We start from the raw sequence: 110,354 nt of genomic DNA on the forward strand, positions 1-110,354 counted from the left end.
TGGAGGCCGTCGCCGCCGTGGCGGTGGCGAAGCAGGCTTAAACGAAGCCGCGGAGCCGGGCGAAGGGATCGTTGCGACGATCGCCGACGACCTCGATACGCCGGTGGAATCCGAGTCGACCGAGGCGGTGGCTGATCTGTCCGCGCCTGCGGAGCCCGTTCACATGGACGCGCCTGCTCCGGCTCCTCGGGAAACAGAGCCGGTTGCGCAGAACACAGCAAGCCCCGACGACACGGAAGGCGCGCCCCGCAAGCGTTCGACCGTGCGCGAAAAGGTCAGCTTCTTCTTTGGAGAGGCACCCAAGCCAGAGCCCGCTGCGGCGCCAGTCGAAACGCCGGTCGCGTCGAACGAGCCCGCGCCCTCCGAACAGCCCAGCGAACCGGCCGCGCCGCGCCGTGCGGGCTGGTGGTCGCGCCGAGGCGAGTAGTTTTGCGAACCGACATTTGAAACAAAACGCCCGCTTCACAGCGGGCGTTTTCGTATGGCGAATGCGTGTTGAAATCAGCCTTTGGCGAGCCAGCGGGTAATCCGCGCCACCGCTTCGGTGATATCCTGCGTCGAGCGCGAATACGAGAACCGCACGAATGATTTTCCGTGAAACGGATCGAAGTCCACGCCCGGCGTCGCGGCGACATGCGCCTGCTGCAACATCGTCTTGGCGAATTCAAAACTGTCGGAATTGAACTTCGAGACATCCGCGTAAAGATAGAACGCGCCGTCCACAGGCAGGAATTCCGTCAGCCCGCCCTTCGGAAGGCCTTCGATCAGGATCCGCCGGTTCTCCACATAGCCGTGCTTGATCACGTCCATCTCGGCGCAGCCGTCGAACGCGGCCTCCGCCGCGATCTGCGACAGCGTCGGCACCGAGATCGACAGGTTCTGCTGCAGCGTCTCGACGGACCGCACCAGTTGCTCCGGCACGACAATCCAGCCGACGCGCCAGCCGGTCATGCAGAAGTACTTTGAAAACGAATTGATGATGATCGCTTCAGACGAAAGCTGCGCCGCCGTCACCGCGGGGAACGCGTAGTCGAGACCGTGATAAATCTCGTCCGAAATAAAGCGGATGCCTGCGCTGTCGGCTGCAGCCATCAGATCGGCCATCGCCTCGCGCGTCATCATCGTGCCGGTGGGGTTGGCGGGGCTCGCCACCAGAACACCCTTCAGCGGCGTCTTGCGGTGAGCCTCGAGCAGCATCTCGCCGGTCAGCGCATGACGTGTCGCACTGGTGGTTTCGATCAGGACCGGCTCGCAGCCGAGCGCGCGCAGGATGTGACGATATGGCGGATAACCCGGTGAGGTGATCGCCACCCTGTCGCCCGGCTCGAAGGCCGAAAGAAATGCAAGCACGAACGCCCCGGACGATCCGGTGGTGATCACGATGCGGGACGGATCGACCTCCTGTCCGTAGGTTTCAAGGTAGTGGCGCGAAATCCGCTTGCGCAACGACGGAATACCGATCGCGGCGGTATAGTCGATCTTGCCGATATCGAGCGCCCGCCGGGCGGCGGCAATGGCGGTCTGCGGCGCCGGTGCGGCAGGCTGTCCCACCTCCATGTGGATCACATGACCGCCCTCCGCTTCGATTCTGGCGGCGGCAGCCATCACGTCCATCACCATGAAGGGCGGAACATTGCCCCGGCTGGAGGGCGTCAAGAGGCTCTTTGCCTTATCTCTCACATCAAGCATGAAATCTGCTATTCCCGGGAACAGGGGCATGCGAAGAACACGCCGCCCCGTGCCGTTCTACTGCCGCATTCGGCGTCTTGTTAGATCGTGGTTTTAGCACTCTACAGGCCGCTGCTCCATCGCCAAGCTCGCTGACCAAGCCATGACCGAAGCCCTCTTGACCATGCCAGATCAAAGCCCGGCGATCCGGACTCGCGGACAGCATCGCGGCCTGTCGCTTGCACGGCGCGCAACGGCCGTTGTGACCGCAGCAGCGCTGCTTGCCGGCTCGTGGCCGGTCCATGCCCAACAGGGCGGTCCTCCCCTGTTGCGCGATGCCGAAACAGAACAACTGCTGCGCGATTACACCCGGCCGATCCTGCGCGCCGCCGGTCTCGAGAAGCAGAACATCCAGGTCGTCATCATCAACGATCCGACCTTCAACGCTTTCGTCGCCGACGGCCGCCGGATTTTCGTGAACTACGGCGCGCTGCGCGAGTCAGAAACACCAAACCAGATCATCGGCGTGCTTGCCCACGAAACCGGGCATCTGGCCGGCGGCCATCTCTCGAAACTGCGCGAACAGGTCTCCCGCGCCCAAACCCAGTTGATCATCGCGATGCTGCTCGGGCTCGGTGCGGCGGTTGCCGGCGCGCGCGCAGGCGCCGGAAGCGCCGGAGCGGCAGCGGTGGCCGCGCCGCAGGCCGCGATCATGCGCACCATGCTGTCCTATCAGCGTCAGCAGGAAGAAAACGCCGACAAGGCTGCCGTGAAGTTTCTCAATGCCACCGGCCAGTCGGCGCGCGGCATGTACGAAACCTTCAAGCGCTTCTCCGAGCAGAGCCTCTATGCCGCAGCCGGCGCCGATCCGTACAACATGTCCCATCCGATGCCGGCCGAGCGTGTCCGCGCTCTGGAAGAGCTGGCCAAATCGAGCCCCTACTGGAACAAGAAGGATGATCCGGCGCTGCAGCTTCGTCACGACATGATGCGCGCGAAGGTTTCGGGCTTCATGGAGCGCGCGGACACCGTGCTCCGCCGCTATCCACCCTCGAACACCAGCCTGCCCGCGCGCTATGCCCGCGCCATCGCCGCCTATCGTCACGGCGATCTGCGCAACGCTATGGCCCAGATTGATGCGCTGATCGCCGTGCAGCCTAACAATCCCTATTTCCAGGAATTGAAGGGACAGGCCTATCTCGAAGGAGGCAAGCCCAATGAGGCCATCGCGCCGCTGCGCAAGGCGGTGCAACTGTCGCAGAACGCGCCGCTCATCGAGATGTTACTTGGCCAGGCTTACGTGGCATCCGAAAATAAGGCCTATGCCGAAGAAGCCATCAAGATTCTCCGTGCGGCCCTGAGCCGCGAACCGGAAGCCGCGCTTGGATACACCCAGCTCGCGATGGCCTATGGCCGCAAGGGCGACTATGCGGAGGCCGATCTGGCATCGGCCCAGGCGGCGTTCCTGCGCGGCGACCAGAAAACAGCGCGCGATCTCGCCTCGCGCGCGAAGACGAGATTTGCCATCGGCACCCCCGGCTGGGTCAAGGCCGACGACATTGTTAATACGAAACCGATAAAGAATTGAAACCCGGCACAGCCCCGGCCAGCAGCTCCGAAGGAACATCCATGATTTCGCTCCGCACTTTTGCTCCCCTCGCCTTCGCGCTGGTGCTGGGCATGCCTGCCGTTTCGCATGCGCAGTCGTTCAACGATGCGCAGAAGAGCGAGCTTCAGAAGATCATCAAGGATTACCTCGTCGCCAATCCTGAATTGCTCGAGGAAATGTCAGCGGAACTGCAGAAGCGGCAGGCTGCTGCGGAAGCGGAGAAACATCGCGCCGCAGTCCAGAAGAACGCGGAGGTCATTTTCAACTCGCCACGCGGTGTCGTGATCGGCAACCGCGATGGCGATGTGAACTTCGTCGAGTTCTTCGATTACAACTGCGGCTACTGCAAGCACGCGATGGCCGATATGCTGTCGCTGATGAAATCGGACTCCAAGCTGCGTGTCGTGCTGAAGGAATTCCCGGTGCTCGGCCCGAGTTCGGTTGAGGCCGCGCAGGTCGCGGTCGCGGTCCGCATGCAGGATCCGAGCGGCAAGAAGTATCTCGACTTCCATCAGAAGCTGCTGAGTGGCCGCGGACAGGCCGACAAGGCACGCGCGATGGCCGCCGCCAAGGAGGCTGGTCTGGACATGGCCCGGCTCGAAAAGGACATGGCGAGCCCCGAGGTCAACGCCACCCTCAACGAGAACTTCAAGCTCGCCGAAGAAATGGGCCTCAACGGCACCCCGAGCTATGTGATCGGCAAGGACGTCGTGGTCGGCGCGGTCGGCGCGGCGGGTCTCGCCAAGAAGATTTCCGAGGCTCGTTGCGGAAAGGCGACCTGTTAGTCCGCCTGACGGCCCGGGACAACTCCGGAGCGGGTCCGCTATCGGGCTTAGTTATTGATTTCAATTGCCTTTATCAGGTTTTTGATCTGATTTCAGAGGCATTTGGCGGGGGACGGAGAAGCCGATCAGGCTTCCCTCCCGGCCTCAGGTTGCCTATAAACCGCCCGAAGCCGCGCGCCCACACATCGCTGATACTCGCCAGCGGACCACGACAATCAGGTTAGTTTTCGGATGGCAAACACGATCTACGTGCTCAACGGGCCGAACCTCAATCTGCTCGGCACCCGCGAGCCGCAGACTTATGGCCATCACACGCTCGCCGATGTTGAGAAGCTCTGCCATGACACTGCGGCTCACTACGGCCTGAAGGCCGATTGCCGCCAGTCCAACCGCGAGGGCGAACTGATCGACTTCGTGCACGAGGCAGGGGCCAAGAAAGCCGCCGGCATCATCATCAACGCGGGCGGCTACTCGCACACCTCGATTGCGCTCCACGACGCGGTGATCGCGGTCAAACTTCCGACGATCGAGGTTCACGTCTCGAACATTTTCGCCCGTGAGCCGTTTCGTCATCACTCCTTTGTCGCATCCGCTGCCGTGGCAACGCTGTGCGGCTTCGGTATCGACGGCTATCGCCTTGCCATTAGCGGCCTCGCCGCGAAGATCGGCGCGACGGCAAAAGCCTGAGCGCCTCTCTTATCAGTCAAGAAAGACCCGGATTTCACATGGCCTCCTCGCCGAAAGAACCATCTGCTCCGAAAGACAAGCCAGCCGACGAGCGCGAGCTCATTCGCGATCTGGCGATGCTGCTGGATGAAACCAACCTGACCGAAATCGAGATCGAGCGCGCGGGATTGCGCCTGCGGGTCGCGCGCAACATCAGCGTCACCGCCGCTGCGCCGGTGGCCTATCAGCCCGCGCCGGCGATGGCTGCACCGGCTGCAGCGCCCGTGGCCACCGCCACAGCAGCAACCGATGCCTCCAAGCATCCCGGCATGGTGCCTTCGCCGATGGTGGGCACCGCCTATCTCGCCTCCGAACCCGGCGCCAAACCGTTCATCGACGTCGGCAGCAAGGTCAAGGTCGGTGACACGCTGATCATCATCGAAGCGATGAAGACGATGAACCAGATTCCCTCGACACGCGCGGGCACGGTCACGCAAATCCTTGTCGAAGACGGCCAGCCGGTCGAGTTCGGCGAACCGCTCGTTATCATTGAATAATCGTTCCTAACGTCAGGCGCTGCGATGTTCGACAAGATCCTGATTGCCAATCGCGGCGAGATTGCCTTGCGCGTGCTGCGCGCCTGCAAGGAGCTCGGCATTGCGACCGTCGCGGTGCATTCCACCGCCGACGCCAATGCCATGCATGTCCGTCTCGCTGACGAGAGCGTCTGCATCGGGCCGCCGCCCGCGAAGGACAGTTATCTAAACGTGCCCGCGCTGCTGGCTGCGTGCGAAATCACCGGCGCGGATGCGGTGCATCCGGGCTACGGCTTCCTGTCGGAAAACGCCCGCTTCGCTGAAATCCTCGCCGACCACAACCTGCATTTCATCGGCCCGAAGGCCGAGCACATCCGCCTGATGGGCGACAAGATCGAAGCCAAGAAGACCGCCAAGCGCCTCGGCATTCCGGTGGTCCCTGGTTCGGACGGTGGCATCGGTCCCGGCGACGACGCCATGGCGATCGCCAAAAAGATCGGCTTTCCGGTTCTGGTGAAGGCAGCCGCCGGTGGCGGCGGACGCGGCATGAAGGTCGCGCAGACCGAAGCCGATCTTCAGCTTGCGCTCTCGACTGCGAGCAACGAGGCCAAGGCCGCATTCGGCGACGGCTCGGTCTATCTTGAAAAGTATCTGACCAAGCCGCGCCACATCGAGATCCAGATTCTCGGCGACGGACGCGGTGGCGCCATCCATCTCGGCGAACGCGATTGTTCGCTGCAGCGCCGGCACCAGAAGGTGTGGGAAGAAGGCCCCTCCCCAATCCTGAACGCCGCCGCGCGTGCCAAGATCGGCGAGACCTGCGCCAAGGCGATGCGCGAGATGCAGTATCTCGGCGTCGGCACCATCGAATTCCTCTACGAGGACGGCGAGTTCTATTTCATCGAAATGAACACCCGCATCCAGGTCGAGCATCCGGTGACCGAGATGATCACCGGCATCGACCTCGTCATCGAGCAGATCCGCGTCGCGGCCGGTGGCGACCTGCCCTGCGCGCAGGAAGATATCGTTATCAACGGCCATGCCATCGAGTGCCGTGTGAACGCCGAGAACCCGGTGTCCTTCCGTCCATCGCCGGGCAAGATCCTGCAATACCATCCGCCCGGCGGCCTTGGTGTGCGGATAGATTCTGCCGTGTATCAGGGCTACGTCATTCCGCCCTATTACGACTCGCTGGTGGGCAAGCTCATCGTCCACGGCAAGACCCGCGGCGAGTGCCTGATGCGGCTGCGCCGTGCGCTGGACGAAATGGTGGTGGACGGTGTCGAGACGACCCTGCCGCTGTTCCGCGGGCTGGTCCGCGAGCCCAGCATCATCGACGGCGACTATCACATCCACTGGCTGGAGCATTATCTCGCGGCCGGGGACGCCAAGACGTCTTCCTAACCATAACTGTCTGAAATATATGGGTTCCTTTTGTGGAACCCATTATGCCATTTGCGCGTTACCCCGAACCTGAGCTAGGTATCGGTTTCAGGGGTACGAATTTGATTTTCAAGCACTTTTGGACACACCAACCGTTCACAGGGCGAACGTGACCCGGGAAGCAGCCCGCAAACGCACGCTCTGGCAAATCGCCCTGCTGTCAGCAGGGTTTTTTGTGCTGGTCGCCATCAGCGTCATTTCCATCGCGCTGGTCAACAAGGCCCGCGACGACAACCGCTGGGTGGTTCACACCATCGAGGTCGAAAACCAGATCTCAACGGTGCTGCTCGACATCCGCCGGGCCGAAAGCGCTGTGCGCGGTTATCTGCTCACCACGCAGGACAAATTCCTGACCGAGCACGAAGAGGCGATCCGCCGCATTCCGTCCGGCATCGACAAGCTCGCCGCACTGACGATGGACAGTCCGGTCCAGGTGGAAAACAGCAAGCAGTTGCGCGAAGCCATCAATGTGCGCCTCGAAGAATTCGAGAAGGCTGTTGAGTTCGTCAAGCGCAGGGATCTTGAGGGTGGCGTCGATATGTTGCGCAATGGCAGCGGCGCGGCAGTCCAGCAGATCGGACAAATCGGCACCGCAATGCGCATGGAGGAAGAGCGACTCTTCCGGATGCGTTCGCTGGCAGCGGATCAAAGTCAGACCCTTGCAGCGGTCGTGACCGCAGCGGGTTCGGGACTCGTACTATTGCTCGCAGGCGCATCGCTGTTTCTGCTGCGCAGGTCGACGCGCGCGCGCGACGAAGCCGAACAAAAGCTACGCGATTCCAATCTCAATCTCGAGGCCACGGTCGAAACGCGAACCGCGGATCTGCGCGAGGCCAACGAGGAAATCCAGCGCTTCGCCTACATTGTCAGCCACGACCTGCGCTCGCCGCTGGTCAACATCATGGGCTTCACCAGCGAACTGGAGGAGTTGCGCACCGATATCTTCACGCGCATCGCCAGGTACAGCAAAGCTGCCGCAGCAATGCCCGCAGTCCCCGATCCGATCGGCGATGCAGATCCGGCCGAGGCGCCGGAGCTTCAGGCCGAAGACAAGCAGCTCTCGCAGGATTTTTCCGAAGCGCTGGGCTTCATCAAATCGTCGATCGGCAAGATGGACCGGCTGATCTCCGCCATTCTCAACCTGACCCGCGAAGGACGTCGCGACTTCAATCCCGTCCACATCAACACGCGAGAACTGCTCGAGAACATCATCTCGTCGATGGCCCATCAAGCCTCTGAAGCCAATGCGGAAATCCGTCTTGAGCACCTTCCGGATATCCAGAGCGACCGCCTCGCGCTGGAACAAATCTTCTCCAATCTCGTTGATAATGCCCTCAAGTATCTCAAGCCCGGCGTGCCGGGAGAGATCGTCGTCCGCGGCAGAAGCAAGCTGGGCTTCCTGGTCTTCGATTTCGCCGACAACGGCCGCGGCATTGATCCGAAAGATCATTCCCGGATCTTTGATCTGTTTCGCCGTGCCGGCCTGCAGGATCGTCAGGGCCAAGGCATCGGGCTTGCCCATGTGCGAACATTGGTCCGGCGCATGGGCGGCACGATCAGCGTCTCCTCAGAACTGAACAAGGGCAGTACCTTTACAGTCACCCTGCCCGCACGATGGAATTACGGAATTCAAGGAAAGCAAATATGAGCCTGCCGGTTAAAATCGTTATGATCGAGGATGACGAAGGTCATGCCCGATTGATCGAGCGCAACATCCGCCGCTCGGGCGTCAACAACGAGATCGTGCCGTTCACCAACGGGACGGACGCGATCAAGTATCTGTTCGGATCGGACGGATCGGGCGCCGATCACAAGGATCAGGCGCTGCTCATCCTGCTCGACCTCAATCTCCCCGATATGACCGGCATCGATATTTTGAAACGGATCAAGGAGAACAGTCATATCAAGGCGACGCCCGTCGTCGTGCTCACGACCACCGATGACGAACAGGAAATAAAGCGCTGCTACGAGCTTGGCTGCAACGTCTACATCACCAAGCCGGTCAACTACGAGAATTTCGCCAACGCCATCAGGCAGCTCGGTCTGTTCTTTTCGGTCATCAAGGTCCCCCCGATCAAGCCATGAAACCCGCAACGCCCCTTCTTCTGTACATTGACGACGATGCCGATCTTGCGCGGCTGGTCGAGCGCGGATTGAAGCGGCAGGGATTCGCCGTGGAACATGCGCCCGACGGGGCGAGTGGTCTGGCGCGTATCAAGCAGGGTGGCGTCGATGTCGTGGCGCTCGACCAGCATATGCCCGGTCTCGATGGATTGGAAACGCTCGCCGAGATCCAGAAAATTCCGGATGCGCCGCCGGTGATTTTCGTCACCGCCTCGCAGGATAGCAAGATTGCCGTCACCGCACTGAAGGCGGGCTCCGCGGATTATCTGGTCAAGGATACGCAGGGTGAATTTCTGGCCCTGCTCGACGTCGCCGCCAAGGGCGCGATCGAGCAGGCGCTGGTGCGCAAGGCCCGCGACGACGCCGAGGCGGAAGTCCACGCATCCCGCGACCGCTACGCCGCGCTGGCTGCGGAACGCGAGGTCCTGCTGCGCGAGGTCAATCACCGCGTCGGCAACAGCTTGCAGATCATCGCATCGCTGCTGCATCTGCAGGCGAGTTCGAGCACGGACGAAGATGTGAAAGCAGCGCTCACCAACGCCATGGGCCGGGTCGCGGCTGTCGCGCAGGTGCATCGCCGGCTCTATACATCGCAGGACCTCAAGACGGTCATGCTCAATCAGTATCTCGAAGCGCTGCTGGAAGATCTGCGCCGCTCCGCGGAAGGCAACCGGATGTCGCGCCTGACGCTGACCGCGGAACCCGTTGAAATTGATCCGGATCGCGCGGTCGCGATCGGCATCATCGTCAACGAGCTGGTGATGAATGCCGTCAAGTACGCCTATCCGGATGGCGCCGGCCCGATTCATGTCGATCTGCGGTCATGCGCAGACGGTCTTGAACTGTCGATTTCCGACGACGGCGTCGGCTTGCAGGTCAAGCAAAACCCGCAATCCACCGGCATGGGCCAGCGCATCGTGAGCGCGATGGCGACCAAGCTGGAAACCAAAGCCGAGCGCGATCCATCGCATAGCGGCACGCGCGTTGTCCTGCGGCTGAAACAGGCGATCGGAACTTCGGCAAGGCAACCCGCCGGAGCCGCTTGACGGTCGCGGAAGCCATCGCGGTTTGCTATGATTGCGCATGAGTTCGCGCGACGCCGCATCGTCCGAGATCACCCCCAGTGTCCTGCTGCGTGCCTATGCCTGCGGCATTTTTCCGATGTCGGAGAGCGCGGACGATCCGACCATCTTCTGGGTCGAGCCTGAGCAGCGCGGCATCATTCCTCTGGACGGGTTTCGCGTCTCATCGCGCCTTGCACGAACTGTCCGCGCCGACAGTTTCCGGGTGACCGTCAATTCGGCCTTCAAGCAAACTCTTGCCGGCTGTGCCGCGCCACAGCCCGGCCGCGACGAAACATGGATCAACGGCCGTATCCGCGACCTCTACACGGCCCTGCACCAGATCGGTCATTGCCACAGCGTCGAGGCGTGGCACGGCGATCAACTCGTCGGTGGGCTCTATGGCGTAAGTCTTGGCCGCGCCTTTTTCGGCGAGAGCATGTTTCACACCGAGCGCGACGCCTCGAAAGTCGCCCTCGTTCATCTCGTGGCGCGCCTGATCGCGGGCCGCTTTGTGCTGCTGGATACGCAGTTTGTGACCGACCATCTGCGCACCTTCGGCGCGGTTGAGGTCTCGCGGCGGCGTTATCGGACCATGCTGGATGAGGCGGTGACCGGAGACGGCGACTTCTTCGCCCTCCCGGCGGAAAGGCCGGTATCCGGCGCGGAGGCACTGGCCTGCCTGAAGCAGGCCTAGCTATCAGGTCAGCTAGCGCTGGAAAGGCGGAAACGGATTCGGCGGCGGCAAGGGCCGCTGTGCCGGCGGCCGCGCCGGACGCTTTGGCTGTTGTGGCGGCGGAGGCGGAGGCGGCGCTGCTTTCGGCTTTTCCTGTTGTGCAACGGTCGAAGACGGTCCCTTGCAGTCGGTCAGCCAGATGTCATAGATCGGATGCTCGACGCCGTGCAGGCCGGGGCTGGCTGCGAACATCCAGCCGGAGAAAATCCGTTTCACTTCACCCTGCAAGGTGATCTCGTCGACCTCGACGAACGCATCGGTGTTGGCAGCTTCAGTCGTCGGCCGGGTGTAACATGCCTGCGGCTTGATCCGCAGCGCGCCGAACTGAACGGTCTCACCCATTTCGGCATCGAACTTGATGATACGTCCGGTGATCTTGTCGAGACCTGCGAAAACCGCCTGCTTGTTGACGATCTTCTGTGACGGCGGCTCGGTCACCACCTCGTCGCCGGGCTGCAGGGTCGCCGGCGACGGAGGCGCCCCGCGCGGCTGCTTCTGACCGGGCGGCAAGCCGGGAAGCGGATTTGCGGTGGCGGCATTCGGCGCAGGCTGCGCCGATCCAGGCGGAGGCGGCAGCGGCTGGCTCTGGACATTGCCGGGCGGCGGCGCTCCCTGCCCCGGCGGCAACTGGCGGTTTGGCGTCGGAAGGATACGACCCTGCGGCGGCAGGTCCGGCACTTCTTCTTCCTCCGGCTCCTGCATCGGCTCGCCGCGCTGGATATTCGCAGGCGGACGCGGCCGGTCGGAGAAGATGTTGCCGATCTGCGCATTCACCGGAGTCGCAAGCGCGATCAGCGATGTCGCGATCAGGGCTGCACAAAAACTGGCGGCGGCGATCCGGAGCATCGGTTGCGGCGTCACGGGAGCACGATGCGATGACGTGCGAAGCAGCTTCCGGACACCCTCGTGCTCCACACCTGTCGGAACGATCACGTTCATGATCTCAAAATGATCCGGCCTTACCTGCGATTCAACCGAATCGGCTGCGCGTTATTTTACAGACAATGAGCGTCGCGCATCTGTGGGTTAACACGCCGAATACGGCGGGGAAAGGGCGCGCCCTTGCCGTCGCCGTGGCGCGATTACTGTCCGGGAGTCCAGGCCTGATAGTCGCCGGTCGCCTTGGGACGCCGACCGCTGGCAAGCGTCGAGCCTGACGGGCGATAGGCTGCGGGCGTGCCGGTCATGTTCGGACGGTGCGGCTTTTCCCACTCGCGCGGCTTGTAGTCGATCTCGGTCGGCGGCGTATCGACCGTGTGATGCAGCCAGCCGTGCCAGGCGGGCGGCACCCGCGTCGCTTCCGCATAACCGTTGTAGACAACCCAGCGGCGCTCGAAACCCAGCGTCGGGTCGATCTTGCCGCCGCGTGTCCGGTAGTAGGTGTTTCCGCTCTCGTCCTGCCCGACCACTTCGCCAAACCGGCGGGTCCAAAGCTGCGTGCCGAACGTCGTTCCGTTCCACCACGTAAAAAAGCGCAGGAAAAACAGCTTCATGGGCGCGAATCCGAACTTGGGCAAAGGGGCCGCAGGAGGGCTTTTTGATGCCACTGTGCGGCCCGATTGTCCAGCGCCAACAGCAACTTGGTGCGATGCATGAACCTCCATGGTGCCTGTGCGTTGATCCCGTCCGCGCACAGTTCCACCGGATTTTCCGCGATGCTTGAGACCGTCAAATACAGCTATGCAGACATTCTGCATACAATCCTGCGTTTGCCCGGCTGGCTGGCGACATTGGCGCTCGTCGCCGGTGGCATTGTTGTCGCGCTGATCGCCAATGCGCTGATCGTGCATACGATGCGCAGCACGCTCGGTGTTCGCCATCCCAAGACCCGCTCGCTGCTGACTCGCAGCAAGGGTCCGCTCCGGCTGGCCCTGATCGTGCTGATGCTTAAATTCGTCATCGGCGTCGCGCCGATTGACGAAGCGGCCGCAGCCGTATTCGACAACATCCTCAACGTGGCGTTCATTGCGTTGCTCGGCTGGACCGCGCTCATCGCCGTTCAGATCGGATCGCAGATCTATCTGCGGCGCTTCAGTCTCGACGCCGAGGACAACCTGCTGGCGCGCAAGCATGTGACCCAGGTGGGTATTCTCAAGCGCGCGGCCGATACGCTGATCGTGATCATGACGGTCGCCACCGCGCTGATGAGCTTCGAGCAGGTCCGGCAATATGGCGTCAGCCTGTTCGCGTCGGCCGGCGTCGCCGGTCTGGCTATCGGTCTGGCCGCGCGCCCCCTGCTTTCAAATCTGATCGCCGGCGTGCAGATCGCCGTCGCGCAGCCGATCCGGCTCGATGATGTGGTTTTTCTGGAAGGTGAGTACGGCACCATCGAGGAAATCACGACCACCTATGTCGTCATCAAGTTGTGGGACTGGCGGCGCATGGTGGTTCCTCTGAGTTACTTCATCGAGAAGCCATTCCAAAACTGGACGCGGGAAACATCAGCGCTGATCGGCTCGGTGTTTCTCTATGTCGATTACACCGTGCCGGTGGAAAAGCTGCGCGAGAAGCTGATGGAGATCGCGCGTGCCTCGCCGCTCTGGGACGGCCGCGTGGTTGTGCTTCAGGTCAGCGATGCCAAGGACCGCACCGTTGAACTGCGCGCGCTCCTCAGCGCACGAAGCGCTCCGGCCGCCTGGGATCTGCGCTGCGAGGTGCGCGAGAAGCTGATCGCGCATCTGCAGGAGGAATATCCGGATGCGCTGCCGCGTACCCGGCAGGAAGTCGTCGCATTCGGACAGCATCGTCACGGCGACACGCCATCCATGGTCCCCGATCACCATTCCGTGTCGCGATGACACTGTTTGGACGCAATCCATTCATGCTGCATTGGGTTAGCTTGTGCGAGCCTCCAATGTGAAACTTTGGAAAGCACGGAACATCCCGTTTTTTCTTCCGTTGTTTGATGAAGTCCATCCGGAGTTCAGACACATGATCAATCTCAAGGTTCTTGGCGCGGCTGCCCTTCTCGCAGTTGTTCCTGCGCTCGCTTCATCGGTCGCAGATGCCCGTCCCGGCGGGGGCTTCTCGCGCGGCGGCGGTGGCGGAGGTGCAGCTTTCCGCGGTGGCGGTGGCGGAGGATTCCGTGGCGGAGGCTTTGCTGCACGCCCGAGCTTTGGCGGCGGCCATCGCATGGGCGGTTTTGCCGGACGCGCGGCTATTGGCGGCGCTGCAGCGGGTGCCCTTGCGTCACGCCCCGCTTTCGCCGGGCGTCCTGTCGCGCAACTCGGTGGGGGCCGTCCGGTCGCCCAGCTCAATCGCGGGTGGAATGGCCACCGGCATTGGCGTGGCCGCCACTGGCGCGGGCCCGGCTATGGTTTCGGAGCGGGCCTTGCGCTCGGCGCGCTCGGTTCGTCCTACTACTATAGCGATCCGTACTACTACGACACCTATGCCTACTCGCCTGACGCCTATGTTTACGGGGATGACTATGCTGCCGCTCCTGTTTCCGACAGCGACGTGGCCTATTGCTCTCAGCGCTACAAGTCTTACGACCCCGCGTCAGGCACCTATCTGGGTTATGACGGCCAGCGCCATCCCTGCCCGTGATCCGCTGCGGGCAATCTGACACCTTCCGGGGCGTGTTCCGGGTGTGGAACCGCCCCGGAAACGCCTGAATCCACACGAACATTATCGTTCTCTGGACGGCCATCGCGCATTCCGCGCGGCGGCTGATGCAGAAGTATTGATGCGGGCTTCAATGAGGAAATCATGATCACCTTGAAGAATGGATTTGCGGCCGCGGCAATTGCACTGGCGCTTCCGATGGCGATGGTCTCGTCAAGTCAAGCCGCTCCGCTGGCGAGCCAGGCTGTCGTTGCGGCTCACGCCAGCACGAACAATTCGCTCGTGACCGAGGTGCAATGGCGGCGGCGCGGATACTATCGTGGCGGTGGCGCTGCGGGTCTCGGCATCGGCCTCGCCGCCGGTGCGCTGATCGGCGGCGCAATCGCTGCGGGCTCGAGCCCCTACTACTACGGCCCGGGTTACTACGCTCCTCCACCTCCAGTTTATTATGCCAGACCGGCTCCGGTTTACGGCGGTGACGCCGTTGCGTACTGCATGCAGCGGTACCGGTCCTATGATCCGGCGTCGGGCACCTATCTGAATTACGACGGCAACCGCTATCCCTGCCCATAAAGCCGGAGAGGTTCAATTTTCGAGACGGCGGTGCATGCGGATGCGCCGCCGTTTTTCTTTGGAGCTTCAGAACGCGACTTTTACGCCACCTCGGCCTGTGATGGTCTGGCTCTGGTCCGACATCGCGGTGAACTCGGTCGCGCCAAAAACGGAGACGCCGGAAGCGTTGCGCCAGTCGAAGCCTGCACCAGCATAGAACCCGACGATACTTCCGCGGCCAGGCGTCGCGAAGGCAAGGCTTTGTCCGAGCAGAACGGTGTTGACGTTGCTGTCGCTGGCGCGCTGCAAAGCCACCAGGCCGACAGTGCCGCTCACCTGAAGTTGCTCCGAGGGCGTCGCCTGTGTTGTGTGGGTCAGCTTGAGCTCACCGCGCTCCTCGAAGTTGTGCGAGACGCGCGAGGCGACCGTGAGGTTCGCCGACGAGCCGCTCTCCTGATATCCGCCGAAACCAGCCGCGAGATAACGCACGCGCGCCGATGGCGTCAGGGTCAGGTTATAACCGAGCGCCCGTTGAAAGCCGTAGGCAACTTCGGGACTGACGAACCAGCCATCGTATTTGCCGCTGGCGTATTCATAGCCGCCTGGAGCGAGGTTGTTGGTGAGCGTCCGCTTCACATCGTTGCTGCTGTATCCGCCGAGCAGGGAGAAATCCAAGAACGCACGGCCCATGGCGTAGCGGCCGTAGACACCGCCGAATCCGATGTCGCTCGATGTGCTGCCTGAGTTCAGATCGATGGACGACTTGATCGCACCGCCACCGATGAACCCGCCGAGACGCAGGCCCGGCTGCACGGTCTTGTCGATACCAAGCACGCCGCCGTAGAAATTATTGACCGAGCGAAGCGTCGGCGCACTCGCTTGCTGAATGCGTTGGCCGCCAAAACCCTGCGCCCAGATGCTGGTGCCATCGGCTGCGGTGAAACTCGGATTGCTCAACAGCACGCGGTCGTTACTAGCATAAGCCAGCGCCGGAATGCCCGAGAAGACATCATTGGCCATATCGCGTGCGACATTGCCGGACGGTGCGAAGCCCATCACCGCCGATCCGTTGCCATTGATCGGCGCCGGATTGGTCAGACGGCTCGTCACCAACGATGTGATCGTGCGCGTAACATCGACAACATTGCGCTCTGCATTGGCGAATGATGTCGGATCGAGGAGCGCGACAGTATCCCCCTTGATAACGTAAGGCGCGCCACCGGTGACATTGACGACGGAACCGGTATCCAGAAGACCGCCGCCGCAAACGCAGCCTCCCCCGAATGTCAGAACCGACGAGATGTCATGACCGCCGAGGATGTTGATTTGCGTGCCGGTACCGGCAAAAAACGACGACCCGTTGAGATCGATCATTCCCAAGATTCGTGAGCCCGGCAGAATGTTGAGCGTGGTCGGCGTGGCGATACTGAATTGGGAAAGAGAGATCGCAATGCCGCCAGACGCATTTCGCCCATCAACCAACCCTGCGTTGGTGACGGTCGCACTGCCAAAACCGTAAGCTTGCGCGGTCACGCCGCCAATGGAACTGCCGGCGTTGTAGACACTCGCGTTGCCGTCGCCTGCTGCGATGGCCGCGATGCCCGTTGTAACTGTGCCGTAGTTGACAATCGAAGCGTCGCCAGATCCGCCGTTGTAGCCGCTGATCGTATAGATGCCGCCGGTCGTGCCGTAGTTGGTCGTGCTGGCGTTGCCGGTATCCGAGATGGTCAGGATGCTCGGATTGTTGGCGTTGTCAGCGATGGTGCCGCGGTTGATCGCTATGGCATCACCCGTTGTGCCTATCGCAAAAGTCAACATCGCAGATTCATATCCCGGACCCAAAAACGATGGATAGGGATTTCCTGTTGGGTTGATGAGCGTACCGGTATTGATGCTAACGGCGTTGCCGCCAACAACAGTGTACGTCTGGAGAAAATCGGCGGTCCCCGCGTTGATGGTCGTCGCGTTTCCGATACCGAAGCTAACAAAGCCGGTCGCCGTTGTTATTCCGCCCGTAATGTTTCCCGTGCTGGTATTGACGCTGAGTGCATCGCCACCGAGCGCATCGGTGTATGTTTGAATGCCTCCGGCAACGGCGCCCGAATTTATAGTGGATGCGTTTCCGCCAAGGTTAGTGCTCGTGACGATGCCGGCGGTTGGGCCAAACAAATTCTGAATATTGCCGGAGTTGATCGTCGTCGCATCGCCGCCCAAAGAACTCGTTGAAATATTGTTCAGTATCTGACCCGAGTTCTGCGTGAGCGCCTTGCCATTCTGGGCATTGTTTGTGATGGCAAAAATCAGAGCACTGTTCGCGATCGTCGAATTGCCATTGCTTGCGGTGGAATCAAGAGCGAATGCAGATCCGGAGTTGTTGAGGACAGCGTTGCCGTTGCCGCTAACGAACAGGCTGATGCCGCTGTTGCCGGTGCCCGAGTTATTGACAAGGTTATTGCCATCAACCGTTGTCGCGGTGATACCGTTGCTGACGCCGGAACTATTGATCGTGAGGTTGAACACGCCCGTTTGATTCAGCATGTACGGCACTGCCGTTTCAGTACCTGTATTGGTGCAGGTGACGTCGCTTGCCCCGATTGCCCCCACACACCCAAACTGCGCGCGTGCGTTAGTTATCGCAGCGAAACTGACGAAGGAGAAGATAGCCAGCGCGAACAGGAATCGCGGCGCGCGCGCTTTCCGCACGCAAAAAAACGCCACTTGTGTCCACAACGACGCCACGCCCCGCCCCCGTCAACCGCAGACGTTGGCTGTCTGTCGGAAACCAGACGGAACCTATCAGGCGGCAGGTTCCACTGCTGTGACATCTGAGATACATCGGCGCGGAATGGGCCTTTGAAAGGCCCATTCTGCGCGGATTGAGAACTCAATTCAGGAGCGCGATGCCAGCATAACGCCGACAATCGTGAATGCCAGAGCAGCGATCTTTGCGGCTCCCAGCGGCTCGCCTAGCGCTACGGCGGACGCCAGCACGCCGATCACCGGCACGAGCAACGTGCCGATCGCCGCGACCGAAGCCGGGAGCCGCTGAAGCGCTGCGAACCAGCACGCATAGGCGACACAGAACTGGATCACGATGGAATAGGCGAACAACGTCCAGCCGAGCGATGACAACGCTTCAAAGTGCGGCTGTTCGATCAAAAGCCCCAAGGCTGCCACCGGCAAACAGCCGATCAGGATCTGCCAGACCGCCGAGGTCAGCGGCGGCAGCGTCAGCGGCCACCGCTTTCCGAACACCGTACCGACTGCAAAGAGAAACGCTCCGGCCAGCGCGAGCAGAATGCCCGGCAGCTTGGCGTAGCTGGCGGCAATGCCTCCCCCGCCCATCAGTGCGACAAGACCGGCAATCGCCATCGCCATCGCAACCACGCGCAATGCCGAAATGCGTTCGCCGAGAAACGGCCAGGCCAGCACCGATGCCCAGACCGGCATCGAATACGCCATCACCGCCGCTTCGCTGGCCGGAAGATAGACCAGCGCAAGACCCATCAGCGCCATCCACGCCGTGACGTTGAGACCCGACAGCAGCACAAGCCGTGGCCATTGCGCACGCGGCACCTTCAGCGACTGGCGGAATACGAGCGCCAGCAACGCAAGCAATGCCGCGCCGACAATGCCCGAGATTCCACGGACCGACAGCGGCGGCAATTCGGTCAGCAGATGCTTGGTGACCGGCCAGTTCAGTCCCCAGCCGACGGAGGTCGCGGTCAGCAACAGATAGCCAATGGTGCGGGTGCGGCGCTGCGCAGCGGCACTGTCACCGGACGGCAGATCCTTCAGGGCATCTTGAGGTGTACGGCTATCCACAGGTTCGATTTCCAACTCGTATGTCCACACCGTGTGGATGACGGGGAGAAAGACCACGCGCGCGTCACGCAATCCACCCGAAAACCGCAGAATGAGCGCATAGCAAAGGCGCGATTTTGGAGGCCCGCGACAAGCTCTGGAGGAACTCACAAGGCGGTGAGATTTCGGCTTCCGAATCCGCAAGGACTCACCGATACTTCCCGCATTGCGAGGCAAACCAGCGTTGAGCTATTCCGCTGGAAATCCGCATTTTCCACCATATTTAGTGTTTGATTCAGATTTCGACACTAATCCTTGACGTGCTGGATGGAGTCGGCCTAGCTTTGGGATTGTTCGGCGCGCAGGTTTTCAGTCTTGCCGGGCACCTCCCGAAAAGGGTCGAGAAGACAGCTCCGTCAGGCCGGTCGAGGTCACGGGCCGGGGATTTGTCTGCTCTTTTCCCGGAGCTGGACGGGCGGGTGGATGACCACTTGCACGGCCTGCGGGGTCGCCGCCGGAGGCGGCAAGACGAAATGGCGAAACCGCGGCAAACCGCGGCTTAAAAGGCGAGTTTGGGGCGTTCGGGCAAGGCCGGTTTGGGGACCGGTTGACGCCCGCCAGAGTTAACAGGCCGAAGCCCTCGGCCCGGAAAAGTCTTGGGACCGGAAAAGTCTTGGGACCCGAACCGGGACGACGTGAACGGCAAGCACAAGCGAACGAACCGGTTCGCAAATTGAAATCTCCGGCTTACCGTCAAGGGACGGGAGCGCCGGCAAAGGACGGGGCACTACCATGCGCATCGAACGCCGCTACACCAAAGCCGATCAGTCACCCTACGCCGCGATTGATTTCAGGCTGACGACAAGTGAGATCCGCAATCCTGATGGCTCGGTGGTGTTCCGCCTTGAGAACGTGGAGGTGCCGGAGTTCTGGTCGCAGGTCGCCTCCGACGTTCTGGCGCAGAAGTATTTCCGCAAGGCCGGTGTCGCCGCGCGCCTGAAGAAGGTCGAGGAAGAAACCGTCCCCTCATGGCTGTGGCGCTCGGTGCCGGACACCGAGGCTCTCGCTTCTCTCCCCGAGTCCGAGCGCTTCACGGGCGAACATTCCTCCAAGCAGGTGTTCGACCGTCTCGCCGGCTGCTGGACCTACTGGGGCTGGAAGGGCGGCTACTTCTCCTCGGAAGAAGACGCCCGCGCCTTCCACGACGAACTGCGCTTCATGCTGGCCCGGCAGATGGTCGCGCCGAACTCGCCGCAGTGGTTCAACACCGGACTGCACTGGGCTTACGGCGTCGACGGTCCCGGCCAGGGCCACTACTATGTCGATCCGTTCACCGGCAAGCTGGTGAAATCCAAATCGTCTTACGAGCATCCGCAGCCGCATGCCTGCTTCATTCAGGGCGTCAATGACGACCTCGTCAACGAGGGCGGCATCATGGACCTGTGGGTGCGTGAAGCGCGCCTGTTCAAATACGGCTCGGGCACCGGCTCCAACTTCTCGCGCCTGCGCGGCGAAGGCGAAAAGCTCTCCGGCGGCGGCCGCTCATCCGGCCTGATGTCCTTCCTCAAGATCGGCGACCGCGCGGCGGGCGCGATCAAAAGCGGCGGCACCACACGCCGCGCGGCCAAGATGGTTGTCGTCGACGCCGACCATCCGGATATCGAGACCTATATCGACTGGAAGGTGAAGGAAGAGCAGAAGGTTGCCGCCCTCGTCACCGGCTCCAAGATCAACCAGAAGCATCTCAAGGCCGTGATGAAGGCCTGCGTGAACTGCGAGGGTTCGGGCGATGACTGCTTCGATCCCGAGAAGAACCCGGCGCTGCGCCGTGAGATCAAGTTCGCGCGCCGCGCAATGGTGCAGGACAATCTCATCAAGCGCGTCATCCAGTTCGCCAAGCAGGGCTACACCGACATCTCGTTCGACACCTACGACACCGACTGGGATTCGGAAGCGTATCTCACCGTCGCAGGCCAGAACTCGAACAACTCGGTCTCGCTCAAGGACGACTTCCTGCGCGCGGTGGAAACCGACGGCGACTGGAATCTGATCGGCCGCACCAACAAGAAGGTGACCAAGACGCTCAAGGCCCGCGACCTGTGGGAGAAGATCGGTTACGCCGCATGGGCGAGCGCCGATCCCGGCCTGCACTTCAACACCACCATGAACGACTGGCACACCTGCAAGGCCAGCGGCGACATCCGCGCGTCCAACCCGTGCTCGGAATACATGTTCCTGGACGACACGGCGTGCAACCTCGCCTCCGCGAACCTGCTGACCTTCTACGACACGCAGACCCGCCGCTTCGACGTTGAGGCCTATGAGCACCTCTGCCGTCTCTGGACCGTCGTGCTCGAAATCTCGGTGATGATGGCGCAGTTCCCGTCCAGGGCGATTGCCGAACTCTCCTATGAGTTCCGCACCCTCGGCCTCGGCTATGCCAACATCGGCGGCCTCCTGATGACCATGGGCCTGTCCTACGACTCCAAGGAAGGCCGCGCGCTCTGCGGCGCCCTCACCGCGGTGATGACCGGCACCAGCTACGCGACCTCCGCCGAAATGGCGAGGGAGCTTGGCCCCTTCCCCGGCTACAAGAAGAACGCCGCGCACATGCTGCGCGTGATCCGCAACCACCGCCGCGCCGCGCATGGCGAGGCCACCGGCTATGAAGCGCTCGCCGTCAATCCGGTGCCGCTCGATCACGCAAGCTGCCCGCAGGGCGACATCGTGACCCGCGCCAGGTTCGTCTGGGATCAGGCGCTCGAGCTTGGCCAGCAGCATGGCTACCGCAACGCGCAGACCACGGTCGTCGCGCCGACCGGCACCATCGGCCTTGTGATGGACTGCGACACCACCGGCATCGAGCCGGACTTCGCGCTGGTGAAGTTCAAGAAGCTCGCCGGCGGCGGCTACTGGAAGATCATCAACCGCGCAGTTCCCGAGGCGCTCCGCGCGCTGGGCTATCCCGAAAGCGAGATTGCCGAGATCGAAGCTTACGCCGTCGGCCACGGCTCGCTCGGCCAGGCGCCTGGCATCAACCGCTCGACGCTGAAGGCCAAGGGCTTCACCGATGAAGCCCTCGACAAGATCGAAAAGCAGTTGCCGACCGCCTTCGACATCAAGTTCGCCTTCAACAAGTGGACGCTGGGCGAGGACTTCCTGCGCGACACGCTCAAGATCGACCCGGAAGTGAGCAACGCGCCGGGCTTCGACCTGCTCGCAGCCCTCGGCTTCACCAAGCGCGAGATCGAAGCCGCCAACGTGCACATCTGCGGCGCGATGACCGTGGAAGGCGCGCCGCACCTGAAGGCCGAGCACTACAGCGTGTTCGACTGCGCCAATCCCTGCGGCAAGATCGGCAAGCGTTACCTGTCGGTGGAAAGCCACATCCGCATGATGGCGGCCTCGCAGCCCTTCATCTCGGGTGCGATCTCCAAGACCATCAACATGCCGAACGACGCCACGGTGGAGGACTGCAAGTCCGCCTACCTGCTGTCCTGGAAGCTCGCGCTGAAGGCCAACGCGCTCTATCGCGACGGCTCCAAGCTGTCGCAGCCGCTGAACTCGCAGCTCATCAGCGACGATGATGACGAGGACGACGCAATCGAGGCGTTCCACGACAAGCCGATGGCGGCGCGCACCGCGCAGGTCTCGGAGAAGATCGTCGAGAAGCTGGTCGAGCGCATCGTCGTCATGCGCGAGCGCGAGAAGATGCCGGATCGCCGCAAGGGCTACACGCAAAAAGCAGTCGTCGGCGGACACAAGGTCTATCTGCGCACCGGCGAATACGATGACGGCCGCATCGGTGAAATCTTCATCGACATGCACAAGGAGGGCGCGGCGCTGCGCTCCTTCGTCAACAACTTCGCCATCTCCGTCTCGCTCGGCCTCCAGTACGGCGTGCCGCTGGAAGAATATGTCGACGCCTTCACCTTCACCCGCTTCGAGCCTGCTGGCCCGGTGCAGGGCAACGACTCGATCAAGTTCGCGACCTCGATCCTCGACTATGTGTTCCGCGAACTCGCGGTGAGCTACATGGGCCGGTTCGATCTCGGCCATGTCGATCCAAGCGACATGGGCTTCGATGCGCTCGGCAAGGGCGTCGAGGAAGGCAAGGCGCCGGAAGCGCATGGCGCGACCAAGTATCTGTCGAAGGGCCTCACCCGCTCGCGCACGGACAACCTGGTTGTGATGCGCGGCGGGGCTGCGGCGATCTCCGCCAACGACGACAGCGCCCCCGCGGGCGGATCGAAGGTGACGGCGCTCGCAGGCACCCATGTGGGCGACAGCGTCGAGGGCGCCGTCGCGCTCAAGGTAGCGGAGCCGGAGCGCGATCTCTCGCCGACGGAAAAGCTGGAAGCGCAACAGTGGAGCAAGGCAGGCTCTGCGGCTCAGGCTGCGCCAAGCAAGGCCGAGCGCCGTGCGGAAGCGAAAGCCCGCGGCTATGAAGGCGACATGTGTACGGAGTGCAGCAACTTCACGCTGGTGCGGAACGGCACGTGCATGAAGTGCGACACGTGCGGCAGCACGACGGGATGTTCGTGAACGTTATGCTAATGAGGGGCGACCGTTTCGGTCGCCCCTTTTTCTTGGGACCCTTAAATGATAAGGTACGTTGAGAAGGACGCATACCTATTTCGATTTCTAGATCATCGCACACAATATTTTTGGACAACGATTGGCGACCTTCTAAGCAATCAGGAAATTTTTTTAAACTCGAGACGCAACTTCAACGACCCATTTGACAGTCAGCCAGTGGTCGTGTCCGATCTGAAGGCGTCGGCGATACGAAAATACTTTGCTCACATACTTCAAAATCCTTTTAGCGGGGCCCGAAGCGCCAAAAGCATCGAAAAATTATTGCGCCTACAGGAACAGGGCCGAACTAGACTGACGAAAAAAAATATTGAAAGCCTAAAATCGAAATCAAAACAAAATGCTTTTGATTATTTAGATCGATGCGGCCTGTCATCTTTTTCACGAACCGTAGATAATCCCCTGCTTTGGGGGCATTACGCTGCGTCGTTTTCTGGCATATGTGCTGTATTCAAGAATAGCGGATCTCGGACCAGCGCCTTCTCAATATGCGCTGATGTACTATATGTTGACCAACGCCCAGAGCTTCCACTCAGCCTAATCTTTGATCTTGGCACCAGTGCGATGACTGGAAGATCAGAATCTGATATTAATGATTTTGCAGATAGAGCGTTCTTTCTTTCGTTTTTACACAAGGATGCGCGCTGGGCATACGAACGCGAGGCTCGAATATTTTTTCCATTTCGTGCCCAGCAGAAAGTGAAATTTGAGAGCGATGAATTGGTAGGAATTATCTTGGGCCCCAACTCCACGGCAGAGCTAAAGAGTGAACTACTGCATGAATTGAAACTCCGGAGGTCTTCTGTGCCTCTCTTTCAAGCCACTCTTTCAGAAACTGAATTTAGAATTGAGATACCCACCTCAATTTCTCGGTGGCTCCGTTAGCCTAACGCTTGACTATTCCGCGTTTACCCATCGATGCCTCCCGAACTGGTTGGAGCGCAGCGAAATCGCGCCATCAGCGAACACCCTTCCCGCATTGCGCTTCGCTTCATGCGGGCTACCAACCCAACAAATTCCCGACACGCGCGACCGTCATCACCGGTCTTGTCCCAGTGATCCACGTCTTCCTTTTCGGATACATCCAAACTCGTGGATGGCCGGGTCATCCCCGATCAGGTCGGGGACCGGCGCCTGGCCATGACAAGGCGAGCTAACACCGCCCCTCATTTTGTAGTGGCGGCGTCATGCCGCACGGGTACAGTCCTCCCATTGCGCCAAAAACAATTCGTGTCCGGGAGACCATTGTGATCAAAATCATGTCCGCAACCGCCCTCGCCTTTGCACTTGCCCTGACGCTGGTCGCGCCTGCCGATGCTGCGACCTGCAGCGGCTCGTTCAACACCTGTGTGTCGCGCTGCAAGACCAAATATGCCGCCGACAAGAACTGCGTCTCCGATCATTGCTCGCCGAAGCTGGCGACCTGCAAGACCACGGGCTGCTGGCAGCAGGGCGGCGATTTCGGCAATGTGCTGACCTGCAATCTCGACAAGCGTTGAGCTTGCGCTTCTAGCGATCCGTAATTTGATCCTGATCAACCAACCTCCCGTTGCGCCTGCGTAGCCTTCGATTCTGCGGTTTTCGCAGTGATCCGGAGGATGCCATGTCTGTCGCCCTTCAAGCTGCCCTGTCGAGCGGCGCGATTTTTGTTCTCGCCTTTGTCGCGATCTGGGCGTTCTGGTTCGTTGAACGGTTGCGGGGCAACTCCGCGCCGAAAGCCCGTGATCTCACCGGCGATATCGTCGGGCGCAGATCCCGCGCCTGAGACGGATGAAGCGAAGCGGAATCCGGGGTCGCGCTTTTCCCCCCACGCAGTCCGTATTGTGCTTCGCTTCATGCCGCCAATGCATCGTGCGGCCGTGCAGCAATTCCCCGCACCGCACATAACCTTCCGCGATAGGTCAGCCCTGCTGCTGGAACGCTTCCGCGCGCGGCGTATTGTTATTCCCGGAGGCGAGCGGAGTGACGCGCATGCGGCTTCATCTCGACAGCGAGAAACATGAAACGCAGATGTGTCTGGCGCTGGTGATCGCGATCATGATCCTCACGGGGTCCGCGATCCTGTACATGGGTACACACTATCAAGTGGCAGCGCAGACCGTGAAGCGAACCCCGCTCGCCTCGCCGCTCTGACAGGATGACGCGCCGTCCGGCTGCGCCGCGGGCGTATTGTGTGCTCAAATCCTTCTAAGTGCGCAAGTCTTCTTATGTGAGCAAGTCCTGAGGCGTCATCGCGTATTTCAGCCGGAACAGCCCCGGCAAGGCGCCGGGCGCGGCGCCTTCCGCTTCCAGTTCCTTCGGCGCCAGCAGGCCATGCGCGATCTCCTGCAGCGCGTCGCTGCTGGAGCCCGACACCAGCACGATCCAGTCCGCCGCCGCATCGCCGCCGCGGATGCGCTGCTCCTCGGTCTGGCCCGCCTGCGGCGTGTCGGTGTGAAGCAGATGCGCGCCGGTGAAGCTCCCCTTTTCCGGCAGCCTTGCCACCACGTCGCGCAGATGCGCGGACAGCGCCGAGGCCTGTGCCGGCTGCGGCGACAGGCGCAGCGTCAGCATCGCGCCGCCGATCCCGCCGCCGTGGCTGGCGATCACCCGGCACTGGCTGCGCACCATGTTGCGGTGATGCGGCATCATCTTTTTCGACCAGGGCGTGGGATCGTTCAGCCGCGCCAGATAGTCCGGTGAGGTCAGCGTCTCCCAGGCGTCGAGTTCATAGAAGACAAAAAAGCCCACGCCGCCGTCGGCCGCCGCCCAGCGCGAGCCGCGCAGGAACCCGGGAAGGTGCAGGCGCTCCGGGAAATGCTCGTGGGAATGCCAGTCCTCGAACTCGGCCCGCTGCTCGCGCGCCATGTCCCACCACATCGCTACCGCCGCTTTGCCGAGCAAGGCCATCCGCAATCCCCTTCGCGGGGACTATACACCATCGCTTACACTATGCCTTGGCCTTGCGATCTCGCCGCGCGTGGTGGCGAGGCCCATCTCGAAGCTGTCGGCGATCCGCCGGGCGCGGACAATCAACGCCTCGGCCACGTCGCTCTGGAAAATCTCCCGCGCGGTGGTCTCGAACAGGGCCAGCCAGCGGTCGAAATGTTCGCCTTTCAGCGGCAGCATCAGGTGCGGACGCATCGGGCGGCCGTTGTAGCGGCCGGTTTTGAGCATCATCGACGACCAGAAATCGCTGATCTGCGCGATGTGATGGTCCCAGTCCTTCACCTGCGCATTGAAAATCGGCCCGATCAGGCTGTCCTCGCGGGCGCGGCCATAGAAGGTCGCCACAAGACGGGCGATCTTTTCCTCGGTGAGGTCGGAATGAAAGGTGTGCAGGGCGGAACTGGCCGGTTCGGTCATGGCCCTGATGTAGGCCGCCCGCCCCGCGCGGGCAACCCGCGCAGCGCATGGCCGCGCTGCCATCATGTCTTGATTCAGGTCGTTGCTATTTGCAGGTCTTGTCGCGGCGCTTGTCCGCCAGCCGGCGTTCGCAATAGGTGATGCAGTACTTCCCGCCAGCCTTGGCGCAAGCGGCGGTGCATTTGTCGTAGCTGCAACCCCATGAGTCGGCGCGGGCGGTGTCCGGCACGGACGCGAACGCCATCACCACCGCAACTGCAATCAATCCCTTGATAAGCATGCCGGCCTCCCGCGCGGAATTGCGAACGGGACCGAGCTTACATCAGGCGGAGGCGTTGCAAACTACCCAAACAGACAGCGCCTCCGCTGACCGCACTTTCCGTTTGACCGGCAAGCGTTCGCGGCCGAAGCTGATCCTTGATCTTTGCCGTGCAGACCCGCCCACGTGAGGATATGCATGCCCGCGTCCATGGATCACCCGCCGGCACCGGGACGAAGGCCAGCCGCGCTTGCAGCGATGGCCGCCGCCATAACCCTGATGCTGTTCGCTGCACCTGCCGCCGCGCGCGGAAAGTCCAACCAGATTCAATACGAATATGTGCCGCCGAAGGACCCGGCGCATCAGGCCATTTACGAGCAGATGAAACAAGGCCGCGCGCTTGAGCACCTGCAGGAATTGCTCAGTCCGCTCCGCCTGCCCTATCCGCTGAAGCTGACGGTCGCGGGCTGCGACGGCGTCCCGAACGCCTGGTACAGCAACGAGGTGGTCAAGGTCTGTTACGAATTGCTGGCGGAGTTTCTGAAGCACGCATCGAAGCAGGAACTTCCCATGGGGATTACCCGCGCCGATACCATTCTCGGCCCGGTTCTCGATGTCTTCCTGCATGAGACCGGCCATGCCGTGTATGACATGCTGCAGATCCCCATCCTCGGCCGTCAGGAAGACGCCGCCGACCAGTTCGCCGCCTATGTGATGCTTCGGCTGCCGAAGCAGGAGGCCCGCAAGCTGATCCTCGGCGCGGCCTACGGGTACAATATCCAGATGCCGCAAGGCGAGCGGGTCACCATGGAGGTGGATGCATTCTCAAACGAGCACTCGCTGCCCGCACAGCGCGCCTACAACGTCCTGTGCATTGCCTATGGCGCGGACAGCAAGCTGTTTGCCGATGTGGTCGAACTGGAATTCCTGCCGAAGAAACGCGCGGAGATCTGCCCTTACGAATACGAAGACCTGACCTTCGCGATGGACAAGCTGATCCGCCCGCATATCGACATGAAGCGCGCCGCGAAGTTTCATGAGGTCTGGGCGCGAACGGTCACCGCGCGGCGCGAGCGTCTGGCGCGACCCTGAGCCGATCGCCGTCTCCTGCGCGGCGCTGTATCACGCTGTCTTGTCGGTGATCTGGCCGGGGTCCTTGCTGCCGCCGGCCTTGGCCTGCTGCTCGATCAGCTTCTGGATCTTCTCCATCACCGCGCGCTGCGCGTCCGGGTCCATCGCCGCGAACTGTTCCGGAGTGATACCGAGCTGGCCGAGCATCGCGTCGAACATCTTTTCGGCGGGTGTCTTCTTTGCGTATTCGAGGAATTTCTCCTCAACGCTCTGTGCGCCGAGCGGCTTGTCCAGCTTGCCCGACGTCATGTTGGCGACGAGCGGTGTTGTTGTGATCGAAATCGACATGCCTAGCCCCGTTTGAACCCGCCATGGTTCAGCAAGCCGCATGCCAGACAGCGACAGTCAGAAAGCCGCTATTTTACTGATGAATCCGCACATCCGCGGTGCGCAAAAAATTCCGCGTGCCGCGCGAGAGAAAAATTTGCCGGGCGGAATTTTCCGCCCGCTGTTTGAAACAGCATGGCGCAGTTTCGGCGTTTGATCCGGATCAAGGGGCGCGTATGGTCTGGCGTGCACAAGACAGGATCACATCAGGAGACCCCAAGATGTCCGCATCCGACATCGCCAACCGTCATTTCGCGGCGGCCATCGCCGAAGCCACGGCGTCCGGACAGGACGGCGACGGCGTCTGCCGCGCCCTGCTCGGCCTTGTGGTGAACAAGTATCTGGAGACGCGCGGCGTGGCCGATGTCCAGTCCGAGTTGCGCTTTCTGGCTGACAACTGCGATCCGGACACCGACTTCGCGTTTATGAGGCCTTAAGCCTTCGCGTAGTTATAGAAGCCTTGTCCGGTCTTGCGGCCGAGATGACCTGCGTCGACCATTTCCTTGAGCAGCGGCGCGGGGCGATACTTCGGATCGTTGAAGCCGGTGTAGAACACCTCCATCACCGACAGCATGGTGTCGAGGCCGATCATGTCGGCCAGCGCCAGCGGGCCGATCGGGTGGTTGCAGCCGAGCTTCATGCCGGCGTCGATCTCCTCCGCCGAGGCGATGCCTTCCGAGAGCGCGAAGATCGCCTCGTTGATCATCGGGCACAGGATGCGGTTGACCGCGAAGCCCGGACTGTTCTTGGCGGTGACCGCGACCTTGCCGACGCGCTGGGCGAAGGCGAGCGCCTTGGCATGCGTATCGTCGGAGGTCTGCAGACCGCGGATCAGTTCGAGAAGCTGCATCACCGGCACCGGATTGAAGAAGTGCATGCCGATGAAACGGTCCGGACGGTCGGTCGCCGCCGCAAGGCGCGTCACCGAGATCGACGAGGTGTTGGTGGCGACCAGCGCGCGCGGCTGAAGGTTGGCGCAGAGGTCCTTCAGGATCTTGATCTTGAGGTCTTCGTTCTCGGTGGCGGCCTCGATCACGAGATCGCAGGAGGACAGCTTGGATTTGTCGGTGGTGCCGTTGATGCGCTTCAGCGCAGCGTCTCGGTCGCCCGCGCTCATCTTCTCCTTCTTGACAAGACGGTCGAGGCTGCCGCCGATGGTCGCAACACCGCGCGAAACGGCGGCGTCGGAAATGTCCACCATCACGACCTGGAGGCCCGCCGCAGCGCAAATCTGCGCAATGCCGTTGCCCATGGTGCCGGCGCCGATAATGCCAACCGTTTCAATCATGTCCCGCGTCCTTTCAATGCTTCAATTCAGGGGCGAATGGCCCTCATGGGCCTGCCCGCGTCTTCCATGGACCGGGTATCTACTCCGCCCCGACCGGCGGCGCTACAGCTAACAGGCCTCCGAAGGGTCCCCGTCCCGGCGTCGAACCGGCCCGCCCGTCGTGCCCACCAACCGGTATGATGATTATCCCACCCGATCCATTGCCCCTGACACCAACGACCGCGCGGCTGATCGCCGAGGCCGCCACGCTGCCGCTGCGGGATGCGGCGTTTGCGCTGTGGTGGCAGCGATCGACGTTCATCCGCGAGGGAGAAGCAGCGAGCCCGCAAGACCTCAGTAACCGGGCGGACGCCATCGTCTACGGACAGATGCTTGCGGACGCTCTGGCACAGGATCGCATCGCGGCACCGGGCAGCGGCGCTATCCTGCGCCTGCGGCGCGCGCATCCGCTCGCGAATGATGCAGAACTGCGCGATGTCATCCTGGCCGTCGTCAAGTTCGACGACGACTGCAACAGGTTCTTCGCCAACGACAGCACCGACTACTGGCAACAGGTGGAGCGCGCCGTTGACCGCGCGAGCCGGTTGTCGCCGGGCTATCTCGGGACGACGCTGCGCCATACGCGGTATCAGTTGGCGAAAAGCATGCGCTAGCCGCTTCGCAACTTATATCGGCAGTGTCGTCCCTGCCTGCTCCGCAACAATGTAAGAAGCATACCAGTCCGGCCAGTTATCATCGTGCTTGCCGCCGTTGCGCTTTTCGTGTTCGCCATGCGCCGCCGCGGCGCGCCGGAGCGCGGCCGCAAGGTCGGCAGAGGACGCAAACGTGGTGTCGCCTTCAACACGGCCGGGAAGCCGTCCGGTGATTTCCTGAAACAGCCAGCCGTTGCCGTCCGGATCGTTGAACGATGCGAACGAGCGATAGCTGCTGCGATCAGGGTCCGGACCCGCAACGCGAACCCGCCCGAACAGGTAAGGTTCATCCGCGCCGACATAGGCATTGCCGGCTCCGTGAAATAGCTCGCTGACCTTGACACCGCGCCCGAGCAGATCGTTACGGGCAGACTCGATGTCGGAAACGATGAGATAGAGTCCCTTGGCAGACCCCGGGGCCGCGGCGGTGACGTTCTTGCCGAAGATGACCGAGCATCCGGAGCTCGGCGGCGTGAATTGAATCACCCGAAAGTCGTCGCCGGAAGCGAAATCGGCATCCAGCCGCCATCCGAGCGAACTGTAAAAGCTCTTGGCGCGGTCAACGTCCGATACGGGGATCACGACAATTTCGAGTTTCATGTCAGTTCCGCGCGTGGCGGCTTCCGGACTGCTCATGCTGGACTCCCTCGGTTGCGGACTATGAGAAGCACATCTGAGAGTACGGAGAACTTATCCTACGTCGGTGTGATATCGCACGTTCAATATGGCGGCGTATACCTCAATACGCGATGCCGAGTTCATCGTAGAGATTGCGCAGCACCGCAGGCAGCGCCTCGGGCAAATCTTCCGCGATCAAACCGGGGCCAACCTCCTGCCCCGCCTCGCCATGCATCCAGGCGCCGATGCAGGCCGCCTCGAACGCCGGCACGCGCTGCGCCAGCATGCCGCCGGCGATCCCCGCCAGCACATCGCCAGATCCCGCCGTCGCCAGCCATGGCGGCGCGTTGGCCGTGATCGCCGCGCGGCCATCGGGAGCGGCGATCACGGTGTCGGCCCCTTTCAGCAGCACCACCGCGCCGGACTGAACCGCGGCTAGCCGCGCCCGTTCAAGTTTCGAGGCATGTGGATGGCTGGATGCCAACGCGCTGAACAGCCGCGCGAATTCGCCGTCATGCGGGGTGAGGACAACCTGTGGATCGCTCCGGTTTTTGATCGCCGTAAAAAGTGCCTGCGGATCGTCCGTGAAACTCGTGAGCGCATCCGCATCGAGCACCACACTTCGCTGCGCGTGGAGCGCCGCAAGCACCATCTCCCGTGTCCGTTCGCCGACGCCGGATGCCGGTCCGATCACGCAGGCGTTGAGCCGCTTGTCCGCGAGCAGCTCCGCAAACTGCCGCGCGCTGTCCGTCTCGCGCACCATCACCGCCGTCAGCGCGGCGGCATTCACCGCCAGCGCGTCGCGCGGCGACGCCACAGTGACAAGGCCCGCGCCGGCGCGCAGAGCCGCACGCGCGGAGAGACGCGCGGCTCCGGTTGAGGTCAGATCGCCGGACACGACCACCGCATGGCCGCGGGCGTACTTGTGTCCGTCCGCCTGCGGCGACGGGAAAATGTCGGCCCACAGTTCCGGCACATTCTCGAAGGTCTTCGGCGCGATGGTGTCCAGCACATCCGCGTCGATGCCGATGTCGGCCACCTCGACCTCGCCGCAATGAATCCGTCCCGGCAGCAACAGGTGTCCCGGCTTGCGTCGGAAGAAGGTGACAGTGGCGGACGCCTCCACCGCGATGCCCATCACCTCGCCGGTGTCGCCATTGATGCCGCTCGGCAGATCGACGGCGAGGATCGGCGCGCCGCTGGCGTTCATTGCCGCGATCATTGCAAAAGGATCGCCCTTCACCGGACGATTCAGCCCCGCCCCGAACAGCGCATCAATGATCAGGTTGGGCCTCACCAGCGCTGCCGGATCGCATGGCAGGACCTCGCCGGTCCATTGCGCGGATGCCAGCGCCGCGTCGCCCGTCAGCGTGGCGCGGTCACACAGCAGGATCACGGATACCTCGCGCCCCCGCGCCGCCAGGTCCGCCCCAGCCACGAACCCCTCGCCCCCATTGGTGCCGCGTCCGGCCACGACGACGATGCGGCCGCGCCCGGCCATCGCCCCCGCGACCTCCGCCACCGCCCGTCCGGCGCTGCGCATCAGCGCAAACCCGGGGGTGCCACCCGCGATCGCGGCCTGGTCCGCTGCCGTCATCTCCGAGACCGTCAGGATTTCCATGCGCCGTTTGTCCGTTTGCTTCGCCTCATCCAGAGGCAATGTGATGGGGGAGAAAGCCGATCGTCAGTCTATTTATTGTGCAATTGCCTAATTCATGGACTTTCACTCTGATGGCATTCGCCGCACAAAGAGGCAAAGTCACCGCTAACGGAATGATATCGTTGTTCAATTCCATGTCTTAATAAATTGGCACAGACCCTGCTTTTAGGGGAGGACTTTGGATCGCCCTGCCCGCCGGCGAAAGTCCAGGCGGGCGCAACAGCCGTTTCCGGGGCACTCACCTGTCCTTGCGGCGGCTGCGACGACGAACCGACGTGACGAGCGCGTCCGCCGCGCATATGGAAGTACAACAGACAGACCAGCAAGACGTGCCGGGGAGACGCTCAGTGAAAAAGATCGAGGCCATCATCAAGCCCTTCAAGCTCGACGAGGTGAAGGAAGCCCTTCAGGAAGTCGGGATTCAAGGCATCACCGTCACCGAGGCCAAGGGCTTCGGGCGGCAGAAGGGCCACGCCGAGCTCTACCGCGGCGCGGAATACATCGTGGATTTCCTGCCGAAAGTGAAAATCGAGATTGTGATCGGCGACGATCTTGTCGAGAAAGCCATCGACGCGATCCGGCGCGCCGCCCAGACCGGCCGGATCGGCGACGGGAAGATCTTCGTTTCCAATATCGAGGAGGCCATCCGCATCCGGACCGGGGAATCCGGCCTCGACGCCATCTAGGCCCTTCCGGCATTCTTGCCCGGTATTGCGGCACGGCCGGGCTTGACCGGCAGCCATTTTATGCCACGAACTTAGCCCGCCACGACACGGGGCCTCCTTGGGCGGCCCCATCACCAGAATTAACGTCCCAAACCACGACGACCATCACGACACCAAGCCATAAGGGGTATTCATGAAGACCGCCAAAGACGTCCTCAAGTCGATCAAGGACAACGACGTCAAGTACGTCGATCTGCGTTTCACCGATCCGCGCGGCAAGTGGCAGCATGTCACCTTCGATGTCTCGATGATCGACGAAGACATCTTCGCCGAAGGCACGATGTTCGACGGCTCCTCGATCGCCGGCTGGAAGGCGATCAACGAGTCCGACATGACCCTGATGCCGGACCCCACCACCGCGTCCATCGACCCGTTCTTCGCCGAGACCACCATGGTCATCGTCTGCGACATTCTCGAGCCGTCGACCGGCGAGCCCTACAACCGCGACCCGCGCGGCATCGCCAAGAAGGCGGAAGCCCAGGTCAAGGCGATGGGCGTGGGTGATACCGTGTTCGTCGGCCCGGAAGCCGAATTCTTCGTGTTCGACGACGTGCGCTACTCGGCAACGCCTTACAACACCGGCTTCAGGCTGGACTCGTCCGAACTGCCGACCAACTCGGACACCGAGTATGAAGGCGGAAACCTCGGCCACCGCATCCGCACCAAGGGCGGCTACTTCCCGGTTCCGCCGCAGGACTCGGTGCAGGACATGCGCTCGGAAATGCTCGGCTCGATGGCCAAGATGGGCGTCAAGGTCGAGAAGCATCACCACGAAGTGGCGTCGGCCCAGCACGAACTCGGCATGAAGTTCGACACGCTGACCCACATGGCCGACCAGATGCAGGTCTACAAGTACTGCATCCATCAGGTCGCCCACATCTACGGCAAGACCGCCACCTTCATGCCGAAGCCCGTCTATGGCGACAACGGCTCGGGCATGCACGTCCACCAGTCGATCTGGAAGGACGGCAAGCCGACCTTCGCCGGCAACAAGTATGCCGACCTCTCCGAGACCTGCCTCCACTATATCGGCGGCATTATCAAGCACGCCAAGGCCATCAACGCCTTCACCAACCCGTCGACCAACTCCTACAAGCGTCTGGTCCCGGGCTATGAAGCGCCGGTGCTGCTCGCCTACTCGGCGCGCAACCGCTCGGCCTCCTGCCGCATCCCCTACACGACCTCGCCGAAGGCGAAGCGCGTTGAGGTGCGTTTCCCGGATCCGATGGCGAACCCGTATCTCGCCTTCGCGGCGATGCTGATGGCCGGCCTCGACGGCATCAAGAACAAGATCGACCCGGGTCCGGCGATGGACAAGGATCTGTATGATCTGCCGAAGGAAGAACTGAAGACCATTCCGACGGTGTGCGGCAGCTTGCGCGAAGCCCTCGAAAGCCTCGACAAGGACCGCGCATTCCTCAAGGCCGGCGGCGTGTTCGACGACGACTTCATCGACAGCTTCATCGAGTTGAAGATGACCGAAGTCGAGCGCTTCGAGATGACCCCGCATCCGGTCGAGTTCGACATGTACTATTCGCAGTAAGCTGATTTCAGCTCATGCAAATGAAAGCCGCTCCGAAAGGGGCGGCTTTTTTTGTTTGAGATTTTGCTGTGGTCAGAAAACCAGTGAGCGATGAAGCGTTGCGCCGGCCCATGCCCCATCAGCAACCGCGAGCGATACCGAATGTGGCACCCGCGCCGTGTCACCACAGGCAAAAGCACCGGCAACACTTGTTTCCTTCATGTCATCGGTTTGCACCTGCGTGCCAAACGGTGTTTCGGCGAGCGCGCAGCCAAGCCCCGCTGCGATCGGCGTCGAAGGTGCATTGCGCGATGCTGTAAACAAGCCCGCGAATGCAAGTCGCCGCCCATCGGCAAGAATGACATCAGCATGGCCATCAAGCCGGCGGATGGGCGCTTCCTCGATCGTGACTTTGCGCGCAACCAGATCGGCACGCACAGCACCATCGAGCGTAACAAGTCCGTTAGTCAGGAATGTCGTAACACCCCATTCCGGTATTAGTTGCGCCTGATGCACGGACATCGGCCCGGTCGCGATCACGCCGATGTGGCCCTGATCAAGCTCATAGCCGTGACAATAAGGGCAATGAAAGACGCTTTTACCCCAGCGTTCCGCCAGTCCTTCAATCTCGGGAAGCGAGTCGCTCACGCCAGTTGCAAACAGAACTCTTCGGCCTTCGTGTCGGGAGCCCTTTGCTGTCATGACAGCGAAAGCATCTTTTTGCCCTATGACCTGCTCGGCTTCGTCTTCGATCCACGTTAACGTCGGATAGGCCTGAAGCTGCGCGCGTGCGGTGCGGGCAATCTCGGCCGGATCCACGCCATCCTGACCGAGAAAGCCATGAGCATGCCGCGCAAACCGGTTACGGCGAAGTCCAGCGTCAACGACCAGAACACTTCTCCGGGCACGAAGAAGCTGAAGGGAAGCAGCCATCCCGGCGTAGCTACCGCCGACGACGATGACATCGTGTTGCATTGTTATCCTTTCTGAGGCCGCCGCGCCGCGTGACGTCGGCTGAAGTCCGCCGCAAGGCTTGCCAGTGTGACATGAGCAAAACGTTCGAGTAACAACGCTTCGGCATCGGTGAAGGCCTGATCCAGCGCCGCGTTGACGACCTGCTCCACGAGGCAATCCGGCGTCTCATTGCGGTTACCGATCGCGAACACAGCAGGCTCGCCCAGCACCTGATGCAGATCGCGCAGAGTCACCGCATGCAAATCGGTACTGATGCGCCAGCCGCCTGCATGACCGCGCGCCGACGCCACTATTCCCGCTTCGCGCAACAGCCCCATCGTGCGCCTCACCACGACGGGGTTGGTGCACATGCATTCGGCGAGTTTTTCCGATGTCATCGGCTCTTCGCCCTCGGCCATGTGCAGAAGCACATGTAAAACGGAGGAAAGGCGGCTATCTCTTCTCATGTAACTTCTATTATTACATATATAGCGGAAGTTCAAGCCGCGATTGCAGGTCTTGAGACAGACACTGTTTTGTCAGCTCTTTTTTCTCGCCTTACCGGCATTGGTGCGCGACGCCACCGCCTTCTTCTTCGCCGCCTTCTCCCGATTGAACTCAATCGCCGCCTGCACCAGTTTCTTCAGCGCGGGCGCGTTGACCTTGTCACCCTCAAGAAAATCAATCGCGCGCCAGACCTTGCCGTTAAAGCCCGCGTTGAAAAGCCCGTCGGGATCGGCGAGCGACGCGCCGTGCGCGAAGGTCAGCTTCACCTTGTCCTTGTGTGCGTTGCCGACCGCGATGATGCCGCCGCATTCCCACACCGGGCTTCCCATCCATTTCCATTCCTCAACAATGTTCTTGTCGGCGCTGAGGACGGCCTTGCGCACGGCGGCGAGCGTCTTGCCGCGCCAGTCGGTGGTCTTCGCGATCAGCCGGTCGATCTTTTCGGATGGAGTCATGGGATCATCATTCCGTTGATTGAGCCGCCACGCGTCTCAAACCTGTCTGCCTGCACGCCGCATACTCGCAACATACGGCAACGCGAACATGTACAAACCGCTGAACAGCAGCAAGAACAGCGGCGGCAGCGGCGAATAGACGATCCATGCGGGCGGCTCGCCCAGCGCCATCGCCGCGAAGTTGGCAGCGACTGTCAGGGTGAAGATGATCGACAGCCAGCGATGGACCTGACGGATGGTGTTGCTCATTGAAATCTCCGTTGTTGATCGAGCGTGCAACGTGCCTCACGCGGCCCGCGCCAGCACCTGCTCCAGATTTCCGAAAAACTGCTCCCAGCCATGCCGCGCGCCGCCGAAGGCCTGCTTCTGATCGGGCCGGAAGCCGGACTGCTCCATGCGCAGATGGGTCCCCGCGCCTGTCGGCGTCAGCGTGAACGTCACGGTGCTTTGCAGATTGAATGCCGGATCGTCATGCGCGAAATTCCAGGTGTAGGAGAGCGATTTGTTGGCTTCGAGCGTGAGCACCTCGCAATCCAGCACGCCGCCCCACTCGCCGCGCAGGTTGAAGCGGTGGCCCACCGCCGGCACGAAATCGTTCTTCATCAGCCACTCCTCGATCAGATGCGGCTGCGTCAGCGCGCGCCAGAGCTTTTCCGGCGGATGAGAAAATTCACGCTCGACAACGACGGAGCGGAGTTCGGTTGCGCTGTCGTTCATTGGTCCATCCTTTTGAGCAAGTTTTCGAGATCGTCGAACCGCTTCTCCCAGAAGCCGGCCATGCGGCCGGTCCAGTCGAGCAGCGGCGCCAGCGCGCGCGGCTGCGCGCTGTAGTGGGTCTGCCGCCCCTCGTGGCGATCGCGCACAAGTCCGGCCTGTTTCAGAACGCCGAGATGTTTGGAGACCGCCGGTTGCGAGATTCCGGCCTGCGCGGTCAGCGCGCCGACGGTTTGCTCCCCGCTGCGGCACAGCCGCTCGAAGATCGCCCGGCGCGTCGGATCGGCCAGTGTCTTGAAAAGAACGTCCTGCGCGTTTGACATGAGATCAATAACCCATTGGCTATGGATTTATACATAGCCAGCGGGTTATGAGTTGGTCAAGCGGGAAATCGCGCCGCTAGTCGCGCCGGAAGGCCTGCACCGGGACGAAACCCGCATCTGGCGGCGGCACGGCGACAATCCCCGCCGCCGTCAGGGCCGTGGCCGCCTTCGCCGGATCGCCCGCCCAAGGCAACCGCGACCGAATATCCCGCGTCACCGGCTCCCCCCCCCCCCCGCCGTAGTCGAGCGGCCAGAGCCCGGACGGCACGATCTCCAGCGACACCCGGCGCAATGCGAATCCGTCCCCAAGGGCAGCCGCGAGTTTCGAGGGCTCGGCCACGCGCGCCGAGGCCGGGTTCGCCGGATCGGAGAATGTCACCAGCGTCGGGATCAGTTCGCCCGTCACCGCGATGCTGCCGGTTTGCTTTTTCACCTCGCGAAAATCCAGCCGCCTCCCTGCCGCGGCGAACGCGCGCAACGGCAGGTAGTTCAGGCCGTCGGTCTCGGCCGGGTTCTTTCCGTGCAGGAGCAGCGCGACCAGATTCCGCCCGTTGCCGAGATCGACGAACAGCGCGTCGCCCTTGATCCGTGGCCCGGCGGGTCCGCTGCCCGAGCCGCCATAGGCGCGGTTGGGATGCACCGAGATCACACCGGACGCCGAGCGGAGACCGGCGGGCGTCTCCACCTCAAGGGTAAGCCGGTATTTGTGGTCAGGCCGGTAAAGATAAATCCGCTCGCCGATCACCAGCGCGGCGAACAGCACCGCAAGGCCGATCCATCTCTTCCAGTTCATCCCGCGTGACCTTCGATTCTGTATCAAGCTGCTTGAATTAGGCGCGGTCCGCGCCGCTGTCACGCCATCTTCTCTTGATCCGGCACAGCCTTTCAGGAAAGACTGATACGGCAATAACGAAAGGACCGCCCGTGTCAGCCCCCCTCGAGACCCGCGTTCAGACCCGCAGCGACCTCGCCTGGTCAATCGCGGTGGGCGGCATCGGCATCATCGCTTTCGCGGCCTTCCTGCTGTTCGCCTGGTATTATGCAGCCACGCTGTTTCTGGTGTTCGCGGGCATCCTGCTCGGGGTGGCCCTCACCGCCATGACCAATCTGTTGAAGAAAGTGATGGGCGGGCCGCACGCGCTGCGCCTCGCACTGGTTTGTGTGGTGCTGGCTGGAATGCTGTCGGGCGTGGTGTTTCTCGGCGGCGCGACCATCGCGCGGCAGGCCGCGGTTTTGAGCAATACCCTCAAGTCGCAGCTTGTCACCGTCAAAACCTTTCTCGAACAGCACGGCGTCGATACCAGCTATCTCGAGCTTGGCGCGGTGACAGCGACACCGGCAAGCACCACCGACACGCCGACGGCCGCACCGCCGGCGACGCTCCCCAAGAATCTCCCAAGCGCGGGCGCCCTCGCCTCCGGCGGCGGCGCCATCGTCAGCCAGACGCTGAAGCTGCTTTTGGGAACAGTCAGCGCCGTCGGCAACTTCTTCATCGTGCTGTTCCTCGGCCTGTCCTTCGCGGCCCAGCCGGGCGTGTACCGCAAGGGCCTGCTGGCGCTGTCACCGAAGAAGCATCGCCATAGCGTGACGGTGGTGGTTGATCGCATCAGCGACACGCTGGAGCGCTGGCTGATCGCCCAGATGATCACAATGGCGGCGGTGTTTATGGTGACATGGATCGGCCTGTCGATCATCGGCATCGACAGTTCGTTCATCCTTGGCATTCAGGCCGGTCTGCTGGCCTTCATCCCCACCGTCGGCGCGCTGGTCGGCGGCCTGATTATCGTGCTGGCGAGCCTTGCTTCGGGGTGGGTCGCCGCTTTCAGCGCGTTCCTGCTGTTCCTCGGCGTGCATGCGCTGGAAAGCTACATCCTGACACCGATCATCCAGCGTCAGGCACTCGACATCCCGCCGGCGACGCTGTTCGCATTCCAGATTCTGCTCGGCGTGGTGTTCGGGCTGTGGGGACTGGCGTTGGCGCTGCCGCTGATGGCCATTGTGAAGGTCATCATCACCTATCTGCGTGAAGAGGACGAGCCGCGCGAGCCGGAATTCGTGATCGCGGCGAAAACCTGAAAATAAAAAAAGGCGCCTCTTCGGCGCCTTTTCCAGTCGCGGATGGTGCTGTCAGAAACTCACCACCGTGTTGGTGTGCTCGACCTCCGGGGGCGACGCGAAATGCGGGCCGACCAGCGCGCGCCACTCGGTGAAATCGGCGGACTCGCGGAAATCGACCGTGTGGTTTTCCAGCGTTTCCCACTTGATGTGCAGCCGGTATCGCGACGGCTTTTCGATCGAGCGGTGCAGCTCAAAGCTCTTCCAGCCCTTGCAGCGCTTGAAAATGGTCTGCGCCATGGCGACAGCCGCCTCAAAATCCTTTTCGCTGCCCGGCTTGACTTCAATCTGTGCGATTTCGGTAATCATTGTTCTCCGCCCTTCTGATCTTGTCAGGCGGCTCTAGCGCAAAACCGGACGGCAGAAAAGACAAAGGGCACCAAAGGGTGCCCTTCCCAAGCCGTGAAACGAACATTGATGCTAGAAAAACGTGACCAGGATGCCGAGCAGCACCAGCGTGCAGCCGCCAAGCGCCACCGGCTGCCAGTCGAACGCCGAGCCATAGCGGCCTTCGGCGCGCCGCGCCGCGATCAGGGCATTCTCGTATTCGTCGGACGTCGAGAACATGCAGGCAAAGCCGGCGCGGGCGGACGCCACGCTCGCTTCAAGCGCGGAAATATCTGACTGGGAACGGTGACTTTGTGCAGTGGCCATGCCGTATCGTAGGACGCACATGGTAAACAGAGTGTTAGCAGATTAGGCCAGCGCCTCGGCGGGGCGCACGGTCGCCTTCTCCACGGGCGCGGCGGCCGTTCTGATCATCTTGCGCCGCGCATCTTCCAGCGACAGCGGCTGTTCGGTGGCCGCTTCCACGCGATTGCGGCCGCCGCGCTTGGCCTGATACAGCGCGGTATCGGCGGAGGCCATCAGCACTTCGAGTTCGGTATTCGCCGGACCGCCCGCGACACCGATGCTGACCGTGGTTTCCAGCGGAACGTCATCGATGGCGACTCCGGACGACTCGAAGGCTTCACGGACCCGCTCCGCCGCGACCAGCGCTTCATCCATCGCGCATGGCAGGAGCGCTGCGAATTCCTCGCCGCCGACCCGGCCCACAAGGTCCGTGATGCGGAGCGAGGCGACCACGACATTTGAGAAGACCTGAAGCACCTCGTCGCCGGTGGCGTGGCCGAAGCGGTCGTTGACCGACTTGAAGTGGTCGATATCGAAAATCATCACGGTCACCGGACGCCCGGCTTTCGCCTCGCGCTCGATCATGCGGGATGTCGCTTCGCTGAATCCGCGCCGGTTCAGCAGGCCGGTGAGCGGATCGACCGAGGCTGCGGTCTTGTGCGCGGTCACCGTGCGCTCGGAGACCAGCATGAAAATAATGAACACCGTGCCGACCGCGTAGATCACCAGTTCGGCGGCGAAGGCGGCGACCCAGACCTGGCTCATGCCGGCGTTGCCGGGCCGGAACATGTCGCCCATGACGATCGGCAGCATGAGAACAGCGCCGTGCATCACAGGAACGGCAATCGCCGGCCAGCGCGCGCGCAAACTCTTGCGCCGCTCGCGCCACAGCTCGGCCGCGGTCAGCGACGCGTAGATCGCGACAATGCCCGCGCCGAGCATCATCCGGATTTCGGGATCCATCGGATCGAGCAGGACCACCGCGGCGACCCACAGCGCCGGTCCGGCGAGGACGCCGATCCAGTTGGCCGGGCGGCCATGAAATGCCCGCGCCGCGTCCCACATCAGCCCGCAGGCGATAAAGCCAACGGCATTGACCGCCAGCGACAGTTCAAAGCCGAGTTCAGTTCCGCCGATCGTCCACAACGCGACGGAGGCCGCACCGAGAACATAGGCTGCACCCCACCAGCCGAGCGCCGCGATCTTTTCCTGACGCCAGAAGAACAGCAGCAACACGCCCAGCATCGCTGCCGCCAGTGTCGCCACGAGGTAAAGCGTCGAAATGTCGAGAGACAAATGTGTGCCAGCCGGCATGTTCTATGCAGCGCTTAAAAATTCGACGGAGCCGGAATAGCTCCCTCAGCCATTGACGAATCTAGCAACGGTCTCTTCGCACTCCGTTTGCAGCGGTCACACAATTTTCAGGAAAAATCGCTGCAATTCGGCGGTATCGGGAACAGCAAAAAGGGCGCCCGAAGGCGCCCTTTTGTCCCGCGATTTGCGGAAAACTTGAATCGAAACGATGACCGCTTCGAGAACTGGCGAAGCGCGTCTTAGCGCTTCGAGAACTGGAAGGACCGGCGGGCCTTGGCCTTGCCGTACTTCTTGCGTTCGACAACGCGCGAGTCGCGGGTCAGGAAGCCGCCCTTCTTGAGGACGCTGCGCAGATCCGGCTCGAAGTTGGTCAGAGCCTTGGAGATGCCGTGACGCACGGCACCGGCCTGACCCGACAGGCCGCCGCCAGCGACGGTGCAGATCACGTCGTACTGGCCCTGACGTGCGGCAGCGACGATCGGCTGCTGGATCATCATGCGCAGCACCGGACGGGCGAAGTAAACCTCGACCTCACGGGTGTTGACCACGATCTTGCCGGAGCCTGGCTTGATCCAGACGCGTGCAACCGCGTCCTTGCGCTTGCCGGTGGCATAGGCGCGGCCCTGCTTGTCGACCTTCTTTTCGTACTTCGGAGCGTCGGGCGCGGACGTCTTCAGCGCCGAGAGCTGATCAAGGGACTGCATGGTATCGGACATTATGCGGCCCTCGTGTTCTTGCGGTTCAACGATGCGATATCGACGGTCTCGGGCTGCTGGGCCTCGTGCGGATGGTCAGCGCCTGCATAAACACGCAGGTTGCCCATCTGCACACGGCCGAGCGGGCCGCGCGGAATCATGCGTTCAATGGCCTTCTCGACCACGCGCTCCGGGAAACGGCCTTCGAGGATCGACTTCGCCGAGCGTTCCTTGATGCCACCGATGAAACCGGTGTGGTTGTAGTACATCTTGTTGTCACGCTTGCGCCCGGTGAGGACGACGTGAGCCGCGTTGATGATGATGACGTTGTCACCGCAATCGACGTGGGGGGTGTAGGTCGGGAGGTGCTTGCCGCGCAGGCGCATGGCAACCAAGGTGGCGAGACGGCCGACGACCAGACCCTTGGCGTCGATCAGCACCCACTTCTTGTTGACCTCGGCTGGCTTTGCCGAAAACGACTTCATGATGAGTTGTCCGTGAAATTGCTTGTTCGGCCGGATCGCCAAACTGGCGCGTTTCTAGATAACCCGCCGCGCAGCGTCAATGCCGTGCGGTGAAAAATACATCATAGAAAACAATGGCTTGTAAATATGGTGCAATAATACCTGTCAAATCGTCAAGTATTCGGAATGGAGTATGTGGAAGTCACATGCGCAATCGGATCGGGCGAAGTCCCTGATAACAGGCTGACTTCCCCCACCGCGAGGCGCTTGCCGAGCTTCATCAGCTTGGCCGCGGCCAGCACGTCCTGGCCCGGCTGCCCCTTGCGCAGGAAATTGATGTTGAGGCTGGTGGTCACCGCCAGCCCGACCGGCCCGATGGCAGACAGCAGGACGACGTACATCGCGAAATCCGCCAGCGCCATCAGCGTCGGCCCCGACACCGTGCCGCCCGGGCGCAACATCCGCTCGCTGTAGGGCTGACGCAGCAGGCAGGTCTCGCCATCTGCGCTCTCGATCAGAATTTCGCCGCTGGCAAAGGCTTGCGGAAACTCCTTGTGGAGAAACGCCTCGAGTTCTGCCACGGTCATCTTCGGCTTGTTCATGGAACGTATGTCCTGCACTGCACTCGTATGTGACGGTTTTGTATCTTAGGGTGAGCCCGATAGCGAGCCTGACGGAACCGAAAAGCGAATCCGGATTGAGTGAGACCATGACGCCACAAGCCTCCCGCGCCGTATCGCAAGCACCCTCGCCGCTCCTGCGCGAAACCGTCGGCAGCATTGCCGTGCTGACGCTCGATTCACCGGCGACGCGGAACGCGCTCTCCGAAGCCATGATCGCGGCGCTTCAGGACGCGCTGGATTCCATCCGCGACGACAAAAACATCCGCGCGGTGGTGATCGCGGCCAACGGCCCGGCCTACTCGTCCGGGCACAATCTCAAGGAACTCACCGCACGCCGCTCCGATGCGGACAAGGGCCGCGCCTACTTCGCGCAGATGATGAAATCCTGCAGCGACATGATGCAGACAATTGTCCGCCTGCCCAAGCCCGTGGTCGCAGCCGTGCAAGGTGTCGCCACCGCCGCGGGATGCCAGATGGTGGCGACATGCGATCTCGCGGTCGCCTCCGATCAGGCGACATTCGGCACGCCGGGCATCGACATCGGCCTGTTTTGCTCGACGCCGATGGTGGCGCTGACGCGCAATGTTCCGCGCAAGCACGCGATGCACATGCTGCTGACCGGCGAGCACATCTCCGCGCAGCGCGCGCTTGAACTCGGCCTCGTCAACAGCGTGGTGCCGGCCGGCACCGAGCGTGAGGCGGCCATCGCGCTTGCCGAACGGATCGCGGTGAAATCGGCCTACACGCTGAAGGTGGGCAAGGAAGCCTTCTACCGGCAGGCCGAAATGAGTCTCGCGGACGCCTACACCTACGCCGCGCAGGTGATGACCGAGAACATGATGGCGCGTGACGCGCAGGAAGGCATCGGCGCCTTCATCGAAAAACGCGATCCCAAGTGGGAAGACCGCTGAACCGCGCTGCTCGTCATTGCGAGCGCAGCGAAGCAATCCATCCGCTAAAGAATGGATTCCTTCGTCGCTCCGCTCCTCGCAATGACGAAAATAGATGGAAGTTAAAGTGAACCACGACGTTTACGACGACAATTATATCCGCGCGATCCTCACCAACGTGAAGTCCATCGCCATGGTCGGCGCATCGCCGGTCAACGTGCGGCCGAGCTATTTCGCATTCAAGTATCTGGTCGAGCGCGGCTACGACATGATCCCGATCAATCCGGGCCAGGTCGGAAAGAGCCTGATCGGAAAGCCGTTTGTCGGATCGCTGAAGGACATCGGCCGCCCCGTGGACATGATCGACATCTTCCGCAACTCGGATGCCGCTTCGGCTGTCGTCGATGAAGCGCTCGCGCTGCCTGCTTTGCCGAAGGTGATCTGGATGCAACTCGGCGTCGTCAACGAAGCAGCCGCCGCGAAGGCGGAAGCCGCCGGCGTGAAGGTTGTGATGAACCGCTGCCCGAAGATCGAATATGCGCGACTGACGTCCGAGATTCAGTGGGTCGGCGTCAACTCGCGCACCATCAGCGCCAAACGCGCACCGATCCCGACCAGCAACATGCGCCTGTCGCTGAATCGCAGCAGCGTGAGCGGCGGTGCGACCATGGCAGCCGACCGCGCCGCAAAGGACAAGAACGACCTGCCGTAAAACGCGCACATTGCAGAACAGCGTTCCGGTCCCGGCATGTATTGTGTCAGCTTTATTGCCAGTTATCACCGGTCGCGGCTGACGGCTTGACGCGGGCCGCGTCCGCCCGCAGCATATTCTTCTCCATGCCCGTTCGCGGCACCCAGAAGGACACCTCATGACCGAAAGATTGCCGGGTTTCTCCACGCTCTCCATTCACGCCGGCGCGCAGCCGGACCCGACCACGGGCGCGCGCGCAACGCCGATCTATCAGACCACATCATTCGTCTTCAACGACGCCGACCACGCCGCCTCGCTGTTCGGCCTGCAGGCGTTCGGCAACATCTATACCCGCATCGGCAATCCGACCAACGCCGTGCTTGAAGAGCGCGTCGCGGCACTGGAAGGCGGTACCGCCGCCCTCGCCGTCGCCTCGGGACACGCCGCGCAACTGGTGACGTTCCACGCGCTGTTGCAGCCCGGCGATGAATTCATCGCGGCGCGGCGGCTCTATGGCGGCTCGATCAACCAGTTCAACCACTCGTTCAAGAACTTCGGCTGGAACGTCGTGTGGGCCGACACTGACGATGTCTCGACCTTCGAGAAGGCACTGTCGCCGAAGACCAAGGCGATCTTCATCGAGTCGATCGCCAATCCCGGCGGCACCGTGACCGACATCGAGGCCATCGCGGCCATTGCCCGCAAGGCCGGTGTGCCGCTGATCGTCGATAACACGCTCGCCTCGCCCTATCTCATCAAGCCGATCGACCACGGCGCGGACATCGTGCTGCATTCGGCGACGAAATTCCTCGGCGGCCATGGCAATTCCATCGGCGGCATCATCGTCGATGCCGGGACGTTCGACTGGTCGCGCGATGGCCGCTATCCGGTTCTGAGCGAACCGCGCCCGGAATATCACGGCATCAAGCTGCAGGAGACGTTCGGAAACTTCGCCTTCGCGATTGCCGCACGGGTGATCGGCCTGCGCGATCTCGGCCCGGCCCTCTCGCCGTTCAACGCCTTTCTGATCCTGACCGGCATCGAGACACTCAGCCTGCGCGTTCAGCGGCACTGCGATAACGCCAAGGCCGTCGCGGAGTGGCTGTCGGCGCATCCCGCGGTGGCGTGGGTGAGTTACGCGGGCCTGCCAGGCGACCGCTATCACAACCTCGCGCGCAAATACTCGCCGAAGGGCGCCGGCGCGGTGTTCACATTCGGCCTCAAGGGCGGGTACGACGCGGGCATCAGCCTCGTTTCCAACGTCAAGCTGTTCTCGCATCTGGCCAATGTCGGCGACACCCGCTCGCTGATCATCCATCCGGCCTCCACCACGCACAGCCAGCTCAGTGATGCGCAGAAGGCGCTGGCCGGAGCCGGTGTCGATGTGGTGCGTCTGTCGGTCGGCCTCGAAGACAAGGAAGACCTGATTGCCGATCTCGATCAGGCGCTGAAGGCCTGACCAGTATCATTGACCTCAAAAGCAAAAGCGCGGCGCCGGGCATGGCGTCGCGTTTTTCAATGTGAGGAGAGCAAAACGATCTAAAAAATCAGGTCTTCGCCGCTTCCACGGCCTTGGCCTTGTCCTGACGCACCAGCCGGGCATTGCGCTGGACGATCGAAAACGTCGCCAGCGCGAAAAGAATGACAAGGAGCTGCAGCGACACCGCTTCCAGCGTGGCGTTGAGCCCCAGCGACTGCAGCCAGCCGAAGTTCTTCAACTCCGTCACAGGAATGATGGCCTGCTCCTGGAATTCCTGAATGGCTTCGCCGATGAACTTGATACCCATCGCGAACAGGAATGCCGATGTGACGACGAACAACGGGCGAAGCGGAATCCTCTTTGCGATCATGTTGATGAAGTAGAACAGCACGGCCAGAGCAACCGTCGCGGCGGCAAGTCCGCCGAACAGGCCGGCACTCCAGCCGCCCTCGGTGGCCGCGAGCGCGTAGACAAACAGCACCGTCTCGGCGCCTTCACGGAACACCGCAAAGAACGCGAGCGCACCGACAGCCCAAGCTGTATCCTGCTCAAGCGCGCTGTTGGCTTTCGAGGCCAGATAGTCTTGCCAGCCGCGCGGGTCCTGTTTTGTCATCAGCCAGCCGCTGACGTAGAGCATCAAGGCCGCGGCAAAGAGAATGACGACACCCTCGAGAACATCGTTGTGATCGCCCGAGTTGAACACCGCAAAGAGCCAGGCCGCCACAAGGCTGGCGCCGATGGCTGCGAGCGCTCCGCCATACAGCGCCGTCACGCGATGTCCGCCTCCAACCTTGCGGAGGTAGGCCGCGAGCGCGGCGATCACGAGCATGGCCTCAAGGCCCTCGCGCAGCAAGATGACGGCGGCCTGAATGAATGCGTTTGACATGGAAGACCTTGGATCCTGTGAGTGGCCCGTTCTATCGCGCCGCACTTCGAAGTTAAAGTGCGGGCGGCGGCACCAGATCGTGAACGGCGCGCGGGATGAAAGAAGTGACCGAGAATCGGCCATTTCTCGCATGATCTGCTTTTTAGAATAGTTCGATTTCAGCCGCCCTCGCCGGTGACAAGGCGCAGCTTGGCGGGCGTCCTGTTGGGCAGCGCCCCACCGAGCCGCTCGGCGTGAAACAGCGCGAGCGTGAGAACGAAAATCGCGATGGCCTGGTGCGCGAGGCCAAGATCAATCGGCACCTGATTGAGCAGCGTCAGAACTCCGACGGCGGCCTGGAAAATCATCGCCGTCATGATCCATAACGCACGGGACACGATCGCCGGGCTTGCCTTCGAGCGGATCGCGTCGATCGCATGCAGGATCGCCAGCACGACAAGCGTGTAGGCAATCATCCGGTGCGTAAACTGAACCGTCAGCGTGTTGTCGAAGAAATTGCGCCACCATGGCTGCTCGAAGAACAGCCGCGCGGCGGTGGGAATGAACGCGCCGTCGATCTGCGGCCAGGTGTTGAACACGCGGCCCGCGCGCAATCCTGCGACCAGCGCGCCGAAATAGAACTGCAGGAAGATCAGCGCCAGCAGAACCCGGCCCGTGATCCTGACGCGCGCCGGCGCAGCCAGCGGCACAGCCCCCTGAAGCCGGCGCAGGGTCCAGACGATGGCCGAGAAGATAAACACCGCGAGCATGAAATGCACCGCGAGCCGATACTGCGACACCGAAACGCGCTCGGTAAGGCCCGATGACACCATCCACCAGCCCACGGCGCCCTGCAGGCCCCCGAGCGCGAAAATCACCCACAGCTTGCGCTTGAGCGGACCTGGCAAGACTCCGCGCCACAGAAACCAGAGAAACGGCAGCAGGAATACGGCACCGATCAGGCGGCCCAGCAGGCGATGGCCCCACTCCCACCAGAAGATGGTCTTGAACTCCGACAGGCTCATGCCGCGATTCATCTCGCGGTACTGGGGAATGGTCTTGTACGCCTCAAACTGCCGCGTCCATTCCGCATCGGTCAGCGGCGGGATGGTGCCGGTCACCGGCTTCCATTCCACGATCGACAGGCCGGATTCGGTCAGCCGCGTTGCGCCGCCGACCATCAGCGTGCAGACAATCAGCGCGGCCACCACGATGAGCCAGGCGCGGACGCTCCGCATGCCCGTGGCCTTGTTTTGTGTATCCATCGCGAGGGTTGTCATGATCCGAAAATGCAGCCTTGAATGAATGCGCGCGGTCCTTATAGTCGCCGCACTTTCCCGCGCAAGGCGCGTATTTACGGCCACCAGCACAATCCTGTTATGAAAATCCGCACCCGAAAACTGATCGGAACCTTCGGCCTCCTCGTGCTGGTGATTGTCTGGTCGCTGGCCGGCATGGTGATCGCGCAGACGCCGTGGCTCGCCAGTTCCAAGCTGTATCAGGCCATCTTCTATGTGGTGGCCGGTCTCGGCTGGGTGTTGCCTGCCATGCCGCTGATCGCCTGGATGTCGCGGCCCGACCCTCAGCCGTAGTTTTTGGCCAGTTCGGCCTTGGGCGCTTTTGGCGTCCGCACAGTGAGTCCCGAAACAACCACACGCAGCGAACGCAGCGAACGCCGACGGCCGTCCCATGAAATCCGGGGCAGCGCCATCGGATCTGAGCGGCCGTCGGCGCGGATCACCCCCGGCACGGCGGACACCGCGCTGGCAAACCCGGCCTCCTGCACCAGCATCATTTCGCGTGGACCGAAGGAGTCCCGTGCTCCGAACGGATAGGCGAAATGACGGCATGGAGCGTTGAGCGCGGTCTCGATCACCGTCCGGCCCATGGTCATTTCCCGGAGCGCGGTGGTGCCCTTGGTGCGCGCGAGGTTTGGATAGTTGACGGTCGCGCTTCCAATGGTGGCCTGCGGATCGCGCGCCAGCTTGGCGAGATCCTGCCACGACATGGCGGCATCGCGCGATGCACTCTCGATGTCCACGCCGTAGCGGCCGCAGAGATCGCCGATGGCAGCGGCAACATCGTCCGGCGAGAGCGTCATCATCCAGGCGTGCAGCATCTCGTAAAGCTGATATTTCTCGGCGAGGCTCGGGGCGAAGAAATGCTGCTCGGTCCGGTTCATCACCAGCCCGATGCGCGCGTTGCGTGCGATCACCTGCTCCAGCGCAAGCCACCACGCCTTGCCGATACCATCGACAAAGCCGGTAGGAACATACAGCGCAAACGGCACGCGGTGACGCGACAGGACCGGATAGGCGAATGTCATGAAATCGCGATGGCCGCCATCGAAGGTCAGGCACACAAAACGTCGCGCGAGCGCAGACTGCCGGGAGCGCTCCACGGCATCGTCAATGGACAAGACGTCGAAACCCCAGCGCTTCAGCGCCGAAACCGCACGGTCGAGGAATTCAGGAGTGACTTCGCTTTCCTGCAGCGGCTGGAACGGATCGCTGCCCCTCGGCCTGACATGCTGGAACCGGAGAATGACGCCCGCCCCGCCGGTCCGGCGTTCAAGGAGATGTGGCAGGCCGCTGAAATAAGCCAATTCCAGCCCGAGATCCGCCAGCAGCCCTTTCGCAAACAACACCCTGATCGTTCCTTATCGCCGGCCCATGCCGGCCAAGTGTGACTGCCAAGTCTCTATTGTCATTACTCTTTGTTGACATTTCTTTGAATAAGGTCGGCCAAAGCCGCAAATCCCGAAACGCCCAAGAACCAGTGCGCAAGAACTCAGGTCGTCCGATGGCCATGGCTGCAGAACTTCACGGCTCATCCTCCCCGGCCCGTCCGTCGAGCCGCATCGCGCGGATCGACGTCCTGCGCGACATGGCTGCGGCCGAGCCGATCTGGCGCGCATGTGAAACGACAGAATTTCTGTTCACACCCTATCAGCGTTTTGAACTCCTCCACGCCTGGCAGACGACAATCGGCAGGCATGAAGGCGCCGCGCCGTTTATCGTTGTTGCTTACGATGCCGACAACCGGCCACTTGCGCTTCTGCCGCTTGCCACCGGGCGGGAGAACGGCGCAAACACCGCGCGGTTCATGGGCGGCAAACATCCGACTTTCAATATGGGGCTGTGGCGCCGCGATTTCGCGGACACATTCACTGCGGCGGATGCCGATGCCCTGATCGCGGGAATCCGCATGCAGCCCGACCGTATCGACGTGCTCGCGTTCTCGCAGCAGCCGAAACAATGGCTTGGCATCGCAAATCCGCTGATGTTGCTCGGCGCGCAGCCCTCGACAAATCCCTGCCCGATGATGACCATGGTCCCCGGCTGCAAGCCCGAGGAGCGTGTCAGCACCTCGACACGGCGCCGGCTTCGCAACAAGGAACGCAAGCTGCAGGCCCTTCCGGGCTATCGCTACTTCGTCGCCACCACCGACGAGGACATCAACCGTCTGCTCGACAGCTTCTTCATCATCAAGCCACAGCGCATGGCGCTGTCGAAACTGCCGGATGTGTTTTCCGATCCGGCGACCAAGGTTTTCGTCCGCGACGCATGCCTGGCGAAGCTGCCGAACGGCCAGCGCGCCATCGAAATTCACGCGCTGGAATGCGACGACGAACTGATCTCGATCTTCTCGTGCGTGGCGGATGGCGAGCGGTTCTCGACCATGTTCAACACCTACACGATCTCGGAAAATGCGCGGTACAGTCCGGGCCTGATACTGCTGCGCTACATGATCGACCATTTCGGCGATCTCGGCTACCGCTCGCTCGACTTCGGGGTGGGTTCCGACGACTACAAGATGACATTCTGCAAGGACGACGAGCCGCTGCTCGACGCCTTTATTCCCCTTACCGCGCGCGGCAAGTTCGCAGCTCTTGGCATGTCGTCATTGACTCACGCCAAGCGGCTGGTGAAACACAATCCGGCGCTGATGCATATGGCTCAGCTTCTGCGCAACGCCATTTCCCGCTGACCGCTTCAGGCTGCCGCGACCCGCTCTCCGGGCGCGCCGAGGTCCATGGCCCTCAAGGGAGTGTCGAGGATCGTCACGCCCACGAAGCCCGATGCCAGCAACTGCGCCTTCATCACATCGCGCGCCGTCGCCGTAATCGCCGGGTCGGGGATAATCACGGCATGCGCGTCGGTCGCGATGACATTGGCCGGCAGGTCCGAGGCGGTGCCGGCATCCAGCACCACGTAATCGTAGGCCCGCGAGAGCGCATCGACGGCCAGATTGATCCGGGGCAATTGCAGAAGCTGGCGCTGCGACGGCTCACGCCCCGCGCCCACGATGTGAACGCCCGACAGGCGGTCCTTGGTGATGATTTCGCCGAATGAGGCCGCCCCTTGCATCAGATCGGTCAGCCCCGGCGACGACGGGTCGCTCGAGACGGCGGCCAGTGTCGGCGATAACATCGCAAGATCGACCAGCACGACTTTCGCGCCCCGCGACAGCAGCCGCGCGAGCGTCAGGGCCACGAGCGTGACGCCCTCCTCCTGATGCGCACCGATCACCGTCACCTTCTTCGTGCCTCCGTGACCCAGCACCGCAGCGAGACGTTCGATTTCGAGAATTCCCGCGGGCAGTTGCGGATGCGTATCGCGCAGCGGCGCCATCGGCGCGCGCGGCGACACCAGCGAGCGCGGCACGGTCATCCGCAGCAATTCGCCCGTGGCGATATAACCGCCCGTCAGCATCAGCGTCGCCAGCGTGGCGATCAGCACGGTCGGGAGCTTCTTCGGGAACGCAGGCGTGTTCGAGACGATGCCCCGGGAAATGATCCGTCCGTCCGCCGGAACCGCGTCGATATTCTCGCGGGTGGTCGCCTCGCGATACTTGGCCAGATACGACTCCAGCAGATCGCGCTGCGCCTTGGCTTCACGCTCTAGCGCCCGCAATTGCACGTCCTGACCGTTGGTGGAGGACGCCTGGCGCTTCAACTGGTCGAGGCTGCCGTTGAGTCCATCGGCCCGCGCGCTGGCGATCCGCGCGTCATTTTCCAGCGAGCGGGAAATCTTGCTCGCTTCCTCACGGATTTGGCGGTCGATGTCAGCGATCTGCGCCTTCAATTCCTTAATGCGCGGATGCCCGCCGAGCAGCGTGGAGGACTGTTCCGCCAGTTGCGCGCGCAGCGTTACGCGCTGCTCCGACAGGCGGCGCACCAGCTCGGAGTTGAGCACCTCGGACGCCTCGATGGGCTTGCCGCTCTGAAGCATTTCGCGGATCAGGCGCGCCTTGGACTCCGCGTCCGATTTCAGGGCCCGCGCATTGTTGAGTTGGGTGTTCATCTCGCCGAGCTGCTGGTTGGACAGCGTCGCGTTGTTGGTGCCGACGAACAGGTTCGACTTCGAGCGAAACTCCTCAACCCGCGCTTCGGCGTCCGCGACCTTCTTGCGAAGACCCTCGATCTCGACAAGCAGCCATTGCGAGGCAGACTTGGCCTGATTCTGCCGTGCCGCCTGTTGCAGCACGAGGTATCCGTCGGCAATCGAGTTGGTGACGCGCGCCGCGAGCTCCGGATCGCGCGACTGGAATTCGACCACCATGACGCGCGACTTGTCGACGGCATATGCCGTCAGCCGCTCGTAATAGGCTTCCAGCACCCGCTCCTCGGGGGTCATCTTGAACGGATCGCGGCCGATGCCGAACAACGCCAGCAGCGTCTTGAGCGGCGAGATGCCGCGCAGCACCGGATCAAACTCCGGCAGCTCCGCCAGCTTGTTCGCCTTGATGACTTCGCGGGCAAGATCGCGCGACAGCAGCAACTGCACCTGGCTGGTGACAGCCTCGGCATCGAGACTGCCACGCTCTTCCGAGCGCTCACCGTTCGGCCGCAGGAAATAGTTTTCGCGCCCGTCAATCAGAATGCGCGCCTCGGACTTGTAGCGCGGCGTGATCATGTTCACGGCGACCATCGACAGCACGAAGGCCAGCGCGGTCGGCACGATCACCCACATCCGCTTGCGGACAAGCGTGTCCCAGATGGCGCGAAGGTCGAGATCGCCGAGTTCGGGAGCAACCCCATGCGCGGCAGGAGTGATGGCCGGCGCCGGAACGACGGGCGCAGAAACGATGGGCGCAGCCGCCGGGGTCGGCGCGGCCGCGGCTTTCGTCTTGGCTTTGGCGCGGAAAGAAATCTTGTCCATCCAGTCGCGCCAGAACGACAAACGCATCGAAACTCTCCACCCGAACGCCACTACACTCGCTGCCCTGAGCGCCCCGATTACAGTCTATTAAGGTTGCTGCCCGGTTAATCGCGACACTATCGCCGCTCATTTCCCTTGCGGCGCAGCAGCTTCGTTACCGCTTTGTTAACCATAAAAGCCCTTAATCAGACTCGGTATTTAACCGGATTCCCCTTCATGCCGCGCAGCCGCATGCGCCTCGCCGGTCTTCTCCTCGCGCTCGTTGTATCGGGCTGCATGAAGACGGCCGCGCCAGTCGCCGTCATCGACAACGGCAGCCTCGATGCGATCGCCTATGGTACGGTTCAGCCCGTGCGCGCCATGAGCGTCGAGACGGCGCCGGTCCCCACCGCCTCCAGCTACGCTGCTCATGACGAGCCTTACCGGCTCGATGCGGGAGACCGGTTGCGCATTGTCGTTTACGGTCAGGAAGGCCTCACCAACACCTATGCCGTCGATGCGGGCGGCGCGATCACAATGCCGCTGATCGGCGCAGTGCGGGCGCGCGGCCTGACACCGAATGGTCTCGCGGCGGCGATCACGGCGCGGCTCAAGAACGGCTACATTCGCGAGCCCTATGTCGCGGCGGAGGTCGAGACCTACCGGCCCTTCTTCATCCTCGGCGAAGTCGCCGCGCCCGGCCAGTATCCCTACGTGCCCAACATGACTGTCGAGAGCGCGGTCGCGATCGCCGGCGGCTTCACACCGAGGGCGCTGCGCAGCAGCATCAAATTAACCCGGATGGGCGAAGGTGGAACCGCTCAGGCTGTCGTGCCGCCTGGCACCCTCCTGAAACCCGGGGACACGGTCGTTGTCGCCGAACGCTGGTTCTGACAATGCCCGAGACGCCCGACTCTCCCTTGCGCATCCTGCACGCTGTCCGCGCGCCGGTCGGCGGCATTTTCCGGCATATCCTCGATCTCGCCGCGGGCCAGGCCGAGCGTGGACATGCGGTCGGCATTCTTGCTGACAGCCTGACAGGCGGAGAGCGCGCCGAAGCTGCGCTGAAGGAGATCGCCCCCAAACTCAAACTCGGTGTGTATCGCCTCGCCATTCGCCGCGAGCCGCATCCGGTGGACAGCATCACGTCGCTGCATTTTCTTCGCCTCGTCCGCTCGCTGAAACTCGATGTGCTGCACGGGCATGGCGCCAAGGCTGGCGCCTTCGTGCGCATGAAACGCAAGTCGAAGAAGGCGATCCGGGTCTACACGCCTCACGGCGGCTCTCTGCACTACCCGCCGGGCACGCTGAAGGGCAACGTCTACGCGCGCATGGAGCGCGCGCTGATGAACCGCACCGAACTGTTCCTGTTCGAGAGCGGATTCGCCCGCGACACCTATCAGCGCGTGATCGGCAAGCCCGCCGGACTGGTCCGCTGCGTCTTCAACGGCGTGACCGCAACCGAATTCGATCCCGTCCCGCTCGCGGAGGACGCCACCGACATCGTCTATGTCGGCGAATTCCGAGAGATCAAGGGCGCCGACCTGCTGATCCAGGCCGTCGCCCGGCTGCGCGCCGACGGCAAGCCCGTGACATTGACGCTCGCGGGCGATGGCGAGGAAACCGAGAACCTGAAAGCGCTCATCGCCAAATTGAATGTTGGCGATGCGGTCCGCTTTATCGGCCATGTCAAAGCCCGCTACGGCTTTTCCAAGGGCAAGGTACTGGTCGTCCCCTCCCGCGGCGACTCGATGCCCTATGTCGTGATCGAGGCCGCAGCCGCCGGTATCCCGATGGTCGCCGCCAATGTCGGCGGTATTCCGGAAATCTTCGGTCCCTATACCGACGGTCTTTTCGTCGCCAACAGCATTGGCGCGATGGCGGATGCCATCGAGACCGCACTCGGCGACATGGACAAGACGCGCGAGCGCGCCCGCGATCTGCGCGAACGTGTCTTCGTCCATTTCTCCCAGAAGGCGATGGTCGACGGCGTGCTCGCCGGATATCGCGACGCGTTTAACGCGCGTTAACCCTGCTGGATCGAGATAACCAATTCTTCCGATTTGTTGGCTACGCAAGAGGCTGGGAACCCTTGGGTTTCTCCGGCCTGTCGCTACATGACGGCCCAACAACGGAAAATCAGCCGTGGAACCGATCGACGTCAGAACCATGATGAACGCGGCCGCGGGAGCCGCAGCGATCAGCAATGCCGACAGCGTGCCCCGGCTTGAACGCCGCAAGAGGTTGTCGCCGGCCGCGCTTGCGGTCGCCAACGAAAAGGTCCGCAAGGCCTATTCGACGGTCGTGATCAGCGGCGTTGTCCGCATCGTTGATTTTCTTGTCCTCAGCGCCGTCGGGCTCGGGCTTTATCTCTGGTACGTGATGCCGGGCGGCGGCTTTTCCTGGCAATACGCCGCGGCGGTGTTCGGCGTGGCCGCCTGTGCTGTCATCAGCTTTCAGGCCGCCGAAATCTACGACGTGCAGATCTTCCGCGGACAGCTTCGGCAAATGACGCGCATGGTGTCGTCTTGGGCGTTCGTCTTCCTGCTGTTTATCGGCGCATCTTTCTTCGCAAAACTTGGCGACAACATTTCCCGCGTCTGGCTCTCGGCATTCTTCTTCGTCGGACTGCTGGCGCTGTTCGTTGAGCGCTTCATCCTGCGCACGATGGTCCGGCGCTGGGCGCGCGAGGGACGGCTTGATCGGCGGACGATCATCGTCGGCTCCGACCAGAACGGCGAAAACCTGATCCGCGCGCTCAAGGCGCAGGACGATTCCGATATCCAGATTCTCGGCGTATTCGACGACCGCAACGATGCCCGCGCGCTGGACACCTGCGCCGGCCAGCCCAAGCTCGGCAAGATCGACGATATCGTCGAGTTCGCGCGACGCACCCGGATCGATCTGGTGCTGTTCGCGCTGCCGATCTCGGCTGAAACGCGCATTCTCGAAATGCTCAAGAAGCTGTGGGTGCTGCCGGTCGATATCCGGCTGTCGGCCCACACCAACAAGCTGCGCTTCCGCCCGCGCTCCTATTCGTATCTGGGCAAGGTGCCGACCCTCGACGTGTTCGAGCAGCCGATCACCGACTGGGACATGGTTCTCAAATCGGCGTTCGACCGCATCGTCGGCGCGATCATCCTCATCCTGCTGTCGCCGGTGATGGCGCTGGTCGCGCTTGCGGTGAAGCTCGACAGCCCCGGCCCCGTGCTGTTCCTGCAGAAGCGCTATGGCTTCAACAACGAGCGCATCGACGTTTTCAAGTTCCGCTCGCTGTTTCACGATCAGGCCGACCCGCTGGCCGCGAAGGTCGTCACCAAGGGCGACAAGCGCGTGACCCGCGTCGGCCGCTTCATCCGAAAGACCAGCCTCGACGAGCTGCCGCAGCTCTTCAATGTGGTCTTCAAGGGCAACCTTTCGCTGGTCGGGCCGCGTCCGCATGCGGTGCAAGGCAAGCTGCAGAACCGTCTGTTCGATGACGCGGTGGATGGTTACTTCGCGCGTCACCGCGTCAAGCCGGGCATTACCGGCTGGGCGCAGATCAACGGCTGGCGCGGCGAAGTCGACACCGACGAAAAGATTCAGAAGCGCGTCGAGTTCGACCTTTATTACATCGAGAATTGGTCGGTCCTGTTCGACCTCTACATCCTCTTCAAGACACCGTTCGCCCTGATCAAGGGCGAGAACGCTTACTAGGCGCAGGATGGATCGCGAAACGCGATCCGCTGGTCCTGTGCGCTGACTAACCCCGCGCGACGCGCGCGAAGAGGATTCCGGTTCGCATGGCGTCATTTGCCGCGACAGACTACACCCTGCCCGCTGCCACGACGCCGCCCGGCATCGCGGCGGTCCAGCGGGCATTGATGTGGGCCGTCGGCGCCGGCGGAGCCATCGTCTTCATCGAACCCAGCCCGTACGAGCTGATGACGCTGGCGTCGGTGATCTTCTTCTTCGCCACCGGCCTGCGGATGCGGCCGGTGTTCATTCCGCTTTTGATCCTGCTGTTCCTGCTCAACATCGGCTACACGATCTGCGCCGCCTACCTGATGGACAAGAAGGAAATCCTGAACTGGATTCTCACGTCCTGGTACATGGCCATCACGGCGCTGTTCTTTGCGATGGTTCTGTCCGAGAACACCGCCGAGCGGCTGGAGTTTCTCCGGCGCGGGCTGATTTTCGGCGCGCTCATTGCGTCGCTGGCGGGCATTGCCGGCTATTTCCGGCTGGTGCCGGGCGCAGGCTACGACCTCTTCACGCTCTACAGCCGTGCGCGCGGCACCTTCAAGGACCCCAATGTCCTTGGCGCGTATCTGATCCTGCCTGCGATGTTCCTGTTGCAGAGCGTCGTCACCCAGTCGCTCCGGAGATCGTTCTGGAGCGCGGTGGGCCTCGGCATTCTCAGCCTCGCTGTGTTGCTTGCCTTTTCGCGCGCATCATGGGGCCAGTTGATCGGCTGCTCGGCCTTCATGCTGGCCTTGATGTATCTCACCTCACCCTCACGGGCCCAAAGACAGCGGATCGTCACGGTGGCCATCGCCGCGGCCGTATTCGCAGCGTTGCTGCTGCTTGTGCTGCTGTCGTTCGATTCCATCAGCGGGTTGTTCAAGGAGCGTGCGAGCCTGCATCAAAGCTATGACAGCGGCCGCTTCGGACGTTTCGGCCGCCATATCCTCGGCTTCCAGATGGCGCTCGAACTGCCGCTCGGCATCGGCCCGCTTCAGTTCACGAAATTCTTTCCGGAAGACACCCACAACTCGTTCCTGAATGCATTCATGTCCGGCGGCTGGATCTCGGGAATCTGTTTTCCCGCGCTGGTGTTCATTACCGTCATCATGGGCTTCAAGCTGATCTTCGTGCGCGTGCCATGGCAGCGAACCTATCTCGCGGTCTTCGCGGCGTTCTTCGGCACGGTTTGCGAAGCGTTCATCATCGACGTCGATCACTGGCGTCACTTCTGGATGATGCTGGGCATCATGTGGGCGATGATCGCGGCGGCCCATGTCTACGCCTATCGCGGCTCGGCGGCCAAGGCCCTCTGATCCGAAAATAATCCGCGTTCGCCGTTTGAATGTTCCGCATGAACGGGTGTTCACGCAAACATCCCGCTTCCGCACGGAACAGACCTCGCCGCTTCCCGTTGAACAGCGGGCAGACAACGAGGAGGATTATCATGACAAACAGGTTTTTGATTGGCGTCGCGGCGGCTGCCCTGATCGGCACCGCGGGCCTCGCTTCCGCGCAGACACCTAACAACGCTCCGAATGCTCCTGCGGCAGCGCAGGGAGCAGGCGGCGCGGCTGAACGGGCCGCTCCGATGGAGCGCGGCGACAGCATGAAGGGCGGTGGCCAGGCCCAGATGCCGCGCGAAGGCGGCAATGCGCAACGCGCGCAGGACGACATGAAGCCGAAGGGCGGCAAGGCTGCGTCCGATACAAGCATGGACAAGTCCAAGGGCGGCATGAAGGCGGACCAGAAGAACGCCGCCGACCGCGACGGCATGAAGTCCGATCAGAAGAATGCGTCGGACAGCAAGGCCGGCACGACGACCGGTCAGGCCGCGGCGGGCGCCAAGCTCTCGACCGAGCAGCGCACCACCATCCGCACCTCGATCACCAAGCAAAAGGTGAAGCCGGTCACCAACATCAACTTCTCGATTTCGATCGGCACGCGCGTTCCCCGCACGGTGGCTTTCCATCCGCTTCCGGCGGAAGTCATCACGGTCTATCCCGGCTGGCGCGGATACGAGTTCTTCCTCGTCAACGACGAGATCGTGGTCGTGAACCCGCGCACTCTCGAGATCATCGCGGTGATCGACGCCTGATCGGCGCCCCCGAGGACAAAGGAAGGGCCGGTCTTGTGACCGGCCCTTTTTCATATATTCCGCTCGTGAATTGTTTGCGGATCGTCGCACCAGTTCTAGCGCAGCCTGTTCCGCCTCACGTCATAGGTCCATGACCGCCGGCCATTGCCGAACACGACGCGCTGAAACTGCAGGGCTTTCGCCTTCTCCGGAATCTTCGCCGATTCCGAAAGCTGCATTGCCATCTGCCGCGTCATGTGCGGCGACACGAAACGAACCGCGCTGTTTCGAGCACCTGATACCATGACTTTCGTGCCGTCATCCCGCATCCGCTCCGCCATCGCATGAGCAAAAAGCAGGCGGTTCGCGCTGGCCGCGATCTCGACAGACGGCTGAAGGATTTCGTACTGCCGCATCTTCATCATGCCCGCCATGTCCCGCGCCTGCGTGTTGGAGGGGTCGGCATCGGCGATCATGTCCAGACGCAGTTCAAGACTGCGAAACGCGGACAGGGAAACAGGCTTCTTGCTCCTGCCGCGCTTGAAATTTTCGTACTCGGCATTCAGCGCGGCTGCATCCGCCATCGCCTTGTCGAACACCTGCTTGGCCGCCGCGGCCTTCTGTTCTTCAGGCGTCAGCACCCGCTCGGCTTCCGGCGCAGCGCCGGCGTCGGGCTCAGGCTTCGTCTCGGTTGTTGGAATCGCGGCGGTCGTTTCCGGAGCCGTCGTCGCCTGCGTCTTGATGACAGGCGCGTCCGCCTCGGCGGTGAGAATGGGAGCCGCGGTAAATCCGCCCGCGACCAACGCTGCAAAGCCTAAACCGGACAGAAAAATCGTCTTGCGTCGCAACATAATAGCACCCGATCTGGTCAGAACGGCTGACGCTAATATTCTAACGCTGCATCAACGCATCAAGAGGAGGTTTGTTTCTATCCCGTTATAAATTTTGAGCCCAAAAAAGAACCGGCCACGTTGCCGTGGCCGGTATCAGGCTCGGGAGAAACTCGCGTCGTTCAGTGAAGGATCTCAAACAGACCGGCTGCGCCCATTCCGCCGCCGATGCACATGGTCACCACGCCGTACTTTGCCTTGCGGCGGCGTCCTTCGATCAGCACATGACCTGCCAGGCGCGCGCCGGTCATGCCGTAAGGATGACCCATCGCGATCGAACCGCCGTTGACATTCAGCTTCTCGGGGTCGATCCCGAGTTTGTCGCGGCAATAGATCACCTGCACCGCGTAAGCCTCGTTCAGTTCCCAGAGGTCGATGTCGTCAATCTTCAGTCCATGACGCTTCAGCAGGCGCGGAATGGCGGCGACAGGCCCGACACCCATTTCGTCCGGCTCGACACCCGCTGCGACAAAGCCACGAAAAATGCCGAGCGGCTTCAGCCCCTTCTTCGCGGCAAGCGTGTCGCTCATGAGCACGCTGGCCGACGCACCGTCCGAGAGCTGGCTCGCATTGCCCGCGCTGATGGTCTTGCCCTCGAACACCGGCTTGATGCTGGCGATACCCTCAGCCGTCGAATCCGGACGCGGGCCTTCATCCTTGGCGAGGGTGATGTCCTTGAAGGAGACCTGCTTGGTCTCCTTATCGACTACCGCCATTTTGGTCTTGAACGGCACGATCTCGTCGTTGAACCGTCCGCCCTGCATGGCAGCACCGGTGCGGCGCTGGGACTCAAGGCCGTATTCGTTTTGCTTCTCGCGAGAGATGTTGTAGCGCGCCGCGACCACTTCGGCAGTCTCCAGCATCGACATGTACATGTCGGGCTTCATCGCCATCAACTCGTCATCGACCGCATGAAACTTGTTCATGTGCTCGTTCTGCACGAGGCTGATCGACTCGATTCCGCCGCCGATGGCGACCTCGACGCCATCCAGCATGATCGAACGCGCGGCAACCGCAATCGCCTGCAGCCCGGACGCGCACTGCCGGTCAATGGTGGTTCCGGCGACCGTCACCGGAAGACCTGCACGGATCGCGCCCTTGCGGGCGACGTTCATCACCATGGTGCCCTGCTGCATGGCGCAGCCCATCACCACATCTTCCACCTCGCCCGGCTCGATGCCGGCGCGCCTGACGGCTTCGGCCATCACATGACCGGCCATCGTCGGGCCTTCGGTGTTGTTCAGCGCGCCGCGATAGGCCTTGCCGATGCCCGTGCGCGCGGTGGAAACGATAACTGCATCTACCATCCGGTGACCTCCATAGCGTGATCCCGTCTCAACACGGGCTGATATAATCTCATTATATTACTATCATCATATAATAAGAAGTGCGGAGGCTCCGGGCAATGCTGCCATGCACCCAGCCTCCCGGGCCGGCGGTCAGCTCGCCCGGGCGTATCGCAGCAGGTGATAGGTCGGATCGCCGAACTGGATATTGATCGACGCGATGCGCTTGAAATAGTGACCGACGTTCAGTTCGTCGCTCATGCCCATGCCGCCATGGAGCTGGATCGCCTGCTCGCCGACAAACCGCGCGGCTTCGCCGATCTTGGATTTCGCCCCGGACGCCAGTTTCGATCCCTGCGGATCGCCCCCGGCCATCGTCAGGTTGAGGTGCTGCGACAGTGAGGTCGCTTCCTCAAGCGCGATGAACATGTCCACCATCCGGTGCTGCAGCACCTGGAAAGTTCCAAGCGTCACACCGAACTGCTTGCGCGTCTTGGTGTATTCGAGCGTCGCCGCATTGAGTTCACCCATCGCCCCGGTGGCCTCGGCGCACTGTGCGGCGATGGCGCGATCCCGGCACGCTTCAAGCGCTGCAACGCCCTTGCCTTCCGTCCCCAGCAGATGCCCGGCCGGAACGACCACATCCTTGAGGGTGATTTCAGCCGCGCGCCGCCCGTCGATGGTCTTGAAGCTCTGCAGATGAAGCCCCGCGGATTGGCGATCGACGATGAACAGGCTGACACCGGCATGATCGCGCGGCCCGCCCAGCGTGCGCGCGGAGACGATCAGCTTGTCCGCCCATGGCGCGCCGATGACGGCGGCTTTCGCGCCGTTCAGGACATAGGTGTCGCCGCTGCGCTTTGCGGTGGTTGCGACATTGTTGAGATCGTAGCGGGAATGCCCCTCGGTCCAGGCCAGCGCCCAGATCGCTTCGCCCGCCATGATCGGGGCCAGAAACTCTTCGCGCTGCGCGTCGGTGCCCTCCTGCTCGATCAGGCCGCCAGCCAGCACCACCGTTTCAAAGAACGGTTCGACCACGAGGTGACGGCCGAATTCCTGCATCACAATCATGGTGGCGAGGCTGCCGCCCCCGAGACCGCCGGCTTCTTCGGAAAACGGCGCGGCGAGCAATCCAAGCTCGGCGAACGTTGCCCAGTGCTTCTTGCTCCAGCCCTCCTCGCTCGCGACAATCTTGCGGCGCGTGTCGAAATCGTACTGGTCACGCAGCAGCTTCTGAACGCTGCTGCGCAGGAGTTCCTGTTCTTCCGTAAACTGAATATCCACCGGATATCTCCTGAAACGCCCTAAAGGCCGAGAACCGCCTTGGCGATGATGTTGCGCTGGATTTCGTTGGACCCGCCGTAAATGCTCAACTTGCGCGCGTTGAGATACTTCTCCGGCGCCGTATGGCCGTCCGCCGGTCCCGGCATGAAGATGTTCGGGCTGGCCGGGTGCTCACGCAGCGCAAGGCCGTAGTTGCCGATGGCCCTGTGCGTCAGATCGGTGATGCGCTGGAAGATTTCGGTGCCCCTGATCTTGAACAGCGATGCCGCAGGACCGGGATCAATTCCCCGCGCCATCTGCGCAACCACACGCAGTTCGGTCGCCTCCAGCGCAAGCACATCGAGTTCGACGCGGGCGATGTCCTTGGTAAACTCGTCGTAAGCTGGATCGTCTTCGCCGATCTCGGTCTTCACGATTTTCTTGAGCTTGCCGAGATAGCGCATCGAGCGGCCGATGCCGGCCATGCTGGTGCGCTCGTTGCCGAGCAGGAATTTCGCGTAGGTCCAGCCCTTGTTCTCCTCGCCGATCAGGTTCTCGACCGGAACGCGGACGTTCTCGAGGAAGACGTCGTTGACCTCGTGCGATCCGTCGATGGTGATGATCGGACGGACGGTCACGCCCGGCGACTTCATGTCGATCAGCAGGAAAGAAATGCCCGACTGCGGCTTTGCCGTCGGGTTGGTCCGGACCAGACAGAAAATCCAGTCCGCATGCTGCGCGAGCGTGGTCCATGTCTTGTGGCCGTTGACGATGTAATGATCGCCGTCGCGCACCGCCTTGGTACGAACCGAGGCAAGATCGGACCCGGAGCCCGGCTCCGAATAGCCCTGACACCACCAATCCTCACCCGACAGGATACGCGGCAGGTATTTCTTCTTCTGCGCGTCATTGCCGAACGTGTAGATCACCGGGCCCACCATGGTGACGCTGAACGCCAGCGGCGGCAGCGTGCCTGCGCGCGTCGTCTCCTGCTCCCAGATAAAGCGCTGCGTGATCGACCAGCCGGGCCCGCCATATTCCTTCGGCCACAACGGAGCGATCCAGCCCTTCTTATGCAGTATCTTGTGCCAGAGCATCGACTGCTCCTTGGTCAGATCCGTTTCCGGATTGGGCACGCGCATTTCTTGCGGATAGTTGTCCGCAATGAAAGCTCTCACCTCATCGCGAAACGCCTCGTCCTCTTTGGAAAGTTTCAGCTCCATCGGACGTCTCCGTTACCACTTCTCGCCGAACGGACGGATTTCGGTTTCAAACGTCCAGGCGTCGCGCGGCTGCTGGTAGAGCTGCCAATAGGTTTCGGCGACGGCGGCGGGACGCATCAGGCGGTTCGGATCGAGGTTTTCGATCGCTTCCTTGCCTTCGCGGTTGGCAATCAACTGACGAACCCATTCGGTGTCGACGCTGGAGTCGATGATGAGATGGGCGACATGGATATTCTTCGGTCCGAGTTCGCGCGCGATCGACTGGGCTACGGCACGCAGGCCGAACTTGGCGCTGGCGAACGCCGCAAAGCCCGAACCGCCGCGCAGGCTGGCTGTCGCGCCGGTAAAGAAGATGTTGCCCTTGCCGCGCGGCAGCATCACCCGCGCCGCCTCACGCCCGGCAAGGAAGCCCGAATAGCAGGCCATTTCCCATACCTTCCGGAACACACGCTCGGTGGTGTCGAGAATCGGGAAATTGACGTTCGCGCCGATGTTGAAAACGCACACCTCGAGCGGCGCATGCTTGTCTGCGTCAGAGATGAACGAGATCATCTCCTCTTCCTTGCGCGCATCCAGCGAACGGGCGAACACCGTACCGCCGGCGGCCTCGATCTCCTTCACCAGCGGAGCGAGCTTCTCGCCCTGACGGCGGCCGACGAAGACAGTGAAGCCTTCGGCTGCGAACTTCTTGGCGATTTCGCCGCCGATGAAATCTCCGGCGCCGATCACGGCTACGGTTGCGTTACGTTTCTGCAAGGTCTTTCTCCCAGGCCAGAGCCAATTTCATAGATTAAGTATGCGAAGCCCGAACGTCAGGAGCCGCGCAGGGATTCCGCGAGCTTGTGTTTCAGGATCTTTCCGGTGGAGGTCGCGGGCAAGGCGTCGAGCACGATGATCTGGGACGGACGCTTGTAGGATGTGAGCTGCCTGCCTGCGAAGTTCATCAGATCAGACGGCGTGACCTTCGATCCCTTCAGCAACTGAACGAAAGCAACCACTTCCTCGTTGCCGTCAGCCGCGCGCCCGACCACTGCGGACTGCACAACGTCCTCATGCGCACTCAGCACCGCCTCCACTTCCGCCGGATAGACGTTGAAGCCCGAGCGGATGATCATTTCCTTGGTTCGTCCGACGATAAACATGCAGTCGCCATCGACATAAGCGAGATCGCCGGTGTTGAACCAGCCGTCGCGGTCGATAGCCTTCTCCGTCAAATCGGGAGCGCGATAGTATCCGCGCATGACATTGCGGCCACGGACATGCAGTTCGCCCACCGCGCCGCCAGCAGCCGGCTTGCCGTCGCGATCAATGATGCGCGCCTCGACACCGGGCACGATCTGCCCCACCGCGCTGTCGTTGCGCGGCGCTTCGATTCTGACGCCGGAAATGCCGGGGGCACATTCGGTGATGCCGTAGCCGTTCAGCAACGACAGGCCGAGTTCGGCCTCGACACGCGATTTCAAGTCGGGATCGAGCGGAGCGCCGGCGACACCGATGTAGCGCAGCGAACCCTTGTTCAATTTCGCCGAACCGGACAGCGTCTTGTATTCGAGCAGGCGCTGATATGTCGCCGGGACGCCGTTGAGAATGGTGATTCCCTCTTCGGCGATGGCCTTTGCCAGCGCCGCCGGATCGTACTTGCTGACCAGCCGGACAGTGCCGCCCGTCATCAGCGTCATGAGCGTGAGCGACACACCGACAATGTGCGAGATCGGCAGCACGACATAGAGCTTGTCGCGATTGTCCATTTTCCGGAGCAGCGCTGTGGTCTTCGCGCTGAACAGCAGGTTTTCATGGGTGAGCATGACACCCTTCGGCGTGCCCGTGGTGCCCGACGTATAGATCAGCACGGCGACCTGTTTGGCCGGATCTCTTTCCACCGGCTCCGGATTGGTCGCCTCGTTCAGAGCGCTCACGCCGATGCCTTCGAGCGGGCCGACTTTGAGAGTCTGCGCGCCGACGCGCTGTGCGTGGTTGGCCGCTTCCGCGGAGACCTCCACCGTGAAAAACATCCGGCGCGATCCGCTGTGATCCCGAATCTGGTCAAGTTCGCGCGGCGAAAGCCGCGGGTTCACGACAATGGCCCAGGCGTTGATCTTGCTCGCCGCCAGCAGCAGCGCCACCAGCGCGATGCTGTTCTCGCTCACGATCATCATCCGGTCACCCGGGCGAATCCCGAGTGCGGTCAATGACGCAGCGGTCTGTTCGACATTGTCAGCCAGTTGCCGGTAGGACCAGGTCCGCGCATCTTCGATCAGGGCCGGATGATCGGGAGTCGCCACGACGGCGCGGGCCATGGTGTCATGGAGCCGCTCTGGCAATTCGTTCAGAATGTCGGCAACATCAAATCCGTCGTCGTGAGCGCGGGCCAATTCATCCTCCGGCATTGCTTTGCGGCCGCTTCGGAGGCGGCCTTGATCGCACGGCCAACTATCGTTCTTTTTTGGAACTAGTCAATCGGATTTGATGCACCGCGGAACACGTATGCGCGGACCTCAAAAAGACTGCCGATAGCACTGATCAAGCAAACCCAGCCGCCGATAGCCGTTTACAAGGCCGGTGAGTCGCTGTATTCAGTTAAGTACCAAATAAGAACTTATACGGAGGGGATTTTGGCACAGGGAGTGGTTTTGCTGGTCGGCGCAGGTGACGCCATCGGCGCAGCGGTCGCCCGGCGTTTCGCGCGCGGCGGCTACAAGGTTTGCGTAGCCCGCAGGGAAGCGGCCAAATCGCAGGGGCTTGTGGACGAGATGAAAGCGGAGGGCCACGAGGTCCACGCCATCAGCGTCGATGCCCGGCAGGAAGCCGATGTGCAGGCCATGTTCGCCAAGATCGAAAAGGAGATCGGCCCGATCGAGGTGTGCCTCTACAATGCCGGCTCCAACGTCAACAAGCCGTTGCTCGACACCAGTGAAAAGCTGTTCTTCAAGGCATGGGAACTGGCCTGCCTCGGCGGATTTCTGGTCGGGCGGGAAGCGGCGAAGTACATGGTCCCCCGTGGTCATGGTACGATCCTGTTCACCGGTGCCACCGCAAGCGTGCGCGGCGGCAAGGGTTTTGCGGCCTTCGCATCGGCCAAGTTCGCCCTGCGCGCCGTGGCTCAGGCCATGGCCCGCGAGCTTGGACCCAAGAACATCCATGTCGTCCATCTTCTGATTGACGCCGCCGTCGACAGCGAGGCCATCCATCAGCGGATGAAGGCTGCCAAGGGCATCGAGGCCAGCGACATTCCGGCAGACAGCCTGACCAAAACCGACTCCATTGCCGATGCCTACTGGTTCGCGCATCATCAGAAGCGGGACGGATGGACCCACGAAATGGATCTGCGCCCGTCCGTGGAGACATGGTGACATGGCCAGTCCGGATCTCACCCTCTGGGGCGTGGGAACCAGCCGCACCGTCAGGCCCCACTGGGCCATGGCGGAGCTCGGCTTGAAGTACACGACCTACGCCATCGGCCCGCGCACCGGCGAAACCAAGACTGCCGAATACACCAAGCTCAATCCGCGCCAGAAAGTCCCGATGCTGCAGGATGGCAACTTCTCCATCGGAGAAAGCGCCGCCATCGTCGCCTATCTCGCGCGCACCTACGGCACGCGGGAGGCCTCGCTTATTCCCGACGACAAGCAGGCCTATGCCAAATGGCTGGAGTGGTGCTTCTTCATCGTCACCGAACTCGACTCCACCAGCCTCTATGTGATGCGCCGTCACAGCGCCGGTGCGCTCGGACACATCTATGGCGTTGCGCCCGAGGTCACGGCGAAGGCCGGCGAGTATTTCCGCGAACAGCTCCGCCATGTCGAAGTGGCGCTCGAGGATGGCCGTACCTTCCTGATGGGCGATCAGTTCACCAGCGCGGACATCTTGCTGACCACATGCCTCGAATGGGCGATCGCCTACGAAGTCGGTATCTGCGATATCGCCAAACCTTATCTGGCGCGTATCCAGCAGCGGCCGGGCTATCAGCGCGGCAACGCCGCGAATGTTCCCCCCGCACCCGGAGAACCGGTGAAACGCCCGGCAGCCTGACCTGCAAGACAGACGATAAAAAAAGACCGCTGATTTTCAGCGGTCTTTTTTATTTTCATTCCTGGCCTACGGCGCGACCCTGACAGCCTTGCTTGCGACCATCTTGTCGATGGCGGCGTCGGCATAGCCGAGTTCGCGCAGGACATCGCGCGAATGTTCGCCGACGCGCGGCGCCGGACCGCCGATCGCGGCCTTGTTGACCTCGAAGATCGCCGCGGGCTTCGGCTGGCGCACACGGCCCACCGTCGGCTGGTCGAACTCCTCGATCAGGCCCCGCGCAACCACCTGATCGTTGGTGATGATCTCGGCCCGGCGCAGGATCGGCGAGCACGGCACGTCGGCCGCGTCGAGACGCTCCAGCCATTCGGCGGTGGTGCGCTGGCTGATATATTCCTGCATCTTGTTGATCCGCGCGGTGGCGTTGATGAACCGCGCGCTCGGCGTCGCGAAGCGCTCGTCCTTGGCAAGTTCCGGATCGCCGGAGGCCTTGCAGAAGCCCTGCCACTCGGAATCCGAAATGGTGCCGGCGGTGATGTAACCGTCCAGCGTCTGGAACACGAGATCGGGCCGGTCGTTGGGATCGCCGACAGCCGCCTCCTGCCCCACCACCGTGTACTGCATCATGCCTTCCGGCCACAGATACGAGATCATGGTGTCGAGCATCGCAACCTGGATGTGGTCGCCCTGCCCGGTCTTCTCCCGGGCGTAGAGCGCCGACGACACCGCCTGCGCGGTGAACACCGAGGTGGTCTTGTCGCAGACAATGGTGCGGATCATCTGCGGCCGGTTGGTCACCGGCTGCGACTGGATGTCGGCAAAGCCCGACAGGCCCTGAATGATCGGATCGTAGACCCGCTTCTTGACGTAAGGCCCGCTGTCGCCCACGCCGCTGATCGAGACATAGATCAGGCGCGGATACTTCTTGCGCAATTCCTCGTGGCCGAGCCCGAGCCGCTCCATGGTGCCGGGACGGAAGTTCTGCACCAGCACATCGGCCTGCGAGGCCAGCTTCGCCAGCACCTCGCGCCCTGTCTCGCTCTTGATGTCGATGGACAGAGAGCGCTTGCCGCGGTTGCACGAGACGAACAGCGCCGAGAACTCGCCCGCCGCGTCGATCAGGTTCCGGCTTCGCCGTGTGCCGTCGCCGCTGATCGGCTCGATCTTGAGCACGTCCGCGCCCTGATCCGCCAGAAACATCGTGGCGTAAGGACCCGACACCACCGCCGTCAGATCGAGAACCCGAACACCATTCAATGGACCGGACATTGGCTTCTTCCCTACCGTGAGGATGCTTCTATATTCGCCGGGCGCCGAGACGCCCGGCCGTCAGTCCGATTCAGGCTGACTTTGTCTTTGCCGCACCAAGCTGCTCGACAATCGAATCCTCGACATCGCGGACTTGGTCCTTGCCGAAGAACATTTCGGTGCCGACAAAGAAGGTCGGCGAGCCGAACGCGCCGCGATTGACGGCATCGGTGGTGACCTCGATCAGTTTCTTCTTCACATCGTCCTGCTGTGCACGCGCGATCAGCTTGTCGATATCGATGCCCGATGAAATGAACGCGGCGCGGAACGTCTCGACGTCGTCCATCTTCTTCGGCTCTTCCCACATATGGTGGTAGGCCGCGCGGAAATACGGCTCGAACACGTTCTCGAACCGGGCCGCCCACGCGCCGCGCATCAGCATCAGCGTGTTGACCGGAAAGAACGGGTTCTGCCTGAATTTGGTGATGTTGTGCCGGCGGATGAAGCGCTGGGTTTCAAGCGCGTTATATTCCGGCTTGTTCTTGATGCCGCGCAGCGAATCGAACGGCGACATGTTGTTGGTCGCCTTGTAGATGCCGCCGAGGAGGACCGGAACATAGTCGAACTTCACGCCGGTGCGCTTCTCGATGCCCGGCAGCGCGTATTCCGCCAGATAGGCATTCGGGCTGCCGAAATCGAACTGAAACTCGACCTTCAAGGGACTTGTCACTGCTTTCCTCCTTTTGCCACTCTTCCCGGGCGCATTTAAGCCGACGCCCTTGTTTGGAGCGACGGACTCTTCATAGAGTTCTAAAATTGAACTGTCAATTTCCGAACCGCTTCCGGCCAGAAATTTCGACCAAAATGCCCAAAATAGGACTTTGGTCCAACTCAGTACCTATTTAGAATGGTGCGCCGGCAGGTTATATTTGAATTGACCACTCGCCTGCGAACCGGAGACGACTTTATGAGATGGGACGAACTTGAAGAAGAGCCGTGTTCCATGGCCCGCACCATCGGCGTTATCGGCGACCGCTGGAGCCTTCTCATCCTGCGCGAATGTTTCCTGCGCACCCGCCGGTTCGAGGCCTTCCAGTCCGCGCTCGGGATCACCCGGCATCTTCTGGCCGAACGCCTCAAGAAGCTCGTCCGTCTCGGCGTCCTGCGCCGAGTCGTCTATCAGGAATCTCCCAAGCGGCACGAATATATCCTGACCCAGAAGGGCCTCGACCTCTACCCGATCATGATGGCGATCGTTCACTGGGGCGATATCCACATGGTCGACGAGCGCGGCCGCCCTCTTCTCCATGAACATCAGAAGTGCGGGCATATGTTCAATCCCGTGACGGTCTGCTCCGAATGCGGCGAGCCGCTGCTGGCCAAGGAAGTTCATGTCCATCCCGGCCCTGGCGCGCGTCCGAAAATCGATTCTCCGAAGCCAGCCAAGACCGCGAAGGCCAAGACGCCGCGCAAGGCACGCGCCGCCTGAGCGGCGCGGCCCCTGCACAAATCAAGCGCTCTTCTGCGACATGTAGTGGCCGGCGAACCGGTTGCGCAGTTCCATTTTCTGCACCTTGCCGGTGGCGCCATATGTCAGCGCGTCGATAAAGATGATGTCGTCCGGCATCCACCATTTGGCGATCTTGCCTTCCAGAAACGCAAAGATCGACTTCGCGGTGGCGGGCTCCGATGCCGCCGGCACCACAACAAGCAGCGGACGCTCTTCCCACTGGGGATGCGGAATGCCGATCACGGCGGCTTCCGCGACGCCGGGGCAGCCGATCGCCAGATTCTCGACGTCGATCGAGCTGATCCACTCGCCGCCGGACTTGATGACGTCTTTCGCGCGGTCGGTAATCTGGATGTAATTGTCCTCGTCCATCACCGCGAGATCGCCGGTGTTGAACCATCCATCTTCCAGCAACGGCTTTTCATCGCGGTAGTAACCGCTGAGAACCCACGGACCGCGGACCATCAGGCGGCCGCTGGATTTGCCATCCCGCGGCAGTTCGCCGCCGTTTTCATCGGCGATTTTCACATCGACACCGTATAGCGGCTGTCCCTGCATTGTCTTGCGGCGGAGTTGTTCCTCGGCAGACGCCTTCGCCACCTTGCGCGACGGCTGCGGCGTTGTGCCGGTCGGGCTTGTTTCCGTCATGCCCCAGATGTGATTGACCGACACGCCGAGGCGCTCGAAGCCTTCCATCATGCTGGGTGCCGGCGCCGATCCCGCCACCGCGATCCGCTTCAGTGTACTGGCGCCGCGTCCCTGCTCCGTGAAATGTTGCAACAGCTTGGTGTAAAGCGTCGGAACGCCGGCGGTCAGGGTCACGCCTTCGCTTTCGATCAGTTCGGCGATGCTGGCGGCATCGAGCTTCGGTCCCGGCAGCACCAGCTTGGCCCCGACCATCGGCGGTGTATAGGTAAAGCCCCAGGCGCCGTTGGCATGAAACATCGGTGTCATCGGCAACACCGTATCCTGCACCGTCAATCCGAAACTGTAGGCGCCGCTCGAGGTCAGGCAGTGCAACACGTCCGAGCGATGCGAATAGAGCACGCCCTTGGGATTGCCCGTCGTTCCTGATGTATAGAACAGCGACGACGCCGACAGTTCGTCGAACTCCGGCCAGACGAAATCCGGATCGCCCGTGGCGATGAAATCCTCGTAGCACTGCAGATCTGGAATGGTGGTCGCGGCGGGCATCGCGTCCCTGTCCACCATCAGGACCAAAAGGCGGACTGTCGGGAGATCCGGCGCGAGCTTTTCCACCAGCGGCAGAAACGAGCTTTCAAAGAAAAGGACTTTGTCCTCCGCATGATTGGCGATGTAGATGAGCTGCGCAGGGATCAATCGCGGATTGATGGCGTGCCAGATCGCGCCCATGCCCGTAACGGCGTGCTCAAGTTCAAAATGCCGATAGTTGTTCCACGCCAGCGTGGCCACGCGGTCGCTGTGCCTCACGCCCCACTGCCGCAAGGCACTGGCGAGTTGCCGGGTGCGGCGGGCTGCATCGCGATAGGTGTAGCGATGGATTGGACCTTCGACAGTCCGCGAGACGATCTCGGTATCGGCGTGGAAGCGGTCTGCATGCCGCAAGAATGACGACAACAGCAGCGGCTGATTTTGCATTAAGCCCTTCACGCCAATTCTCCCTGAATTACACACTGTCTTCCGATTTGCCCGCAAAAAAGCCGGCGCCATGAAAGACGCCGGCTTCGTTTCAGTGAAACTATTCCGACGTCGCGTCGAGGACGTCGCTGAACTGATCCCAGTTCTGGCCGGTCCAGCGCTGCAGCCGCATCTGCGTGAAGTCCTGGTTGACCGTGTCGCTCGTGTTGACCAGCACGCCCGGCAGCGCCGTCGGCAGGGCGATATTCTTGAGGTTCTTCGCCTGCTTGAGGATGTTCGCGCGCGACAGATCGTTGCCGCACTGCTTGATGATCTGCTCGAGGATCATCCCCTGCGTGTAGCCGAAGATGTAGTTGGTGTCGGAGATGTCAACGCCGGGCATGTATTTGTCGATGAAGGCGCGATAGTCCTTCATGCCCTTGTCGTTGTCCCATTTCGAATCCGTGGGATCCTTCGTCATTGTGCCGGCAATGACGCCAACGGATTTGTCCAGACCGGCCGGCTTCAAGGTGCCGCCAACAGAACTCGACGGGTAGTTCACGATCAGCAGCGGCTTCCACCCGATCTCGGAGGCTTTGCGAATGGCCTGGGCGGCGAACTTCGGCGTTCCGGCAACGAGCAGAGCTTCGGCGCCCGCGCTCTTGAAGTTGACGATTTGCGAGTCCACTGTCGGGTCCGCGATCTCGTAAGCGGCGGTGACCACGCGCTTGTCGAACTCGCCCTTCATCAGTTCCTTGAAGGCGTTGACGTAGTCCTTTCCGAGATCGTCGTTCTGATACAGGATCGCGTACTTGGCGTTGGGCAGAGTCTTGTTCAGGTACTTGGCGTAGATCTTTCCCTCGGTGTCGAAGCTGACAAGGCTTGTGGTGGTCAGGGGGAAATCCTTGACGTTGGTGAACTTGTTCGAGCCGCTGACGATGCCGAGCGCGGGCACGCCCCTGCTCGTCAGATACTTTGCCGTCGCGGTGTTTCCGGGCGTTCCCAACTGACCGAACATGAAGGCGACCTCGTCGCTTTCGACCAGCTTGCGGACATGCTCCACCGCTTTTGGCGGGCTGTAGGCATCGTCATAGGCGATGTAGTTGATCTTGCGGCCATTGATGCCGCCGCGGTCGTTGACCGATTGCACATAGGCAAGAACACCCCGCCCCACGAGTCCGATCACGGAAGCCGGACCGCTGAACGGAAACACGCCGCCGACCTTGATTTCGGTCGCCGTCACGCCGGGCGCGTCGGCCGCAACGGCCGTACCCGACAACGCCAGAACAAATGCCGACGCAAGCCTGAAGCTCTTCAACATCTTGACCCTCCCCTGAAGCAGCCGTCGCGCCATGATGACGAAGCCGGCGTTGCTGATGCACTGCGCCTTTGGGCGCTGTTTTGTCAGGATGTTACAGTTCTATTTTTGAACTGGTCAAGTCCATACAGCGCGATGACGGCGATGCCACCGGCGTGATATTGTCGAATTTTGAGCTATCTTTTTGGACTCTCATCGGAATTCCCGATGTCCGTCATCGTCAAATTACAGTTCTTTTTTAAAACTGTAATGATCGTTGAAGATGCGGCCGAGGCTCCCGCAGGCGACTACGGGAGGATTATCCGTTCAACTGGGATGCGATGATGAACTAGCGCGCAGCAGATGGAGGCAGGACGAGCGCCACAATCCGCGCCGGCACGCCCGCCTGCCCCAAAAACCTTGGGGTAACGACAAAATCGAATGTTGCCGCCCCCGGCGCGGCTGCCGCGACCTGCTTCAACCAGATCAGGCATGTCGCCTCATCCGGCAGACACATGCTCGCCCATCCCTCTCGCAGCGTCGCCGCCGACGGCATTTGCCAGACATAGTCCTGACCGAACGGCACTGTGAATTCCGGACGGTCCGGAGAGTAAAACGCCAGCGCCATCGTCAGCTTGTCTCCGCTGACAGTCCTGAGAGGCATATGCGATGCCTGCCGCCAGCGTTGCATCACCTGCACCGCGGCAAGACTGTAATAATTCCGGCCTTCGCTGAAGGGATGGCCGTTCCGGTACCAGGCGTGAACGGGAGCGAGTAAAACCGCGATCATCGTCAGTGCGAGAATCCCGGCGGCGAGCCGCCGTGTCTCGGCCCGGTCAACCGAAAATCGGGCCGCGCAGACCGCAACCAGAACGAACACAAACAGTCCCGGCGCCGCCCAGACCGCTGTCAGCGAGCTTTTCAGCACAAGGCTGACAAGAGGCGGAGCAGCGATCGCACCGATGGCGACCAACAGCAGCAAATACAGACCGTCATCCAGCGGCCTGAAGCCCCTGATATAGGCCCCGATCCGCGTCCGGATCATGATCGCCCATATCGTCATCGGCAGGGCCAGCGTCGCTGCCAGCCCGAGCAGGAAGTTCAGGCTGGAGACGATGGCGCGTCCCCTGCTCAGGCCGCCATGGACCGCCAGAGCGTAGCCCAGCGGACTCGTGCCTGACGTGAGCATCCAGTGGACGTGCGGTGCCAGCAAGGCGAGCCCGGCAAGCGCCGAAATCCACGGCGCCGACGAGAGAAAGTATGCGCGGCGCGCGGGGTGACAGATCGCGGCAAAGACAAACCCGGCAATCAGGAATGCGGAATAGTACTTCCCGAGGATCGCAAGCGCGCTCGCAAGACCGGCTGCGACAGCCCACGCGGCATGCCGGGTCTCGAACGACCGCAGAAAGCAATAGATCGCCAGCGGCCATACCGCGAACAAGACGGAGTTCGCGTTAAAGCGCTGCGCCTGAAACTGATAGACCGGCAGCAGCAGCAAAAGCAGCAGGATGATGGCGCGCTTGTCACCGCGGACAAACCGCCGCGCGATGAGATCAACGATCCAGAGCGCGGCCGCTGCGTTGACCATCGAGAGCAGGTGAAATGACCAGTCGCGGACCGGAAATACCAGCGTCCAGAGATGGGTCACCCAGCCCATCAACGGCGGATGCTTGGCTCCGCCCCAGTCCAGCACCCGCCCAGTGGCCCAGGCTTCGATAACATCGGGGTGCAGGTCGGCATTCTGGTAAGCGAGCGCGAGAAAGGCAGTCCACAGGACCACAAAAATCGCGAGCAGCAGCGGAACGCCCCACCTGTCCTCGACGCCATCGAGCCATCTGTCGAGAAGCGTGGCCACGGCGACATGTTGCGGCAGAGCGGGCAACGCAGCTTCCCCGTTATGGCGATTTTGCCTAGCTGACGCCATTTCACTTACCGGCGCCTCCAAACTCGTTCGGGCAAGAAACTTGCCTTGTTCGACAAAATTGGGTTCGTTCTGCAGCTTTGGAGTCGAGAGTAAGTGCCTACGTTCAGGATTGGTCGGATCGATAATGCAGCTTTTTTTGGATCGCGTAAGCCTTTCCCTCGTAGCGCTGCAGTGCGGTAATCCTGCCTAGCACCTCGCTGTTATCGTTGGGGGATGAAGCCGCATTGAAGATTTGATCTATCAGCCTCGTGCGCTCGGCGCGGATTTTCTGAAGAACTTCGAAATTTTCGGCCACCAGCCGTTCCCAGGATTCTGAAGCGAAAGTCTTTTCGTTCCGATTGGATGCGTCAATCAAGTTGCTCGTGGCCAAGCCGTGGCGAAGCGCGTTCATTTTTGAACGCGCTTTGCCTCTTTTTGTGCGCGGCCCGGTGCTCTTGGTGGCATTTTTCCGGTTGGCGGCTATTTGCTTTTCTGATGCCATTTCCTTACGTCCCGGGGGTGCCGTCAGACATTTTAGCCGTAGCCTTTGCCAGTTCTTTGGCGCGCGCTTCACACCGCTTCTCAAGATTGCCGAGGAACGACAGCAGGCGCTTCTGGGCCGATGCAATCAGACGTTCGATTGCGACGATCTCCGGCAACGCCTGTGCGAATGTCGCTGCTTCAATTGAATAGTCAACATTGTCGAAATCATTCACCGCCTGTTCACGGAATCGAGCATCGGAGAAGAAACGCTCTGTTTTCTCCGCGATTTCGTGCTTCAAAATGGCTTCTGGCGTTATCGGCGACCGGTCGGCGAGCATCACGCCGAATGTGTTCTTCACGGCCTGACGCGTGTGATTCCCGATCAGCTTCATGCGAGTTTGCTGGTAACGCCGAATCTCCCATGTCAGGATCGCTACATCATACACCTGATGGAATTCGATGACTGTTTCGGCACCAACCGCCTTGACGAGGCTGTCAAACAGCTCTTCGAAATCCTCCTCATTTTCATCCGGCAGCAGTGGCGGGAAGACGAAGTTCTTTTGAATGAACTTCGGCCACTTTGAGCGCGACGACTTAGTTGAGGGAGTAGTCGGTTTTACATCATTGCTCACGGTTCATCTCCTGCAAGTCACTGGTTGGATTCGCTAGCGACCTACAGAATCAAGAAATGTCCCGCAGAGGCGAGCATCCTTTATGGGAAAAACTGGGTAGACGCTTCCGTCGGGACTCTAGCGCCGGTAGATCCGGGTGGCTTGACGCACAATCGTGAGCGGCGTTACTCGCGCCAGATCGCGCTTTCGCAATACCGTATTAAGCGGCGGAAGAACCGATTCGACAAAATCGAGGAAATCGCCGCGTTCTTTGGAGACGCTCCCCTCCGGCGTCCCAACGTCCGTTACTCGCGTGATACGAGATTGATACCGAAGGAAGATCGAACCGAGATTCGCGGCTAAAGTTTCGTGGGCATCAATCTGGGGGCGGCCTTTGCGTCGCCATTGTCGAACGGTTCCTTGCGCCCGAATGGCAGAATTCCTGAGTCCGAACTCAGTTGGCGGTTGGGGAGCCTCCAAACCCTTAGCAGAAATGCGTATCGCATCCTGCCAAAAAGTGCCTGGCTTTTCTTCGCCGCGTTGATAGTGGCATGCGAGCAACCAATCGACCGCTCCGGGTAGCGTGGCACTCAGTCCTAAAGCAGGTTGCTTTGCAATTTTGGTCAGGGTTGCCATCATCACGCCAACCGGCATGGTGTCCATGCGACAGAGGGCTTCGAACAGAATGCTCGAAATTTCCTCAAGCAAGTCGTTAGTGGCCTCTTGGATGCTGTCGTCGAATCTCCGCTCGAAATCGCCCAGCTTCCCGTGCTCGTCGTCAAAGTGGAGTATCCCTAAAACGTCAGCAAAATGTTCCGACAACCATCCGCGAATATATACCGCGTCGGTTTCATAGGAAGATTTTTCGGCCAGTTGAGCTTTGTATAGCGTCGGCATCGAGCACCGATGGATTAACGAGAATCAAAGGAGTTATTCCGAAGCAATCGTTCCGGCGTAACTTTGAATGGATTCTGTTATCCACATCATTATTTTGTGAACAGTCGATCTGTAAGACGTTATGTCTAAAGTTTTCCGACGGCCTGCCCTGGCTATCCATCGGAATGTCGGCAACGTTCAAAACTGACTGCGGTCGATTGCATTGGTTCTGAGGTTTCCGTCCCTCCTTGAAATCAACTCGACCGTATAGCCTCGTGTCTCTGTAAACTCAAAAATCCGGTCTGCTTTGCTGGTCGAAGTTGATGGGCCAAACAACCCTTTTTCTCCGCACCAGATTTCTCCAGTAGCGTACTTCAGAACAAAAGTGCCTTCCGGCACATCCTGTTCAAAGGTCTCACCGCCGCGCAGATAGAATGTCATGATTGTTTTTGCGGTGACGGCATCCTCAAGTTTGATGAAATAGGACCCGCCCGGCCGTGTCCGAATGATGAGCGGAGAAACCCTAGCTGACCTGTCATAGTTTGCATAAAGTCCGCTTTGCGGTTGCAGATAGCTGGTGCAGGCGACGGAAGGTGTCGCGGTTCTTGTTGACCCGTCTGAAATCCAATCTGTCAGAACGGACGGCTTTATGGTGGCAAGCAAGCCCAGTCCAACCGCGATCGTGATAAAATATCGCATTGCATAGACTCGGCGCAGAAGGCGTTTTCTCAAGCCTTCTGGCAGAGCGGATCGACACTTGCCGCAATGAGGCAGCTTGGTCACACCGTAGGCACCAAGGCGGTTAATAGCCCCACACCTGGAGCAGGTTATTTCGCGAGTAGGAACGGGAAGCATTGGTAATTCTTCATTGTATGCAGTTCTGAACGGCGAACGCGCATTGCTCACTACCAGTGAGAATGCCGCCAGTCGGTCCAGCGTAGTTGAGCTTTGATACCCGGCCGTCCGTCATCACCACGTTCACGGTGCAAAACCTTCGGCTGGAATTTATGGTGGCAAGGCTCGTCGTCGTGGCCGCACCGGTCGCTGAGAACTGATTGCCTCGCCGCTCGCCCGAGATCGATCCATTGGTCTGCGCAAAGCCCGTGCCAATTGTGGTTGTGCGGTCATTGCCGGATCCGTATGACCAAACTTCCGTCGCTCCTTCGGCCGCTTTGGTTGAGGGCGGGCCCATACAAGCCAAGACTTGCTCCCGACGCAGGCCAACCATCTTTTCCTGCGCGCCCTGCGCGACGACCGCGCGCTGCACCGCGCAACCAGCTAGCGCGATCGCGCCGCTAACGAGCCATGCCCCTTTGAATAGCTTCATGCCATTTCCCTCGTACAATCCCATGAGCTTTACATATTATAGTTGGTAACATTAAAGTACATACCTCTTGCACGATGTCCGCATGGATATGCGCAAGCTAGTAGGGGAAAATTTCAAAAGGATCAGGCTTTCGAAAGGACTGACCCAGGAGGAATTCAGCGCGCTTTCCGGCTTCAGCCAACAATACATCAGTGGGCTGGAGGGAGGCCGCCGCAACCCGACTGTCGTCACGCTCTACGAACTGGCTACCGCACTTGGTATCAGCCATTTAGACCTGTTGAGACCGACGGCGGGGCGCGGCCGCTAAGGCGAATTCTCTTATGGCGAAATATTACCGTGCCGAACCCGATTAGACTGCGACGAACGGGAAACCCGCCAAAGCTCTGTGGCTACCGAAAGCGGCTCGATCCCTTTGCTTTGCCACCAGATCTCTTCCCTTCCCGTACGGTGATTTTCCCGGTGATGAGCCCGACAAAGCGGCACCGTAAACTCATCACTGGTCTTGCGACCCATGGCCCGAGGTTGCGCAAACCTTAAATGATGGGCGTCGGAGGGAGATCGTTCACAGATCAGGCAAGGCTGCGAGGCGACAAACCGTAAATGGACCTTGTCGCGAAGTCGTCGCGGTTCGCTCAATGCGAGTTCGCTTTTGTCGATCTTTGGCATTTTAGCATCGACAAACGGAGTTGTCGCGATTGTTTCAACAAACTCCAGGCCGGGTGCGATGCGCTCTCGGGTTCGTTTCTTATTTCTTGACTCTTTCCGTCGGGCCTTCGGAGATCTAACAGACGTTGAGATATGTCGGGATGTCAATCGAGTATCGTCATTCGGTGCGCTGTCTGAAATCGTTGGGTGAGTAGAGCTTTCACGTTCTTGGTCTTGAAGCGCAGCCATCTTATCGCTGAATGCTTGCTCTATGAGCTTCGCATCATTCGTCATAAGGCGATTTTTTGCTTTGAGAATTCTGGTTGCGCATGCGTGCAGGTCTTCGTTCGTTGTCAATGCATCAATGTAAAGTTGAATTTGAAGCCGGGTTGAGCATGAAGTGTCGATATCCAGTTTGTCCTGAGCGACAGCAGCTGGCGCCTTGGCGAGCCAGAGAGGCGTCAGCGTTTTGAGAATTTCTATTCTGAAAATCGGAATCGGATTCTATTTTGCGATTTCCTTCCGGATTCTGCATATCAGGCGCGTCTAGATCATCTTCTCCCGCGATGCCAACAAGCGTGAACAAGGCATAGCGCCGCGCGTAAGTCAGTGCGGCTCCCATTCGTCGTGGTGCGGAGGTGTCCGACAGTTGGCAGACAGGCCAGTCTGACGAAATCCATTCTCCGGAAGTGTGGATCAGGGTCGTTGTCAGATTGACCAAACCATTCACCCGATCGATATCGGTGGTTTGGGCAACCGCAATTTGTTGGCCGCCTAAGGTTTTACGAACAATTTCTAGTCCGCTAGCTAGTGATGCATAACGGAATGCCTGGGGATTATCGGCACGGTTATTGTGGTGAATCATGCCAACCGAGGATTTTTCCGGATTGGAAAGTTCCGTCTGAGCCTTGGCCAGAGCGGTCGCGATCGCGGCCACGCTTTCACTAGAGCGATGCATGAGTACCCTCCATGTCTACTACGTCGAAGGTCACCGCGCCCGATTTGGAGCGTTTGGCGCGAATGCCGTGCCCCATGGCCTCTTTGGCATCCTCAGGCATGAGAACTTTGAGTTCAGTCTTGGCCCGCTCGTGGTCGAGATGAGCCCTGCGTGTTTCAAGATAAAGGGATGCAAATTCAGCCCAGGAATTGGAGGCGCTCATATCGACTACCCGGACGGCTTCAATCCGCGGCTTGGGTGGCTCACAGTCGAACAGTGCCGGCGGTTCACCGGTCTTGACCGCGTGCCAAAAGGCCTTTTCCGCGGCAATCAGGACGGTTTGGTAGATCGGATCGGCCTCGATCGTAAGTTCGACCCATTTTCCGCCACCATTGATGATCGACAACACCGACATGTTGGTTTCGGCAACCAGCATGTTGTGCTGTAACTGTGCCATATGCTTTTCGGCGGCGGCCTCTTCCGAAAACGCCCAAGGCAACATGAATTTTGCCTCGAAAACGGCGCCAGTTGCTTCCACCAGCCCATCTAGGGTAGCTGCCATCCAAGGCAACGCCCGGTGAATGGCGTGGCGCTGGACGGCTACGATGCGATGCCCTGATTGGCGCTCAAACCAGCGCCGATTGAGGTCTTCCGTCACATGTCCCAATTGAACGATCAACTCACCGGAGAGATCAGGTCCAGCCGCTTCGCCGCGTTTTTCGCGCCAGAGGCGCTGTAAAGCCTTATCGTCCCTGCCCATGATGATACGAGCATCCGAGCCGCCTATGAAATGGCGCCGATTGATAGTGTGGACTTGCTTCTTTTCAGAAACTGGCACTGGTTAGCCTCCGAGTTCGGTTTGGGGTAAGAATGCAAAAATATGCACATATCCTTAATCAACATTTTCTGTTGAACCAAACAAACGGCAACATGTCAACGAAAATTTCTTACACAATAACGGCGGGCCAGTGCCGCGCTGCGCGTGCCCTACTGGACATCACGCAGCCGGCCCTCGCAGAAATGGCTGGCCTCGGACTGTCGACGATCGTGGATTTTGAGAGGTCTCGGCGTGATGTGTCGCGGGACGCTGTTCGTGCTGTCCGGGAGGCGCTAGAAGCTGCCGGAGTTCAGTTTATTGCGCGAAACGGAGCGGGGCCCGGGGTGCGTTTGCGTAAATAACTTACGACAACCGGGACGAGCGACAACCTTGTTTAGGCACCATAGGCATGACTACGAAATCAAAACCAGCCGCGCCCGGTGCGTCGGCTGCAATCGACCTTGGCTAGATCGAGCAGGTTTACTAGTCCGAAGGCCGGACGGTCCAGAGAATGAAATGCCAGCGTCATCGCCCGCTTCTCTCCGCCGACCGTCCTGACGGTATCAGACGATAGCTGGCGGCAACACTTCGTTACCTCTGCAGCTGCAAGACCTTAGTACCTTCCGGTCCTCGCTTAAGGGGATGGCTGTTGCGAAGCCCGGCGCGGACCGGAGTAAGCAGCCCCGCAACCAGGTTCAACAAGAATGTCTGCAGCGAGCCTTCTCGTCCGCGACCAGCATAGAAACAAATTGCAGGCATCGTTGATGCGAACGATAGCAATATTCGCGTGTGATACCATTAAAGGGCTAACCCACACGCTCAGCAGGCACGCCGACATACACCCCGCTATGAGTAATCGGTTTCACGACAACCGTTCCCGCTCCCAATGTGACGTCATCACAAACGGAGCACTTGTCGATGATGGTGCTGCCGGTGCCGGCAAACACAAAATCACCCAATCGGCTTGCACCTGCCAGCACCGTACTGACGGAAACGTGCGTGAACTTCCCAACGATGCAATCGTGTTCGACGATGGCGCCGGTGTTGAGAATGCACCCCTCGCCGATCTCGGCCATCGGCCCGACATGGGCATGATGGCCGATGAACGTGCCAGCGCCGATAACAGAACCGACGCCAATCGTGGCAGAAGGAGAGATCACGGTGGCAATGGGCCAGCCTCCCGCCACGATGGCGTCGACCTGGATTTGCCTTTTTTTATTATCACCCGCTGCGGGAAAACACGCCCACCCTTCAGGCAAGCCGCCATCGAATGTCCTGACGATCGGAAAGCCCAGAAATTTTTCGCCCTCGCGCGCATTCGCGTCGGCAAAACATAGCTGACGGATACCCGATGCCAGCGCGACATCGGCAACACTGCGCGCATGCCCTCCGAAGCCGAAAATCCGCAAGCCGGCGGGTGCCGCCGTCATTGTCGTGAACTCTCTCGAGACGGCTCGCTCGATATGCGATCAAGGATGGCAACGTGTTCGTCGACCACATCTTGCCAGGTCCGCTCTGCAAGCTTGTTGTAAAGCGGAAGTTGCCGCTCTAGCAGCGCATCCTTGTTCTGCAGCGCCCACTCGATTTTGTCGGCCATCGCCTTGCAGTCGTAGGGATCGAACAGCATGAGATCCTGCATATCGGGATCGGTGACAACTTCCTCTGTGACGGCAATCTTGGCCATCACGACCGGCGTTCCGACCGAAAGAGCTTCCGTCAGCGTGAATGGACAACCGCCTTCGCTCAGGCTGGGGTTCACAGCCAGATCCGCAAGCCGATAGCATGCAGCAAGCTCCCGCGCGGAGAGGCCGTGCAGACACAACACGTCGTTCTGCAGGTTGTGGTCTTTTATGAATCGCGCAACCTCCGGGATATCTCTCGGATTTCCAGTTAATACCAACTTATGCCCGATATACTTCCGCTTCAGCAGATACTCATACGCGCGAAGCAGCGAGACGATATTCTTGTTGGGTCTGAACTGGCTGGCGTAGAAAATGAAGCGAATACCTCCGTTGTAGAGATTGACAGCCCCCGGATTACCGATCGCCTTATGCAGAGTGCCGCGAAACAAGTTCTCGCACAGAGCATCTTGAATATCGGAGCTTTCAGAATGCCCCGACACTGAGATTAGCTCATCCAATCTATTCGCGCCATGACGAACGACCGATACAATACCGGGATCTACCTGATATCGATGAACCAAGGTCGCATATTTGACATCGTCGCTATAGGTAACGAAGTGGTCCGCCCCTTCGACAGTCTTCTCCACTGACCTGAATACTTCTAGAAATCGATTACCGCCTGTGGATGAAAACGAGATCGGAAAATTCGTCAAAACGACATCTGGAACGCAGACTAATCGCGGCGCTTCGATGTCGTTGAATTGCGGCCAGAACGCTGCTGGCGAATACCACGCACGAATCTCCTTTCGTTTGTTCGCATAATCGCTGATCAGCTTCGCCTCTCCATTCTCCATGAATTGGAAAACGCGCCACTTCCCGGAAGCGGTTGGCAAATCCTCCGTCATCCTGGCAAGGGCCGACCGTACTTTCCGTAACCGCGCTGAACGAAATCTGAATTTACCCAGCAGAGTTTTGAATAGGCTTAGGGACACCCAAACAAAATATACGACTGCCGCTATCAGCGTAAAAGGAAGCGTAGCTATCACGAGCACGGTCAAGATCACGCTGCTCCGCGTTGTGGCCAGCGTGCGCTCTGCTTTTGTCCTCGTTGCTTCAAAAAGATTCTTTATTCTCTCGAAGAGCCGAGACGATCGCTTTTCGCGTTTTCGATCTTTAAACCTCCGATAGAAATCGTACAAACCAAGAAGTACTGGTTTTTTCTCCGGGCCGATAACATCGAATCCTTCGGGGGGAATACCTGCATCTTCGAAAAGCTGCTGAAGATTTTTCCGAGACCAACTCGGGCATGCGATGACAAAGCGAACGTCTCCACGACGATTGGCTGCTTTCAGGAACTCAGCGAGAAGCCGGCCAAGCCCTTCAGCCCGCAGATCAACAAGGGGAGGATAAGCGAGATAGATCCCGTAGATTTTCACAGATAATCCCTCACGACGTCCCAGTACGCACCAGAGAGATTTTCCAAGGATTGGCTTGCGAGCCGTTCCGCTGAGGGAAGTGCTTGCCGCAACGCAGCATCTTCAACCTCCATCTTCTTGAGCTGACGAGCCATATTTTCGGAATCGTCTGCCTCCATCCAACACAAGTTCAGACCGAACTGCCGATCGATTTCGCGCATGGCAGGATAGTCGCTCGAAAGCGATGGCACACCGAAATGTGCGGCCTCGACAACGGAAAATGTTCCATTGTCGATCCGGCCGGGATGCCAAAGAAATGCCGCCTCGCCAAGTTGTCTGCGGTAGATCCGATCGGACAATTCGCCCACAATCTTGAATTTCCGCCTCAGTTCGTCGCTTGAGCGAAGAATTTCACTTAGGGCTTCTAGGTGAGCTCGGCCTTTCTTCAACAGGTCTCCCGTCTCGACGCCTGTGACACGACACTCCAGCTTTCCGTTATAGTCCTCGTAGTAAATTTGAAGCGCTTTGAGCGCTGCCTCGTGATTTTTGTGCGGGGCGAGATTTGTCGTCCAGAGAAAATAGCTGGCGTCTTCAATGCGCAGGCTTCGCGTGGCAGATTCCGAGAAGTCCGGCGCCAGCATCGGCATTTTTCTGACTTTTCTGCTCGGAAGCCCGGCGAATTGCAGCGCGTCACTCCGAGTAAACTCTGTCGTTACTAGAATTGCATCCGCGGCATGAGCGCGAGCAACAAACTGCTGACTCACGATATCTTCCAGAACAGGCACGTATCGCTGAATGTAGCCGTAGACCATCAGAACGTGCGGCCTGATAGGAAGCAATGGTAGCTCCAGCCGGTCGGAGACGATGACCCAGAGATCGCAATCCATGAATTGATTGATGCCGTCGTCCGGCGCTTGATACAGTTGATTAACGAGCGGCTGTTCAATCCCTGCATAGACACAAGCCCGGGATGCCTCCTGATAAGACATCGTGAGCCATCGGAACGGGCGACGTTTTATTGATTCAGGAAGATCGGCGAATTCTTCGCGCGGGTAGCTGCGTGGATCATCAAGATGCCCGAAAACAACTTCCACGTCATCTCCCGCAGCCCGGCTGCCTTCCTGGATCGCACGCGCCAGTAACTTCGCGCCTCTCAGACTGCCGCCCCGATACTTTACCGGCACGATAACAGCGATCCGCTTCTTTTGGCTTCGCCTTTCCTTCACCAAGGAACTATCCGCTCTCAATGTCTCGGTTATCTTCTGAAAACCGGATCGCCATAAAGGCTCGCAATTTTCTGCTTTGAGCGGCTCAAGCAACCGGGGCTGCGACTCGCGAATCTCATCAATCAAACGGCGATCATCATTCAAGATGCGTTCAATTTTGCTGCGCGCCTCAGCCGGCGTGCGGCAACGGCCGGGCAACTGAGTGCCGCCGAGCTTATCGAGCAAGCCATCGGCCATGAAAACCAGCGGCATGCCCGCGCGAATAGCCTCAAAGGGATGGTAGTGAACATGATTGGCATCAGCGCCATGATAATACATCACGCGCAATTCCTGCATGTTCCGCTGGTGAATTTCGCTCGACTGGAAACCGAGAATGCGAGGATCGGAAACAGCAACCGGCTGCGCGCCGCCAACGACGTAAGGCAAACCCGAGAACGCTTTCTTAAACTCGTTATAGACCTTCTGATAGTAACGGCTGAAGCCTAGATCCGGACAGATGAAAAAGATCCGCTTGTCCGTCCCTTTCCATTTGTTATCGAGACGGGCATTCGGCAAACCGGCCGGCAGGAATATGGCGCGCTTTTGCAGATAGTGTGACTCACTGTCAGCCAAATGCGCATATGCCTGACCGAACCAAAAGCTTGAACCGAAGGTTTGCGGCGACCACAGCAACCCTTCTCTGCGAGCTCGCCAAACAAAACTATCGCTATAGGATTCATCGGGAATGCCGTAGGCACGCCAAATCTTTGCGCCATCGAAGTGGCGGGTCATCGACTGGAAAAAAGCTGTCTTCAGCAAAATAAAAAACGCGACATCGAAATGCCTGTTCGCAATCTCCCACGCATGACGTCCGGGATCGTCGTACCAATTCACCGCATTCAGCACAGCGAGATCGTCAGCCGGTATTGTAAGGTGTTGATCCTCCGACCAGTCAATTGAAGCCGAACGAAACGCAGGGTCAGCCGGGATACGCTTCGGCAGAAACACTTCCTGCACTCCGATACGCTTGAGCATCGGAACTTCGAACTGGCGCGCAGTGGTGTGGTTGAGAAGCCACATCACGCGGAGAGGCCGTTCTGTCATTTCCCCGTTCCCGTCAATCGGCCATACTCCTTGATGGCCGGCTCCGTTGCACCGTCAAACTTTATCTCGCCATGATGCAGAACGATCGCGCGATCGCAAATATCGCGAAGCGATCCAAAATCATGCGTGGCGAGAATCAATATTTCCGAGTCCTCGATCAGCTTTGCGATGCGAGCTTTTGCCTTTTGCATGAAATTTGCGTCGCCCGCACCGATCACTTCATCGAGCAGTAAAATGTCGCCGCCGACCATTGTCGAAATCGCAAACGCGAGGCGCACCTGCATGCCTGCGGAGTAAGTCTTGATGGGATAGTGGATAAACTCGCCAATGTCCGCGAAAGCGATAATATCCTCTTCGACCGAACGCATGAATTTCGGCGTCAATCCAAGCAGCAAGCCGCGATACAGAATGTTTTCCCGGCCAGTCGCTTCAAGCTCGAAGCCAAGGCTCAAGTCAAACAGCGAGCGCACGATCCCTTTCACATACCGCGAGCCCGACGAAACGGGATATAGGCCCGCCACCATCTTGAGGAATGTGGATTTTCCGGCACCGTTATGACCGATAAGCCCGACCCTCTCCCCGGGCCGGATTTGAAGTGTGATGTTCTTGAGCGCATGAACGTCATGCACCTCATGCTTGGCGTGACGGCCAATTGTGACTCCCATAAGGAGTGTTTTCAGCGAGCGCTCCCTGAACGCAACGGCTGAATAGTGCAAATTGATCCCGTCGAGCTGAATGTAATTGCCCGTCATAGATAAAAGATGACCCTGTTCTCGGACTTTCGGCCGACCATCAATGCAACTGCAAAAGCCACCACAATGGCAAGGCCACATGCTGCGAAGTTGTCCAGTGTTGGCCATTGCCCGCGCAAAAGCGGCGCACGAACGATCTCCAGCAAATGATAGATGGGGTTATAATCCACCAGAAAGCCGAGGCCTCCATTCCGAAAAAGGCTGGCTTCGAAATAAATGGGCGATACGAACCACATCGCCTGCAAGATCAGCGCGAGCGCCGGGGTCAGATCGCGAAAGCGTGCGCCGATATAGGCAAGCGCGGTTGCCATCGGCCAGGCCAATAGCGCCGCAAGGGGAAATACCAGCGGCACAACGATCCAGCACCATCCGAAGTTTTGCGGCATCACAACGAGCACCCAACCGATCAGGCTAATGCTCGCCATCATCAGAACCATCAGATTGGTCAGCGTATTGCGCAGCGTATAGATCGCCAACGGATGACGATATTGTTTGATATACGGTTCCGCCTGAACGAACGACATGGAACCTACTGTCAGCGTTCCAATAAAAAATTCCCAGAGAATCATTCCGGACAAAATGTACGGAGCGTACTCCGCTATATTCTGTTTAAATATTTTCGCGAAAACGAACGACAGCAGCAGTGTCATGCCGAGTGGCTGCAACAGCGACCATGCCACACCCAGGTACGATCGGCGCCATTTGGCGCGCAAATCGGACAACGCGAGATGTGTCCAGAAATAGCGAGCCTTGTAGATTCCGTGTATATAGGACATCTTCGTACAATTCAGGGTTGATCTTTCGGCCTTATGCCCCTAACTACACCAAAAGCGTTGATAGGAAATAAGAAAAAAATGATTCCGGTATATCGGCCGTACTTCACTGGACGAGAGCAGGAATATGTCAACGACTGCCTCGTCTCGACCTGGATTTCGTCGCGCGGCGCCTACATCGATCGCTTCGAAAAATCGTTTGCCGAATATACCCAAGTTAGCCACGCAACGTCCGTCTGCAACGGCACGGTGGCCCTTCATCTTGCGCTGGTATCCCTTGGCATCGGGCCGGGCGATGAAGTCATCGTTCCCACGCTGACATATGTCGCGTCGGCCAACATGATCGTTCAAGCCGGTGCAACGCCGGTATTTGCAGACTCGCTTGGCACAACATGGCAGATTGATCCGGAGGCAATCCGAAAGGCTATCACTCCAAGAACAAAAGCCGTGATGGTCGTCCACCTTTATGGGGGCGCGTGCGACATGGAGCCGATCGTCGAGATCTGCCGCGCACATAACCTCTTACTTATCGAGGATGCCGCAGAAGCCTTTGGCACGCGATACAAAGGGCAGCACGTCGGAACATTCGGCGAAATATCGACTTTCAGCTTTTTCGGGAACAAAACTATCACGACCGGCGAAGGCGGCATGGTCGTAACCAACAATTCTGACCTGTACGAGAAGGCCTACCGTCTCAAAACGCAAGGCGTTTCTCCTCATAGAGAATATTGGCACGAGATCATCGGATACAATTATCGGATGACGAATATCTGTGCGGCTATAGGCTTGGCTCAGATCGAACAGGCAGATCACATTCTTTCAAAGAAGCGCCAGGTGACACGTTGGTACGAGCAGTACTTACGTAACTTGCCGCTCAAAGCCCAATCCGTTCAGCCGGACACCGAACATTCATGGTGGATGTACTCGGTCTTGCTCGAAACGGAGCAGCTTCGTGACGATCTTAGAGATTTTCTACGGGCAGCGGGTATCGAAACGCGCCCCCTCTTCCCGCCAATTCATTGCCTGCCGCCCTACAATCGCGGCGAAGTGTTTCCCGTCGCCGAAAACCTCTCCGGGAGAGGCCTAACACTGCCAAGCTACCCCGAACTCCGCGAAGAAGAGATCGCGATAATTTCAGTAAAAGTGAAAGAATTCCTCGATCATCAGTCCCAGAGAAAAGTAACTCCGGGCACGGCGTTCGCTTAGGCAAAGCCGCCGATCCGCCGATAAGCGTCGATCACCGCTCTCGCGCTGTGTTCCCATTTGAATTGTCCTGCGCGCGCTATCCGAGCCTCTCGACGGGTCGGATCGGAATGATCGTCACTTCCAAGCGCGTCCCTGAACGCGCTCGTCCAGCCCTCCACATCCAGCGCCGACACGCGCCTGGTCACCAGCCCGGAAATTTCATCCATCGACGTTCCGGCGCTATGCGCCACCGGCGTCCCGCACGCCAGAGCTTCCACCACCGGCATGCCGAACCCCTCATAGAGCGAGGGCGAAACCAGCAGCCGCGCGCCTTCGTAGAGAGCGCGCAACTGCGGATCGGTAGCCCCATGAACGAACCGGAGCGATCCTTCCCGGATCAAGTTTTCGGTCTGCCCGGGAAGATCGAGATCACCCCACCCCCGGCCACCAGCCAACACAAGCGGACAATGCATCCGCGCCGTCGAACTCAGTCGCCCATAGGCGAGGATCACGGTCCGGAGGTTTTTCCGAGGCTCATGCGTCCCGACGGCCAGGAAGTAGCTTCCATATATCAGGTCCAATGTATCGAGCGCGGGCTGTGTTTTCTCGCGCCCCGCCGGAACGAACAGTGCCGACGCCGCCGGCGGCGCCACAACGATCCGCGTCAAGGGATAGCCGAACACATCCGCAATCTCGCGCTTGCTGAAATCGGAGATCGTATGCACCAGTGGTGCATCTGCGACGAACGTCCGAAGCGGCTCCAGCCATTTAACCCGGTCCCGGGGATGAAATTCCGGATGACGGAAGGTCGAAAGATCATAGATCACGGGGAACATCGGGACGCCCGGATCGGCCAAGGGACGAAAATTGAATGCATGAAACAGATCGAGGGATTGTTTCCCGACGGACGTGGAGAACCTGCCCCGGCGAAACGAACGATAGGCCGCGGCAGCAGCGCGCGAACCCGGCAGACGCACAGCGACATCCAGAATGCGGCTTTTAAGATACGCGAGAGACGCCGAACCGGACCTGTCGCCCTCGCCCTGCTTGTCATGAGAACGACTGATCTCGCGCGCGTCCGCGAGACCGAAACCGCGCCAATCCAGATCGCGGAAGCCGGTGAAACGAAGATCCGGATCGAGCTCAAGCACAGAATTGACGATGTTAAACGTATAGTTCGCCACGCCCGTCATCGAGCGGCTCAAAATACTGGATTCAAAACCTATGTGCATGTGGTGCGGCAACTCTGGCGGTCACGGTATCCGGGATGCAATAGGGCAATGGAGGACAGACTATCAGGGACCGGTTAAAAACAAACCACTTCAACAGTCGTTAATCGACCCGGCCTTGATCCGGATCAGAGAGCCGATCAACAAGTCCTGAAATATGCGCTGCCGTCTGTGCCCAGCGATAAGGCACATAATTCGCGCGTATCCGCGCCTCATAAACCTGCACGTAAACCGGATCGGTTACGGCCCTGTAAACCAGCTTGTAGCAGGCAGCGAAATCAAACGGGTCGAAGTAGTCGATCAGATCGCCTCCGGCCTCGGGCAGCGACGTCCGGTTTCCGGCGATGCAGTATCGTCCGAGCGACAGGCTTTCCGAAATCGGAAGCCCCCATCCCTCGTAGATGGACGGGTAAATAGTGAACGCGCAATTCTTGTAGTACCAGGCCAGCTCTTCATCCGAGACGTCAGCCAAGTGGACGATAACCTTGCTCACCGAGCGGTCGTACCGGATCTGATGCAGAAAATCGGAGACATGCGGATGCGGAGTTCCGATCAGGAGCAATTGCGGGCAATCAGGACCGAGCTCTTCGACCAGACGCTGCCAGACACGATACAACAGGCCCTGGTTCTTCCGTGGATCAATCGTCGAAACGCAGATCACGAACTTTCTTTCGGGCACATAACGCGGCCGGGGAAGTAAATCGACCGGCAATCCGGAGTTCATATTCGGGTTATCGCCCAGCCGAATGACTTCGACGGGTCGGTACGCGAGGCGTTCTGTTTCGATGAAGCGCGCGATCTCGTTTTTCTGAAACTGAGAAATCGTAAGGATCAAATCGGAATTGGCGATCTGCTGCGTGACCCATCGCGTAAAGACCTCTGAATGATGAGGCGGCATCCATGCGGGAAAGAGCGCTGGAATAAGATCATAGATCAGATTGAAATACGCCGCTCCACTTGCCTGTTTGTATGCGGCAAGACCTTCGCTGTAATCCTGAAATCCCCAGGTCGCCGACAGGGAGATGCAAACATCGCCCTTCTTGAACAGAACGGGGCCCGCGATTCTGAATGGACGATTGGTGCGCGCAATCCGCATGGACATCTGCTTTCGTACAGCGCGCAGAAAACCTCCAAAAGCACGCCTCGTCTCCCTCAAGGCTTCTGTTACTTCGTCGCCCAGCAATTCTTTCAGTTTTTCCCGAATGTTGGATTCGAGTTGTCTGCCGCTTCGGACGACTGGCGTCATCCGGCGATAAGAGGAAACGGGCTCGTTTTTCTGACCATGGCCATTCACTCCCGTTGTCGAAACAAGACTGTCGCGGATCACCGGCGCAAGCGAGTGAATATCGACCTTCCGCAAAACCTTGTTTGCTGAATCGAATGCAAAGAGTTCGATATCGCTTCGTATCGCCAACAACTCAGCCAGAACGCTGACCGACGTCCGCTGAATACCGGTCAAATGACCGAGGCTCCAATGCCTGAGATCCGTTACATCAAACCAAAGAGTCATTGAACAACTCGATAAATGCTATTCCTTGCCGCGATATTTCTTCATGCCAGACGTCAATACCACCAACCATACCGTGCGGTTGCCCAAACGCCCCTTCCACCCCGCTCATCATCACCGGACGCGCGGGAGTGTCAGGCACCACCTGCAGCTATTCGGCGTCATATCGCCTGGTACGCAGCAACGATATCCTCGACCGGTCCGAGCGCCCTGATGTTTCCGCGATCCAGCCAGAGCGCCTTGTTGCACCAGCGGCGGCAGACTTCTAGATTGTGGGATGCGAGCACCAGAATACTCGCCTTTTGAATAAACGTCTCGACGCGCTCGCGCGCTTTGGCCATGAAATGCGCATCGCCGGCCATGATCCACTCGTCCATCAAGAGGACCTCAGGCTCGTAGCACGTCGCAACCGCGAATGTCAGGCGCAACATCATTCCCGACGAATAGGTGCGCACCGGCATATCGAGATAGTCGCCCAGCTCGGTGAAATCGACAATCAGCGGCAGGCGCTGTTCGATTTCCCGGGACGACAGGCCAAGCAGCAACCCGCGCAACCGGATGTTGTCGTAGCCGCTCAGGTCGCTGTCGATACCGAGCGAAATATCGAACATCGGAGAAATCCGCCCATTGACCTCAACGGTGCCCGAGACAGGCTCATAGATTCCCGCCATGGTCCGCAGCAGGGTTGTCTTCCCCGCGCCGTTCGATCCGATCAGCGCCAGCCTGTCGCCTCGTTCAAGCGATAGCGAGATATCGCGCAATGCATCGACCGTGATGCGGTCGTTGGCATCGCGCGCGATGCGCCCGGCCGAACCGCGCGACAGGATCGCCTTTTTCAGGGAGCGCGATCCGCCATGATAGATCGGGAAGGAGACGTTCACGCCGTCGAGGCGAAGGATCGCCTGCTGATCTTCAACATTGCGTCGTAACAGCATGGCGCTCACACCCAGTATGAAATGCGTGAGCGAAAGCGGACGAAAAAGAACGCCGCAAACGCCATGTTGAGCACCGTGATCAAAAGCATGATCAGATAGGTCTGCACCGCGGGGATTTGACCGAGCAAAGGACCGCGCATGACTTCGACGAGATAGAAGAACGGATTGAAGGTCATCAGCTCCTGATGCGCGCCGAGCAATTCGGGCTTCCACATGATTGGTGTGATAAAGAAGATAATCTGGACGAGGCTCGTCATAATCTGGGGGATATCGCGAAAGCGTGCCGATATCATGCCCAGGGACATGCCCGCCAGCGCCCCATTCAACGTCACCAGCAGGAAGCCGGGGATGGCGTAGAGCGCCACGCTGCCGGGCCAAGCGTGGAAGTAAAGAAGAACCGCGATGTAAACCACGAAATTGTGCGCAAGGATGATGACCTTGCTCCACACAAAGCGAAACACATACAGCGAATAAGGAAGACGTATCTGTTTGATATAGGATTCGGCGCCGGTGAAGAGCGTGCCGGCTTCGGTGATCATCGTGCTGATGTAGCCCCAGATCAGCAATCCGGCGCAGAGAAACGGCATGAAGTGGCTAAGCTCTGCCTTGAAGAGCGTTGAGTAAACGATACCGAGCGCGACCACCATGATCGCCATGCTGGCGGTCATCCAGAGCGGCCCGAGAAACGAGCGGCGGTAACGCTGTAAGATGTCGTTCCAGCCCAGCTTGCCCCAAAGGGTCCAAAGGGACAGTCCGGCAAGGACGTCCTGCAGCGCCATCTGCGCCTGACGGTGCATCCGTCCCTGCCCGGCAATCAGCATCGACATCCGTTCATCCAACTCCGCCCACGGGCTCACTCGACCGGGATGCGATCCCGCAAGGCCTGCTTATAGACGTCCTGCATACGGGATAGAAACAGAGACTGGCTGAATTCGGCGCGAACGCGCTCCCTGCCCGCTTCACCCAGCCGGGCGGCAAAATCAGGCTGGTCCAGAAGGCGGTTCAACGCCCCGGCGAACGCCGCCGCGTCGCCGGGCGGGACGGTCAGGCCTTCCCTGCCGTCCCGGGCGATATTGGGAACCGCGGTCGGAAGCGCCGTATTGACCACCGGCTTGCCCGCGGACATGGCTTCCAACTGGACGAGGCCGAAAGCCTCTGCCTCCGAAACGGAGGGAAAGGCCAGCGCCCGGGCAGCGTGAATATACTGCTTGACCTCATGAGGCTCCAGGACGCCAAGAAACCTGACCCGATCCAGCACACCTAGTTCCCTGGCGAGGCCGGTGAGTTCTTCCCGGAGTCGTCCTTCGCCAATGATCACGGCGTCGGCATCGACGTCCTGCATCGCGCGAAGAAAAATCTCGTAACCCTTGTAGCTGACAAGGCGTCCGACAGAGACAACAAGTCTGGGGTATTGCTCCTTCAGGCGGTCGACCGCCTGCTGTTCACCCTGATCGAGCCGTCCCCAATAGGAATCGTCACATCCATACGGAATGGCGACGCACTTGGCGGCAAAGTCTTTCAGAAATGGCGAGTTGCCGATCATGACCGGATCCGAGACGATGATCCTGTCTGCGCGCCGAAGAGAATTGCGAATGAATGGCGCCAAGGCCCGCATCAGCCACAGACGGCCGACCACTTCCGCATGCCAGTGCACGATCACGATCGGCTTTTTCGGCAGCAGGGCGATTCCGATATCCGTCAGCGGAAACGGAGCGTGGTGAACCACGATGTCCGACACGCGCGCCTTCTGAAATAACCTGAGCGGATAGGTCGGCGCCAGTGGCGTGGACATCACCGTTGCAAGCGACGAAACCGCTTCGACACTCACGCCATCGAATTCATAGATGCAGCCCATCCCTCGTTCTCGCGCCACAAGAACGCCGCTTTCAAACTCCGTTCGCGGAAGCATCGCCAGCGTGGCTATGACGGACGGAATCCCGCCATAGACGTTCGGCAAGTAGACCTTGTAGGCATGGAGAATCCGCATCAACACTCAACGCATCGGGGAATTTTCATTCGATAGACCTTCAGACGCGCTGTTCCTGATAGCTTCCGCCTGGGCGGTGACCATCATGGACACCAGCGTTGGAAAATCGACGTTCGGTTTCCAGTTCAATACGGAACGAATCTTGGACGCGTTGGCCCGCGTATAACGGCTATCCACCTTGCGAACCAGAGCCGAATCGAGAACGACGTGATCGGCCCACCTGCGGCCAACAAAATTGAACGCCTGATTGCAAAAATCCTCAATCGAATGATCCTGCCCGGTGCCTATGATATAGTCATCCGGGACAGGATGCTGAACGATCAGCCTCATCGCTTCCACATAATCGCCGGCAAAACCAAAATCCCGCCGTACGCCAAGGTCGCCCAGCGCAATCTTTCCATCTGACAAGATAGGCTTCCCACGCTCATCGAGTTCGGAGGCCGTGGTCAGACCGAGCGACACCGCAGCGGCGGCATAGGCGATCTTCTGCGACACGAAAGCTAACGGGCGCCTGGGGCTTTCGTGATTGAACAGAATGCCGGTTGAGGCGTGCAACCCATACTGCTGACGGTATGCGCCAACAATCTGGTGGGCGTACAGTTTCGCCGCGCCATACGGCGTCTTCGGAGCGCAGCGTGTCTGCTCGTTCTGGGCTGATGTCCCATCGCTTCCGAACATTTCCGACGACGAGGCCTGAAACAGACGGCAATCCGGCTTGTACTTCAGCAAGAGCTCGCAAAGCTCCTGCGGCACATAGCCATTCACCTCCGCGGTTAGGCGCGGTTCATTCCAGCTCAGGCTGGGACGAGAAATGGCGGCAAGATTATAGATCTCATCAGGCATGACATCGCGGATCAACGCTTCGAGAAAATCACGATCCGCAGGATCTCCGACATGCCAGCGCACACCATCCCGACGTGAATCCGAATGATCCGCGCGGCGCGACTGTGCATGAACGACGCAACCCTGCTGCCGAAGCAGGTTGATCAGATAGTAGCCATCCTGCCCGGAAGCCCCGGTAATAAGAACTTTTACTGTCAATGGCACCCTCGATTCCGGACAACTTATAGCTGCAGGAAGCAGGATCAAACAGAAACTTTTCAAAACACCGCGGACAACAAAATCCGCAAGCTCTCGCTCTCAAAATTATTCGTTGTAATTGAAGTGCTTAAATCCGTGCTGCTTCACAAGCTCATCGCGCTGCGCGGTTTTCATGTCTTCCCGCATCATTTCCGCAACCAGATCAGCAAATGACGTCGTGGGTTTCCACCCCAGCTTTTTGTACGCCTTTGCCGGATCGCCCAGAAGCGTCTCGACCTCGGCCGGCCGGAAATAACGCGGATCAACCTCGACGATACACTGCCCCGTGGCGGCATCGTATCCCTTTTCATTGACACCCTCACCTTCCCAGCGAACGGCGATTCCGACTTCGTTCGCGGCAACGTCGAGAAACTCGCGAACCGAGTGCTGTTCTCCGGTCGCGATCACATAATCTTCCGCGACATCCTGTTGCAGCATGCGCCACTGCATCTCGACATAATCCCGCGCATGGCCCCAATCGCGCAGCGCATTCAGGTTGCCGAGATAAACCTTCTCCTGCAGACCCAGCTTGATGCGGGCCAATGCGCGCGTGATCTTGCGCGTGACGAAAGTCTCGCCGCGAATGGGCGATTCGTGATTGAAGAGAATTCCGTTGCAGGCAAACAGGCCATAAGCCTCGCGATAGTTTACCGTGATCCAGTAGGCATAGAGCTTGGCGACCGCGTAAGGCGACCGGGGATAAAACGGCGTCGTCTCCTTCTGCGGGATTTCCTGAACCAGGCCGTACAACTCCGACGTTGACGCCTGATAGAACCGGGTTTTCTTCTCAAGCCCGAGAATGCGGATCGCTTCAAGCATTCGCAGCGGCCCCAGCGCATCGGAATTCGCTGTATATTCCGGCTCCTCGAACGAGACGGCCACATGACTCTGCGCAGCCAGATTGTAAATCTCGTCCGGCTGAACTTCCTGCACGATGCGGATGAGACTCGATGAATCCGTCAGATCGCCATGATGAAGGGTCAGATCGTATCCCTTGTCGTGCGGATCGTGATAAAGATGATCAATCCGATCGGTGTTGAACAGCGACGTGCGCCGCTTGATCCCGTGAACGGAATATCCCTTGGACAGCAGCAATTCCGCAAGGTAGGCGCCGTCCTGTCCGGTGATCCCGGTAATCAACGCAGTCTTTTTCTTCATCGCATATCGGCTTTCGTATTCGCTGCAACTTCGCCCCGGCGAGGTAAAGTTGCAGGCAGCTTGACAGACTGATCGAGACGCCCCGCCACGCTACTGTGGCCGGAGCGATGCAACACGGGCAAACAGGTTGTTGACGCGCCCCAGCAGGTTTGCCGGAGCGTCGATGATAATACCCCGCACGATCGCCCAGACGCTGGCGGCGCTGACCGCAGCCAGCAAGACATACTGAACGAGTATCGCAACGGGTTGCGAGGTCGAGACGGTCGACAGTCCGAAGCCCGCGATACGAAGAATGAGGATTCCCAGAACCAGAAGCCCGATGGCAAAATTCCGGTTCTGCCGTGTCGTTCGCGGCGCGCCAAGAATCGCGAACGCCATCAGGACAAACACAAACGGATAGATCGGGGCAAAAATCCGGTCATGAAGTTCAGAGCGGAATTCTCCCGGGACACGCTTGTAGACCGGATCGTCGGGCGGAGGCGAGATCAGTTCGCCAATCGGCCTCTCGCGAGGACCATAGGTCACCGTCTGAACGACATTTGAAAACTGGGACAGATCGAACGCATAGCTGGCGAACGCCACAAGGGCCGGATCGCGTTTGCCGGCTTCAAAACGCTGGAGATTGCCATCCTGAAGAACGAGAAAAGATCCACGCTCGTTCTTCTGAACCGTGCCGCGATCCGCGAGAATGGTGATCCGCTCCGCCGGATTGCGCTGGTCGTCGATGAAAATCCCGACAAGCAGTCCGCCCGGCTGCCGGCCCTGAATGCGGATGGTCAGAGGTCCGAGCTTCTGGAATTCCCCTGGCCGCAGAATGTTCGTCAGCACGTCGGCGCCGATCTCGGTCTGCCATCGCCGCAAGGCGCGCATGCATTCGGGCGCCACATACAGCGAGAGCAACGCAACGAAAAGGCTCACCACGCATGTCGCGTAGAGAAAGGGACGGACAAACCGCACCGGTGACAGACCGGCCGCGTTGATCACGATGATCTCGGAATCGTTCGCCAGCCTGTTCAGGGTGTGCATGACCGCAATCAAGAGCGCGATCGGCGCGATGATCATGGCTAGCAGCGGAATCGCAAGGCCAGTGACGCCGAGAAAGACCAGAATGGACTGGCCCTGCCCTGTCATCAGGTCGATGCCGCGCAGTGCCTGCGTGATCCAGATGACCCCCGTCAACGAGACGACAATCAACAAGAACGCCAGCAATGTCGCTCGCACGATATAGCCGTCGATTGCGCTCATCCAGCTTCCGGGTAAAGTCCGCGTCAGGTCCGAAACGGCCTGAAATATGGGTTATCGTCTTGAGCTATATCGCATATTTTACGGCTGACACACCTAAAAATAGTCCATTCGAGGGATAATGTACGCGGCCATCAAGCGAGAACTGACCGACGTCTGGATCGGCTTTTGTGTATGGACCGGACCCAATCGGCCAGCGGCGCAGGCTGCGCGGCGCAAGGGGACCGAAAATTTCGCAATCATCGGCGCCGCCGGGTTGCCATGGTCCACATCCATCATCTCCATCTGCGGGCTGGCATTCCTGCTTGGATTTCTGAGCACAATGAAGCCTGCGGACTTCCTTCGCTCACTGAAGCATCCCGCCAGTCTCGCCGCGCTGGCGCTGTGCGCTCTGGCCGTGCTGGGCCTTTTTTGGGCTGACGGCGTGCCGTGGTCTGACCGATTCCGGGGAATAACGCCCATGGCGAAACTGCTGGGCATTCCGATCCTGATCTACGCCTTCGGGCAATCCGGCCGTGGCCGATACGTCTTCTATGCGTTCGTCGCCTCGTGCACGGTTCTCATGCTGTATTCGTGGATCGCGCTATGCTGGCCAGGCGTATCGATACACTACAAGGCCGACCAGCCCGGCGTCCCCGTCAAGAACTATATCGACCAAAGTCAGGGTTTCGTGTTCTGCGCTTTCGCTCTCGCTGCGATCGGAGTCGAAACCCTTCGGCGAAAGCGGCCATCGCTTGCGATCCTGTCAGCGGTCATCGCAATCGGGCTGATCGCCAATCTCGTGTTCGTCAACGTCGCGCGAACTGCGCTGGTATACTCACCCGTCCTCGCTGTCATGTTTGCGTACCGTTATCTCGGACGCAGGCAATTCTGGATTGCCCTTCCAGCCCTGACGGCTCTCATTGCCGCGCTCTGGATGGTTTCGCCAAACTTGCAGCACAAGGTCACCGCCGCATTCAGTGAATACAAGATCGCACAGAGCGGTCAACAAACCACATCCGTCGGACAGCGGCTGGAACTGTGGAGCAAATCAATCGAATTCTTCAAGGCGGCGCCGATCATCGGCCACGGAACGGGGTCTGCCAAACCGCTGCTGACTCGCGATGCGCCCAAACAGGCCGGCTCGCCGATTGTCGGCAACCCGCATAACCAGACCTTTCTGGTGGCGATTCAATGGGGCGCCATCGGAATCCTGACCCTCTATGCGATGTGGATTACTCACCTGCTGACATTCCGTGGCAAAGGTATTGTCGCCTGGATGGGCCTTGTCGCTGTCGTGCAGAACATTTTAAGCTCGCTGTTCAATTCCCATCTCAGCGATTTCTATCAGGGCTGGCTGTATGTCATCGTGGTCGGCATCGCAGCGGGCATGCTGACACAGACTGCACCCTCGCGTGAGCAGTCCGATCAACCAAGCCCGTCATCCTCGTAATGGGTCTCAGGTCCGTGACAGGGTGATGTTTGCACCCTTGAATTCGCTGCCGTGCGAGCGGATCACAACCGATTGCGAATTTCCCCTGGTGGTCAAAACAAGATCCGCGGAAAATGTCCCCGCGCTCACGACCACCTGAAAACGGCCTGCCGAGACCGCACCCTGAACGTCGCCGGCGACATTGCGCGTGGACTCGCTCCAGGTACCGGACAACTTGTTGCCGTCGGCAACCACGTTGCTGGTCAGTTCGATCTTGTAGCTGTCGCTGGCGCAGCGCAGCGTCTGCTGAAGCGCGTTGCCGTCGGCCCTCACCGCGTAGGTCGCGCGGCAACGGATCGCCTCGCGCGCGCCGCCCTCAAGGGAAATCGTGCCCTTGCCCGACCAGACACCGGACATGCCTGCGAACGGATGCGCCGTCTGCGCATGCGAACCGGGGATACACGACAGAAAAAGAATGGCTGCAGCGACGGCCTTGTCAGTGGTTGAACCGAGCAAAAACATCTCACCTCGCATTGTGACCGATCCGCGCAAAACTTCGCGCGAATTCCCGGATCGCTAACTTCGCAGATGCGAAAACGGTTCCAACGATCGGCCGCAAATGTGGATCAATTTTGGTCGGCAAGCGCTTGTGATGACAGAAAGCGGACAATCGGAAAGTCTGGACGCTCGCCGGACAGTGATGCAATACGTCCCTTCACCTCGTAGATCGAGATCGGAACATCGGTATCGCGCGTGAATATCCGCAGACACCACCCCTCTTCCAGTTCCAGAAGAGGCGCAGGCAGGAGAAAATGCACGGGCGTTTCCTTGCTGGACTACTGCACTGTCATCACCTCGTGCGGCACGATTTTCGGCGAACGAGTGACGATCTCGATGCCAACGACCCAAGACTGGGTTCGACCGCCGAACTCCATGGCGGCGAAACGCAGCGTCTCGATCGGCCAAGACTTAACAGCGCGATCCTTTAACGGCAGTCGGCTTATCGCTTATCGTTAGCCAGATCATATTCAAACTGCGAAGACTGGTGATCGGTCACAGATTTCCTGAAGGGCTGGACGACCACTCCCCTGCGCAATACCGTGACCGCAGAGAAAAGGAATACGATCTTGCCCACCCCGCTCGCGCAAAAGATCGCCCGTGATTACGGAACACCGGCCCTTGTCATTGACATGGACCGTGTCGAGCGAAACATCGCGCGCGTGCAGAAGATTTGCGACGAGGCGGGCGTCGCCAACCGGCCTCATATCAAGACCCACAAGAGCCCGCTTCTCGCGCGCCTTCAAATCGAGGCTGGCGCCAAGGGCATCACCTGCCAGAAACTCGGCGAAGCTGAAGTCATGGCGCAGGCGGGGATCGACGACATTCTCATCAGCTACAATCTGATCGGCGACGAAAAGATGGCGCGCCTCGGCGCCCTGCTCGCCGAAACGCATGTCACCGTCGCCGCGGACAATCCCGTTGTCATCGCGGGTCTCACCGCAGCAGCGGCCGCAGCAGGTCGTGATGTGCCGGTGGTGATCGAGTGCGACACCGGCCGCAAGCGGGCCGGCGTGGAAACGCCTGGCGAGGCCATCGCGCTCGCCCGCCAGATCAAGGACACGTCCGGTCTTTCGTTCGCCGGGCTGCTGATGTATCCGACCGAAACCGGCTGGACCGAGGCGCAGCGCTTTCATGACGATGCACTGGCGGGCATCCGTCAGTTGGGTCTCGACCCGAAGATCGTGTCCACGGGCGGATCGCCGAACCTGAAGAACGTCGGCAAGCTCAAGGGCGCGACCGAGCATCGCCCCGGCACCTACATCTACAACGACCGCATGCAGGTCGCCGCCGGTGTCGCCTCGTGGGACGATTGCACCCTGCATGTCTATTCCACCGTGGTGAGCCGCGCGTCGCCCGATCGCGGCATTCTCGATGCCGGCTCCAAGACATTGACGGCCGATACCGGCGGCCTCGATGGCTACGGATTGATTCTCGAACATCCGCAGGCGCGGATCGCCCGCTTCGCGGAAGAACACGGCTTCCTTGATCTGACACAGAGCAACACGCGCCCCGCTGTCGGCGATGTCGTGCGCATCGTGCCGAACCATGTCTGCGTCGTGGTCAACATGTCCGATGAGGTGGTCATGGTACGCGGCGACGAGATTGTCGGAATTCTTCCCGTCGCGGCGCGCGGCAAATTGCGTTGAGCGCCCGCCGGCGCCGCTCCTGGATCACACCGTCTTCCGGTACGACACATACACCCGGCCTGAAACGAGGGCATCAGCCTGAAAAATGTCAGCTGATGGGTTTAGCCAGTTGGTGGCCCTGCCCGGCAATTTGCGGATCGAAGGAACCTGGCTCGTGCCGGCGTCAGCGCCGGCCGTAACCCGGCGAGACCATGTTCTTGAGCTGCACGAGGAGCGTAAAAACCCACACCAGTCCGTACATGCCCGCCAGCCCGAGCGCGGTCCTGCGATCCATCAGCGACAACCCGGTCCAGTACCAGACGCGGTAGATCCACAGCCCCGCGGTCGCAACGCCCAGCAGACAGACCAGCAGCTTGATGCCCTGGCTGTTCGCGACCCCCACCGCCGCGAACAGCAGTGTTGCCGGAATGAGGAACATCTGGCAGGCGGAAATCAGCGTCTCGTTCATGAAGCGTCCCTTGGCGAATCGGGCCAATTCTAGATCAATCGCATATCACGCGGGTGATCCCGTTCTGGCGTGAGGCTGCCGGGCACGAAAAAGGGCCGGAAAAGGCCCGAACCCGCAGGATTCCCCTTCTTGCGCGGGGGGCCGAAGGACGCTACAGCATCGGAGCCTCTTGGCACGGTTCGGAGCGTAGCGCAGCCCGGTTAGCGCACTAGTCTGGGGGACTTTGGCGCTATGCCAGTTTCCCATTGATTTCCAATTATTTATTATACGCTCCATAGTCAGTCCGGGGCTTTGGCCGGGACTTTCCGTTGATTTAAGGATTCTCATGAGCGGACCAGAGAAGCATTTTGCTGCACTTGGTAGAGTCGCGATGGCCGCGAGTCGCGTCGAAGAAGCCATGATTGTTTACACGCAATTTCTCACCGAAACGTTGGATAGTAAAAAGAGATACTTGAAAAATTCTCGCGGGAAGCGACTGACCCCGAATTTCGTTGAAGGTCGGTTGCGGTGGCAAAGTTGGGCAATGAATGCAGCTGAGCTGCGAGGCTTAGTAAAGCTGCGATTTTCCAGGCGATACCATCCAAGACTATTCAAGGTATTGGATCGAGTACGTCAGCTTCGGGAGCAGCGGAACGACGCGATACACGGCCTGTGGCAGGTTATGCAAGACGAGACAGGCAATTTCGTAGGAGTCTATCAGTTTTCGAAGCGCTCACCCAAACGAGGAAAGCTAGGCAAGCTGAGCGTTCAAAAGCCGGATGCTGACGCGCTCAACAAGCTGGCAAATGATCTCAGTGATTGCTTACAAAATTTAAAAACAGAGTTCGGTCACGTCTTTGACCTTGATGAAAAATATCGAGTTTGGGCGGAAACACAGATTCGGCCTCCAACCCGGAAGCGGTAGCTGGATGAAGGTTAGGCGTTAACAGGCTAAGTATTTCGAAGTTTCTCTGCGATGGTCATAGCGTCCCGGACATCATCGATCAGCGCGTGGGCATATTTTGATGTGGTGGACACATCTGAGTGGCGCAGCAGCTTCTGGACGGCCTTTAGGTTCCCAGTAGCCCTCAGGATGCCCGTTGCGGCTGTGTGTCGATTGTCGTGGAATCTGTAGTCTAGCAGCACCGCATCCAGCTTGGCACGCCGCCACTCGGTCTTAAGGCCCTCGCGGGTCATGGGATACCGCTGGCCCTTCTTCCGATCTACGCCACGCCGTTGGGCTATGTATGTAAAACCGCGCGGGCTTGGCGGGCTTTGCAATGACGGGAAGGTCTTTTGAATTTGAACGGGTACATTTATGTCCGTAGAAGTAGCATATCCAGCAGCAAATCAATGCATCTACTGCGGCGCGACGAGCTATGCAGTAGATAGTAAAAGGTATCTAGCTGAAGAACACATAATTCCATTCGGTTTAAATGGAAACGTTGTTATTCCGCGTGCGAGTTGTCGTAGATGTGAGCGGATTACGGGGCGAACAGAGTCCATAGTATTGAAGGGCTCATTACTAGGCTGCCGGACACATCTTCGTTTACAAACTCGACTACCAAAAGATCGTCCGAAAGTTCTACCTCTATTTGACCCGACCACCACGCCTAATCGTAAAGTGATGGTCGATATAGCAGATTACCCGATTTCACTTCTGCTAATGCAATTAGACCAACCAGCAATTTTAACTAGAAGAGCGGCTGATAATTCTACGTCAGCGGTTTGGAGTAAGTTGTTTAGGGTCGATATGGAAACTCTAAGATTAAAGTATGGTCTCTCGAAGATCGCGACCTCATCCCTTGATGTTCATTCATTTAATCGAATGCTGGCCAAAATAGCTCATAGTTTTGCGATGGCTGAGCAACTAGCAGGACGACTAAGTCAGTTTAAGCCGTATCTAGTTCAGCTGATTCTTGATGCAAACGGCAAAACGAATTGGGACATGCATGTCGGCGGTTGGCTGGAGGCGGTTCCGCCGTCCAATAAATTGCATGAGATTGGGATTGAAAGACCTATTGAGCGGCACGAGAAACTGATAAGCGTCAAAATTCGCTTGTTCGCTAACTTGGGTGCACCGGTCTACCGCGTCATCGCTGGCGAACGAATTGCCTAACGTCGTTCTTAGCGCTCAGGTTTCGAGACTATGACAAGTTTGTTGGCGCGTTCGCTCAATAACTACGCCGCCCGCAACGTGCCCTTCGTTGCCAGCCACTGTTTCCAATTGATCGGCAGCGGTTTGATCTTCTCTCCGACCTTGTCTTCCGGCCAATTGTGAACGATGTGTTGCGCTAAGCTAACGCAAACGCCACGCTAGCCATTCTTACTCCCGGAAAAAAGGAAACGGCGGAGCCAAGAAACAGCAAATAAGTAAAATGGTGCATCCACTGAGCCGTGCGCCACCAGTTGTTGCCATAGAGAAGCTGCGTAAAATAAGCAAAAGCAAATACAAAGGCAGCAATCAGCGCGCCAACTCCGAAATACCACAAGGCACTTTCGATAGGGGCTACACTCGCAGCTTTTGCGGCGGGTGACAGAGCCGTTCTTGCTCCACCCCAAAATGCCAATAAAGCAACGGCTGCTCCACCATTCAAGGTGAGGAGGGTCTTCATACCTTCGATTGCGTACTTAGTCCCTTCCTCCCAATGCCAACGCGTTTCTTCCCGATCCATATTTGCCCCCAAGATTCACGCACCATTACAGCGCGGGGAATTGTAGGTTGCAAGAGCACTAGAGCTGCTCGGTACATCCAAATGCAGCAGATCGAGATATACGAAGTATCAAGCGTGAGCTGAAACGTTGCAGCCTCGTACCTACGGAGAGGGAAAATTACTTCGCGTTGCCGGACAACGAATCTGTATCATAAGGAAGCCACCAGGCTCGGCCTCCAACACCACCAGTCATATCTGCCTTACGACCGTCGATCTTGCTCGGCGCAATGCCAGCCAGCACCTGCATGACGTCTTTTATAACCCACGCGGAGCATCGATAATATTGGTGCCTGTGATGCGTCTTTCCGTCATCGCCAAAAGTCGTGGCAACGTCGCTGCAATCAACAGTAGTAACAGTTTTGGGAAGTAGTCCTAAAGAACGCGGCTTACCAAGTCCCAATGGAATCCACGAGTTCACCGCATTACTTAGTGCGAGAGCCAGATCGCCGCCAGCATAGTAAGTGGTCACGCGCTTGGCCAATTTGACAAGCGGAGCAAGTTGGTCTGCCTTCGAAAGCGCATTATCTGGCACATCGGACGCCGCAAGAATCGCGCCCTCAAACAAGTTTTCTTTGATCTCTTTTGGTGACTTTTTGCGAATGATTTGCATCGCGCCACTAAGTGCGCGGTTACCCATAGAATGAGCGACGAGATTTAGCTGCGGCTTCTGCGCAGAAGATGGCGCGTTCAGGGACGCGAGCAGTTTTGTCAACACATCAGCGACGAAGGCGCTCGATTTTTGTGCTTTTGTTTGGTCGGATCTATAGGGCTTCAAGCCAAACTGACCATTAGATGGCCACGAAATGCAGTAACACTCCAACGCGCCGTATGCGTCTGCAATTTGCGCTGAGCTATGCAGTGCGCTGATGAACGTTGAATTGAATCCAGGAATTAGAATTGTCCCAAATTCTGATCCAGCTTTTCTCAGTTTCTGGGCGGCAGCGCGATCACGGGCGAATGAAACAATATCGTTGGGTTGAGGAGCTTTCGTTTTTCCCGATGGCGTAGGCTCGTCCAGAACAAGCGTAGTGTGATCAGGATACCAACCTGTGTCCGGCTTATTGGACTGCTGGACGACGTTAATCGATCCAGTGATGTATCGCTTGGCGTCGCCATCAAAGAAATCAGAACCAAACATTTCGAGGCTGTTGACCCGGTTGCGATTTGTCGCAAAGCGAACGCGAATTGATTTCTGCACAAGCTGCTCCCTAATCTATGAAAATTGGAAAATAACTACCTAAGCTATGGTCTTGAGCCCAAAGAAGGAAAACCGGACTTCCTCAATCACGCGCGATTGCCACGGGCACCAGATGTTTTTTGGGAGAAAGCTGTCGCCGACATCTGCCAAATGCGCTTCGACATCCAAAATGGATGCATCGCAGACTTCGGTAGTTGTTTCAAAGAATTCTATTGTCAGTGGATCGAGATGCCAGCTCCACGGCGCATTATAGAACCGGGTCGCTTTCACGATCCTGCCCATTACGGACTTGGCAGCTAGTTTGCCGGATACGAACCCTCGCGCTTCCTTTATGAGCGCCTCAGTCTCCAACTGAATGACGAAAGTCCTGTGTATGCTCTGTTGATAGCAACGAAAGTATGTCATTGGAAAATTCCTCGATGATAATGTCCTTCAGAAAGTAAAACTAGTTCGCAATATTGATCGAAGCTGACAGAAATTTTTCCGATTTACAACAAGGCTTTGCGATCGCTGAACTCTCCTAGCGCCGCAACCGCCCGACGGGGCGGCGTGTGGGTATTGCTTGTTCCAAAGACCTCAGAAACAATCTTTCCGGGTCTGGGGAGGTCCAAGAGATGCCAAGTCCAGGGACGGACGACGAATTTCTAAACCGAGTTGGTGGCGATAGAATTACGAGCCGTCAGGTAGACGAGCTTATAGGATTAGCGCGTGGGCTAATAGCCGATGGCGTTATCAATCACAGCGAAGTCGAGTTTCTTCAAAACTGGCTGGCCGCTAATACGGTAGTGAGTAGCCAGCCCGTCATTCGTCTGCTCTACAAGCGTGTATCGAGTATCCTTGCGGATGGTGTTGTCGACGAGGACGAAAAACGAGACCTTCTCGATACTCTTAACGAAATATCAGATCGAGACATTGGATTAGGCGAGCCACTCAGAGCGACAACGCTTCCTCTTTGCTCGCCCGCGCCGACCCCACTTGTATTCGCGGGTCAGCATTACTGTTTCACCGGCACCTTCAACTTTGGCCAGCGCAAAGAATGCGAGGCCGTAGTTGTCGGAAAGGGCGGGAGCGCCGGATCACTCACGAAAAAGACGAACGTTCTCGTGATCGGCATCTATGCCACCGAATCTTGGAAGCATTCAGCCTTTGGCAACAAGATCACGCGAGCTGCCGAGATGAGAAGCGAAGGTCATCCGATATCCATCGTTTCGGAAACCCACTGGGTCAGGTTTCTCTAACTGATCAGATAGCGATTGCCGTTCGCCACGTGCCGCCCGATGGCGGCGCGTTGTAGGTTGGTTGTAGCGGTGGTAAAGTTCAGCGGGGATTAAATGGGGATCAATGATGGCCGATGACTCAGAGAATTTGCCCACTATTAGGGGTTGGCTAGAAAGTTGGTTGGGATTTCAACTCCCGACCATTCCGATGCCAAACACGCTTAAAAACTTGGATAAGGCAATCTCAACCATCGTCCTCGCGACTGCGGCGAATGCAAAGGTTCGCATCGATGGTTCGACCGGCAAGATCAAAGCGGCCAACCAGATTACTGTCGATGATATGTTTCGGACTGCGGAGGAGAAGAGGAAGTTCGAAAACCGGTCCGCTGCGACTAAAGCGGCAATCGAAGATTTAAGAAACGAGCCGCCTCAAACGGACGCAGCCGATCAAATCGAGGAAGACTGGCTGAATACGTATGGCCGGATAGCTGAGGAAAAGTCATCAGAAGAGCTGCAAGCTTTATTTGGTAAAATTCTGGCTGGCGAGATTCGAAAGCCAGGATCTTTCTCTCTGCGAACTTTGCAGTTTGTCGCGAATTTGTCTCGATCTGATGCGGAGGCGATAACCTCGATCTTTCCTTATGTGCTCAACAGAATCTTAGTTCCATTCACCGATCAGGAATTTTCCGAGTTGGCTGTTAAGACACGCTTAGTAATGGAAGAACTTGGAATTCTTACTGGCACGGCTAGCAAGGTAGGAGCAATGGCGCTGACTATCGAGTTGCCGCCCGCCGAAGTGCCATATTATTTAGTTGCATCCGGGTGCGGTCTTATTATTAAAAATCATACCGACCACAAATTGGCCCATGCGCTAGGCGGCCAGCCTATCACGTCTGTCGCCCGCGAGTTGCTTAAGATTTCTCAGCACAAGGAAACGAATCTAGAATTTGTTGAGAGCATCGGCAAGCAGATTGGCCGAGGTTTTGGTTTGACCGGCGACGATTGCTCGGACAAGGTGAGTATTGACTTGATGCGGATTGATTCAGTTCAAGCAGAGTCATTTAGTTTCGCGGTGTTAAAATCAGTGGTCGCTTACAAGCCTGCCACCATGACCTAAAACCATCGTCGGATTTGTGTTCTCCTGACGATCCCACGTAGCGATTGCAGCATCACCATGTGCTTCCCAGCACGCTAGCCGCTCTTCCAGCGACGCAAACTGAAACCAAGATCTGTCGCTTCCTTGTAACCAGAGGATGGAGTCTTCATCCAAAGCATCGCGACGTTTATCCGTACGGCGTCTTACCGGCACTATGTGCTCCTATTCGCGCGTAACGACTGCGGTCGGCTTTCGCTGGGTGGCGACACATCAAGTCCGATCTCTCGAATGAGCCGCGCAAACGCTAATCGTGAATCGCGCTCGATGGCGCATTCTGGTCTCGCACGGGGCGCGTCAAAACGATCAGTGTAAGTGAGGCCGTGTTTTGCGATTGCCTCCCGGGCCGTTTCGCTCCGGTCCCACGCCTCGCAGGCTTTGGTAAGCAGGCGCACGTGATGGCTATCGAGCGCGAATTCAGCGAGGACGTCGGACCACCATCGCGATGTTTCGGCACGCAGGTGCTTTGGTGGCTTTTCAGCCACGGGTTTAGATTTGATCATGTGTTCCTAAAAATTGCATTCGACGGGGGATGGTGTCGGGAATCATTGTCTACCCGTCCGGTAGACACCCCTAAAGCTGTAGAGATCCGACCCGCCCCCTACCTATCAGGCTGGGTGGGCGGTTAATGGTAAAGATCGGAACCTGAGCCGTTAGATTCTCTAGGCTGTAAACTGAGCACTTTACGGAGTGGCACATGGTTCAGTTTCTGAAGATAACCCCAGAGAATAAAGACCAAGCGATCCCGCCGTACTTGCGTAAGCTGCAAGAGGTGGAAGAGCCGAAGCAAGCCAAGGCGCGCAAGGCCAAGGCCCCTGCAAAGAAAGCAAAATCCAAGTAAGCACCATCAGCCAGCCCGGTCTGGGTAATGACCGGGCCAGCGAGGCGCACAACCGCGTAGAGGGGATGATACGCGGTGTCGGTGTCACCAGCGACTACGAGCCATCTTTTGTAGGCGCTCGGTTTCTGCAGTCTGCATGTAGTTCATCTGGTCAACGGTCATTGAGCGGTGTGGTTGTCGAGTGACCGGCAGCGCAGCTAGCGCGGCCTTAATCTCGCGCAGACCACGCGAGACCTTGTGCAGTCCATAGGTGGCCTTGAATGTCGCTGATCGCCTACCAGCTACCGGCTTCGGTGTGATTGAAGCGTCAACAACGGCGGCAAATCCTTCATTGCCAGCAGCCCCGCTCTTGACCAACGATACCTCGGTAAGGCGATGATAACGGACTTGCCCGAACCTGGGGGGCCGACCACCACCGAAAATTCGCCAACGCCAAACACGCCGTCTATGACGTGCTCTTTGATCTGACGTTCAGCAATGTCTTTGAACCACGTGATCTCGAAACGGGGTTTCTTTTTATTGTCGTTGGCTGGCTTAAGCGTGGTGCGTCCAAACGTAAGTAGCCGCTGCTTGTTTTTGTCTTGCCGCATTTGCATTTCGCGCAGGGCCGTCAATTAAAGATCCCCTCAAGTTTTAGTTGCGCTACCGTCTCAACAACGGCGCGCTGCAAA

At 59.8% G+C, this 110,354-nt stretch carries 118 protein-coding genes and 1 pseudogene (1 of these 119 running past the window's edge); 48 read left to right on the forward strand and 71 right to left on the reverse strand.

Translation table 11 applies throughout. From position 1 onward, the window contains the following. Positions 1 to 427 (forward strand): annotated as a pseudogene (locus HMPREF9696_RS21895) (ribonuclease E/G); the annotation flags it as partial. A 74-nt stretch (positions 428 to 501) separates the two neighbouring features. Here the strand turns inward: HMPREF9696_RS21895 and HMPREF9696_RS05520 are convergent. Further along, positions 502 to 1,689: a pyridoxal phosphate-dependent aminotransferase gene (locus HMPREF9696_RS05520; protein ID WP_002711974.1), complete on the reverse strand. Its 1,188-nt coding sequence runs from the start codon at positions 1,687 to 1,689 to the stop codon at positions 502 to 504. A gap of 142 nt (positions 1,690 to 1,831) precedes the next feature. Between HMPREF9696_RS05520 and HMPREF9696_RS05525 the strand changes: the two genes are divergently transcribed. The 9 genes from HMPREF9696_RS05525 (at position 1,832) to aat (ending at position 10,589) form a co-directional block, all read left to right on the forward strand. Then, positions 1,832 to 3,256: a M48 family metalloprotease gene (locus HMPREF9696_RS05525; protein ID WP_002711975.1), complete on the forward strand. Its 1,425-nt coding sequence runs from the start codon at positions 1,832 to 1,834 to the stop codon at positions 3,254 to 3,256. A gap of 41 nt (positions 3,257 to 3,297) precedes the next feature. Continuing rightward, positions 3,298 to 4,062 (forward strand): DsbA family protein, encoded by a 765-nt coding sequence (locus tag HMPREF9696_RS05530; protein WP_002711976.1) that lies wholly within the window; start codon positions 3,298 to 3,300, stop codon positions 4,060 to 4,062. A gap of 231 nt (positions 4,063 to 4,293) precedes the next feature. After that, on the forward strand, positions 4,294 to 4,749 hold the full coding sequence (gene aroQ / locus HMPREF9696_RS05535; protein WP_002711977.1) for a type II 3-dehydroquinate dehydratase: 456 nt from the start codon (positions 4,294 to 4,296) through the stop codon (positions 4,747 to 4,749). A 38-nt stretch (positions 4,750 to 4,787) separates the two neighbouring features. Next, complete coding sequence (gene accB, locus HMPREF9696_RS05540; RefSeq protein ID WP_002711978.1) at positions 4,788 to 5,285, forward strand: acetyl-CoA carboxylase biotin carboxyl carrier protein; 498 nt, start codon at positions 4,788 to 4,790, stop codon at positions 5,283 to 5,285. Between the two features lie 24 nt (positions 5,286 to 5,309). Beyond that, positions 5,310 to 6,668: an acetyl-CoA carboxylase biotin carboxylase subunit gene (gene accC, locus HMPREF9696_RS05545; RefSeq protein WP_002711979.1), complete on the forward strand. Its 1,359-nt coding sequence runs from the start codon at positions 5,310 to 5,312 to the stop codon at positions 6,666 to 6,668. 148 nt (positions 6,669 to 6,816) lie between these two features. After that, positions 6,817 to 8,355, forward strand: coding sequence for a sensor histidine kinase (locus HMPREF9696_RS05550; protein WP_002711980.1), 1,539 nt, complete (start codon positions 6,817 to 6,819; stop codon positions 8,353 to 8,355). Then, a complete protein-coding gene (locus tag HMPREF9696_RS05555) occupies positions 8,352 to 8,792 on the forward strand; it encodes a response regulator (RefSeq protein ID WP_002711981.1) in 441 nt (146 codons plus the stop codon). Before HMPREF9696_RS05550 ends, HMPREF9696_RS05555 begins: the two co-directional genes overlap by 4 nt. Beyond that, positions 8,789 to 9,877 (forward strand): sensor histidine kinase, encoded by a 1,089-nt coding sequence (locus tag HMPREF9696_RS05560; RefSeq protein ID WP_002711982.1) that lies wholly within the window; start codon positions 8,789 to 8,791, stop codon positions 9,875 to 9,877. Before HMPREF9696_RS05555 ends, HMPREF9696_RS05560 begins: the two co-directional genes overlap by 4 nt. 37 nt (positions 9,878 to 9,914) lie before the next feature. Then, positions 9,915 to 10,589: a leucyl/phenylalanyl-tRNA--protein transferase gene (gene aat / locus HMPREF9696_RS05565; protein ID WP_002711983.1), complete on the forward strand. Its 675-nt coding sequence runs from the start codon at positions 9,915 to 9,917 to the stop codon at positions 10,587 to 10,589. A gap of 12 nt (positions 10,590 to 10,601) precedes the next feature. Here aat and HMPREF9696_RS05570 read toward each other — a convergent pair whose 3' ends face one another. Next, positions 10,602 to 11,567, reverse strand: a complete 966-nt coding sequence (locus HMPREF9696_RS05570; protein ID WP_002711984.1) for a DUF2155 domain-containing protein — start codon at positions 11,565 to 11,567, stop codon at positions 10,602 to 10,604. Positions 11,568 to 11,710: 143 nt separating this feature from the next. Continuing rightward, on the reverse strand, positions 11,711 to 12,121 hold the full coding sequence (locus HMPREF9696_RS05575) for an NADH:ubiquinone oxidoreductase subunit NDUFA12 (protein ID WP_002711985.1): 411 nt from the start codon (positions 12,119 to 12,121) through the stop codon (positions 11,711 to 11,713). 162 nt (positions 12,122 to 12,283) lie between these two features. Here HMPREF9696_RS05575 and HMPREF9696_RS05580 point away from each other — a divergent pair, with 162 nt between their 5' ends. The 3 genes from HMPREF9696_RS05580 (at position 12,284) to HMPREF9696_RS05590 (ending at position 14,768) form a co-directional block, all read left to right on the forward strand. Then, complete coding sequence (locus HMPREF9696_RS05580) at positions 12,284 to 13,426, forward strand: mechanosensitive ion channel family protein (protein ID WP_002711986.1); 1,143 nt, start codon at positions 12,284 to 12,286, stop codon at positions 13,424 to 13,426. Positions 13,427 to 13,559: 133 nt separating this feature from the next. Next, entirely contained in the window at positions 13,560 to 14,177 is a 618-nt protein-coding gene (locus tag HMPREF9696_RS05585) for a BA14K family protein (protein WP_002711987.1), read from the forward strand. A 162-nt stretch (positions 14,178 to 14,339) separates the two neighbouring features. Beyond that, positions 14,340 to 14,768: a BA14K family protein gene (locus HMPREF9696_RS05590; protein WP_002711988.1), complete on the forward strand. Its 429-nt coding sequence runs from the start codon at positions 14,340 to 14,342 to the stop codon at positions 14,766 to 14,768. A 66-nt stretch (positions 14,769 to 14,834) separates the two neighbouring features. Here HMPREF9696_RS05590 and HMPREF9696_RS05595 read toward each other — a convergent pair whose 3' ends face one another. Beyond that, a complete protein-coding gene (locus tag HMPREF9696_RS05595; protein ID WP_245259207.1) occupies positions 14,835 to 17,486 on the reverse strand; it encodes an autotransporter outer membrane beta-barrel domain-containing protein in 2,652 nt (883 codons plus the stop codon). A gap of 150 nt (positions 17,487 to 17,636) precedes the next feature. Then, complete coding sequence (locus tag HMPREF9696_RS05600; protein WP_040301842.1) at positions 17,637 to 18,572, reverse strand: DMT family transporter; 936 nt, start codon at positions 18,570 to 18,572, stop codon at positions 17,637 to 17,639. Positions 18,573 to 19,343: 771 nt separating this feature from the next. Between HMPREF9696_RS05600 and HMPREF9696_RS05610 the strand changes: the two genes are divergently transcribed. From HMPREF9696_RS05610 to HMPREF9696_RS21800, 5 genes are all read left to right on the forward strand, one after another. Further along, positions 19,344 to 23,096 carry a vitamin B12-dependent ribonucleotide reductase gene (locus HMPREF9696_RS05610; RefSeq protein WP_002711991.1) on the forward strand — a complete coding sequence of 1,251 codons (3,753 nt, stop codon included), beginning with the start codon at positions 19,344 to 19,346 and terminating at the stop codon, positions 23,094 to 23,096. A gap of 216 nt (positions 23,097 to 23,312) precedes the next feature. Continuing rightward, the gene (locus HMPREF9696_RS21565; protein ID WP_157169999.1) at positions 23,313 to 24,032 is read left to right on the forward strand and encodes a DUF2971 domain-containing protein; all 720 of its coding nucleotides are present in this window, start codon (positions 23,313 to 23,315) and stop codon (positions 24,030 to 24,032) included. A gap of 374 nt (positions 24,033 to 24,406) precedes the next feature. Then, complete coding sequence (locus HMPREF9696_RS05615; protein WP_245259208.1) at positions 24,407 to 24,646, forward strand: hypothetical protein; 240 nt, start codon at positions 24,407 to 24,409, stop codon at positions 24,644 to 24,646. A gap of 104 nt (positions 24,647 to 24,750) precedes the next feature. Further along, a complete protein-coding gene (locus HMPREF9696_RS21795; RefSeq protein WP_002711994.1) occupies positions 24,751 to 24,912 on the forward strand; it encodes a hypothetical protein in 162 nt (53 codons plus the stop codon). Positions 24,913 to 25,118: 206 nt separating this feature from the next. Further along, a complete protein-coding gene (locus tag HMPREF9696_RS21800) occupies positions 25,119 to 25,280 on the forward strand; it encodes a hypothetical protein (protein WP_002711995.1) in 162 nt (53 codons plus the stop codon). A gap of 72 nt (positions 25,281 to 25,352) precedes the next feature. Here the strand turns inward: HMPREF9696_RS21800 and HMPREF9696_RS05620 are convergent, their stop codons facing one another. The 3 genes from HMPREF9696_RS05620 to HMPREF9696_RS05630 all read right to left on the reverse strand — a co-directional run bounded on the left by HMPREF9696_RS05620 (position 25,353) and on the right by HMPREF9696_RS05630 (position 26,772). Further along, the gene (locus HMPREF9696_RS05620) at positions 25,353 to 26,036 is read right to left on the reverse strand and encodes a hypothetical protein (protein ID WP_002711996.1); all 684 of its coding nucleotides are present in this window, start codon (positions 26,034 to 26,036) and stop codon (positions 25,353 to 25,355) included. A 21-nt stretch (positions 26,037 to 26,057) separates the two neighbouring features. Continuing rightward, on the reverse strand, positions 26,058 to 26,492 hold the full coding sequence (locus HMPREF9696_RS05625) for a group III truncated hemoglobin (RefSeq protein ID WP_040301192.1): 435 nt from the start codon (positions 26,490 to 26,492) through the stop codon (positions 26,058 to 26,060). Positions 26,493 to 26,577: 85 nt separating this feature from the next. Next, positions 26,578 to 26,772 (reverse strand): hypothetical protein, encoded by a 195-nt coding sequence (locus tag HMPREF9696_RS05630; protein ID WP_002711998.1) that lies wholly within the window; start codon positions 26,770 to 26,772, stop codon positions 26,578 to 26,580. A gap of 237 nt (positions 26,773 to 27,009) precedes the next feature. Here HMPREF9696_RS05630 and HMPREF9696_RS05635 point away from each other — a divergent pair, with 237 nt between their 5' ends. Further along, entirely contained in the window at positions 27,010 to 27,843 is an 834-nt protein-coding gene (locus HMPREF9696_RS05635) for a DUF4344 domain-containing metallopeptidase (RefSeq protein ID WP_040301194.1), read from the forward strand. A 30-nt stretch (positions 27,844 to 27,873) separates the two neighbouring features. On the opposite strand, the gene HMPREF9696_RS05640 is transcribed toward HMPREF9696_RS05635, so the two are convergent. Next, positions 27,874 to 28,170, reverse strand: coding sequence for a hypothetical protein (locus HMPREF9696_RS05640; protein ID WP_002712000.1), 297 nt, complete (start codon positions 28,168 to 28,170; stop codon positions 27,874 to 27,876). A 40-nt stretch (positions 28,171 to 28,210) separates the two neighbouring features. Here HMPREF9696_RS05640 and HMPREF9696_RS21570 point away from each other — a divergent pair, with 40 nt between their 5' ends. Further along, complete coding sequence (locus HMPREF9696_RS21570; protein WP_157170001.1) at positions 28,211 to 28,366, forward strand: hypothetical protein; 156 nt, start codon at positions 28,211 to 28,213, stop codon at positions 28,364 to 28,366. Positions 28,367 to 28,430: 64 nt separating this feature from the next. Continuing rightward, the gene (locus HMPREF9696_RS05645) at positions 28,431 to 28,646 is read left to right on the forward strand and encodes a hypothetical protein (RefSeq protein WP_002712001.1); all 216 of its coding nucleotides are present in this window, start codon (positions 28,431 to 28,433) and stop codon (positions 28,644 to 28,646) included. Here HMPREF9696_RS05645 and HMPREF9696_RS05650 read toward each other — a convergent pair. Beyond that, positions 28,643 to 29,497, reverse strand: coding sequence for a 3-hydroxybutyryl-CoA dehydrogenase (locus tag HMPREF9696_RS05650; protein WP_002712002.1), 855 nt, complete (start codon positions 29,495 to 29,497; stop codon positions 28,643 to 28,645). The genes HMPREF9696_RS05645 and HMPREF9696_RS05650 overlap by 4 nt on opposite strands. A gap of 179 nt (positions 29,498 to 29,676) precedes the next feature. Here HMPREF9696_RS05650 and HMPREF9696_RS05655 point away from each other — a divergent pair, with 179 nt between their 5' ends. Then, positions 29,677 to 30,150 carry a hypothetical protein gene (locus tag HMPREF9696_RS05655; RefSeq protein WP_002712003.1) on the forward strand — a complete coding sequence of 158 codons (474 nt, stop codon included), beginning with the start codon at positions 29,677 to 29,679 and terminating at the stop codon, positions 30,148 to 30,150. Between the two features lie 12 nt (positions 30,151 to 30,162). On the opposite strand, the gene HMPREF9696_RS05660 is transcribed toward HMPREF9696_RS05655, so the two are convergent. Both HMPREF9696_RS05660 and HMPREF9696_RS05665 read right to left on the reverse strand, forming a co-directional pair. After that, entirely contained in the window at positions 30,163 to 30,825 is a 663-nt protein-coding gene (locus HMPREF9696_RS05660; RefSeq protein WP_002712004.1) for a VOC family protein, read from the reverse strand. A gap of 103 nt (positions 30,826 to 30,928) precedes the next feature. After that, the gene (locus tag HMPREF9696_RS05665) at positions 30,929 to 32,428 is read right to left on the reverse strand and encodes an NAD(P)H-hydrate dehydratase (protein WP_002712005.1); all 1,500 of its coding nucleotides are present in this window, start codon (positions 32,426 to 32,428) and stop codon (positions 30,929 to 30,931) included. Between the two features lie 386 nt (positions 32,429 to 32,814). Between HMPREF9696_RS05665 and HMPREF9696_RS05670 the strand changes: the two genes are divergently transcribed. Continuing rightward, a complete protein-coding gene (locus HMPREF9696_RS05670; RefSeq protein ID WP_002712006.1) occupies positions 32,815 to 33,153 on the forward strand; it encodes a P-II family nitrogen regulator in 339 nt (112 codons plus the stop codon). Positions 33,154 to 33,325: 172 nt separating this feature from the next. Then, entirely contained in the window at positions 33,326 to 34,735 is a 1,410-nt protein-coding gene (glnA, locus tag HMPREF9696_RS05675; RefSeq protein ID WP_002712007.1) for a type I glutamate--ammonia ligase, read from the forward strand. A 72-nt stretch (positions 34,736 to 34,807) separates the two neighbouring features. On the opposite strand, the gene HMPREF9696_RS05680 is transcribed toward glnA, so the two are convergent. The 7 genes from HMPREF9696_RS05680 to HMPREF9696_RS05710 form a co-directional block, all read right to left on the reverse strand. After that, positions 34,808 to 35,689 (reverse strand): NAD(P)/FAD-dependent oxidoreductase, encoded by an 882-nt coding sequence (locus HMPREF9696_RS05680; RefSeq protein WP_002712008.1) that lies wholly within the window; start codon positions 35,687 to 35,689, stop codon positions 34,808 to 34,810. A gap of 2 nt (positions 35,690 to 35,691) precedes the next feature. Then, positions 35,692 to 36,135 carry an RrF2 family transcriptional regulator gene (locus tag HMPREF9696_RS05685; RefSeq protein ID WP_002712009.1) on the reverse strand — a complete coding sequence of 148 codons (444 nt, stop codon included), beginning with the start codon at positions 36,133 to 36,135 and terminating at the stop codon, positions 35,692 to 35,694. Positions 36,136 to 36,207: 72 nt separating this feature from the next. Further along, positions 36,208 to 36,630, reverse strand: coding sequence for a DUF1801 domain-containing protein (locus HMPREF9696_RS05690; RefSeq protein ID WP_002712010.1), 423 nt, complete (start codon positions 36,628 to 36,630; stop codon positions 36,208 to 36,210). Positions 36,631 to 36,666: 36 nt separating this feature from the next. Beyond that, positions 36,667 to 36,879, reverse strand: a complete 213-nt coding sequence (locus HMPREF9696_RS05695) for a hypothetical protein (RefSeq protein ID WP_002712011.1) — start codon at positions 36,877 to 36,879, stop codon at positions 36,667 to 36,669. A 36-nt stretch (positions 36,880 to 36,915) separates the two neighbouring features. Beyond that, positions 36,916 to 37,347: an SRPBCC family protein gene (locus HMPREF9696_RS05700; protein ID WP_002712012.1), complete on the reverse strand. Its 432-nt coding sequence runs from the start codon at positions 37,345 to 37,347 to the stop codon at positions 36,916 to 36,918. Beyond that, on the reverse strand, positions 37,344 to 37,667 hold the full coding sequence (locus HMPREF9696_RS05705; protein WP_002712013.1) for an ArsR/SmtB family transcription factor: 324 nt from the start codon (positions 37,665 to 37,667) through the stop codon (positions 37,344 to 37,346). The genes HMPREF9696_RS05700 and HMPREF9696_RS05705 overlap by 4 nt, the downstream gene beginning before the upstream one ends. Positions 37,668 to 37,743: 76 nt before the next feature. Further along, the gene (locus HMPREF9696_RS05710; protein ID WP_002712014.1) at positions 37,744 to 38,460 is read right to left on the reverse strand and encodes a hypothetical protein; all 717 of its coding nucleotides are present in this window, start codon (positions 38,458 to 38,460) and stop codon (positions 37,744 to 37,746) included. A gap of 131 nt (positions 38,461 to 38,591) precedes the next feature. Here HMPREF9696_RS05710 and HMPREF9696_RS05715 point away from each other — a divergent pair, with 131 nt between their 5' ends. Beyond that, positions 38,592 to 39,743: an AI-2E family transporter gene (locus tag HMPREF9696_RS05715; protein ID WP_002712015.1), complete on the forward strand. Its 1,152-nt coding sequence runs from the start codon at positions 38,592 to 38,594 to the stop codon at positions 39,741 to 39,743. Between the two features lie 51 nt (positions 39,744 to 39,794). Here the strand turns inward: HMPREF9696_RS05715 and HMPREF9696_RS05720 are convergent, their stop codons facing one another. The 6 genes from HMPREF9696_RS05720 to HMPREF9696_RS05745 all read right to left on the reverse strand — a co-directional run bounded on the left by HMPREF9696_RS05720 (position 39,795) and on the right by HMPREF9696_RS05745 (position 43,490). After that, positions 39,795 to 40,091, reverse strand: a complete 297-nt coding sequence (locus tag HMPREF9696_RS05720) for an antibiotic biosynthesis monooxygenase family protein (protein ID WP_002712016.1) — start codon at positions 40,089 to 40,091, stop codon at positions 39,795 to 39,797. A 111-nt stretch (positions 40,092 to 40,202) separates the two neighbouring features. Further along, positions 40,203 to 40,436 (reverse strand): hypothetical protein, encoded by a 234-nt coding sequence (locus HMPREF9696_RS05725; protein WP_009736555.1) that lies wholly within the window; start codon positions 40,434 to 40,436, stop codon positions 40,203 to 40,205. Between the two features lie 42 nt (positions 40,437 to 40,478). Then, the gene (locus HMPREF9696_RS05730; protein WP_002712018.1) at positions 40,479 to 41,729 is read right to left on the reverse strand and encodes a GGDEF domain-containing protein; all 1,251 of its coding nucleotides are present in this window, start codon (positions 41,727 to 41,729) and stop codon (positions 40,479 to 40,481) included. 239 nt (positions 41,730 to 41,968) lie between these two features. Beyond that, positions 41,969 to 42,445, reverse strand: a complete 477-nt coding sequence (gene rpsI / locus HMPREF9696_RS05735; protein ID WP_002712019.1) for a 30S ribosomal protein S9 — start codon at positions 42,443 to 42,445, stop codon at positions 41,969 to 41,971. After that, positions 42,445 to 42,909 carry a 50S ribosomal protein L13 gene (rplM, locus tag HMPREF9696_RS05740; protein WP_002712020.1) on the reverse strand — a complete coding sequence of 155 codons (465 nt, stop codon included), beginning with the start codon at positions 42,907 to 42,909 and terminating at the stop codon, positions 42,445 to 42,447. Before rplM ends, rpsI begins: the two co-directional genes overlap by 1 nt. Before the next feature lie 152 nt (positions 42,910 to 43,061). After that, on the reverse strand, positions 43,062 to 43,490 hold the full coding sequence (locus HMPREF9696_RS05745; RefSeq protein WP_002712021.1) for a PaaI family thioesterase: 429 nt from the start codon (positions 43,488 to 43,490) through the stop codon (positions 43,062 to 43,064). A 107-nt stretch (positions 43,491 to 43,597) separates the two neighbouring features. Here HMPREF9696_RS05745 and HMPREF9696_RS05750 point away from each other — a divergent pair, with 107 nt between their 5' ends. The 3 genes from HMPREF9696_RS05750 (at position 43,598) to HMPREF9696_RS05760 (ending at position 46,551) form a co-directional block, all read left to right on the forward strand. Next, positions 43,598 to 44,422 carry an enoyl-CoA hydratase gene (locus tag HMPREF9696_RS05750; protein WP_002712022.1) on the forward strand — a complete coding sequence of 275 codons (825 nt, stop codon included), beginning with the start codon at positions 43,598 to 43,600 and terminating at the stop codon, positions 44,420 to 44,422. Positions 44,423 to 44,528: 106 nt separating this feature from the next. After that, a complete protein-coding gene (locus HMPREF9696_RS05755; RefSeq protein ID WP_040301844.1) occupies positions 44,529 to 45,113 on the forward strand; it encodes a CoA-binding protein in 585 nt (194 codons plus the stop codon). 157 nt (positions 45,114 to 45,270) lie between these two features. Further along, the gene (locus tag HMPREF9696_RS05760) at positions 45,271 to 46,551 is read left to right on the forward strand and encodes an O-acetylhomoserine aminocarboxypropyltransferase (RefSeq protein ID WP_002712024.1); all 1,281 of its coding nucleotides are present in this window, start codon (positions 45,271 to 45,273) and stop codon (positions 46,549 to 46,551) included. 88 nt (positions 46,552 to 46,639) lie between these two features. On the opposite strand, the gene HMPREF9696_RS05765 is transcribed toward HMPREF9696_RS05760, so the two are convergent. Both HMPREF9696_RS05765 and HMPREF9696_RS05770 read right to left on the reverse strand, forming a co-directional pair. Further along, the gene (locus tag HMPREF9696_RS05765; protein ID WP_002712025.1) at positions 46,640 to 47,458 is read right to left on the reverse strand and encodes an FTR1 family iron permease; all 819 of its coding nucleotides are present in this window, start codon (positions 47,456 to 47,458) and stop codon (positions 46,640 to 46,642) included. 158 nt (positions 47,459 to 47,616) lie between these two features. Beyond that, positions 47,617 to 48,702 carry a COX15/CtaA family protein gene (locus HMPREF9696_RS05770; RefSeq protein ID WP_085946834.1) on the reverse strand — a complete coding sequence of 362 codons (1,086 nt, stop codon included), beginning with the start codon at positions 48,700 to 48,702 and terminating at the stop codon, positions 47,617 to 47,619. Between the two features lie 114 nt (positions 48,703 to 48,816). Between HMPREF9696_RS05770 and HMPREF9696_RS05775 the strand changes: the two genes are divergently transcribed. Continuing rightward, complete coding sequence (locus HMPREF9696_RS05775; protein ID WP_040301199.1) at positions 48,817 to 49,029, forward strand: DUF2842 domain-containing protein; 213 nt, start codon at positions 48,817 to 48,819, stop codon at positions 49,027 to 49,029. On the opposite strand, the gene HMPREF9696_RS05780 is transcribed toward HMPREF9696_RS05775, so the two are convergent. Further along, the gene (locus tag HMPREF9696_RS05780) at positions 49,020 to 50,084 is read right to left on the reverse strand and encodes a polysaccharide deacetylase family protein (RefSeq protein ID WP_002712028.1); all 1,065 of its coding nucleotides are present in this window, start codon (positions 50,082 to 50,084) and stop codon (positions 49,020 to 49,022) included. The two genes, HMPREF9696_RS05775 and HMPREF9696_RS05780, sit on opposite strands and share 10 nt — an antisense overlap. A 155-nt stretch (positions 50,085 to 50,239) precedes the next feature. On the opposite strand from HMPREF9696_RS05780, the gene HMPREF9696_RS05785 reads away from it, so the two are divergent. Further along, positions 50,240 to 51,427 carry a GNAT family N-acetyltransferase gene (locus HMPREF9696_RS05785; RefSeq protein WP_002712029.1) on the forward strand — a complete coding sequence of 396 codons (1,188 nt, stop codon included), beginning with the start codon at positions 50,240 to 50,242 and terminating at the stop codon, positions 51,425 to 51,427. 5 nt (positions 51,428 to 51,432) lie between these two features. Here HMPREF9696_RS05785 and HMPREF9696_RS05790 read toward each other — a convergent pair whose 3' ends face one another. Continuing rightward, positions 51,433 to 53,628, reverse strand: coding sequence for a GumC family protein (locus tag HMPREF9696_RS05790; RefSeq protein WP_002712030.1), 2,196 nt, complete (start codon positions 53,626 to 53,628; stop codon positions 51,433 to 51,435). A gap of 189 nt (positions 53,629 to 53,817) precedes the next feature. Here HMPREF9696_RS05790 and HMPREF9696_RS05795 point away from each other — a divergent pair, with 189 nt between their 5' ends. The 5 genes from HMPREF9696_RS05795 to HMPREF9696_RS05815 all read left to right on the forward strand — a co-directional run bounded on the left by HMPREF9696_RS05795 (position 53,818) and on the right by HMPREF9696_RS05815 (position 59,401). Then, a complete protein-coding gene (locus tag HMPREF9696_RS05795) occupies positions 53,818 to 54,474 on the forward strand; it encodes a polysaccharide biosynthesis/export family protein (RefSeq protein WP_002712031.1) in 657 nt (218 codons plus the stop codon). A gap of 2 nt (positions 54,475 to 54,476) precedes the next feature. Continuing rightward, positions 54,477 to 55,610 (forward strand): glycosyltransferase family 4 protein, encoded by a 1,134-nt coding sequence (locus HMPREF9696_RS05800; RefSeq protein WP_002712032.1) that lies wholly within the window; start codon positions 54,477 to 54,479, stop codon positions 55,608 to 55,610. A 115-nt stretch (positions 55,611 to 55,725) separates the two neighbouring features. Beyond that, positions 55,726 to 57,276, forward strand: coding sequence for an undecaprenyl-phosphate glucose phosphotransferase (locus HMPREF9696_RS05805; RefSeq protein WP_002712033.1), 1,551 nt, complete (start codon positions 55,726 to 55,728; stop codon positions 57,274 to 57,276). Between the two features lie 86 nt (positions 57,277 to 57,362). After that, positions 57,363 to 58,619, forward strand: a complete 1,257-nt coding sequence (locus tag HMPREF9696_RS05810; protein ID WP_002712034.1) for an O-antigen ligase family protein — start codon at positions 57,363 to 57,365, stop codon at positions 58,617 to 58,619. Between the two features lie 131 nt (positions 58,620 to 58,750). Beyond that, complete coding sequence (locus HMPREF9696_RS05815; protein ID WP_002712035.1) at positions 58,751 to 59,401, forward strand: DUF1236 domain-containing protein; 651 nt, start codon at positions 58,751 to 58,753, stop codon at positions 59,399 to 59,401. A gap of 95 nt (positions 59,402 to 59,496) precedes the next feature. On the opposite strand, the gene HMPREF9696_RS05820 is transcribed toward HMPREF9696_RS05815, so the two are convergent. The 6 genes from HMPREF9696_RS05820 to HMPREF9696_RS05845 form a co-directional block, all read right to left on the reverse strand. Continuing rightward, the gene (locus tag HMPREF9696_RS05820) at positions 59,497 to 60,231 is read right to left on the reverse strand and encodes a hypothetical protein (RefSeq protein ID WP_002712036.1); all 735 of its coding nucleotides are present in this window, start codon (positions 60,229 to 60,231) and stop codon (positions 59,497 to 59,499) included. A 161-nt stretch (positions 60,232 to 60,392) separates the two neighbouring features. Continuing rightward, positions 60,393 to 61,577: an acetyl-CoA C-acyltransferase gene (locus tag HMPREF9696_RS05825; RefSeq protein WP_002712037.1), complete on the reverse strand. Its 1,185-nt coding sequence runs from the start codon at positions 61,575 to 61,577 to the stop codon at positions 60,393 to 60,395. A 132-nt stretch (positions 61,578 to 61,709) separates the two neighbouring features. Continuing rightward, entirely contained in the window at positions 61,710 to 62,840 is a 1,131-nt protein-coding gene (locus HMPREF9696_RS05830) for an acyl-CoA dehydrogenase family protein (RefSeq protein WP_002712038.1), read from the reverse strand. 20 nt (positions 62,841 to 62,860) lie between these two features. Next, positions 62,861 to 64,042 (reverse strand): acyl-CoA dehydrogenase family protein, encoded by a 1,182-nt coding sequence (locus HMPREF9696_RS05835; protein WP_002712039.1) that lies wholly within the window; start codon positions 64,040 to 64,042, stop codon positions 62,861 to 62,863. 12 nt (positions 64,043 to 64,054) lie between these two features. Continuing rightward, positions 64,055 to 64,798, reverse strand: coding sequence for an SDR family oxidoreductase (locus tag HMPREF9696_RS05840; RefSeq protein ID WP_002712040.1), 744 nt, complete (start codon positions 64,796 to 64,798; stop codon positions 64,055 to 64,057). A gap of 56 nt (positions 64,799 to 64,854) precedes the next feature. Next, a complete protein-coding gene (locus HMPREF9696_RS05845) occupies positions 64,855 to 66,429 on the reverse strand; it encodes a class I adenylate-forming enzyme family protein (protein WP_040301201.1) in 1,575 nt (524 codons plus the stop codon). A 225-nt stretch (positions 66,430 to 66,654) separates the two neighbouring features. Here HMPREF9696_RS05845 and HMPREF9696_RS05850 point away from each other — a divergent pair, with 225 nt between their 5' ends. Further along, positions 66,655 to 67,392 carry an SDR family NAD(P)-dependent oxidoreductase gene (locus HMPREF9696_RS05850; protein ID WP_002712042.1) on the forward strand — a complete coding sequence of 246 codons (738 nt, stop codon included), beginning with the start codon at positions 66,655 to 66,657 and terminating at the stop codon, positions 67,390 to 67,392. A 1-nt stretch (position 67,393) separates the two neighbouring features. Next, positions 67,394 to 68,071, forward strand: coding sequence for a glutathione S-transferase family protein (locus HMPREF9696_RS05855; protein ID WP_002712043.1), 678 nt, complete (start codon positions 67,394 to 67,396; stop codon positions 68,069 to 68,071). Between the two features lie 66 nt (positions 68,072 to 68,137). Here the strand turns inward: HMPREF9696_RS05855 and HMPREF9696_RS05860 are convergent, their stop codons facing one another. Together HMPREF9696_RS05860 and HMPREF9696_RS05865 are read right to left on the reverse strand one after the other, a co-directional pair. Continuing rightward, positions 68,138 to 69,337 carry a CaiB/BaiF CoA transferase family protein gene (locus HMPREF9696_RS05860; RefSeq protein WP_002712044.1) on the reverse strand — a complete coding sequence of 400 codons (1,200 nt, stop codon included), beginning with the start codon at positions 69,335 to 69,337 and terminating at the stop codon, positions 68,138 to 68,140. A gap of 70 nt (positions 69,338 to 69,407) precedes the next feature. After that, positions 69,408 to 70,046, reverse strand: a complete 639-nt coding sequence (locus HMPREF9696_RS05865) for a 2-hydroxychromene-2-carboxylate isomerase (RefSeq protein WP_002712045.1) — start codon at positions 70,044 to 70,046, stop codon at positions 69,408 to 69,410. 237 nt (positions 70,047 to 70,283) lie between these two features. Between HMPREF9696_RS05865 and HMPREF9696_RS05870 the strand changes: the two genes are divergently transcribed. Beyond that, entirely contained in the window at positions 70,284 to 70,805 is a 522-nt protein-coding gene (locus tag HMPREF9696_RS05870) for a winged helix-turn-helix transcriptional regulator (protein ID WP_002712046.1), read from the forward strand. A gap of 21 nt (positions 70,806 to 70,826) precedes the next feature. On the opposite strand, the gene HMPREF9696_RS05875 is transcribed toward HMPREF9696_RS05870, so the two are convergent. From HMPREF9696_RS05875 to HMPREF9696_RS05910, 8 genes are all read right to left on the reverse strand, one after another. Beyond that, a complete protein-coding gene (locus HMPREF9696_RS05875; protein WP_002712047.1) occupies positions 70,827 to 72,446 on the reverse strand; it encodes a long-chain-fatty-acid--CoA ligase in 1,620 nt (539 codons plus the stop codon). Positions 72,447 to 72,546: 100 nt separating this feature from the next. Continuing rightward, on the reverse strand, positions 72,547 to 73,746 hold the full coding sequence (locus HMPREF9696_RS05880) for an ABC transporter substrate-binding protein (RefSeq protein WP_002712048.1): 1,200 nt from the start codon (positions 73,744 to 73,746) through the stop codon (positions 72,547 to 72,549). A gap of 325 nt (positions 73,747 to 74,071) precedes the next feature. Then, complete coding sequence (locus HMPREF9696_RS05885) at positions 74,072 to 75,577, reverse strand: glycosyltransferase family 39 protein (protein WP_040301846.1); 1,506 nt, start codon at positions 75,575 to 75,577, stop codon at positions 74,072 to 74,074. 172 nt (positions 75,578 to 75,749) lie between these two features. Beyond that, the gene (locus HMPREF9696_RS05890; protein WP_002712050.1) at positions 75,750 to 76,127 is read right to left on the reverse strand and encodes a hypothetical protein; all 378 of its coding nucleotides are present in this window, start codon (positions 76,125 to 76,127) and stop codon (positions 75,750 to 75,752) included. Between the two features lie 4 nt (positions 76,128 to 76,131). After that, positions 76,132 to 76,740 carry a hypothetical protein gene (locus HMPREF9696_RS05895; protein WP_002712051.1) on the reverse strand — a complete coding sequence of 203 codons (609 nt, stop codon included), beginning with the start codon at positions 76,738 to 76,740 and terminating at the stop codon, positions 76,132 to 76,134. Between the two features lie 117 nt (positions 76,741 to 76,857). Next, positions 76,858 to 77,616, reverse strand: coding sequence for a hypothetical protein (locus tag HMPREF9696_RS05900; protein WP_002712052.1), 759 nt, complete (start codon positions 77,614 to 77,616; stop codon positions 76,858 to 76,860). A 177-nt stretch (positions 77,617 to 77,793) separates the two neighbouring features. After that, a complete protein-coding gene (locus tag HMPREF9696_RS21020; protein ID WP_002712053.1) occupies positions 77,794 to 78,294 on the reverse strand; it encodes a hypothetical protein in 501 nt (166 codons plus the stop codon). A 166-nt stretch (positions 78,295 to 78,460) separates the two neighbouring features. Then, positions 78,461 to 78,922, reverse strand: a complete 462-nt coding sequence (locus tag HMPREF9696_RS05910) for a hypothetical protein (RefSeq protein ID WP_002712054.1) — start codon at positions 78,920 to 78,922, stop codon at positions 78,461 to 78,463. A gap of 82 nt (positions 78,923 to 79,004) precedes the next feature. On the opposite strand from HMPREF9696_RS05910, the gene HMPREF9696_RS05915 reads away from it, so the two are divergent. Beyond that, positions 79,005 to 79,229, forward strand: coding sequence for a helix-turn-helix domain-containing protein (locus HMPREF9696_RS05915; RefSeq protein ID WP_002712055.1), 225 nt, complete (start codon positions 79,005 to 79,007; stop codon positions 79,227 to 79,229). An 11-nt stretch (positions 79,230 to 79,240) separates the two neighbouring features. Here the strand turns inward: HMPREF9696_RS05915 and HMPREF9696_RS22245 are convergent, their stop codons facing one another. The 3 genes from HMPREF9696_RS22245 to HMPREF9696_RS05925 form a co-directional block, all read right to left on the reverse strand. Beyond that, positions 79,241 to 79,861: a DUF968 domain-containing protein gene (locus HMPREF9696_RS22245; protein WP_002712056.1), complete on the reverse strand. Its 621-nt coding sequence runs from the start codon at positions 79,859 to 79,861 to the stop codon at positions 79,241 to 79,243. 67 nt (positions 79,862 to 79,928) lie between these two features. Beyond that, positions 79,929 to 80,525: an ERF family protein gene (locus HMPREF9696_RS22195; RefSeq protein ID WP_002712057.1), complete on the reverse strand. Its 597-nt coding sequence runs from the start codon at positions 80,523 to 80,525 to the stop codon at positions 79,929 to 79,931. After that, a complete protein-coding gene (locus HMPREF9696_RS05925) occupies positions 80,512 to 81,264 on the reverse strand; it encodes a YqaJ viral recombinase family protein (RefSeq protein WP_430642316.1) in 753 nt (250 codons plus the stop codon). The genes HMPREF9696_RS22195 and HMPREF9696_RS05925 overlap by 14 nt, the downstream gene beginning before the upstream one ends. A 170-nt stretch (positions 81,265 to 81,434) precedes the next feature. Between HMPREF9696_RS05925 and HMPREF9696_RS22015 the strand changes: the two genes are divergently transcribed. Next, positions 81,435 to 81,683 (forward strand): helix-turn-helix domain-containing protein, encoded by a 249-nt coding sequence (locus tag HMPREF9696_RS22015; RefSeq protein ID WP_040301852.1) that lies wholly within the window; start codon positions 81,435 to 81,437, stop codon positions 81,681 to 81,683. A 444-nt stretch (positions 81,684 to 82,127) separates the two neighbouring features. Here the strand turns inward: HMPREF9696_RS22015 and HMPREF9696_RS05935 are convergent, their stop codons facing one another. From HMPREF9696_RS05935 to HMPREF9696_RS05955, 5 genes are read right to left on the reverse strand one after another with little or no spacing between them, the layout of a single operon-like run. Then, complete coding sequence (locus tag HMPREF9696_RS05935) at positions 82,128 to 82,751, reverse strand: NeuD/PglB/VioB family sugar acetyltransferase (RefSeq protein WP_002712059.1); 624 nt, start codon at positions 82,749 to 82,751, stop codon at positions 82,128 to 82,130. Continuing rightward, positions 82,748 to 84,379 carry a glycosyltransferase gene (locus HMPREF9696_RS05940; RefSeq protein ID WP_051053217.1) on the reverse strand — a complete coding sequence of 544 codons (1,632 nt, stop codon included), beginning with the start codon at positions 84,377 to 84,379 and terminating at the stop codon, positions 82,748 to 82,750. The genes HMPREF9696_RS05935 and HMPREF9696_RS05940 overlap by 4 nt, the downstream gene beginning before the upstream one ends. Then, positions 84,376 to 86,667 (reverse strand): glycosyltransferase, encoded by a 2,292-nt coding sequence (locus HMPREF9696_RS05945; RefSeq protein ID WP_002712061.1) that lies wholly within the window; start codon positions 86,665 to 86,667, stop codon positions 84,376 to 84,378. Before HMPREF9696_RS05945 ends, HMPREF9696_RS05940 begins: the two co-directional genes overlap by 4 nt. Then, a complete protein-coding gene (locus HMPREF9696_RS05950) occupies positions 86,664 to 87,419 on the reverse strand; it encodes an ABC transporter ATP-binding protein (protein ID WP_002712062.1) in 756 nt (251 codons plus the stop codon). The genes HMPREF9696_RS05945 and HMPREF9696_RS05950 overlap by 4 nt, the downstream gene beginning before the upstream one ends. Beyond that, positions 87,416 to 88,195, reverse strand: coding sequence for an ABC transporter permease (locus tag HMPREF9696_RS05955; protein WP_002712063.1), 780 nt, complete (start codon positions 88,193 to 88,195; stop codon positions 87,416 to 87,418). The genes HMPREF9696_RS05950 and HMPREF9696_RS05955 overlap by 4 nt, the downstream gene beginning before the upstream one ends. 78 nt (positions 88,196 to 88,273) lie before the next feature. Between HMPREF9696_RS05955 and HMPREF9696_RS05960 the strand changes: the two genes are divergently transcribed. Continuing rightward, on the forward strand, positions 88,274 to 89,398 hold the full coding sequence (locus HMPREF9696_RS05960) for a DegT/DnrJ/EryC1/StrS family aminotransferase (protein ID WP_002712064.1): 1,125 nt from the start codon (positions 88,274 to 88,276) through the stop codon (positions 89,396 to 89,398). Here HMPREF9696_RS05960 and HMPREF9696_RS05965 read toward each other — a convergent pair. The 8 genes from HMPREF9696_RS05965 to lptF form a co-directional block, all read right to left on the reverse strand. Next, positions 89,395 to 90,570 carry a glycosyltransferase family 4 protein gene (locus HMPREF9696_RS05965; RefSeq protein ID WP_002712065.1) on the reverse strand — a complete coding sequence of 392 codons (1,176 nt, stop codon included), beginning with the start codon at positions 90,568 to 90,570 and terminating at the stop codon, positions 89,395 to 89,397. The genes HMPREF9696_RS05960 and HMPREF9696_RS05965 overlap by 4 nt on opposite strands. Positions 90,571 to 90,709: 139 nt before the next feature. Continuing rightward, positions 90,710 to 92,116: a glycosyltransferase family 4 protein gene (locus HMPREF9696_RS05970; RefSeq protein ID WP_002712066.1), complete on the reverse strand. Its 1,407-nt coding sequence runs from the start codon at positions 92,114 to 92,116 to the stop codon at positions 90,710 to 90,712. 158 nt (positions 92,117 to 92,274) lie between these two features. Then, complete coding sequence (locus HMPREF9696_RS05975) at positions 92,275 to 93,048, reverse strand: ABC transporter ATP-binding protein (protein WP_002712067.1); 774 nt, start codon at positions 93,046 to 93,048, stop codon at positions 92,275 to 92,277. 5 nt (positions 93,049 to 93,053) lie between these two features. Continuing rightward, positions 93,054 to 93,875 (reverse strand): ABC transporter permease, encoded by an 822-nt coding sequence (locus HMPREF9696_RS05980; protein WP_081602436.1) that lies wholly within the window; start codon positions 93,873 to 93,875, stop codon positions 93,054 to 93,056. Positions 93,876 to 93,901: 26 nt separating this feature from the next. Next, a complete protein-coding gene (locus HMPREF9696_RS05985; RefSeq protein WP_245259209.1) occupies positions 93,902 to 94,786 on the reverse strand; it encodes a glycosyltransferase in 885 nt (294 codons plus the stop codon). 255 nt (positions 94,787 to 95,041) lie between these two features. Then, positions 95,042 to 96,076 carry a GDP-mannose 4,6-dehydratase gene (locus HMPREF9696_RS05990; RefSeq protein ID WP_002712070.1) on the reverse strand — a complete coding sequence of 345 codons (1,035 nt, stop codon included), beginning with the start codon at positions 96,074 to 96,076 and terminating at the stop codon, positions 95,042 to 95,044. A gap of 105 nt (positions 96,077 to 96,181) precedes the next feature. Then, a complete protein-coding gene (gene gmd, locus HMPREF9696_RS05995) occupies positions 96,182 to 97,273 on the reverse strand; it encodes a GDP-mannose 4,6-dehydratase (RefSeq protein WP_002712071.1) in 1,092 nt (363 codons plus the stop codon). A gap of 90 nt (positions 97,274 to 97,363) precedes the next feature. Then, positions 97,364 to 98,518 (reverse strand): LPS export ABC transporter permease LptF, encoded by a 1,155-nt coding sequence (gene lptF, locus HMPREF9696_RS06000; protein WP_002712072.1) that lies wholly within the window; start codon positions 98,516 to 98,518, stop codon positions 97,364 to 97,366. 118 nt (positions 98,519 to 98,636) lie between these two features. Here lptF and HMPREF9696_RS06005 point away from each other — a divergent pair, with 118 nt between their 5' ends. Further along, entirely contained in the window at positions 98,637 to 99,947 is a 1,311-nt protein-coding gene (locus HMPREF9696_RS06005) for an O-antigen ligase family protein (RefSeq protein WP_002712073.1), read from the forward strand. A gap of 6 nt (positions 99,948 to 99,953) precedes the next feature. Here the strand turns inward: HMPREF9696_RS06005 and HMPREF9696_RS06010 are convergent, their stop codons facing one another. Continuing rightward, positions 99,954 to 100,448, reverse strand: a complete 495-nt coding sequence (locus HMPREF9696_RS06010) for a hypothetical protein (protein ID WP_002712074.1) — start codon at positions 100,446 to 100,448, stop codon at positions 99,954 to 99,956. 104 nt (positions 100,449 to 100,552) lie between these two features. Then, positions 100,553 to 100,744 (reverse strand): hypothetical protein, encoded by a 192-nt coding sequence (locus HMPREF9696_RS06015; protein ID WP_040301206.1) that lies wholly within the window; start codon positions 100,742 to 100,744, stop codon positions 100,553 to 100,555. Positions 100,745 to 101,053: 309 nt separating this feature from the next. Here HMPREF9696_RS06015 and HMPREF9696_RS06020 point away from each other — a divergent pair, with 309 nt between their 5' ends. Beyond that, entirely contained in the window at positions 101,054 to 102,133 is a 1,080-nt protein-coding gene (locus tag HMPREF9696_RS06020; protein ID WP_002712075.1) for a D-TA family PLP-dependent enzyme, read from the forward strand. A gap of 163 nt (positions 102,134 to 102,296) precedes the next feature. Here HMPREF9696_RS06020 and HMPREF9696_RS06025 read toward each other — a convergent pair whose 3' ends face one another. Further along, positions 102,297 to 102,581: a hypothetical protein gene (locus HMPREF9696_RS06025; protein ID WP_002712076.1), complete on the reverse strand. Its 285-nt coding sequence runs from the start codon at positions 102,579 to 102,581 to the stop codon at positions 102,297 to 102,299. Positions 102,582 to 102,906: 325 nt separating this feature from the next. On the opposite strand from HMPREF9696_RS06025, the gene HMPREF9696_RS06030 reads away from it, so the two are divergent. After that, complete coding sequence (locus tag HMPREF9696_RS06030) at positions 102,907 to 103,485, forward strand: hypothetical protein (protein WP_157170003.1); 579 nt, start codon at positions 102,907 to 102,909, stop codon at positions 103,483 to 103,485. 26 nt (positions 103,486 to 103,511) lie between these two features. Here HMPREF9696_RS06030 and HMPREF9696_RS22200 read toward each other — a convergent pair whose 3' ends face one another. Beyond that, positions 103,512 to 103,757 (reverse strand): tyrosine-type recombinase/integrase, encoded by a 246-nt coding sequence (locus HMPREF9696_RS22200; protein WP_002712077.1) that lies wholly within the window; start codon positions 103,755 to 103,757, stop codon positions 103,512 to 103,514. Positions 103,758 to 103,878: 121 nt separating this feature from the next. On the opposite strand from HMPREF9696_RS22200, the gene HMPREF9696_RS21575 reads away from it, so the two are divergent. Next, the gene (locus HMPREF9696_RS21575; protein WP_002712078.1) at positions 103,879 to 104,679 is read left to right on the forward strand and encodes a hypothetical protein; all 801 of its coding nucleotides are present in this window, start codon (positions 103,879 to 103,881) and stop codon (positions 104,677 to 104,679) included. A 175-nt stretch (positions 104,680 to 104,854) separates the two neighbouring features. On the opposite strand, the gene HMPREF9696_RS06045 is transcribed toward HMPREF9696_RS21575, so the two are convergent. The 3 genes from HMPREF9696_RS06045 to HMPREF9696_RS06055 all read right to left on the reverse strand — a co-directional run bounded on the left by HMPREF9696_RS06045 (position 104,855) and on the right by HMPREF9696_RS06055 (position 106,877). Beyond that, positions 104,855 to 105,235: a hypothetical protein gene (locus HMPREF9696_RS06045; protein WP_040301209.1), complete on the reverse strand. Its 381-nt coding sequence runs from the start codon at positions 105,233 to 105,235 to the stop codon at positions 104,855 to 104,857. Between the two features lie 157 nt (positions 105,236 to 105,392). Beyond that, the gene (locus HMPREF9696_RS21215; protein ID WP_002712080.1) at positions 105,393 to 106,472 is read right to left on the reverse strand and encodes an alpha/beta hydrolase; all 1,080 of its coding nucleotides are present in this window, start codon (positions 106,470 to 106,472) and stop codon (positions 105,393 to 105,395) included. 39 nt (positions 106,473 to 106,511) lie between these two features. After that, positions 106,512 to 106,877 (reverse strand): BP74-related protein, encoded by a 366-nt coding sequence (locus HMPREF9696_RS06055; protein WP_002712081.1) that lies wholly within the window; start codon positions 106,875 to 106,877, stop codon positions 106,512 to 106,514. Positions 106,878 to 107,086: 209 nt separating this feature from the next. Here HMPREF9696_RS06055 and HMPREF9696_RS06060 point away from each other — a divergent pair, with 209 nt between their 5' ends. Both HMPREF9696_RS06060 and HMPREF9696_RS06065 read left to right on the forward strand, forming a co-directional pair. Next, positions 107,087 to 107,710 (forward strand): BRCT domain-containing protein, encoded by a 624-nt coding sequence (locus tag HMPREF9696_RS06060; RefSeq protein WP_002712082.1) that lies wholly within the window; start codon positions 107,087 to 107,089, stop codon positions 107,708 to 107,710. Positions 107,711 to 107,816: 106 nt separating this feature from the next. Further along, entirely contained in the window at positions 107,817 to 108,806 is a 990-nt protein-coding gene (locus HMPREF9696_RS06065; RefSeq protein WP_002712083.1) for a DUF2806 domain-containing protein, read from the forward strand. 191 nt (positions 108,807 to 108,997) lie between these two features. On the opposite strand, the gene HMPREF9696_RS21220 is transcribed toward HMPREF9696_RS06065, so the two are convergent. Further along, complete coding sequence (locus HMPREF9696_RS21220; RefSeq protein WP_081602389.1) at positions 108,998 to 109,345, reverse strand: P27 family phage terminase small subunit; 348 nt, start codon at positions 109,343 to 109,345, stop codon at positions 108,998 to 109,000. A 194-nt stretch (positions 109,346 to 109,539) separates the two neighbouring features. Here HMPREF9696_RS21220 and HMPREF9696_RS21580 point away from each other — a divergent pair, with 194 nt between their 5' ends. Next, on the forward strand, positions 109,540 to 109,683 hold the full coding sequence (locus HMPREF9696_RS21580; RefSeq protein WP_002712084.1) for a hypothetical protein: 144 nt from the start codon (positions 109,540 to 109,542) through the stop codon (positions 109,681 to 109,683). A 281-nt stretch (positions 109,684 to 109,964) separates the two neighbouring features. On the opposite strand, the gene HMPREF9696_RS06070 is transcribed toward HMPREF9696_RS21580, so the two are convergent. Then, entirely contained in the window at positions 109,965 to 110,297 is a 333-nt protein-coding gene (locus HMPREF9696_RS06070) for a hypothetical protein (protein WP_002712085.1), read from the reverse strand. After that, positions 110,294 to 110,354, reverse strand: partial view of a hypothetical protein gene (locus HMPREF9696_RS06075; protein WP_002712086.1) — the 3' portion only. Its footprint extends 659 nt past the window's final position; only the last 61 of its 720 coding nucleotides appear in the window; its start codon lies off the right edge, out of view; its stop codon occupies positions 110,294 to 110,296. The genes HMPREF9696_RS06070 and HMPREF9696_RS06075 overlap by 4 nt, the downstream gene beginning before the upstream one ends.

This window comes from Afipia clevelandensis ATCC 49720 (assembly GCF_000336555.1).
In the GTDB taxonomy this organism is placed as follows: Bacteria; Pseudomonadota; Alphaproteobacteria; order Rhizobiales; family Xanthobacteraceae; genus Afipia; species Afipia clevelandensis.

Excerpts from the sequence above, each read along its gene's own strand:
- HMPREF9696_RS22245 (WP_002712056.1), bottom strand. The coding sequence starts at position 79,861 with ATGACGAATGATGCGAAGCTCATAGAGCAAGCATTCAGCGATAAGATG.
- glnA (WP_002712007.1), top strand. The coding sequence starts at position 33,326 with ATGAAGACCGCCAAAGACGTCCTCAAGTCGATCAAGGACAACGACGTC.
- HMPREF9696_RS05825 (WP_002712037.1), bottom strand. The coding sequence starts at position 61,577 with ATGGTAGATGCAGTTATCGTTTCCACCGCGCGCACGGGCATCGGCAAG.
- HMPREF9696_RS06055 (WP_002712081.1), bottom strand. The coding sequence starts at position 106,877 with ATGACATACTTTCGTTGCTATCAACAGAGCATACACAGGACTTTCGTC.
- HMPREF9696_RS05800 (WP_002712032.1), top strand. The coding sequence starts at position 54,477 with ATGCCCGAGACGCCCGACTCTCCCTTGCGCATCCTGCACGCTGTCCGC.
- HMPREF9696_RS05745 (WP_002712021.1), bottom strand. The coding sequence starts at position 43,490 with ATGAACAAGCCGAAGATGACCGTGGCAGAACTCGAGGCGTTTCTCCAC.
- HMPREF9696_RS05935 (WP_002712059.1), bottom strand. The coding sequence starts at position 82,751 with ATGACGGCGGCACCCGCCGGCTTGCGGATTTTCGGCTTCGGAGGGCAT.
- HMPREF9696_RS05835 (WP_002712039.1), bottom strand. The coding sequence starts at position 64,042 with ATGGAGCTGAAACTTTCCAAAGAGGACGAGGCGTTTCGCGATGAGGTG.
- HMPREF9696_RS05845 (WP_040301201.1), bottom strand. The coding sequence starts at position 66,429 with ATGCCGGAGGATGAATTGGCCCGCGCTCACGACGACGGATTTGATGTT.
- HMPREF9696_RS21570 (WP_157170001.1), top strand. The coding sequence starts at position 28,211 with ATGCCAGACAGCGACAGTCAGAAAGCCGCTATTTTACTGATGAATCCG.
- accC (WP_002711979.1), top strand. The coding sequence starts at position 5,310 with ATGTTCGACAAGATCCTGATTGCCAATCGCGGCGAGATTGCCTTGCGC.
- HMPREF9696_RS05925 (WP_430642316.1), bottom strand. The coding sequence starts at position 81,264 with ATGGGCAGGGACGATAAGGCTTTACAGCGCCTCTGGCGCGAAAAACGC.
- HMPREF9696_RS06025 (WP_002712076.1), bottom strand. The coding sequence starts at position 102,581 with ATGAACGAGACGCTGATTTCCGCCTGCCAGATGTTCCTCATTCCGGCA.
- HMPREF9696_RS05645 (WP_002712001.1), top strand. The coding sequence starts at position 28,431 with ATGTCCGCATCCGACATCGCCAACCGTCATTTCGCGGCGGCCATCGCC.
- HMPREF9696_RS05630 (WP_002711998.1), bottom strand. The coding sequence starts at position 26,772 with ATGCTTATCAAGGGATTGATTGCAGTTGCGGTGGTGATGGCGTTCGCG.
- HMPREF9696_RS05585 (WP_002711987.1), top strand. The coding sequence starts at position 13,560 with ATGATCAATCTCAAGGTTCTTGGCGCGGCTGCCCTTCTCGCAGTTGTT.
- HMPREF9696_RS05555 (WP_002711981.1), top strand. The coding sequence starts at position 8,352 with ATGAGCCTGCCGGTTAAAATCGTTATGATCGAGGATGACGAAGGTCAT.
- HMPREF9696_RS21020 (WP_002712053.1), bottom strand. The coding sequence starts at position 78,294 with ATGCGATATTTTATCACGATCGCGGTTGGACTGGGCTTGCTTGCCACC.
- HMPREF9696_RS21575 (WP_002712078.1), top strand. The coding sequence starts at position 103,879 with ATGTCCGTAGAAGTAGCATATCCAGCAGCAAATCAATGCATCTACTGC.
- HMPREF9696_RS05880 (WP_002712048.1), bottom strand. The coding sequence starts at position 73,746 with ATGTTGAAGAGCTTCAGGCTTGCGTCGGCATTTGTTCTGGCGTTGTCG.
- HMPREF9696_RS05685 (WP_002712009.1), bottom strand. The coding sequence starts at position 36,135 with ATGAGAAGAGATAGCCGCCTTTCCTCCGTTTTACATGTGCTTCTGCAC.
- HMPREF9696_RS05680 (WP_002712008.1), bottom strand. The coding sequence starts at position 35,689 with ATGCAACACGATGTCATCGTCGTCGGCGGTAGCTACGCCGGGATGGCT.
- HMPREF9696_RS05615 (WP_245259208.1), top strand. The coding sequence starts at position 24,407 with ATGTCCGCAACCGCCCTCGCCTTTGCACTTGCCCTGACGCTGGTCGCG.
- HMPREF9696_RS05650 (WP_002712002.1), bottom strand. The coding sequence starts at position 29,497 with ATGATTGAAACGGTTGGCATTATCGGCGCCGGCACCATGGGCAACGGC.
- HMPREF9696_RS06010 (WP_002712074.1), bottom strand. The coding sequence starts at position 100,448 with ATGTTTTTGCTCGGTTCAACCACTGACAAGGCCGTCGCTGCAGCCATT.
- HMPREF9696_RS05720 (WP_002712016.1), bottom strand. The coding sequence starts at position 40,091 with ATGATTACCGAAATCGCACAGATTGAAGTCAAGCCGGGCAGCGAAAAG.
- HMPREF9696_RS06045 (WP_040301209.1), bottom strand. The coding sequence starts at position 105,235 with ATGGATCGGGAAGAAACGCGTTGGCATTGGGAGGAAGGGACTAAGTAC.
- HMPREF9696_RS05570 (WP_002711984.1), bottom strand. The coding sequence starts at position 11,567 with ATGAACGTGATCGTTCCGACAGGTGTGGAGCACGAGGGTGTCCGGAAG.
- HMPREF9696_RS21795 (WP_002711994.1), top strand. The coding sequence starts at position 24,751 with ATGTCTGTCGCCCTTCAAGCTGCCCTGTCGAGCGGCGCGATTTTTGTT.
- HMPREF9696_RS06005 (WP_002712073.1), top strand. The coding sequence starts at position 98,637 with ATGTACGCGGCCATCAAGCGAGAACTGACCGACGTCTGGATCGGCTTT.
- HMPREF9696_RS05695 (WP_002712011.1), bottom strand. The coding sequence starts at position 36,879 with ATGAGCAACACCATCCGTCAGGTCCATCGCTGGCTGTCGATCATCTTC.
- HMPREF9696_RS05795 (WP_002712031.1), top strand. The coding sequence starts at position 53,818 with ATGCCGCGCAGCCGCATGCGCCTCGCCGGTCTTCTCCTCGCGCTCGTT.
- gmd (WP_002712071.1), bottom strand. The coding sequence starts at position 97,273 with ATGAAGAAAAAGACTGCGTTGATTACCGGGATCACCGGACAGGACGGC.
- rpsI (WP_002712019.1), bottom strand. The coding sequence starts at position 42,445 with ATGTCCGATACCATGCAGTCCCTTGATCAGCTCTCGGCGCTGAAGACG.
- HMPREF9696_RS05635 (WP_040301194.1), top strand. The coding sequence starts at position 27,010 with ATGGCCGCCGCCATAACCCTGATGCTGTTCGCTGCACCTGCCGCCGCG.
- rplM (WP_002712020.1), bottom strand. The coding sequence starts at position 42,909 with ATGAAGTCGTTTTCGGCAAAGCCAGCCGAGGTCAACAAGAAGTGGGTG.
- HMPREF9696_RS06030 (WP_157170003.1), top strand. The coding sequence starts at position 102,907 with ATGAGCGGACCAGAGAAGCATTTTGCTGCACTTGGTAGAGTCGCGATG.
- HMPREF9696_RS05870 (WP_002712046.1), top strand. The coding sequence starts at position 70,284 with ATGAGATGGGACGAACTTGAAGAAGAGCCGTGTTCCATGGCCCGCACC.
- HMPREF9696_RS05560 (WP_002711982.1), top strand. The coding sequence starts at position 8,789 with ATGAAACCCGCAACGCCCCTTCTTCTGTACATTGACGACGATGCCGAT.
- HMPREF9696_RS05770 (WP_085946834.1), bottom strand. The coding sequence starts at position 48,702 with ATGGATACACAAAACAAGGCCACGGGCATGCGGAGCGTCCGCGCCTGG.
- HMPREF9696_RS05855 (WP_002712043.1), top strand. The coding sequence starts at position 67,394 with ATGGCCAGTCCGGATCTCACCCTCTGGGGCGTGGGAACCAGCCGCACC.
- HMPREF9696_RS21800 (WP_002711995.1), top strand. The coding sequence starts at position 25,119 with ATGCGGCTTCATCTCGACAGCGAGAAACATGAAACGCAGATGTGTCTG.
- HMPREF9696_RS05750 (WP_002712022.1), top strand. The coding sequence starts at position 43,598 with ATGACGCCACAAGCCTCCCGCGCCGTATCGCAAGCACCCTCGCCGCTC.
- HMPREF9696_RS05945 (WP_002712061.1), bottom strand. The coding sequence starts at position 86,667 with ATGACAGAACGGCCTCTCCGCGTGATGTGGCTTCTCAACCACACCACT.
- HMPREF9696_RS05860 (WP_002712044.1), bottom strand. The coding sequence starts at position 69,337 with ATGTCCGGTCCATTGAATGGTGTTCGGGTTCTCGATCTGACGGCGGTG.
- HMPREF9696_RS05785 (WP_002712029.1), top strand. The coding sequence starts at position 50,240 with ATGGCCATGGCTGCAGAACTTCACGGCTCATCCTCCCCGGCCCGTCCG.
- HMPREF9696_RS05525 (WP_002711975.1), top strand. The coding sequence starts at position 1,832 with ATGACCGAAGCCCTCTTGACCATGCCAGATCAAAGCCCGGCGATCCGG.
- HMPREF9696_RS05665 (WP_002712005.1), bottom strand. The coding sequence starts at position 32,428 with ATGGAAATCCTGACGGTCTCGGAGATGACGGCAGCGGACCAGGCCGCG.
- HMPREF9696_RS05810 (WP_002712034.1), top strand. The coding sequence starts at position 57,363 with ATGGCGTCATTTGCCGCGACAGACTACACCCTGCCCGCTGCCACGACG.
- HMPREF9696_RS05960 (WP_002712064.1), top strand. The coding sequence starts at position 88,274 with ATGATTCCGGTATATCGGCCGTACTTCACTGGACGAGAGCAGGAATAT.
- HMPREF9696_RS05815 (WP_002712035.1), top strand. The coding sequence starts at position 58,751 with ATGACAAACAGGTTTTTGATTGGCGTCGCGGCGGCTGCCCTGATCGGC.
- HMPREF9696_RS22015 (WP_040301852.1), top strand. The coding sequence starts at position 81,435 with ATGTCAACGAAAATTTCTTACACAATAACGGCGGGCCAGTGCCGCGCT.
- HMPREF9696_RS05520 (WP_002711974.1), bottom strand. The coding sequence starts at position 1,689 with ATGCTTGATGTGAGAGATAAGGCAAAGAGCCTCTTGACGCCCTCCAGC.
- HMPREF9696_RS05980 (WP_081602436.1), bottom strand. The coding sequence starts at position 93,875 with ATGTCGATGCTGATTGCCGGGCAGGGACGGATGCACCGTCAGGCGCAG.
- HMPREF9696_RS05640 (WP_002712000.1), bottom strand. The coding sequence starts at position 28,170 with ATGTCGATTTCGATCACAACAACACCGCTCGTCGCCAACATGACGTCG.
- HMPREF9696_RS21220 (WP_081602389.1), bottom strand. The coding sequence starts at position 109,345 with ATGATCAAATCTAAACCCGTGGCTGAAAAGCCACCAAAGCACCTGCGT.
- HMPREF9696_RS05710 (WP_002712014.1), bottom strand. The coding sequence starts at position 38,460 with ATGAACTGGAAGAGATGGATCGGCCTTGCGGTGCTGTTCGCCGCGCTG.
- HMPREF9696_RS05660 (WP_002712004.1), bottom strand. The coding sequence starts at position 30,825 with ATGAGCAGTCCGGAAGCCGCCACGCGCGGAACTGACATGAAACTCGAA.
- aat (WP_002711983.1), top strand. The coding sequence starts at position 9,915 with ATGAGTTCGCGCGACGCCGCATCGTCCGAGATCACCCCCAGTGTCCTG.
- HMPREF9696_RS05530 (WP_002711976.1), top strand. The coding sequence starts at position 3,298 with ATGATTTCGCTCCGCACTTTTGCTCCCCTCGCCTTCGCGCTGGTGCTG.
- HMPREF9696_RS05790 (WP_002712030.1), bottom strand. The coding sequence starts at position 53,628 with ATGCGTTTGTCGTTCTGGCGCGACTGGATGGACAAGATTTCTTTCCGC.
- HMPREF9696_RS05775 (WP_040301199.1), top strand. The coding sequence starts at position 48,817 with ATGAAAATCCGCACCCGAAAACTGATCGGAACCTTCGGCCTCCTCGTG.
- HMPREF9696_RS06065 (WP_002712083.1), top strand. The coding sequence starts at position 107,817 with ATGGCCGATGACTCAGAGAATTTGCCCACTATTAGGGGTTGGCTAGAA.
- HMPREF9696_RS06060 (WP_002712082.1), top strand. The coding sequence starts at position 107,087 with ATGCCAAGTCCAGGGACGGACGACGAATTTCTAAACCGAGTTGGTGGC.
- HMPREF9696_RS05975 (WP_002712067.1), bottom strand. The coding sequence starts at position 93,048 with ATGCTGTTACGACGCAATGTTGAAGATCAGCAGGCGATCCTTCGCCTC.
- HMPREF9696_RS05760 (WP_002712024.1), top strand. The coding sequence starts at position 45,271 with ATGACCGAAAGATTGCCGGGTTTCTCCACGCTCTCCATTCACGCCGGC.
- HMPREF9696_RS05620 (WP_002711996.1), bottom strand. The coding sequence starts at position 26,036 with ATGGCCTTGCTCGGCAAAGCGGCGGTAGCGATGTGGTGGGACATGGCG.
- HMPREF9696_RS05725 (WP_009736555.1), bottom strand. The coding sequence starts at position 40,436 with ATGGCCACTGCACAAAGTCACCGTTCCCAGTCAGATATTTCCGCGCTT.
- HMPREF9696_RS05875 (WP_002712047.1), bottom strand. The coding sequence starts at position 72,446 with ATGCAAAATCAGCCGCTGCTGTTGTCGTCATTCTTGCGGCATGCAGAC.
- HMPREF9696_RS05820 (WP_002712036.1), bottom strand. The coding sequence starts at position 60,231 with ATGTTGCGACGCAAGACGATTTTTCTGTCCGGTTTAGGCTTTGCAGCG.
- HMPREF9696_RS05910 (WP_002712054.1), bottom strand. The coding sequence starts at position 78,922 with ATGAAGCTATTCAAAGGGGCATGGCTCGTTAGCGGCGCGATCGCGCTA.
- HMPREF9696_RS05730 (WP_002712018.1), bottom strand. The coding sequence starts at position 41,729 with ATGCCGGCTGGCACACATTTGTCTCTCGACATTTCGACGCTTTACCTC.
- HMPREF9696_RS05765 (WP_002712025.1), bottom strand. The coding sequence starts at position 47,458 with ATGTCAAACGCATTCATTCAGGCCGCCGTCATCTTGCTGCGCGAGGGC.
- HMPREF9696_RS22200 (WP_002712077.1), bottom strand. The coding sequence starts at position 103,757 with ATGACCCGCGAGGGCCTTAAGACCGAGTGGCGGCGTGCCAAGCTGGAT.
- HMPREF9696_RS05915 (WP_002712055.1), top strand. The coding sequence starts at position 79,005 with ATGGATATGCGCAAGCTAGTAGGGGAAAATTTCAAAAGGATCAGGCTT.
- HMPREF9696_RS05950 (WP_002712062.1), bottom strand. The coding sequence starts at position 87,419 with ATGACGGGCAATTACATTCAGCTCGACGGGATCAATTTGCACTATTCA.
- HMPREF9696_RS05970 (WP_002712066.1), bottom strand. The coding sequence starts at position 92,116 with ATGACTCTTTGGTTTGATGTAACGGATCTCAGGCATTGGAGCCTCGGT.
- HMPREF9696_RS05590 (WP_002711988.1), top strand. The coding sequence starts at position 14,340 with ATGATCACCTTGAAGAATGGATTTGCGGCCGCGGCAATTGCACTGGCG.
- HMPREF9696_RS05955 (WP_002712063.1), bottom strand. The coding sequence starts at position 88,195 with ATGTCCTATATACACGGAATCTACAAGGCTCGCTATTTCTGGACACAT.
- HMPREF9696_RS05655 (WP_002712003.1), top strand. The coding sequence starts at position 29,677 with ATGATTATCCCACCCGATCCATTGCCCCTGACACCAACGACCGCGCGG.
- HMPREF9696_RS21580 (WP_002712084.1), top strand. The coding sequence starts at position 109,540 with ATGGTTCAGTTTCTGAAGATAACCCCAGAGAATAAAGACCAAGCGATC.
- HMPREF9696_RS05900 (WP_002712052.1), bottom strand. The coding sequence starts at position 77,616 with ATGCCGACGCTATACAAAGCTCAACTGGCCGAAAAATCTTCCTATGAA.
- HMPREF9696_RS05580 (WP_002711986.1), top strand. The coding sequence starts at position 12,284 with ATGCTTGAGACCGTCAAATACAGCTATGCAGACATTCTGCATACAATC.
- HMPREF9696_RS05890 (WP_002712050.1), bottom strand. The coding sequence starts at position 76,127 with ATGGCATCAGAAAAGCAAATAGCCGCCAACCGGAAAAATGCCACCAAG.
- HMPREF9696_RS05625 (WP_040301192.1), bottom strand. The coding sequence starts at position 26,492 with ATGACCGAACCGGCCAGTTCCGCCCTGCACACCTTTCATTCCGACCTC.
- HMPREF9696_RS05700 (WP_002712012.1), bottom strand. The coding sequence starts at position 37,347 with ATGAACGACAGCGCAACCGAACTCCGCTCCGTCGTTGTCGAGCGTGAA.
- HMPREF9696_RS05575 (WP_002711985.1), bottom strand. The coding sequence starts at position 12,121 with ATGAAGCTGTTTTTCCTGCGCTTTTTTACGTGGTGGAACGGAACGACG.
- accB (WP_002711978.1), top strand. The coding sequence starts at position 4,788 with ATGGCCTCCTCGCCGAAAGAACCATCTGCTCCGAAAGACAAGCCAGCC.
- HMPREF9696_RS22195 (WP_002712057.1), bottom strand. The coding sequence starts at position 80,525 with ATGCATCGCTCTAGTGAAAGCGTGGCCGCGATCGCGACCGCTCTGGCC.
- HMPREF9696_RS05610 (WP_002711991.1), top strand. The coding sequence starts at position 19,344 with ATGCGCATCGAACGCCGCTACACCAAAGCCGATCAGTCACCCTACGCC.
- HMPREF9696_RS05965 (WP_002712065.1), bottom strand. The coding sequence starts at position 90,570 with ATGACGGGCGTGGCGAACTATACGTTTAACATCGTCAATTCTGTGCTT.
- HMPREF9696_RS05690 (WP_002712010.1), bottom strand. The coding sequence starts at position 36,630 with ATGACTCCATCCGAAAAGATCGACCGGCTGATCGCGAAGACCACCGAC.
- lptF (WP_002712072.1), bottom strand. The coding sequence starts at position 98,518 with ATGAGCGCAATCGACGGCTATATCGTGCGAGCGACATTGCTGGCGTTC.
- HMPREF9696_RS05705 (WP_002712013.1), bottom strand. The coding sequence starts at position 37,667 with ATGTCAAACGCGCAGGACGTTCTTTTCAAGACACTGGCCGATCCGACG.
- aroQ (WP_002711977.1), top strand. The coding sequence starts at position 4,294 with ATGGCAAACACGATCTACGTGCTCAACGGGCCGAACCTCAATCTGCTC.